Origin of the sequence: Streptomyces sp. NPDC050448 (genome assembly GCF_040655295.1) — a bacterium.
Lineage (GTDB): Bacteria > Actinomycetota > Actinomycetes > Streptomycetales > Streptomycetaceae > Streptomyces.
On record NZ_JBFAJR010000009.1, the window covers coordinates 115,344 to 224,699 of the forward strand.

General features: G+C 71.0%; 58 protein-coding genes and 5 pseudogenes. 34 read left to right on the top strand and 29 right to left on the bottom strand.

All coding sequences use genetic code 11. From position 1 onward, the window contains the following. Positions 1 to 992: 992 nt before the first annotated feature. Genes AB0I68_RS14015 through meaB form a run of 3 tightly spaced genes read left to right on the top strand, consistent with a single transcriptional unit; the run spans position 993 to position 6,070 of the window. Positions 993 to 2,867 (top strand): methylmalonyl-CoA mutase family protein, encoded by a 1,875-nt coding sequence (locus AB0I68_RS14015; protein WP_363177502.1) that lies wholly within the window; start codon positions 993 to 995, stop codon positions 2,865 to 2,867. Next, the gene (gene scpA / locus AB0I68_RS14020; RefSeq protein ID WP_363177503.1) at positions 2,864 to 5,074 is read left to right on the top strand and encodes a methylmalonyl-CoA mutase; all 2,211 of its coding nucleotides are present in this window, start codon (positions 2,864 to 2,866) and stop codon (positions 5,072 to 5,074) included. The genes AB0I68_RS14015 and scpA overlap by 4 nt, the downstream gene beginning before the upstream one ends. A 9-nt stretch (positions 5,075 to 5,083) precedes the next feature. Then, entirely contained in the window at positions 5,084 to 6,070 is a 987-nt protein-coding gene (gene meaB / locus AB0I68_RS14025) for a methylmalonyl Co-A mutase-associated GTPase MeaB (RefSeq protein WP_363177505.1), read from the top strand. 57 nt (positions 6,071 to 6,127) lie between these two features. Here the strand turns inward: meaB and AB0I68_RS14030 are convergent, their stop codons facing one another. Beyond that, entirely contained in the window at positions 6,128 to 7,129 is a 1,002-nt protein-coding gene (locus AB0I68_RS14030; RefSeq protein ID WP_363177506.1) for an asparaginase, read from the bottom strand. Positions 7,130 to 7,261: 132 nt separating this feature from the next. Here AB0I68_RS14030 and AB0I68_RS14035 point away from each other — a divergent pair, with 132 nt between their 5' ends. After that, complete coding sequence (locus AB0I68_RS14035; protein WP_363177507.1) at positions 7,262 to 7,711, top strand: Lrp/AsnC family transcriptional regulator; 450 nt, start codon at positions 7,262 to 7,264, stop codon at positions 7,709 to 7,711. A 203-nt stretch (positions 7,712 to 7,914) separates the two neighbouring features. On the opposite strand, the gene AB0I68_RS14040 is transcribed toward AB0I68_RS14035, so the two are convergent. Together AB0I68_RS14040 and AB0I68_RS14045 are read right to left on the bottom strand one after the other, a co-directional pair. After that, complete coding sequence (locus tag AB0I68_RS14040; protein WP_363177508.1) at positions 7,915 to 8,526, bottom strand: phosphatase PAP2 family protein; 612 nt, start codon at positions 8,524 to 8,526, stop codon at positions 7,915 to 7,917. Continuing rightward, positions 8,523 to 9,197 (bottom strand): DedA family protein, encoded by a 675-nt coding sequence (locus AB0I68_RS14045; protein WP_363177565.1) that lies wholly within the window; start codon positions 9,195 to 9,197, stop codon positions 8,523 to 8,525. Before AB0I68_RS14045 ends, AB0I68_RS14040 begins: the two co-directional genes overlap by 4 nt. A gap of 112 nt (positions 9,198 to 9,309) precedes the next feature. On the opposite strand from AB0I68_RS14045, the gene AB0I68_RS14050 reads away from it, so the two are divergent. Further along, on the top strand, positions 9,310 to 9,681 hold the full coding sequence (locus AB0I68_RS14050) for a BlaI/MecI/CopY family transcriptional regulator (RefSeq protein ID WP_363177509.1): 372 nt from the start codon (positions 9,310 to 9,312) through the stop codon (positions 9,679 to 9,681). After that, positions 9,678 to 10,613 (top strand): M56 family metallopeptidase, encoded by a 936-nt coding sequence (locus AB0I68_RS14055; protein ID WP_363177510.1) that lies wholly within the window; start codon positions 9,678 to 9,680, stop codon positions 10,611 to 10,613. The genes AB0I68_RS14050 and AB0I68_RS14055 overlap by 4 nt, the downstream gene beginning before the upstream one ends. On the opposite strand, the gene AB0I68_RS14060 is transcribed toward AB0I68_RS14055, so the two are convergent. The 7 genes from AB0I68_RS14060 to AB0I68_RS14090 form a co-directional block, all read right to left on the bottom strand. Continuing rightward, on the bottom strand, positions 10,614 to 11,387 hold the full coding sequence (locus tag AB0I68_RS14060) for a ZIP family metal transporter (protein WP_363177511.1): 774 nt from the start codon (positions 11,385 to 11,387) through the stop codon (positions 10,614 to 10,616). It lies immediately after the preceding gene. Between the two features lie 201 nt (positions 11,388 to 11,588). Next, on the bottom strand, positions 11,589 to 15,893 hold the full coding sequence (locus tag AB0I68_RS14065) for a trypsin-like peptidase domain-containing protein (protein ID WP_363177512.1): 4,305 nt from the start codon (positions 15,891 to 15,893) through the stop codon (positions 11,589 to 11,591). 10 nt (positions 15,894 to 15,903) lie between these two features. Continuing rightward, positions 15,904 to 16,254 carry a CU044_2847 family protein gene (locus AB0I68_RS14070; protein WP_363177513.1) on the bottom strand — a complete coding sequence of 117 codons (351 nt, stop codon included), beginning with the start codon at positions 16,252 to 16,254 and terminating at the stop codon, positions 15,904 to 15,906. 255 nt (positions 16,255 to 16,509) lie between these two features. After that, the gene (locus AB0I68_RS14075) at positions 16,510 to 17,745 is read right to left on the bottom strand and encodes a TIGR02679 family protein (RefSeq protein ID WP_363177515.1); all 1,236 of its coding nucleotides are present in this window, start codon (positions 17,743 to 17,745) and stop codon (positions 16,510 to 16,512) included. Then, positions 17,742 to 21,881 carry a TIGR02680 family protein gene (locus AB0I68_RS14080; RefSeq protein WP_363177516.1) on the bottom strand — a complete coding sequence of 1,380 codons (4,140 nt, stop codon included), beginning with the start codon at positions 21,879 to 21,881 and terminating at the stop codon, positions 17,742 to 17,744. Before AB0I68_RS14080 ends, AB0I68_RS14075 begins: the two co-directional genes overlap by 4 nt. Further along, positions 21,878 to 23,125 (bottom strand): TIGR02678 family protein, encoded by a 1,248-nt coding sequence (locus AB0I68_RS14085; protein WP_363177517.1) that lies wholly within the window; start codon positions 23,123 to 23,125, stop codon positions 21,878 to 21,880. The genes AB0I68_RS14080 and AB0I68_RS14085 overlap by 4 nt, the downstream gene beginning before the upstream one ends. After that, positions 23,122 to 24,684 (bottom strand): TIGR02677 family protein, encoded by a 1,563-nt coding sequence (locus tag AB0I68_RS14090; protein ID WP_363177518.1) that lies wholly within the window; start codon positions 24,682 to 24,684, stop codon positions 23,122 to 23,124. The genes AB0I68_RS14085 and AB0I68_RS14090 overlap by 4 nt, the downstream gene beginning before the upstream one ends. 299 nt (positions 24,685 to 24,983) lie before the next feature. On the opposite strand from AB0I68_RS14090, the gene AB0I68_RS14095 reads away from it, so the two are divergent. The 5 genes and pseudogenes from AB0I68_RS14095 to AB0I68_RS14115 all read left to right on the top strand — a co-directional run bounded on the left by AB0I68_RS14095 (position 24,984) and on the right by AB0I68_RS14115 (position 30,340). Then, positions 24,984 to 25,292 carry a hypothetical protein gene (locus AB0I68_RS14095; protein ID WP_363177519.1) on the top strand — a complete coding sequence of 103 codons (309 nt, stop codon included), beginning with the start codon at positions 24,984 to 24,986 and terminating at the stop codon, positions 25,290 to 25,292. A gap of 214 nt (positions 25,293 to 25,506) precedes the next feature. Then, positions 25,507 to 25,668: pseudogene (locus AB0I68_RS14100) on the top strand (leucine zipper domain-containing protein); the annotation flags it as partial. Next, positions 25,662 to 26,048 (top strand): annotated as a pseudogene (locus tag AB0I68_RS14105) (replicative DNA helicase); the annotation flags it as partial. The pseudogenes AB0I68_RS14100 and AB0I68_RS14105, both read left to right, overlap by 7 nt. 213 nt (positions 26,049 to 26,261) lie before the next feature. Next, positions 26,262 to 27,854 (top strand): MFS transporter, encoded by a 1,593-nt coding sequence (locus AB0I68_RS14110; RefSeq protein ID WP_363177520.1) that lies wholly within the window; start codon positions 26,262 to 26,264, stop codon positions 27,852 to 27,854. Positions 27,855 to 28,312: 458 nt separating this feature from the next. Continuing rightward, entirely contained in the window at positions 28,313 to 30,340 is a 2,028-nt protein-coding gene (locus tag AB0I68_RS14115) for an ATP-dependent DNA helicase (RefSeq protein WP_363177521.1), read from the top strand. Positions 30,341 to 30,476: 136 nt separating this feature from the next. Here the strand turns inward: AB0I68_RS14115 and AB0I68_RS14120 are convergent, their stop codons facing one another. Continuing rightward, positions 30,477 to 30,767, bottom strand: a complete 291-nt coding sequence (locus AB0I68_RS14120) for a Tn3 family transposase (protein WP_363177522.1) — start codon at positions 30,765 to 30,767, stop codon at positions 30,477 to 30,479. A gap of 160 nt (positions 30,768 to 30,927) precedes the next feature. On the opposite strand from AB0I68_RS14120, the gene AB0I68_RS14125 reads away from it, so the two are divergent. Beyond that, positions 30,928 to 31,311, top strand: a complete 384-nt coding sequence (locus AB0I68_RS14125; RefSeq protein ID WP_363177566.1) for a hypothetical protein — start codon at positions 30,928 to 30,930, stop codon at positions 31,309 to 31,311. A 298-nt stretch (positions 31,312 to 31,609) separates the two neighbouring features. Next, positions 31,610 to 32,230: a LuxR C-terminal-related transcriptional regulator gene (locus AB0I68_RS14130; protein ID WP_363177523.1), complete on the top strand. Its 621-nt coding sequence runs from the start codon at positions 31,610 to 31,612 to the stop codon at positions 32,228 to 32,230. Positions 32,231 to 32,596: 366 nt separating this feature from the next. Here the strand turns inward: AB0I68_RS14130 and AB0I68_RS14135 are convergent, their stop codons facing one another. Further along, positions 32,597 to 32,911 (bottom strand): transposase, encoded by a 315-nt coding sequence (locus tag AB0I68_RS14135; RefSeq protein ID WP_363177524.1) that lies wholly within the window; start codon positions 32,909 to 32,911, stop codon positions 32,597 to 32,599. A 71-nt stretch (positions 32,912 to 32,982) separates the two neighbouring features. On the opposite strand from AB0I68_RS14135, the gene AB0I68_RS14140 reads away from it, so the two are divergent. Next, entirely contained in the window at positions 32,983 to 33,105 is a 123-nt protein-coding gene (locus AB0I68_RS14140; protein WP_363177525.1) for a hypothetical protein, read from the top strand. On the opposite strand, the gene AB0I68_RS14145 is transcribed toward AB0I68_RS14140, so the two are convergent. From AB0I68_RS14145 to AB0I68_RS14170, 6 genes and pseudogenes are all read right to left on the bottom strand, one after another. Then, entirely contained in the window at positions 33,092 to 44,584 is an 11,493-nt protein-coding gene (locus AB0I68_RS14145) for a type I polyketide synthase (RefSeq protein ID WP_363177526.1), read from the bottom strand. The genes AB0I68_RS14140 and AB0I68_RS14145 overlap by 14 nt on opposite strands. Before the next feature lie 2 nt (positions 44,585 to 44,586). Continuing rightward, positions 44,587 to 63,177, bottom strand: a complete 18,591-nt coding sequence (locus AB0I68_RS14150; RefSeq protein ID WP_363177527.1) for a type I polyketide synthase — start codon at positions 63,175 to 63,177, stop codon at positions 44,587 to 44,589. A 246-nt stretch (positions 63,178 to 63,423) separates the two neighbouring features. Beyond that, positions 63,424 to 64,965, bottom strand: a complete 1,542-nt coding sequence (locus tag AB0I68_RS14155; protein WP_363177528.1) for a long-chain fatty acid--CoA ligase — start codon at positions 64,963 to 64,965, stop codon at positions 63,424 to 63,426. Continuing rightward, entirely contained in the window at positions 64,962 to 66,251 is a 1,290-nt protein-coding gene (gene hemA / locus AB0I68_RS14160; protein ID WP_363177529.1) for a 5-aminolevulinate synthase, read from the bottom strand. The genes AB0I68_RS14155 and hemA overlap by 4 nt, the downstream gene beginning before the upstream one ends. 55 nt (positions 66,252 to 66,306) lie before the next feature. Beyond that, positions 66,307 to 67,953, bottom strand: a complete 1,647-nt coding sequence (locus AB0I68_RS14165; RefSeq protein WP_363177530.1) for a long-chain fatty acid--CoA ligase — start codon at positions 67,951 to 67,953, stop codon at positions 66,307 to 66,309. Between the two features lie 314 nt (positions 67,954 to 68,267). Then, positions 68,268 to 68,411 (bottom strand): annotated as a pseudogene (locus AB0I68_RS14170) (IS481 family transposase); the annotation flags it as partial. 139 nt (positions 68,412 to 68,550) lie between these two features. Between AB0I68_RS14170 and AB0I68_RS14175 the strand changes: the two are divergent. After that, complete coding sequence (locus AB0I68_RS14175; protein ID WP_363177531.1) at positions 68,551 to 68,991, top strand: hypothetical protein; 441 nt, start codon at positions 68,551 to 68,553, stop codon at positions 68,989 to 68,991. A 142-nt stretch (positions 68,992 to 69,133) separates the two neighbouring features. On the opposite strand, the gene AB0I68_RS14180 is transcribed toward AB0I68_RS14175, so the two are convergent. The 6 genes from AB0I68_RS14180 to AB0I68_RS14205 all read right to left on the bottom strand — a co-directional run bounded on the left by AB0I68_RS14180 (position 69,134) and on the right by AB0I68_RS14205 (position 79,002). Then, positions 69,134 to 71,491, bottom strand: a complete 2,358-nt coding sequence (locus AB0I68_RS14180) for a non-reducing end alpha-L-arabinofuranosidase family hydrolase (protein ID WP_363177532.1) — start codon at positions 71,489 to 71,491, stop codon at positions 69,134 to 69,136. Positions 71,492 to 72,086: 595 nt separating this feature from the next. Continuing rightward, positions 72,087 to 73,637, bottom strand: a complete 1,551-nt coding sequence (locus tag AB0I68_RS14185; RefSeq protein WP_363177533.1) for a sigma-70 family RNA polymerase sigma factor — start codon at positions 73,635 to 73,637, stop codon at positions 72,087 to 72,089. 168 nt (positions 73,638 to 73,805) lie between these two features. Continuing rightward, a complete protein-coding gene (locus AB0I68_RS14190; RefSeq protein WP_363177535.1) occupies positions 73,806 to 74,582 on the bottom strand; it encodes a hypothetical protein in 777 nt (258 codons plus the stop codon). After that, on the bottom strand, positions 74,579 to 75,109 hold the full coding sequence (locus AB0I68_RS14195) for a SigE family RNA polymerase sigma factor (RefSeq protein WP_363177536.1): 531 nt from the start codon (positions 75,107 to 75,109) through the stop codon (positions 74,579 to 74,581). Before AB0I68_RS14195 ends, AB0I68_RS14190 begins: the two co-directional genes overlap by 4 nt. A 128-nt stretch (positions 75,110 to 75,237) precedes the next feature. Beyond that, positions 75,238 to 76,197 (bottom strand): expansin EXLX1 family cellulose-binding protein, encoded by a 960-nt coding sequence (locus tag AB0I68_RS14200; RefSeq protein WP_363177537.1) that lies wholly within the window; start codon positions 76,195 to 76,197, stop codon positions 75,238 to 75,240. A 156-nt stretch (positions 76,198 to 76,353) separates the two neighbouring features. Then, entirely contained in the window at positions 76,354 to 79,002 is a 2,649-nt protein-coding gene (locus AB0I68_RS14205; RefSeq protein WP_363177538.1) for an RICIN domain-containing protein, read from the bottom strand. A gap of 1,356 nt (positions 79,003 to 80,358) precedes the next feature. Here AB0I68_RS14205 and AB0I68_RS14210 point away from each other — a divergent pair. From AB0I68_RS14210 to AB0I68_RS14260, 11 genes and pseudogenes are all read left to right on the top strand, one after another. Further along, positions 80,359 to 81,348: a LacI family DNA-binding transcriptional regulator gene (locus AB0I68_RS14210; RefSeq protein ID WP_363177567.1), complete on the top strand. Its 990-nt coding sequence runs from the start codon at positions 80,359 to 80,361 to the stop codon at positions 81,346 to 81,348. A 288-nt stretch (positions 81,349 to 81,636) separates the two neighbouring features. Then, positions 81,637 to 82,632: an ABC transporter substrate-binding protein gene (locus tag AB0I68_RS14215; protein WP_363177539.1), complete on the top strand. Its 996-nt coding sequence runs from the start codon at positions 81,637 to 81,639 to the stop codon at positions 82,630 to 82,632. Between the two features lie 72 nt (positions 82,633 to 82,704). After that, positions 82,705 to 84,240: a sugar ABC transporter ATP-binding protein gene (locus AB0I68_RS14220; RefSeq protein ID WP_363177540.1), complete on the top strand. Its 1,536-nt coding sequence runs from the start codon at positions 82,705 to 82,707 to the stop codon at positions 84,238 to 84,240. Continuing rightward, complete coding sequence (locus AB0I68_RS14225; RefSeq protein WP_363177541.1) at positions 84,237 to 85,283, top strand: ABC transporter permease; 1,047 nt, start codon at positions 84,237 to 84,239, stop codon at positions 85,281 to 85,283. Before AB0I68_RS14220 ends, AB0I68_RS14225 begins: the two co-directional genes overlap by 4 nt. Next, complete coding sequence (gene yjfF / locus AB0I68_RS14230) at positions 85,280 to 86,254, top strand: galactofuranose ABC transporter, permease protein YjfF (RefSeq protein ID WP_363177542.1); 975 nt, start codon at positions 85,280 to 85,282, stop codon at positions 86,252 to 86,254. Before AB0I68_RS14225 ends, yjfF begins: the two co-directional genes overlap by 4 nt. A 119-nt stretch (positions 86,255 to 86,373) precedes the next feature. Continuing rightward, a complete protein-coding gene (locus tag AB0I68_RS14235) occupies positions 86,374 to 88,101 on the top strand; it encodes a ribulokinase (protein ID WP_363177543.1) in 1,728 nt (575 codons plus the stop codon). Further along, a complete protein-coding gene (locus tag AB0I68_RS14240) occupies positions 88,098 to 88,769 on the top strand; it encodes an L-ribulose-5-phosphate 4-epimerase (protein ID WP_363177544.1) in 672 nt (223 codons plus the stop codon). The genes AB0I68_RS14235 and AB0I68_RS14240 overlap by 4 nt, the downstream gene beginning before the upstream one ends. Positions 88,770 to 88,785: 16 nt before the next feature. Beyond that, complete coding sequence (gene araA, locus AB0I68_RS14245; RefSeq protein ID WP_363177545.1) at positions 88,786 to 90,297, top strand: L-arabinose isomerase; 1,512 nt, start codon at positions 88,786 to 88,788, stop codon at positions 90,295 to 90,297. Between the two features lie 100 nt (positions 90,298 to 90,397). Further along, the gene (locus AB0I68_RS14250; protein ID WP_363177546.1) at positions 90,398 to 91,504 is read left to right on the top strand and encodes an aldose epimerase family protein; all 1,107 of its coding nucleotides are present in this window, start codon (positions 90,398 to 90,400) and stop codon (positions 91,502 to 91,504) included. Between the two features lie 59 nt (positions 91,505 to 91,563). After that, a pseudogene (locus AB0I68_RS14255) lies at positions 91,564 to 92,486 on the top strand (IS200/IS605 family accessory protein TnpB-related protein); the annotation flags it as partial. Positions 92,487 to 92,532: 46 nt separating this feature from the next. Beyond that, the gene (locus AB0I68_RS14260; protein ID WP_363177568.1) at positions 92,533 to 92,730 is read left to right on the top strand and encodes a hypothetical protein; all 198 of its coding nucleotides are present in this window, start codon (positions 92,533 to 92,535) and stop codon (positions 92,728 to 92,730) included. Here AB0I68_RS14260 and mmsB read toward each other — a convergent pair. From mmsB to chvE, 3 genes are all read right to left on the bottom strand, one after another. Next, a complete protein-coding gene (gene mmsB, locus AB0I68_RS14265) occupies positions 92,663 to 93,916 on the bottom strand; it encodes a multiple monosaccharide ABC transporter permease (RefSeq protein WP_363177547.1) in 1,254 nt (417 codons plus the stop codon). The two genes, AB0I68_RS14260 and mmsB, sit on opposite strands and share 68 nt — an antisense overlap. A gap of 3 nt (positions 93,917 to 93,919) precedes the next feature. Then, on the bottom strand, positions 93,920 to 95,467 hold the full coding sequence (mmsA, locus tag AB0I68_RS14270) for a multiple monosaccharide ABC transporter ATP-binding protein (RefSeq protein WP_363177548.1): 1,548 nt from the start codon (positions 95,465 to 95,467) through the stop codon (positions 93,920 to 93,922). A gap of 109 nt (positions 95,468 to 95,576) precedes the next feature. Next, complete coding sequence (chvE, locus tag AB0I68_RS14275) at positions 95,577 to 96,659, bottom strand: multiple monosaccharide ABC transporter substrate-binding protein (protein ID WP_363177569.1); 1,083 nt, start codon at positions 96,657 to 96,659, stop codon at positions 95,577 to 95,579. Between the two features lie 344 nt (positions 96,660 to 97,003). Here chvE and AB0I68_RS14280 point away from each other — a divergent pair. From AB0I68_RS14280 to aspA, 5 genes and pseudogenes are all read left to right on the top strand, one after another. After that, positions 97,004 to 97,369: pseudogene (locus tag AB0I68_RS14280) on the top strand (RICIN domain-containing protein); the annotation flags it as partial. A gap of 154 nt (positions 97,370 to 97,523) precedes the next feature. Next, positions 97,524 to 98,201 (top strand): FadR/GntR family transcriptional regulator, encoded by a 678-nt coding sequence (locus AB0I68_RS14285; RefSeq protein ID WP_363177570.1) that lies wholly within the window; start codon positions 97,524 to 97,526, stop codon positions 98,199 to 98,201. Further along, the gene (locus tag AB0I68_RS14290) at positions 98,198 to 99,637 is read left to right on the top strand and encodes an amino acid permease (protein WP_363177550.1); all 1,440 of its coding nucleotides are present in this window, start codon (positions 98,198 to 98,200) and stop codon (positions 99,635 to 99,637) included. The genes AB0I68_RS14285 and AB0I68_RS14290 overlap by 4 nt, the downstream gene beginning before the upstream one ends. A gap of 100 nt (positions 99,638 to 99,737) precedes the next feature. After that, positions 99,738 to 100,751 (top strand): asparaginase, encoded by a 1,014-nt coding sequence (locus AB0I68_RS14295; RefSeq protein WP_363177551.1) that lies wholly within the window; start codon positions 99,738 to 99,740, stop codon positions 100,749 to 100,751. Between the two features lie 56 nt (positions 100,752 to 100,807). Then, complete coding sequence (aspA, locus tag AB0I68_RS14300; protein WP_363177552.1) at positions 100,808 to 102,217, top strand: aspartate ammonia-lyase; 1,410 nt, start codon at positions 100,808 to 100,810, stop codon at positions 102,215 to 102,217. Positions 102,218 to 102,491: 274 nt separating this feature from the next. Here the strand turns inward: aspA and ptsP are convergent, their stop codons facing one another. Next, entirely contained in the window at positions 102,492 to 104,150 is a 1,659-nt protein-coding gene (gene ptsP / locus AB0I68_RS14305; protein ID WP_363177553.1) for a phosphoenolpyruvate--protein phosphotransferase, read from the bottom strand. Beyond that, on the bottom strand, positions 104,147 to 104,419 hold the full coding sequence (locus AB0I68_RS14310; RefSeq protein ID WP_363177554.1) for an HPr family phosphocarrier protein: 273 nt from the start codon (positions 104,417 to 104,419) through the stop codon (positions 104,147 to 104,149). The genes ptsP and AB0I68_RS14310 overlap by 4 nt, the downstream gene beginning before the upstream one ends. A gap of 337 nt (positions 104,420 to 104,756) precedes the next feature. On the opposite strand from AB0I68_RS14310, the gene AB0I68_RS14315 reads away from it, so the two are divergent. The 3 genes from AB0I68_RS14315 to AB0I68_RS14325 all read left to right on the top strand — a co-directional run bounded on the left by AB0I68_RS14315 (position 104,757) and on the right by AB0I68_RS14325 (position 108,634). Continuing rightward, the gene (locus tag AB0I68_RS14315; protein ID WP_363177555.1) at positions 104,757 to 105,518 is read left to right on the top strand and encodes a DeoR/GlpR family DNA-binding transcription regulator; all 762 of its coding nucleotides are present in this window, start codon (positions 104,757 to 104,759) and stop codon (positions 105,516 to 105,518) included. Further along, complete coding sequence (pfkB, locus tag AB0I68_RS14320; RefSeq protein ID WP_363177556.1) at positions 105,515 to 106,459, top strand: 1-phosphofructokinase; 945 nt, start codon at positions 105,515 to 105,517, stop codon at positions 106,457 to 106,459. The genes AB0I68_RS14315 and pfkB overlap by 4 nt, the downstream gene beginning before the upstream one ends. Positions 106,460 to 106,660: 201 nt before the next feature. Next, positions 106,661 to 108,634 (top strand): fructose-specific PTS transporter subunit EIIC, encoded by a 1,974-nt coding sequence (locus AB0I68_RS14325; RefSeq protein WP_363177557.1) that lies wholly within the window; start codon positions 106,661 to 106,663, stop codon positions 108,632 to 108,634. The last annotated feature ends 722 nt before the right edge of the window (positions 108,635 to 109,356 follow it).

A 109,356-nucleotide genomic window follows, 5' to 3' on the forward strand; every position in this document is an offset into this window, starting at 1 on the left:
CAGGGGGTGGTCCAAGACCGGTGGGCCGGAGGGCTGGAGGGCCGGGACCGGATCGGCCTTGGAGCGGGTCGACCGGAGGCCGGGGAACGGCGGCGGCCACGGGCTGGTTGAGTCCAGAGCCGGCCGGCCAGCCGGCCGCAGGAAGGATCGACCAGGACCGTTGGCCTGAGGTCAGGTGTGCCGGAGGCTGTTGGCCTGGGTCGGCTTCGGGCCGGGTGGCCCGGAAGCCGGACGACCGCGACCGGACCGTGGGGCAGGGCCGGCTGGAAGCCGGGTCACCCTGGGCCCGATGAGCCGAAGGCGGTCCGCAGGAGTCCTGCGGTCTTCGGTCGGGGCCGGGACGGCCGAAGGCCGAGCGTCCGTGGCCGGGGGCCGGGTTGGCCGGGGGCCGGGTTGGCCGGGGGCCGGGTTGGCCGGGGGCCGGGTTGGCCGGGGGCGCGCTCAGGCGCGGCGCGGGGCCGGACAGCGGCCCGGACACGAACCCGGCGCGGTACAGGAGCCGGGGGTGTGGAGCCGCGGGGCGGGAAGCTCGAACGCGGTCATGGCCCGGAGCCTGTCAGCGGCTCCGGCAGGGGTCAAGCCCCGCCCGGCATGCCGGAAAGAGTCCCACCCGGAGCTCCCACCCATCGAGGGGCACCAGCTCTGAACTGGCCTTATACCTGCCGGGAACGCTCCGTTCCACACTCCCGGACGGCCGAAAACCGTGGCTGGATTTCACACCCCTGCAACGCCGCCGCCACGCGCTCGCCGATACCGCCGGCCGTTGCCGCCGGACCGAACGTCCTCGGGGCCCCGGATCGGGCCGAAGGGACCGCACGAGCCCGCCTCCCGAGTGATCGGCCCCGCGGCGGAACCCGAACCGTGCTCCCCGCGCCGGCGCTTCGGTCCTGCTCGGGGCGCTCTTTCGTGCTCCCTCCCGTCTCACATGAGAGGGCGAGATCACACCTGGTGGTTATAGTCGTTCACAAGGTGACCCCCCTAGCATTCGAGCCATGACGGTCCTGCCTGACGACGGGCTCTCCTTGGCCGCCGAGTTCCCTGACGCGACGCATGAGCAGTGGCAGCGCCTGGTAGAGGGCGTTCTACGCAAGTCCGGCAAGGACGTATCCGGCGAGGCCGCAGAAGACGCATTGTCCACGAAGCTCGAGGACGGGCTCACCACCCGCCCGCTGTACACCGCGCCCGAAACGGCCGGCGAAACCGGCTTTCCCGGGTTCGCGCCGTTCGTCCGGGGCGGCAGCCCCGCCGGCGGTGCCGCCGCCGGCTGGGACGTGCGTCAGCGGCACCTCGGCCACGACCCCGTACGGGTGAACGAGGCCGTACTCACCGATCTCGAGAACGGGGTCACCTCCCTCTGGCTGTCCCTGGGCGGACCCGGCGGACTCCCGGTCGACGCGCTCCCGCGCGCCCTCGACGGGGTCTACCTCGACCTGGCGCCCGTCTCCCTGGACGCCGGGGCCGCATACGCCGACGCCGCCCGCGCCTTGCTGCGCCTGTACGCCGAGCGCGGGGTGGCCCCCGGGGCCGCCCGCGCGAGCCTCGGCGCCGACCCGCTGGGCCACGAGGCCCGTACGGGTGAAGCCCTGGGCCTGGCCGACGCCGTCGCCCTCGCCCGGGAGGCGGCCGCCCACTGGCCCGGCGTCCGCGCCCTCTGCGTCGACGCGCTGCCGTACCACGAGGCCGGCGGCTCGGCCGCCGAGGAGCTCGGCCTGTCGCTCGCGACCGGTGTCGCGTACCTGCGCGCCCTCACCGACGCCGGCACCGACGGCGGCCTCGGCATCGAAGCCGCCCTCGGCCAGCTGGAGTTCCGCTACGCCGCGACCGCCGACCAGTTCCTGACCATCGCGAAGTTCCGCGCCGCGCGCCGCCTGTGGGCCCGGATCGCCGAGGCCTGCGGGGCCCCCGGGGCGGGCGCCCAGCGCCAGCACGCCGTCACCTCGCCGGTGATGATGACCCGTCGCGACCCCTGGGTGAACATGCTGCGCACCACCATCGCCTCCATGGCGGCGGGCGTGGGCGGGGCGGACTCGGTCACCGTGCTCCCCTTCGACCACGAGCTGGGCCTGCCGGACGCGTTCGCGCGCCGTATCGCCCGCAACACCTCCACCATCCTGCTGGAGGAGTCGCACCTGGCCCGCGTCATCGACCCGGCCGGCGGCTCGTACTACGTCGAGCAGCTCACCGACGAACTCGCGCACGCCGCGTGGGAGTTCTTCCAGACCGTGGAGAAGGCCGGCGGCCTGGCCGCCGCCCTGCGCTCCGGGCTGGTCGCCGACCGGCTCGCCGCGACCTGGGCCGAGCGCTCCAAGAAGCTCGCCAAGCGCCGTGAACCCATCACGGGAGTCAGCGAGTTCCCGCTGCTCTCGGAGAAGCCCCTCGACCGCGAGCCCGCCCCGGCGGGTCCCACCGGCGGGCTGCCCCGCGTACGGCGCGACGAGGCGTACGAGGCGCTGCGCGCCCGCAGCGACGCGCATCTGGCCGCGACCGGCGCCCGGCCGAGGATCTTCCTCGCCGCGCTGGGCCCGGCGGCGGCGCACACCGCGCGCGCCACCTTCGCCGCGAACCTGTTCCAGGCGGGCGGTGTCGAGGCGGTGCACGACCCGGTGTCGGTGGACGCGGCGACGGCCGCCGAGGCCTACGCCGCGAGCGGCGCGGACGGCATGGCCGTGCTGTGCTCCAGCGACGCGCTGTACGAGGAGCAGGCCGGGGCGGTGGCCGAGGCGCTGCGCGCGGCCGGTGCGACGACCGTGTTCCTCGCGGGCAAGCCCGGCACGTCGGCCGGCTCCGTGGACGAATACGTCTTCGCCGGCTGCGATGCGGTCGCCGTGCTGTCCTCCGTACTCGACCGGATGGGAGTGTCCTCGTGAGCGGCACCGCAATCCCCGATTTCTCCGCCCTCGCGCTGGGCGGCGGCGCCGCCGCGGCCGGGTCCGAGGGCCAGTGGCGTGCGGCGGTGAAGGAGTCCACCGGGACCGCCGCGGGCGACCTGCTGTGGGAGACCCCCGAGGGCATCGGCGTGAAGCCGCTGTACACGGGGCGGGACCTGGAGGGCCTGGACTTCCTCCGGACCTACCCGGGCGTGGCCCCGTACCTGCGCGGCCCGTACCCGACCATGTACGTCAACCAGCCCTGGACGATCCGCCAGTACGCGGGCTTCTCCACGGCCGAGGAGTCGAACGCCTTCTACCGGCGCAACCTGGCGGCCGGCCAGAAGGGCCTGTCGATCGCCTTCGACCTGCCCACGCACCGCGGCTACGACAGCGACCACCCGCGCGTCACGGGCGATGTCGGCATGGCGGGCGTGGCGATCGACTCGATCTACGACATGCGGCAGCTCTTCGACGGCATCCCGCTGGACAAGATGACGGTGTCGATGACGATGAACGGCGCGGTGCTGCCGGTCCTCGCGCTGTACATCGTGGCGGCGGAGGAGCAGGGCGTCTCCCCCGAGAAGCTCGCCGGGACCATCCAGAACGACATCCTCAAAGAGTTCATGGTCCGCAACACCTACATCTATCCGCCCAAGCCCTCGATGCGGATCATCTCCGACATCTTCTCGTTCACGTCGCAGAAGATGCCGCGGTACAACTCCATCTCGATCTCCGGGTACCACATCCAGGAGGCCGGGGCCACGGCCGATCTGGAGCTCGCGTACACCCTCGCGGACGGCGTGGAGTACCTGCGCGCCGGGCAGGCCGTCGGGCTGGACGTGGACGCCTTCGCGCCGCGGCTGTCGTTCTTCTGGGCGATCGGCATGAACTTCTTCATGGAGGTCGCGAAGCTGCGCGCCGCCCGGCTGCTGTGGGCGCGGCTCGTCAAGCAGTTCGACCCGCAGAACGCCAAGTCGCTGTCGCTGCGGACCCATTCGCAGACCTCCGGCTGGTCGCTGACCGCGCAGGACGTCTTCAACAACGTGACGCGTACGTGCATCGAGGCCATGGCGGCGACCCAGGGGCACACCCAGTCGCTGCACACCAACGCACTCGACGAGGCGCTCGCGCTGCCGACGGACTTCTCGGCGCGCATCGCCCGCAACACCCAGCTGCTGCTCCAGCAGGAGTCGGGTACCTGCCGGTCGATCGACCCGTGGGGCGGCAGCGCGTACGTCGAGAAGCTGACGTACGACCTGGCGCGCCGGGCCTGGCAGCACATCCAGGAGGTCGAGGCGGCCGGCGGCATGGCGCAGGCCATCGACGCGGGCATCCCGAAGCTGCGCGTGGAGGAGGCCGCGGCCCGTACGCAGGCGCGGATCGACTCGGGGCGCCAGCCGGTGATCGGCGTGAACAAGTACCGGGTGGCGAACGACGAGCAGATCGACGTGCTCAAGGTCGACAACTCCTCGGTGCGCACGCAGCAGATCGAGAAGCTGCGGCGGCTGCGCGAGGAGCGCGACGAGGCGGTCACGCAGGACGCGCTGCGCGCGCTGACGAACGCGGCGGAGCGCGGCGCGGGCCGGGGCCTGGAGGGCAACCTCCTCGCCCTGGCGGTGGACGCGGCGCGGGCCAAGGCGACCGTGGGTGAGATCTCGGACGCACTGGAGAAGGTGTACGGCCGGCACGCGAGCCAGATCCGTACGATCTCGGGTGTGTACCGCACCGAAGCAGGCGAGTCCCCGAACGTGGAGCGCACCCGTGCGCTGGTCGACCGGTTCGAGGAGGCGGAGGGCCGCCGTCCGCGCGTCCTGGTCGCCAAGATGGGCCAGGACGGCCACGACCGCGGCCAGAAGGTCATCGCGACCGCCTTCGCCGACCTGGGCTTCGACGTGGACGTCGGCCCGCTGTTCCAGACCCCGGCGGAGGTGGCCCGCCAGGCCGTCGAGGCGGACGTCCACGTGGTGGGCGTGTCGTCGCTGGCGGCCGGTCACCTGACCCTCGTACCGGCGCTGCGCGAGCAGTTGGCGGAGGAGGGGCGCGAGGACATCATGATCGTGGTGGGCGGGGTGATCCCGCCGGCCGATGTGCCGACGCTGCTGGAGATGGGTGCCGCGGCGGTGTTCCCGCCCGGCACGGTGATCCCGGACGCGGCCCATGACCTGGTGACGCGGCTGGCCGCGGATCTGGGCCACGAGCTGTAGGCGCGGCCGATGCCTCCGAAGATCGACATCGAGGCCTACGCGAAGGGGGTGCTCGACGGGAAGCGCGCGTTCATCGCGCGCGCGATCACGCTCGTCGAGTCCACCCTGCCCGCTCACCGGGCGCTCGCGCAGGGGCTGTTGACGGTGCTGCTGCCGCATGCGGGGCGGGCCCGGCGGATCGGGATCAGCGGTGTGCCGGGGGTGGGGAAGTCCACGTTCATCGACGCGTTCGGCACGATGCTGACGGGGCTGGGCCACCGGGTCGCGGTCCTGGCCGTGGACCCCTCCTCCACCCTTACGGGCGGCTCGATCCTGGGTGACAAGACCCGGATGGAGCGCCTGGCGGTCGACCCCTCGGCCTTCGTCCGCCCGTCCCCCTCGGCGGGGACGCTCGGCGGGGTCGCGAAGGCCACGCGGGAGTCGATGATCGTCATGGAGGCGGCGGGCTACGACGTCGTGCTCGTCGAGACGGTCGGTGTCGGCCAGTCGGAGACGACGGTGGCCGGCATGGTCGACTCGTTCCTGCTGCTGTCCCTGGCCCGTACGGGGGATCAGCTGCAGGGCATCAAGAAGGGTGTCCTGGAGCTGGCGGACGTCCTCGCGGTGAACAAGGCGGACGGCCCGCACGAGCGCGACGCGAAGGCGGCGGCGCGGGAGTTGTCGGGCGCGCTGCGGCTGATGCACCCCGCTGACGCGGCGTGGACGCCGCCGGTCCTGACGTGCAGTGCGCGGGAGTCCGCGGGCCTGGACGAGGTGTGGAACCGCCTCGAACAGCACCGCACGCTGCTGGACGCGGGCGGCCGGCTGGCCGCGAAGCGTGCCGAGCAGCAGGTGGAGTGGACGTGGTCGATGGTCCGCGAGGAACTGCTGGAGCGCCTCCGCGCGGACCCGTCGGTCCGCGACCTGGCCCCGGGCCTGGAGGCGGCCGTCCGCGCGGGCACCGTCACCCCCACCTCTGCGGCGGACCGCATCCTCTCGGCCTTCGGCCGGTCCTGACCCCGACGGGGCGCCGCTGCGGGGGAGACGGCACCCACGCAGCGGGATCCGGCAGGGTCAGACGGTGACCAGGGCCGGGCCCGTCGAGGAGAGGGCTTCGCGCAGGATGCGGGACTGGTCCGCCGGGTCCTCGGAGGCCAGGAGCGCCGAGAGGACCGCGATGCGGGTCTGCGGGGCGCGCAGCGTCCCCGTCGGGATCGCTCCCGCCGCCACCAGGTCCACGGCGCCGCCGTGGGTGTAGATCTCCGTCACCGGGCCGGCCGCGACCCGCGTCGTCAGCGCCACCAGCACGCCCCGCGCAATGGCGTCCTTCACCGCGTCCACGATCTCCGGGGTGGCGTTGCCCGCGCCGGTGCCGATCAGGACGATGCCCCGCGCCCCCGCCGCGACGGCCGCGTTCAGGAGCACCGGGTCGCCGTCCGCGTGGTGCATCACCATGTCCACGCGCGGCGGCAGCTGCGGCATCGCGGGCAGCGGCAGCGGCTCGGGGCGCTGCGGGGTGCGCAGCATGGCGACCTTGCCGAAGCCGATCTTCCCGAGCAGTTCCTTGGAGGGGTCGGCGAACGCGTCCAGTGCCACCGCCTGGGTCTTCACCGTGCCGCGGGCCGCGTGCACCCGCCCCGCGAAGGAGATGAGCACACCCAGCCCCCGCGTGCTCGCCGCGGTGAGCAGCGCGTCGTACAGGTTGCCCGGGCCGTCCCCGTCCGCGGTGCCCATGGGGCGCTGCGCGCCGGTGAAGACCACGGTGCGCGGGTCGTGGTGGTGCAGGTCGACCAGGAAGGCCGACTCCTCGAGGGTGTCGGTGCCGTGCGTGACGACGATGCCGTCCACGCCCGGGTCCGCGAGCACCTCGTGCACGGTGCGCAGCAGGGTGAGCTGGTGGGCGGTGGTGAGGCGGGGGCTGTTCACGCTGAACAGGTCCACCACCTCGACGGTGATGTCCTCGGGCAGCGGCGCGGTGGCCATGACCTCGCGTCCGTCGGCGTCGGCCGCGAAGCCGGAGCCCTGCCAGCGGCTGGCTATCGTGCCGCCGGTGCTGATGACGACGATCCGTCCCATGGCCACCCTTTCTCACGTACGGGTGATACCTCGTACAAACGTGCCGTAGAGAGCAATGATAGTGAGATCTACGCGCAATGCGATTGCCAGTTTCGGCCGACCTGTTCGGATTCGCTCAGCGACAATTGCGCCATGGACGCGATTGACCGTGAAATCTTGCGCGAGCTCCAGGCAGACGGCCGCCTCAGCAACCAGGAGCTGGCCCAGCGCGTCGGCCTGACCCCCTCCCCCTGCATGCGCCGGGTGCGCCAGCTCGAACAGGACGGGGTGATCCAGGGCTACCGCGCGGTGATCGCCCCCGAGGCGGTCGACCGCGGCTTCGAGGTGCTGGTCTCGGTCGAGGTCCGCCGTGACCGGGCGGCCGTCGAGGCCTTCGAGGCGGCCCTGCAGGACATCCCCGACGTCATCGAGGCGTACCGCCTCTTCGGCAGTCCCGGCTGCCTGCTGCGCATTGCCGTCGCGGACCTGCGCGCGTACGAGCGCCTGTGGATCGAGCAGCTGACCGCGCTCTCCGGGGTCACCGAGGTCAACTCGCAGATCATCATGAAGCGCATCAAGGAACCGACCGGCCTGCCCGTCTGAGCCGGCGCTCCGCCCCGGGCGCGGCGCTCGGCGCCACGTCCCGCCTGCAGGTGTGCTGAGGGGCGCCGTCGCGATCGGCTTCCTCGACTCCAACAGCTGACGGGACACGCCCGTACGGGACGGAGCCGACGCCCCGCGCATGCCCGGGCGGTCCGGGCGCACCCGGCGTACGGACCGCAGGTGCGGGCGGCCGGGCTTCGGGCTCAGCGCGGCGCCACCAGCGGGCGCAGCGCCGTACCGCGCAGCCTCTCGACGACCGGGGCCGCGCGCCGGGCCAGCAGGGTCAGGGGCCAGGCGACACCGGCGCCGACCAGTACGCCGAGGACGACGTCATGCGGGTAGTGGGCACCCACCCACACCCGCGAGAAGGCCATCAGCAGCGCCGCCGCAATCGCGAGCGCGCCGAGGCGCCGGTCGGTGAGCCAGAGGGCCGTGGCCGCCGCGGCCGCGATGGCGGCGTGGTTGCTCGGGAAGGACCAGTCGCCCAGCGGCGGGCAGGCCTCCAGCGTGAGGGTGTGCAGGGTCTGGCAGGGCCGCTGCTCCCGGATCAGCGACTTGAGCAGGGTGTCCGCGAGGAAGGCCGTCACCACGACGGCGGGCGCGGCCAGCGCCATGGCGGTCCGCCCCGGTCCGCCCGGCCGGGCCCGCCACCAGGCCGCCAGCATGAGCACCCCGAAGAGCCCGAGACCGTACGTCGACCAGCCCGACAGCAGCGTGTCCAGCCAGTCCGGAGCCCGCCCGGCGAGACCGGTGATCCGGGTGTACAGCGGTCCGTCGACGGACGGGCCGTCCAGGGCGATCAGGAGCGGGCTCAATGCGAGCCTCCGTTCGGGGCGTGCGGGCGGCGGGAGCGCGAGCGGATCACTTCCACGGCCAGCGGAGTGAGGGAGACGGCCACGACCAGGGCGACGATCGGCAGCAGGTAGCGGTCGACGTTCGGGACCGACGCGCCGAGCGCGTATCCGGCGAGGACGAGTCCGGCCGTCCAGACGAGCCCGCCCAGGACCTGCCAGAGCGTGAAGACGCGGGCCGGCACGTTCAGGGCCCCGGCGAGCGGGTTGAGCACGGTCCGCACGATCGGGACGAACCGGGCCAGCACGATCGCCTTGGCGTGGCCGTAGCGGCCCAGCATCTCCTCGGCGCGCTCGGCGCCCTCGTGGAGTTTGCGGCTGCGGCTGCGCGCCAGCAGCCTCCGGCCGCCGCGCCGCCCGAGCAGGTAGCCGGCCTGCGCCCCCAGCAGGGCGCCGACGGCCGCCGCGGTCAGCACCTGCGGCAGGGACAGGTGCACCGGCCCGTGCGCATCCGATACGCACAGCAGTCCCGCCGTGAAGAGGAGCGAATCGCCGGGCAGGAAGAAGCCGACGAGGAGCCCGGTCTCGGCGAACAGGACGACCGCGATGCCGAGGGCGCCGAAGGCGGACAGGAGCGAGCCCGCGTCCAGGAGGTTCACGGCCTGCGGCGCGGCCGCGAGGGCGGAGGGGGCCATCATGTGCTGCTCCCATAATGTGAGTGGGAAGGGCCGGGACGGGCGCCCGACCGACTACAGTCCTGTAGACGGTCTACGTACTGTAGACGATGACATGCGGAGGATCGTTCCCATGGGTGACACGAACGCCGAGCGGCTCCCCTCCGGCGAGCTCGAGGCGAGCGTGCTGGCGGCCCTGTGGGCGGCCGGTGGTCCGCTGACGCCCGGGCAGGTGCAGGAGGCGCTGAACACCTCGCACGCCCGGACGACCGTGACGACGATCCTGTCCCGCCTGTACGAGAAGGGCACCGTCAGCCGTACGAGAGCCGGCCGCGGCTACGCCTACCTCCCGACCGAGGACGCGTCGGGCCTGACCGCCCGGCGCATGCACTCGGAACTGGAACGGAACGAGGACCGCGGCGCCGTGCTGTCCCGTTTCGTCTCGCAGCTGAGCGACGAGGACGAGCGGATCCTGCGCTCCCTCCTCGAAGGCGGCACCGAGTGATCGCCGCGGTGTGGCTGCCCCTGCTCGTGCCGTTCCTGGCCGGGCCTGCCGGCCGCCGCCTGGTCTCCTGCCTGCCCCCGCGGCAGGCCGCCTGGCTGCTGACCGTCACCGCGGCGGGCCTCGCCGCGGGCAGCACCGCCGCACTCGCGCTGCTCGTCATCCCGGGCGCCACCCATGTGCACGCCGTCGCCGCGCTCGGCCGGCTCCTCACCCCGCTCGCGACGGGGTCGCCCTACGCGGTCGTGGCGGTCGCGATCACGGCCCTGGCCCTGCTGCTGCTCTGCGCCACCCTGTTCGTACGGGGGCTGCACCGGCGGTGGACCCAGCTGGGGCGGGCGAAGCGGCTGGCGGCCCGCGCCGACGGCGAACTGCTCGTACTGCCGGACGAGACCCCCGACGCGTACGCACTGCCCGGCCGTCCGGGCCGGATCGTGGTGACCGCGGGCATGCTCCGCGCCCTGTCGGCCCCCGAACGCGAGGCGCTGCTCGCGCACGAGCGCGCCCACCTGCGGGGCCGCCACCACCGGTTCACCGCGGTGATAGAGCTGTCCGCCCTGTGCCACCCCGCGCTCGGCACGCTGCGCGAGCCCCTCGCGTACGCACTGGAGCGCTGCGCCGACGAGGACGCCGCCCGTGCCGTCGGCGACCGGCGGCTCACGGCCCGGGCGATCGGCAAGGCGGCGCTGGCCGCACGCGGCGCCGGGCGGCGGCCGGGCCTCGCCCTGGCCGCGACGGCGGGACCGGTCCCGCGGCGCGTCGCGGCCCTGCTCGAGCAGGGCGCCACGGCGGCGCCGGCCCGGCCGAGCGCCGGCATCGTCATCGCGGCGGCCCTGCTGGCCTGCCTGACCCTCTCGGCCGCGTCGGCCCTGGAGGCGGCGGGCGATCTGCACACGAGCATCGAGGTCGCGCAGGGCGAGCTCCCCCGACGCTGATCACACCCCGGCGGCGGTGACGACCGCGTCGGTCGCGAAGCCGAGCAGCAGGCCGAGCAGGATGCACCAGGTGGTCAGCTCCTTGCTCGCCGCACTGCGCCGGGCCACGGCCAGCAGTTCGATGACGACGTAGAGGATCGACCCAGCGGCCAGCCCGAGGAAGGCGATCGACAAGGTGTCGTTGACGACCCGCTGCCCGAGCAGGGTCCCGAGAAAGGTGGGCCCGCCGCCGATGAGGCCCAGCAGCGCGAGCGTGCCCCAGGAGGGACGCTCGCCGGCGGCGGCGAGCGGGGCGACGATGCCGAAGCCCTCGGTGGCGTTGTGCAGGCCGAAGCCGATGACGAGCAGGACGGCGAGCGCGATCTCCCCCTGCGCGGCGGAGCTCCCGATGGCGAGGCCCTCGGCGAAGTTGTGCAGGCCGATCCCGACGGCGATCGTCAGGGCGAGCCGGCCGGCCGGCGAGCGCACGGCGGGAGCGAGCTCGGAGGCGGTGGCGGCGCCCGGCCCGGCAAGGCGCCGCCGCGCGGCCCACCGGCCGTAGTGGACGAGCCCGGCGAACCCCACCACGAGCCCCGCGCCGAGCACCAGCCCTCCCCGGGCGGAGGCACCCCAGTCCCCCTTGGCGAGGGCCGCGTCGACGGGCTCCCAGGCATGTGCGAGGACGTCCCACAGCAGGAAGAGCAGAATGCCGATGGCCACGGCATTGAGCCCGCCCTTGACCCGCGGCGCCGCAGCCCGCATCCGCCCGACGGGCAACCCGAGAAAGATGGTCAACCCCGCGAGGGCACCGAGCAACGCAACCTGAAACCCGGGCATGCCAGCTCCACAAAACCAACACCAACTAAGGCAAGCCTACGCTAACCACTCCCGCGTGCTGCTTTCGTTCCCGGCACCCCGCTTGTTCGACGGCATCGCCGCGGTCCGCGACGGCGGCTGAACCGGCCGCCCCTGCCGAGCCCCGCCGCAGGGCGGGGCTCAGTGCTTCAGCGCCGGGCAGGCGTCGGGGCGGGCGCCCGGCGGCAGGAGTTTGCGCTCGCCCTCGGTCAGGGCCCGGGCGGCCAGGTCACAGGCGCGCTCGCGCCAGGTCTCCGGGTTCAGCGGCAGCACCTCCACGGCCGAGCCCTCCGACCAGGCGAGCTGCCGGCCGTCCGCCGACCAGTCGCCCGTGGCCCCGTACCCGGGGGTGAAATGGTAGAGCTCCGTGTCCCGCTCCACGTCCCAGAAGGTGATGGAATTGGCCGTGGCCACGGTGCTCAGCCGGGCCGGGGCAGGGAAGCCGTTCAGCCACTGGACACCCTGGTAGGCCAGGGTCTTCCACTTCTTCTCGTCCATGTCCCGGATCCTGAGGACCCCGTCGGTGGTGACCACGGCCAGCTGCCGACCGGTCTGGTCGAAGGCCATGTGCCGGGGCACGCCCTTGTCGGAAGTGAAGGTATCGGCCACCTTGCCCTCCTTGAAGTCCCAGATCTGGATCTCGTCACCCCCCGTACGGACCGCCGCCTGTTCGTGACCTGGGCGGGCCACGCCGAAGAGGGCCGCGGCCGCCGTCGACAGGTCGATCGGGTCCTGGACCGACGGCCGGTACGTCCTGCCCGCCTGCGCGCCGGTCTTCAGGTCCCACCGGGACACGTAGGAGACGGCCGAGACCACCGCGTGGTCGTCGCCGTCGAACCAGACGTTGACCCAGGCCGGGGTCCGGCCGGTGCGCGGGTCCGGGCGTGCCGGATCGATGCCCGGGGGTGCGGGCAGACCCAGGCGGCGGACCTCGGTGAGTGCGGGGCCGCCGCCCGCCGCGTTCAGGTCCCACACCAGCACCCCGAGGCCGTCCGTCGTGACGGTCAGCAGCCGCTTGCCGTCCGGGCTGAACAGCGGGTAGCTCCGCGCGAGCGGGGTCGAGGGGTGCAGCGCCGCGAGCTGGCGGCGCGTCTTCAGGTCCCACAGGCGCAGGGTCCCGCCGTCCGCGTCGACACTGGCGACCTGGCTGTGGTCCACGTCCACGGAACGGATCAGGCTCGTGAGCATGGCACTGTCGAAGCCGGTCGGCCTGGGCACCTTGGCGACGACCACGGTGCCCCCCGCGCTGACCGCCACCTTCATCGCCTCGGGGGGACCGGCGAGGCTGACGGCCGGCAGCGCCGCGGAGCCCGCGACGAACTCGTCCTGCTGCGCGGAGGCGGGCAGGTCGAGCGTGGCGGGCAGCCCCTCCTGGAGGTCCAGCACCAGGAACCGGTACCGGCCCAGGCTGCTCGCCCCGAACCGCTGCGCGGGGTTGAGGAGGAAGCGGCCGGTGCGGTCGAGCCGGGGCACGTACAGCGGGCAGACCAGGCCCAGCTGGCTCGTGCTGTACTGCTTCTTCACCTTCGGCTGCCCGGTCAGGTCCCAGGCCTGCAGCACCCCGTCGGCGGTGCACCGGACGAGGGTGGAGCCGTCCCCGCTGACCGTGACCGGGCCGATCTCCTGGCTGCCCCAGGGCTCCTCGTCGCGGCGGCCGTCGGACAGCTGCCAGCGCACGAGCCTGCCGTTCGCCCCGGCGGCGGCGCCCTCCGGGACGATCCGGCCGATCACGGTGTCGCCGTTCGGCCCGAACCAGGCCTGCGAGACGGTCCAGTTCGGCGGTGGTGCGAGAATCCCGCCGACAGGCGTTCCGTCGGCCGCCTCCCACACCGAGACCCCTTCTGCGGGGACGGCTGCGAGCAGCCGCCGCCCCGCGGCGTCGAAGCGGAGGTCGGTGGGCGCCCGGGCGTTGTTCTGGGCCCGCTCGACCGTCCGCAGTTTCACCGTCCGCCAGTTGCCGTCGGCCGTGTGGAAGCCCACCGTGATGAGGCCGAGGGGATTGGAGGTTGCGACGGTGCGGCCGTCCGGTGAGGCCGTGACCAGACGGACGGTGCTCTCCCGGATCTGGGAGAGGTGTGGCGCTCCCGCGCCGAGGTCGGCCCCCAGCACATCGCCGGAGTGCAGACCGATGGTGACCCTGCTGCCGTCCTCGCTGAGGACCGCGTCCCGTACCTCTCCCCTGCCTTCCAGCGCGATCTGGTCGACGTGCCGCATGCGGACGTACTGCTCGAACAGGGCCGTCTCCGCCTCGGTCCCGGGAGCCGTGCCGTAGGCGGCGGCGCTCATCAGGGCCGAGGTGGCGAGCGAGACGTCGTCGAGCCGGTCCGCCAGCTGCGCCAGCTGCGGCGAGGCGGCGCGCCGCAAGTCCTCGTCGAGCTTGCCGTTCGCCCCGTAGAGCTGCCAGGAGGCGAGGACAGCGATGACCAGCAGGACACTCAGGAGGGAGAGGCCCGCCTGCTTGAGCCTCCTGGCCCGCCGGGCCTGCGCGGCCTCCTCGGCGCGCCGGGCCAGACCCGCTTCGAGGAACTCCCGCTCCTGCGCCGAGAGTTCGCCCCCACGGGTCTGCGTCTGAGCGACGGCGGTGTCGAGCGGCGCCCCCGTCAGCAGCTGGTCGCGGGCCTGCTTCAGCTCGCGCCAGCGGTCGAGGTCGCGCCGGAACCCGGCGCGCCAGGTGAGGAACTCCCGGTCCTGCGCCACCTGGCGGGCCAGGGCGGGCCAGGCGCCGATGAGCGCCTCGTGGGCCAGCTCGACGGTCTGGCCGCGCTCCGGATCCCCGCCGACGACCAGGATCCGCCGCTCCGCGAGACGGACCGCGATCCGCCACCGATCCTCCCCGGCATCAGCCCGGCTCAGCACCGCGCGCACCGGGGCCTCGCCCCCCGGCAGGAGCCTGACCAGCGCCGTGAGCAGGAGCAGGGCCTCGTCCCGGTCGGCCTCCGCGACGCAGTCCCGCCAGGCGGCCTCGGCGTGGCGGCCCAGGGCGCCGCGGACCCCGCCGATCTCCTCGTACGAGTCGAACCGAAGGCGGCCCAGGGCCTGTTCGTCCCACAGCCGCGCCAGGACGAAGCCGAGCAGGGGCAGGGCCCCGGGCTCGGCGCCGGCGTCGTCCAGCATCCGGGCGACGAGGCCGGGGTCGTACGACACGCCGGGGATACGGGCCAGCGGCCGCAGGATCACCTCGGACATCTGGGCGCGGGTCATGGGCAGGAGCGGCCGCACGGCGGCCCGGTCCAGGGCGGGGCCCAGGACGGGATGCGACAGGGCCGCCTCCAGGAAGTCGGCCCGGAGCGTGACGAGCACCCGCAGCCCGGGGGGATGCGGCTCGGGGAAGAGCAGCCGCGCGGTGTCGTCGTCCGTACGCCGGGGGTCCGCGAGCATCGCCTCGGCCTGGTCGAGTACGACGAGCAGCCGGTCGGAGCGGTCCCCGAGGGCCAGGCGGGCGGCGACCGCCAGGCCGTGGCAGGTCAGGGACTCCTCCAGGTCCCGCAGCGCCGTCGCCCCGGCGCGCGGCTCCGGCCGGGCCAGCCGGGCCAGCTCCGCCGCGAGGGCGGTGCGCACCGGGAGGCCCTCGGCGGCGCGCACCACCAGCACCTCGTGGCCCCGGGCGCGGAGCCGGGGCGCCACCCCGGCCAGGGCCAGCGAGGACTTCCCGCAGCCCGAGGGGCCGATGAGGGCCACGCAGGGCCGGGGCCCGGAGTTCAGGAGGGCGGTGACGTCCGTGGCCTCGGTGTCCCTGCCGAAGTACACCTCCGCGTCCGCCTCCTGGTAGGTGACGAGGCCGCGGAACGGGGAGACGGGGGTGAGGACGGGGGCGAGTGCGGGGACCTCCGCGATCAGGGTCCGGGTGGGGATCACGAAGCTCTGGCGGGCTCCGGACAGCTGGGCGGCCACGACCATCCCGACCACGGCCCCGGCCTGCTCGTCCCAGACGGGGCTGCCGCTGAAGCCCTTGTCCACGGCGACGCCCTGCTGGTCGGCGCCCGAGAGTTGCACCCATCCTTCGGCGGTCGCGCCGCGCAGCCGGCCGGCGTGCCAGACGCCGCCGGGGGAGGAAGCGGGGAACCCCGCCACCCGCACGGGGTGCTGCCACACGCTCGGCGGCGAGGCCATGACCACGGGGGTCGCGCCCGGGATCGGGGCCCGCAGCCGCAGGACGGCGATGTCCCCGGTGCCGTCCTCCCGTAACGGGACCCAGTGCGCCACCGCCGCCGCTCCTTGGCCGGGGGCGCCGGACAGCGGCCGGTCGAGGGTCAGGGCGCCCGGCGGCGCCGGGACCTGCGCACGCGGCAGCCCCAGCGCGTCGGCGACGACATGGGCGCAGGTCAGCGCCAGGTCCGGGGCCACGAGGAAGCCGACGCCGCCGACCGTCCCGTCGGGGCCCGCGACACGCACGAGGGCAGAGCCCAGCGCGGCGTCCGCGTCCGCGGCGCCCCCCGCGGTGGTCACCCCCCGCCCCCTACGGAGTGTCTTGCGGGGCCGGGGAGTTCCAGGTGAGGGTCACCGAGAAGTTGGCCTCGGTGGCGGTGCTCGCGATGACGATGTCCGCCTCGGCCGACAGGGAGATCCCGAACTCCAGCGTGATCTCGTCCGGCCGGTGGACGAGCCCGCTCAATCGGCTCATGAAACTGTCGGCGACCGGCCGGATGCCGTCCACCATCTCCCCGAAGGACCGCGATGCCCGCGCCACGGCACCGCCGCCGCGACCGACCCGCGCCAGCGACTCGTCGACCTCCCGAATCTGCACGCGCAGTACCCCGTCGGCGCCGTCCCCCAGCGGGACCTCGACCGTACGCACTTCGGTTCCCATACTCCGACCACCCTCCCCGTCGCCCCGCGGCTCGGTGTCGCGTCAACTCTCCCACGGGCAAGGGGAGTTGCGGCAAGCCCGAGGGGCATGTGCGCCGGGGATGGCCGAAACCGGGCTGCCCGGTGGCGGCTCGGCGACGGGTGCCATGCCCTTCTGGGGGAGCGTGGCAGCGCGCCCTCTTTGAACTCGGGATGGTGTATCGGCGCCCAAACGGTCGGCCCGGTCGCGTCCCCGTGGACGCTGTGTCGCGCTCCTTCATCCCGCGAGGTCTGCCAGCAGCGCGTCCAGCACCGCTTCCTCCTCTATGCGCACCCCGTGTTCAGCGAGGGCAATCGCCAGATCCGGGTCCCACGGCGATGGGGCCGCCGTCCCGGTCAGGGGCTGGGGAGCGGGACTGGCAGCAGCTGCCGCCGCCCGGTAGTCGACGGCCGAGTAGCGCCACGGCCGCCACGGCACGTGCTGGCGCAGCGTCGTGGCGATGCGCAGGCCGCCCCAGTCGAAGTCGCCGTGGTAGCGGAAGGTGGCGCCCAGTTCGTGGAGGTGTGTCAGGAGGGCGAGGGCAGCAGCCGACGGCTGGCCCTGCAGACAGACGAGCGGCAGCGCGTCCGGGCCGTGGGTATCGGCCGCGGCCGAAAGAACAGCGGGATTCTCACAGATGTGGACCACCGGCGGCGTGGTCCGCGGCGGACGGTGGGCGAGCTGGCGAAGGGTGAGCACGCACGGATCGCCCACGTCGGCCATCCAGTCGAGAGCGGGCGTCCCGCGGAGGTTGAGGGCGAGGACGGTGGAGGAGACGTCGTCACGGAGCAGACCGGCAGCGGCCCAGGCGGCCCGCCGCCAGGCTGCGCCCGCCCCGTCCGGATGGCCGGTGAGGGCACGGATGCCGGAGAGGCAGAGCGTCGCCGAGGGCGTCCCGTCGTCCAGTGCGTGGGCCCCGCCCAGGGTGTCGGCGGCGAACACGGACAGGGAGCGCGGCGGATCGACCGGCAGTTCACGCAGGACGCGGGCCGCCTGATCGAGCAGAGGCCGAGCGGCCTCCGGCGTACGGGCGAGGCGTCGTGCGAGGCCATCGGCACGCACCCGGCCGGCCCACTCCGCGAGGTGCGGGATCTCGGCGACGAGCGCGGTGAGCGGTGCGTACGCCTCCTCCCAGGCCCGGTCCTCGCTCCGGCGGACCTCTTCAAGAGGGACAACCGGCCCGGTGAGCGTCGTCACGGCCGCCGTCAGGCCCTCGGGGCTAATGCCTGATCTGACCAGTACGGCGTCCACCGCGTCGAGCCGGAGCGTCAGCGCCCGGCCACCACCCGGGGCCCGGCCCAGCAGTCGCTCGGCCGCGGCCCGTTGGGCCGAGGTCGGCGTTGCCAGCGAGACGGTTCCGGTGAGCGCCTGCCCGCGCTCCAGCCGCCGGCGTAGGCGCTCCAGCAGCCAGGCCACCTCAGGCCCGCCGAGAAGCCGACGCAGGCGCACCTCGTCGACCGGCGTCCTGTTCACGCCCACAGAACCTCCGGATCCGCCGGACGCACCGGGTCTTCCTGGCGGGCACGAGCCGTGCCGTCCCATTCCCAGCGGGTGACGAGGACGGCTGCCACCTCGTCGACGCGCGAGAGCTGGGCGATGGCGATGCCCGGCACCTGCGGATAACAGGCCCATTCGCGCTCACTGGTCATGACCACATCCAGGTCGAAAGCGTGCAGGAGCCCAAGGCACTTGGCGCGCGAGTCGTCGTCGACACCGGCGAACGCCTCGTCCAGGGTGACGAGTCGTGGCGCGTACGGGCTGGCCGCGCTCGCGTAGTGCGAGGAGGCGGCGGCGAACAGGGGTACGGAGACCGCCAGGACGCGTTCGCCTCCGGAAGCGGGCCCGGTGGCGGGCACCCAGCGTCCGTGCTGCTGGCGCTCGACGGCGAACTCGTGCCAGGAGCGGTAGTCGAGGGCCGCCGTGAGGTGTTCCAGCCAGCTGCCGGCCGCGTCCTCGGTCTGCTGGCGGGCGATCTGCGTCTGCAGGAACTCCCCGACCGCGGCCCGGTCCTCGGGGGTCCAGGCGTCGGCTGTCTGGAGCAGGCGGCCTCGAGCCTGGGCAAGGCCGGCGGGGGCCTTGCGGGAGGCTCGCCACACCAGCCGCAGAGTCATGCCGGTGGAGGTCGGACGGTCCTCCAGCTCGGCGTTCATGGCCAGCACCCGTCGTTCTGCTGTGGCAATCAGCTCCTGGAGGGTGCCCGCGACCTCGGTGATGAGATGGGCTTCGAGGATTTCGCGTTCATGTGCGGAGAGGATGCGGGTGAGTTCGCCGACCTCGACCGCGAGTGCCCCGGCGAGTTCGGGTACGGCCCGCTCGCGGCCCTGGTAGACGATGTCGACGACCATTGCGTCCTCGACCATCCGGGCCGAGGCGCTGTGACCGTGCCGGGACAGCGCGTCCTGGAGGGTCTTGTGCTCTTCGCTCAGACGCCGCTGTACGCGCTCCCAAGCGGCTTCCGAGTCGTCCGTCGCCGACAGCTCCGATTCGATGGAACGGGCGAGGGCGATGGCCGGAGTGGCCGCCCACGGGCCGTCACCGGCGGCCGGTACGGCGAGGTCGGGAAGCGCTACGGCGATCAGCCCGGTGGTGGTGAAGCGCTGGAGCGCCGCGATGGCATCGGAGCGCGCGGCTGCGGCCTGCGTGACGGCCTTCTCCAGCTGGTCGATCCGGCCTTCGGCTCGGCTGGCCCGCCGGTCCGCCCCTGCGCGGCGCTCCTGGCACAACCGCTGATCGGCCGTGCAGCCGCGCAGGGCCTCTGCGGTCAGGGTGAGCCGCCGTTCCAACTCGGCCACGGCCTCACCCACGGTCGAGCGCAGTGTGGCGAGCCGCTCGTCCGCGGCTGCCGTCTCAAGGGCCGTCTCCTCTGCACGCAGGGCGAGTTCGGCAGTGCGCTCGCCTGCCCGGCCGGCCTCCTCACGCTCCTCGTCCGCCTGCCGGGCCGCTTCCGTCCTCTCGCGAAGTGCGGGCCAGAGTGCGGCCAGAACGGCCGCGAGTTCGATGAGGGCCTGCCGTACGGCGGCCAGCGCCGACCGGTCCGGGGACAGCCCCAGATCGGCGGCGGCCTCCTGGAGCTCGGCGCTCGCCAGCTCCGACCGCTCGGCTGCGGCCAGCACGTCGGCGGCCCGTACCTCGCAACGGGACCTGGCCTGGCGCGCGGTGTCGGCGGCAGCAGCCGCGCGGGCGTGCGCCCGGGTCAGCGGCCCGTCGTCGGGCACCTCCGCCAGCTCGGCGTCGAGGGTGCGGCGCCGGGTCGCCAGAGCATGCGCGTGCGCGGCCTCGGACGCCACCTCCCCCTGGAGCAGGGAGAGTTCGGCGCGCAGGCTGGTGATACGGGTGCGCCGCGCGGCTTCCCGGGCGCCCTCGCCGATGTACTGTGCGGCAGGCTTGGCCCACCGGCCGGTGAGGACACCTACGCGGTAGTGTCCGTCCGGCGCGGCCCATGTGTCGCCCGTCGGCTCGGTGCCCGTCGGCTGGGCCCCTGCGTCCCCGGTAGCCGCACCGAGGCCGACCGACTCCAGGAGCCGGCCCACCGTCTCCTCACGCACATGGGCGGCCTGGGCGTCCCCTCGGTCAACGGCCGGGCGCAGCACGTCGGCGAGCGACGGGCCGTCGACCGGACCCCTCCGCGAGTCGAGGAGTACGTCATGACCGTCCGCCGCCAGGGCCGCGCCGTCGGGGCTCACCCACGCGTCCAGCAGCCCCGCTGCTTCCAGGGCCGCCTCCAGGCCGGCTCGTTCATGGTCCGCGACCTCGTCCCGGAAGTCGACCAGCCTCCACAGCGGGGCGCCGGGCAGCTGTTCGCGCAGGCCAGGAGTCCGGGTGTACGAGGCCTGCGGACCACGGCGGCCGCCGGCCTCCAGCTCGGTGAGCTCCTGTTCCGCGTCTCGGGCACGGGCCGCCAGGGCCGCCCTGCGCTGCGCGGATTCCGCTGCCCGGTCGGCGAGCACCGCTGCCGTGACGCTGTGTGCTTCCGATCCATGCCGACGTGCCGGGTAGGGCCCGTTCTGGTGCCGCGTCCACTCCTGGAGTTCATCGAGCAATCCGACGGGATCGGCGTACGCCAGCTCCTCGCACCGGCCCGCGTGCTCGCGTACGGCATCCACCAGGGCCCGGCCCACGGCTGTCACCGTCTCGTCGGCCGCGCCCTGTGCCTCGGCGGCGTGCGCCAGGTCGGTTTCCGTCTCGTCGAGCCGCAGTGCGGCGGCCCGGCGTTCGGCCGCCGCCCCCTCGGCCCGGTCCGCGAGCTCCTCCACGTGTGCGAGGCTGCGGCTGCGGCGGTCGGTCGCCTCGGCCACCGCGGCGCGCAGTTCTGCCGCCGTCAGCCCCTCGTCGCCGGGCAGGTCCAGCCGGGCCGCCTCGGCCGTGTCCCGCGCCAGGCGAAGCGTGTCCTCGACCCGGTCCCGGGCGGCCTGAAACCGGTTCTCCGCCGCCCCGAGGCGGCCGAGCGCCCGCGTGTGCTGCAGTGAGGCGCCCTCTCGGTCGGCGCGGGCGCGCGCGCTGTCCTGCTCTGACCGCTCCAGCTCCTTGGCCGCCCGTTCCAGCTCACGGGCGCTGCGCATCTCCGGGCCCTCGCGCAGGGCTGCGTCGACGGCCTCCAGTCTCGCGTGCGTCTCGGTGAGCGCGGCGAGCCGTTCCTCGGCCGCCGCCCGCTCCTCCTCGGCCGCGGCCTTCTCGGCCTGTGCCTCGGCGAGGTCGCGCAGCAGGTGCTCGTACTTCGAGTGTTCGGTACGCGGGAGGCGTGCCCGGCGGCGGGAGGCGATGCGAGCGTAGCGCCGGTAGTGGTCGAGGAATCCGGAGGCGGCCTGCTCGGCCGCGCGGGCGGCTCTCAGCTCCTCCTTCTCCTCGTCCAGGGAGCGGAAGGCCTCGGCCACGTCCGCGATGACCGCCTGGTCCATCGGCGGGAGTGCCTCGGTGAGGGCGCGGGAGAGGGCGGCTTCGTTGGGACGCTTGGACAGCTGGGGCTGGCGCAGCTGGATGAGCAGGTCGACCAGGGCGGCGTAGCGCTGTTCGCCGAGTCCGAAGAGCGCCTCGTCGACGGCCCGGCGGTAGGTCTTGGCCTGGTCGTAGACCAGGCCGTGTCCGGCGACCGCCTCGATGAGCCGGTCCCGGGACAATACGGTGCCGGTGGCGTCCAGGAGGCTGAGCGACCCCTCTGACCGCGCCGCGGCCGGCGCGTGGTCGATCCGCTGAGCGGTCACTGCCCACCAGTGCCGGGCGATACCGCGCCCACTGACGGCCTTGAGCCCGCAGACGAGCGTGCGGAACTGCTCCTCGCCGCTCACCTCGTCGCGGCGGCCGAACTCCACCCAGGTGTAGCCGAGCCGTTCGGAATGCGGGTGCTCACCTCCGAGCAGCAGGTTCCATTCCATCCTCTTCCCGGCGTCTCCGTCGGGTTCCACCCGGCGCGCGCTGAGGTCCCCGTCGAGGAGGAAGGGCAGGGTCAGGGCGAGCACCTTGGACTTGCCGGTGCCGTTGTTCCCCCGGAGCAGCAGCCTGCCGTCGCGGAAGTGGAATTCCTCCACGTCGTAGTGAAAGAGGTCGACGAGACCGATCCGCAGGGGCTGCCAGCGGGCACGTGCGGGGGCCGGGAGTGCGGCACGGGGGGTCAACGCTGGTAGGCCTTTCGCTGTGCGGGCACCTGAGCGGCGCCGACGGTGCGGGGTTCGAGGACGACGGTCTCGCCGACCGCGTACCGGGCGAGCGCCGGGCGCGGCATTACCCCCTCGGCGGTACGGGAGACCAGGCCCAGGGCGGCGAGCCGGCTGACGGCCTGCTCCACGAGCTCGCCCTCGGCTCCCGGCTCACGGGCCGACTTGGACCAGAAGCCTCCGTGTTCGGCGGCCAGTCCGGCAGCATGGCGTTCGAGGTCGGCCGTGGAGACGAGCGCCCCTTCGGCCCTCGTGAGGTACTCGGCGAGTAGCAGGGTGACGTGACCGTGGGTTCCCGATTCCGGCATGCGGACGTCGGTGAGGTCGTCGTCGGGGTCGACCATGGCGATGCCTTCGGCCCTGACCTCGGCCACCAAGCCCGTCAGTTCGGTGATGCGCGCGGTGAGGAAACCGCGCTGGCGGGTGAGGTAGCCCAGCTCTGCGTCGGTCAGCTCGTCGTAGTAGAGCACGGGGTCGTCCAGCAGCCGGCGGGTCAGCGAGCGGCGCATCGCGCGAAAGCGCAGGTCGTCACTGTCGAGGGCCGTTTCGGTCGTGAGCTCGGCGAGCCGCTCGTCCAGCGTCGCTGCCCGCACGGTGGAGGGACCGCGCCGGGTCGCGAGCAGCCCGGCGAGCACCCGCCGTTCGACGTCGTAGAGGACGTCTCCGGCCCCGCTGACGTACGCCTCTTCGTCGCCGGCGACGCGCCTCAGCACTCCGAGGCCGAGCAGGAGGCGTACGACGGCGGCCAGGTCGAGCCGCTCGTCACGGCGGTCCAGGGTGAACCGGATGCCGGTCGCAGCCAGCTGGGGCTCGGCGGCGTCGAGGACGACCTGGCCGGCGAGGCGGCCGAGGGCGATCTGTGCCTCGCCGCGTTCGAGGGCCGCGAGGGCGAGGCAGAGCAGGACGTACCGGCGGCGGGTGAAAGGAGCGGCGCTGCGCGTGGCATCGCGAGCCGGATGGGTGGCATCGGCGAGTTGGGCCGCGATCTTGCCCAGCCGGGCGGTCTCGGCGTCGACCTGGAGGGACCAGCCGGTATTGCGGTCGAACCACTCGCGCAGGTCGGAGGCGTGCCGCCGGACCAGACGGAATTCGTCGGCGTACGCGCCGCCGGCGAGCAGCAGCGGCTGTTTCAGCAGAGCGCGGGCGGCCTTGCGCAATTCGGCGGCATGCTGCCCGTCCAGCACTTCGGCCAGCGGGGTACTCATCGTCCGTCGCCTCCTTCCGCCAGTTCGATGATCTCGATGGTGTGGTCAGGGCCGCGAAAGACGCCGCCCGGCGTGCGGACTTCGGCCGCGGATCCATCAGCCAGGGCAGTGAGCCGGATCTCCATGGACCCGTCGTTGCTGGTGGCCACCGTGTGCGTCATACCGGGCCGCCAGGTGGCCAGGGCATCCCCGAGGAGCTGGAGGAAGAGCCGGAAACTGGCGGGGTCGAGCTCGCCTAGCTCGGACAGCCGGGTCATGCCGCCGGTGACGAGCCGGGCCCGCGCGGCCGCGATCTCCGCGGCCTGTTTGACGGCCACCTCGGCGAGCCTGCGGCGTGCTTCCTGGCGGTCCTCCACCTTGCGGGGTTTGCCGCGCCGCTCATAGCTGCCGGTACGGCGCAGCTGCGGGCTGATGCGCAGCGGCTCGGCGTCGGCCCATGGGGTGGACGCGGGAGCGGGCCGGGCGAGCCGGGCGGCCAGCGTCTCGGCATCCACCGTGAGGTGCCGGGCCGGGTACAGCCCGAAGGCGGTGCGCCACAGCCTGTGCCGGGCATCGTCGTCGGGGGCCTCGGCGAACCAACGGGCGAGCGTACGGAAGTCGGCGGAGCGGTCGGAACGCCCGGCCCTGCGCTCGTTCAACGACCGCACGACGGCCAGCAGCTGGGGCACCGCCCCGAGAGCACGGCCGCGCAGCAGCCGTGCCTGCGATTCCCGGCCGTCCCGGCTGAGGAACCAGGCCGCCAGCCCGGCCCACCGGCCGGCCCACCTCTCGTACGCGGCCTGCTCGGCGTACACGGCCTCCTGCGGGGTGGCGTCCGCGGCCTCGCGGGCGGCAGCGGCGTGCAGCAGGGGCCCGATGCTTCCGCCCTCCTCCAGCTCCAGGATCAGCCGGGCGATGCGACCGCCGAGGGTGATCAGGTCCTGGATGAACCGCTCCAGGTACTGGATGAGCTGGTCCTTGTAGGCCAGGAAGACCTCCTCCCCCACGTCGTGGAGGTCGATGGTGCGCTGGAGGGACCCCATGAAGGCCCGCGCGTTGTCGGCGAGCGCGGCGAACCGGCTGGCGAGCCCGTCGAGCGCGAGATGCGTCTTGGCCGGATCCGGCTCCTCCTCGGCCGCCAGCACGAGAAGGGCACGCAGCTGCGTGACGATGTCGTGCAGCGCGACGGCCTGGAGCGCACCCCGTCGCCCGAGCGCCTCGTCGAACGCGGACAGGGCCTCCTCCGCCGCCTCGCCCTCCCGGGTGAGCTGGTAGATGAACCGCTTGCGGTAGAAGTCCTCTACGGCCGTGACCCGCCCGGTGTCGGGGTCCGCCCGCAGATTCCCCCACTCGACCAGTTTGTCCAGCGCGCCGACGACACCTTCCAACTCACCGGGCCGTACGGGGGCGGGCAGCCCGGCGTACACGTCCTCGGGCCGCAGATGTACGGCGAACCGCTCCTTGGCGACGAGGAAGGCCCGCATCACGGAGCGGTAGAGCAGCACGTTCGGGGCGGTGAGGTGCGCGAAGGGCCCGTAGCCGTTCGACGGGCCCCCCGGCCGGGGAGAAGTCGTGTCCATCGCCCGCCATCCTCCCGGACCGTCCTCCATGATCGGCAGGGACTCAAGCAATTGACCGATTCGCACCGATCCTCACCACGTCGACGCCCTGCACACCAAGCGCGCCAAAGCGGGACACGACGCGGCACGGCTGACGTGAACAGGGCTTCACACCGCGCCTCGATTCGGCATCAACGACTCGGGGTGCCGCGATGCTGCGAGCGAAGACCGGGCCGCTCCCTACAGAAACCGCAGATCGGGCGTCGTCACGGAGAAGCTCCAGGATCGCCACGCACTCCATGTGGTGGGTCATCGTTAACATGCTGGCGCTCTCCCCCACGCCTGCCCTCCTTGATACCGCTCTTGGTGTTGACCTCCACCACGAACAGGCGCGAGCGGCGTCGGTCGATGCGGTGGCTGTGCAGGCCGGCCATGAAGCGCAGACCTATCATCGTCCTCGAATATCGCTTGAATTCAACGACCAGCTCTTCTCCTGCCCGCAGCAGATATGCGTTGTGCCGGTAGGCTTTGAGGACAGCTTCCTTGAGCTTCGTTTCAGCCGCGCTGGGCTGCTGCGAGCTTGGACCAGGTCCTCCTCAGAATCCTCACTGATCTGCTGGAGAACATGACGCCACGCGAGCACTTCCCGCGCCCGCTTCCGGGCGTGATCACGCTGCTGAGTGTTGACACAGGCGACGATGCAGCTGGCTGCATCGTCGACGGTAAGCGCCTAGGGCCCTAAGTGCATTGATCACGAACTTTGTTGACACATGGGGCCTTGAACATGGCGAAGACCTCCGGTGTGGTGGGAGCTGTCTAGGAACTCACCGCACGGAGGTCTTCGTGTCCCACCGTAATGCCCGGCTGACCGTCTTCGGTAGGCGACTGCTGGTCGAACGCGTCGCATCGGGCCGTCCGCTCGCCCACGTGGCCGCCGAGATGGGTATGTCGCGAGCCACCGCCCACAAGGTCCGCAGGTGGCGGACGGAGGGCGAGGCAGGCCTGACCCCGCCGAGCATGCGAAGAACACCAAATGGCTCGACCAGGTGCTCGCCACGGGACGTGGGCAGGCGCGCGGACTGACCGCCTCGTACCTGCACACCCTCGTCCAGGTCTGCCCCTGGCCCCGCCACGCACCGGCCTACGCACGGATGGTGGAGGCCGAACACGCCCGCCGCGGTCTGCAGAGGGCCGCCGAACGCCTCGTCCAGACCGTCCACGACGCCCCCCTCCCGCACCCCGTCCAGACGGTGCCGGCCGAAGCCGACGCACTCGCCGCGGTCGTGGACGACGCCGCGAGCCGCTTCCCTCCGCGCGTCGGCGTCCTGCCCCGCACCCCCGCACCGGAACCAGCCATCGCGCCCGACCACACCGAGGACATGAAATCCGCCCAGTCGCAACCCTCCGGAGTTTACGAAATCCTTCAAATCGAAAATCCGCCAGAGGGCACAAAATTACTCAGTCCGCAAATCCGGCAGAGGACATATATTCCGTTCGGCCGCAACAGCATCGACAAGAAACTCTAAGCTTGACAGCGCCGTGGAGTTTGCTTATGGTCCAGTCGTTCAGGTCCTCGCCGATCGATATCGAAGGTATTCATGACCACACCTCCAACGTTGCCGAAGTTCAGGCAGCAGTTAATTCTTGCCGTTCTTATGTCGTGTTCGCTGCTGATTTGGCTGGACAATACCGTCCTGAGCACCACGCTGGAGACCCTTGCAGACCCTGTCCGTGGACTGGGGGCCAATCCCGGTCAGCTGCAATGGGCGACCGGCTCGTACACTCTGGCCTTCGCCACACTGATGTTCACGGCAGGCACATTGGGCGATCGCTTCGGTCACCGGACTGTGTTTTCCAGTGGGTTGGTGATCTTCGCCGGGTCCTCGCTGTGGGCGGCGTACGCAAGCGATGCGGGCCAGCTGATTGCAGCTCGAGCTGCGATGGGCGTGGGCAGCGCGCTGATCACGCCCGCCATGTTGGCCATCCTCATGTGGACCTTTACCGGCCCCGCGCGGGCTGCCGCGATCGGCATTTTCTCGACGTCGGCCGGTGTCGGAATGGCTGCCGGCCCGGTGCTGGCGGGGTCCCTGCTCGATCATTTCTGGTGGGGCTCGGTCTTTCTGATCAATGTCCCGGTCGCGGTATTGGCGTTGGTCGGGCTCGCCGTGCTGGTTCCGAATTTCCGCAGCCCCACGCTGCGGCCACTGGACCCCGCTGGAATGCTGCTGTCGATCAGTGGGCTCGTGGCGTTGGCCTACGGGCTGATCCGGGCGGGGCAGGTGGCTGCGTGGAGTCGTACCGATGTCTGGGCGCCGATCGCTGTCGGTCTGGTCCTGCTGGCCGTTTTCGTACTCGTCGAACTGCGTGTCAAGGTGCCCAGCTTTGATCCGCGACTGCTCGCGCAACGCGCATTCGGTGGCGGCAATGTGGCGCTCGGGTTGCTGCTCTTCGCTGTGACCGCGATCACCTTCTATAACGCGTTCTACCTGCAGGGCGCGCTCGGGTTTTCGCCGATGAAGGCGGGTTTGGCCAATATCCCGACCGCATTCGGCGCGCTCGCGGGGGCGCCCCTCGGCTCGCGCCTGGTTCGCCGCCTGTCGCTACGCCCTGTCGCCGTGCCGGCGCTCACCGTGGCTGCGCTGACCATGGGCGGGTACGGGTTCCTCGGACTGCAGACCCCGCTCGTCTGGATCGAGATTCTGTTGTTGATACAGGGTCTCTCGGTCGGCACGGTGATCGGCCCCGTTACGGCCGCATTGATCAGCAACCTGCCGTTGGAGCAGGCCGGTGCAGGATCGGCCGTCACCAACACCGTGCGACAAACCGGCAGTGTGATCGGAATCGCCGTAGGCGGCACGATCATGTCGATCGAGTACCGACGTGCGATCGAACCTTCGCTGGAGGGTGTACCCGGTCCGGTGCAGGATCAGGCGCGAGTTTCCGCCGAACAGGCCCGCCACGTCGCCACCGCCATCCACCAGCCCACTCTCGCTCAGGCTGCCGATAATGCGTTTATCCATGCCATGCATGTGGGCGCGGGCTGGATCGCGGTCATCGCACTCCTCGGAGCAGCTGTGCTGCTGATTACCTTGCCTGCTGTCGGAAAGAAGAAGGGTCCGACACCGGAGCCGGACTACGAAGAGGCCCGCAGCTCCGAGGTCGACGCTGCCGACGCGGCTACCCCTCGATGACCACCAGCGTGATGGTGGCCGATGGAGCGAACGTGCACGACGTGGAGCTCGGCTACGCCCCCCATTGCCCCCCGTTGGTGACGTCGAGACGGTCGGTCGGGTCGCCAGACGAAGCGACCAGATGCCCCCTGGCAGTGAGCTCGATGGCGCCGGTCGCCTCGCCGGATCTTCCCCCCTTTCCCGAGCGCGGCAAAACATCGCCGGTATTCAAGGGCGGGCTCGCCCATAAGGCAGGCGGGCATCTGGAGCGCAATTAGCGATATACGGAACGGCGGAATGCACGGTACGCCATACGGTCATCCGTCATGGATTCAGCCACAGGGCCATGACTTCCCAAGTAAGTCAAGACTTACCTTTGGGGAACTTTGACCGTACGGTGTGGTTCGAATCGAAGGAGCTCCCTGTTGTCGAAAATGAATGATCCTGCTGTGCGTGCGGTTGACTCGGAGCGGGATTATGTGTCCTCCTTGTATGAGTTGCTCACCGAGCGGCTTTCCGAGGCGCGAGCACACCGGGCGAGTGTGCTGAAGGCCCCGGCGGAAAGCGCCGGTGAGGCATACGAGAGAGAAATCGCCGCCGAGCGTCTGACCAAGGAAATCGGCCGGCTGGAGGGCGCCGAAAAGGGGCTGGTCTTCGGGCGCATCGACTGGACGGACGGCACGGCCCTGCGCATCGGGCGGATCGGACTGCATACGGAGGAGGATGACCTGCCGCTGCTCGTGGACTGGCGCGCGAACGCGGCGCGGCCCTTCTACGAGGCGACACCGGTCCACCCGATGGACCTGCGGCGGCGCCGGCACCTGCGCCTCGAGGAGCGCACGGTCGTCTCGGTGAGCGACGAACTGCTGGACGGGACCGCCCCGACCGACGAGGACGTCGTGGGGGACGGCCCGTTGACCGAGGCTCTGTCGGCACGGCGTACGGGCAGGATGCACGCGGCCGTCGCGACGCTGCAGACCGAACAGGACGAGATCGTCCGCTCCGCCCACCGCGGGGTGACCGTGGTGCAGGGCGGGCCCGGCACCGGCAAGACCGTGGTCGCCCTGCACCGGGCGGCCTATGTCCTGTACGCGTTCCCGCGCGCCGCGGAGGAGGGTGTCCTGGTGGTGGGCCCGAACGCCCGGTTCCTCGACTACATCTCCCAGGTCCTTCCGTCGCTCGGAGAGAACGACGTCGTTCTGGCGACCTGCCGGGAACTGGCCGGTGTGTCCACGGACACGGTGGACCCGTTCGATACGGCGCGTCTCAAGGGCAGCTCCGACCTCGCCGACGCCTTGGCCGGCCTGCTGCGCGTCCACCAAGCCCCCGCCGGTGACTTCACCGTGCGGGTCGGACAGGAACTGGTTCGCCTCTCCGGCGAGGAAGTGGCCACGGCACGCGACGCCGCCGTGGCAGCGGTACTGGGGCACAACCCCGCGCGCCAGGTGTTCAAAGAGCTCTTGGTCGACGCCGTCACCGACGCGATGCAACGGGACATGGGCGACCTCCTGGAGCAGATCGACGCCGATGCCGAAAGGATGACGGGCATCAACCTCGACCGGTTCACGGGAGTCGCCCAGCGCCGTGCCGAAGGTGCGGCCGACTCAGGTCCGGTCCACGAGCTGGACCTGGACGCCATCCGGGCCGATCTCCTCGACGACGCCGGCGTCGACCGAGCGGTCGAGGTGTTGTGGCCGCGGCTGGTACCCGGTGACCTCGTGAAGGCGCTCCTGACGAACGCCGGCGCTCTCGCCGAGCGCCTGCCCCGCCTGACCGCGCAGGAGCGGTCCCTTCTGCTGCGCGGTCCGGACGCCCCGTGGACCGATGCCGATGTGCCGTTGCTGGACGAGGCGGCGAGCCTGGTCGACGGCCCCCCCGAGAAGACGTACGGGCACGTCGTCGTCGACGAGGCGCAGGAACTGACCGCCATGCAGTGGCGGATGATCGTCCGCCGCTGCCCGGCAAGGGCCATGACGCTGGTGGGTGACTTCGCCCAGGCAGGCCCGGTCGCGACAGCACGCGACTGGAAGGAAGCACTGAGCCCCCACGTCGGACCGCGGTTCAAACTGCACAACCTGACCGTCAGCTACCGCACCACGCAGGAGATCCTGGAGAGCGTCCGGGACCTGCTCACGCGGATCGCTCCGGACCAGAAGCCCACACGGTCGCTGCGAAGCGGTGAGAGCCCTCGCACCGTGACCACGCCTGCGGACGGGTTGGTCACCGCCGTCGTTCAGGAACTCCGCGCCCAGAGCACCGCGCACCCGGGCGAGCTTCTGGGAGTGATCTGCGCGGACACCAGGGTGAGCGAGCTGACGGCCCAGGGCGTCGCTCACCGCGCACGCATCGTGCCGGCGTCCGAAGCACGCGGCCTGGAATTCGACGGGGTCGTCGTCATGAACCCCGAGGAAATCATCACGACCCGCCCCGGTGGGGAAAGGGACTTGTACGTAGCCCTGACCCGGGCCACCAAGCGCCTCTGCACCATCACCACCCAGCCCGCCTGACGGCTCGGCGCCCGCGTCGTCGCCGCGGGCGCACCCGGCGCGGTACAGACACCGGCCCGCGCGCACGGGGCTGCTCGCCGCCTCACCGCTCCTGGCCGCACCCGGCATCATGCGGCCCGGTCCAAGCCGACGATGTTCAGATCTTCTTCGCGCGCAGGGTCAAGTCGACGTCGAGCTTCGGGTCGTACGCGTCGGGTTCGATGCCGAGTTCGTGCGTGCTGTACTCGCCGAACCGTTTGATGTGCGCGGTCAGGTACGGCGAGATATGGGCCAGGTCCTCAGGATCGATCTCCCAGCCCTCTTCCAGCAGCTGGCGGACGATCTCGGAGATGTCCAGGGCATTGTGGAAGATCGCCGCAGTCGTGAGCAGAGAGTTGAACTCCTGACGCGGACACGGACACGGGCACGGACACCAGGACCGATCCACCTCCTTGTGTCAGCCGTTGTGAGGCGCAGTTCCATCGTCGCTTTATCCGGCCGATCCACGCCAGTAGAACAGCAGCAACTCCGATATTGTGGCCAACAACCTCGAAACTGATTCGCCCACACTGATTTTCACCCAATACCGGAAGACCGGTAAGCCGCTCGTGCGGCACTTCGGCGAGCAGTTCCGTGTGTCTGTCCCGTTCTTCCACGGCGGCTTGAATCAGGAACAGCGGGCCGACATCGTCCGCCGCTTCCAGACCGACCATGGTCCGAAAGTGCTGGTGCTCAGCGCCGACGTCATTCACTTCGACGATGGTGATGATATGGCGGACGACGACTTTGGTTGCACAGCGTGGGGGCGGGACTGGGTTCGGCTCGCCCAGTGCGGCCTTTTGTCCAGCGTGGCCGCAACGCATCGGTGTCCTGCATCGAGGTGGCGCCGATGTCCCGGGAGACGCAGGCGTCGACTGCTCCTGCCCGGATGGCACTGGGCGTTGTATCCACGTGCTGGCCATCTATTACGAAATGGCACGACGTGTCGATGACGATCCTCGAATTGCGCTCGATACCCACTAGTTCTGGTTGGACAGTTCCCGCAACTAGGTGCCACGCTCATCTATAGGAGTCGGGCCTTTCATCTACAGGGGTCCGACCTTCGAGATTTTAACGTGGGAAAAACGGGGGATCGCTGATATGGATAGCGTGAACGACAGGTTGACGTGGCAACCGATCTCGAGCAGTGGTGATAGACGCGACAGCCGAGCTTCCCCCTGGGTTGGACGATCCCCGCTGCAAACTGAGATCGCGGGGCCGATCGGCGCCCTCGGTACCAACCTCCAGATCATGCTGATAATCCAAGACGACATGCGTCGATACAGCATCGAGGGAATGCTTCGTTCACTCGACATCCGGTTGACAGTGCAATTCAGCGCGATTATCGAAGATCTCTCGACATTCCGCAACGGCCAGCTGATCATTTCATCCAGCAATGCTTTGGAACCTGTACCTGACGAGATCGCCGAAAAGCTGCGCATCCACAACGTACGTGTACTGGTCCTGGTAGATCCAGCAGACGTTGTCGAGAAATCCTGGGTCGATCACGCAAACGGTTTCCTGGACTGGGCAGATCTCCGTCCCGAGACCCTGCGCGAAGCGATCGTAGACGTGGAGGCTGGACGATTTCACGTGTCGGCGACTCTGGTGCGACGATCCGTAACGGCACCCGAACAAGCCGGTGATGACACCGCCTCGAAGCGCGCGTCGAGGATTGCACTGACGGCACGTGAACACCAGGTACTGCGCCTGATCGCCGAGGGGCTCAGTAACCGACAAGTCGCTCGATCGCTGAGTACCTCTGAACATGGAGTCAAACGCATGGTCGGCATCATTCTGGCCAAGCTCAACTGCCCAAATCGGACTCTTGCAGTCGTTCGGGCCATAGAGTCGGGGCTCCTCGTTGTATGAGGTGTCGACCAATTGGCGAAGTTCTATCCGTCGGCACGGATAGTCCGAAAATGCACTTCTTGATAATTGGCGTGCGGACGGGAGATGTGGGCGTGACTGGGCCGCCCCGGCGGGTCTCAGGCCGGCGGGGTGCCGAGGTCAGCCGACGCCGAGCGGGTCGAAACGGGCGGTGAAGCCGAGCCCGTTGGCTTGCCGCACGACGCGTCGAATGTATTCGCAGTGACCGCCTCGCCCTGATCACGCGGCTCGGCGGTGACCCGCGGCGACCGCAGGTCCCGCGGGAGTCCTCGTGCACCTGGGCGATCTTCACCTCGAGGTCGGCCCGGCGCTGCTGTCGCGGCGTCAATACCGTTGCCACGGCCGGTTTCACGTGCGCGTAGTAGCCGGACGCCGATACGCCCGGCAGCCGCCCCCTCGCCCCGGCCCGCGCACCGCGCGGGCCGGGGCGAGGGGGCGCCGGCGGTCCCGGCGAACTCGTCGGAGTCGGCGTACTCGGCCTCCAGGGGTCTGTCCCCGTTGGACCTCGGCCGCGGTGATCCGGCGTCGCTCGTCTTTGCCCCAGACGCTCAACATCCCCGGGTCGATGCCCAGCTCGCGGGCGACCTCCGCGATCGTCCGACCCGAATCGATCACGCGGTGAGCAGCCTCGACCTTGTACTCAGTCCCACGGCGGCGCCACATGGTTCATGCATTCCTCGAAGTCGAGGCGCTCTTGCGGGGTCGTGCTCGTGCCCCAAGTAGCGGTGGACCGCGTGAACGTCGTCGAGTGCTCGGCGCAGGCGCCCGAGCGCGCCGCGCGGGCGGCCGGGCTCGTCCAGGGCTGCCATGTGTCCTCGTTCCTCCAATCTGACGGTTCGGATATCAATGGCCGCTGAGCGAGTCGAGCCAGCGCCGGAGATGCGCGGCGGTCTCTCCCACCTGTTCCTCGATGATCGAGAAGTGATCTGCCTCGATGTACTCGGCCGGTCCACGGTGTAGCCAGTCGGGGACGGGGTCGACGTCCCCGAAACTGCTCAGCGTCACGGTGGCCCGCAGATTCAGCGTCGGCGCGGCGATCGGCTTGGCCTCGCGCTCGGGATAGATGCGCACATAGCCACCCATGGAGACCAGGCCGTGGTCGTCGACGGGGGTCAGTGCGTTGTCCCGGGACAGGATCTGCCCCAGCGCGTCGGTGAGCACGAGGCGGTTGAGTTCGTGCTCTTCCGGGGAGTAGGTGTCGATCATCGCGACGCCCGCGAGCTCGCCGCCGTCGTCCTCGAGCCGCCGGGCGACCGCGTGGGCGATCGCACCACCGGCCGAGTAGCCGATGAGCGCCACCGGGCCTCGCTCGAGTTCCGGCGCGACGGCCGCGGCGAGGCTCTCGATCGCCGCCGCCCATGTCGCCGGCAGGTCGTCGCCCGCGCGCACACCGGGCAGCCGCAACGCGCTCACCCGCCGCTCGCCGCCCAGTTCGCGAGCCAGGCGGGCGAACTGGTGCGCGCCCGATCCCGCCAGGAACGAGGGGATGCAGACCAGCGCCGGTGCCGCGGCGCCGCGCGCCAGGAGCTGCGACGCAGCCGGGCGCTGTGCGGCGGCCTCGCCGGCGGAGTACGTGGTCATCAGAGCCGAGCTCGCGGTCAGCAGGGGCATCGCCCCTGCCAGCTCACCGCGGCGATGCGCCGCCGACACCAGGTCGGTGATCGTGCCGCGCACGCCGGCAGGTGCCTGCTCGACCACGTCCGTGTCGGATTCCTCGATCCGAGACAGCACCAGCTTCGCCACATCGGCGGCGGTCGGGTGGTCGAAGACCAGCGTCGACGGCAACGCCAGCCCGGTCAGCTGTGCGAGCCGGTTCCGGAATTCGACGGCACCGAGGGAGTCGAAACCGAGCTCGGTGAACGGCGCGTGCGGGTCGATCGCGTCGCCGGACAGGTGGCCGAGGACCGCCGAGGCGGCGTTGCGCACCTCTCGCAGGATCACGGCGTCGCGGTCGGCGTCGGACAGTGCGGCCAGCTGCCGCGCAAGGCTGACACCGGCACTCGCGGCGGCCTGGGGAACCCGGATCATGCCGCGCAGTACCGCGGGCAGTGTGCCGCCGCGCGCCAGGTCGGTGAGCGCCACCGTGTCCAGCAGTGCCGTCATCGGTGTCGCCCGGTCGGTCGCGAGTGCGTTGTCGAACAGCGCCATCCCGGAATCCGGGTCGATCGGGATCAGGCCCAGCCTGGCCCGGATCTGGCGGGCGTACTGCTCGGCGCCGTCCCCGCTGAGTATCCCCGCCATGCCGACGGTCCACAGTCCCCAGGCCAGCGAGTGCGCGGGCAGGCCCGCGCTGCGCCGCACGCGTGCCAGCGCGTCCAGCGCGCTGTTCGCGGCGGCGTAGTTGCCCTGTCCTTGTCCGCCGAGCAACGGCGCCGCGGACGAGAACAGCACGAACGCCGACAGATCCAGGTCGCGGGTCAGCTCGTGCAGGTGCAGTGCCGCATCGACCTTCGGTGCCAGGACCCGTGTCGTCTGCGCGGTGGTGAGGGTGTCGATCGTGCCGTCGTCCAGGACGCCCGCCGCATGGATGACGGCGGTCAGCGGGGCGTCGGTGTCGATGTCGGCCAGCAGGGCTTGGACGGCACTGCGTTCGGTGACGTCGCATGCCACGACCCGTACGCGGGCGCCGAGGTCGGTCAGCTCGGCGACCAGTTCGGCGGCGCCGTCCGCGGCGGCACCGCGCCGCGATGTCAGCAGCAGTCGTCGTGCGCCGTGCGCTGCGACCAGGTGCCGGGCGACGATCGCGCCGATGCCGCCGGTGCCGCCGGTGATGAGCACCGTGCCCTGGTCGAACGACGGGGCCACGCCCGGTTCGGTGGCGGGCAGCGGCTGCAGTCGCGGTGCCAGGAGCCGACCCCCGCGAACGGCCACGTGCGGTTCGTCCTGGGCCACGGCACCGGCGAGCGACTTGATCGGCAGGACGTCGCGGTCGTGGTCGATGAGCAGGAACCGGCCCGGGTGCTCGGACTGTGCGCTGCGCACCAGGCCCGCCACGGCGGCGCCGACCAGGTCGGGTTCCTCGCCGGGCAGTCCGGCGGCCGTGCGCGTCACGATCGCGAGCCGGCCGGGGCGTTCGTCGCCCATCCAGCCCTGCAACAGTGCCAGCGTCGTCAGCACGCCGGCGTGTACGTCCGCCGCGTCGGCACCGGTTCCGCGGGGCGCCGACCACACCACCGTGTCGGGAGCATCCCGCAGCACAGCGAGTTCCGCGAGATCGGCACAGCGTGTCGGGGGCTCGGGGGCCTCGACGGTCGCCGGGTCGCCGAGCACGACGACGCGTCCGGCGTCCGCCTCGGAGGCGGCAGGCACGGCGACCCACTCGAGGTCGAACAGCGGTGCCGCGCCGCGCAGCCGGGCCAGCTCCTGCTGCCCGATCGGGCGGGCCCGCACCGACTCCATGCTCAGCACGAGGGCACCGGTCGCGTCGACCGCCTCCACGCACACGGTGTTCGGTGCGGTGCGGGCGATGCGGACGCGCAAGGCACCCGCGCCGGACTGTGCCAGCTGGACGCCGTCGAAGGCGAAGGGCAGTGGCACCCGGCCGTCGGGCCCGCCCTCGGCGAGAGGGCCGACAGCCGCGTGGAACACCGCGTCCAGCAGTGCCGGATGCAGTCCGAAGGCGGTGGCGCGCGCTGCGGTGTCGGTGTCGAGCGCCAGGTCGGCGAACACTTCCTCCCCACGCGACCACGCGGCGCGAACACCCTGGAACACCGGGCCGTACCCGAAGCCGAGGTCGCCGAGTGCGCGGTACACCTGCTGCCCGTCAACCGCATCGCCCGCAGCCGGAGGCCACGCCTGGGACCAGTCCGGCGCCACGGCCGGCGCGGCGGGCGTGAGCAGGCCACGGGCATGCAGCACCCAGGCGTCGGCGGCGCGGGCGTGGATGGCCACGGTCCGGTGCCCGTCGGCGTCGGGTTCGCCCACAGCGAGCTGAATGTCCGCGCCACCATCGGGCGTCAGAACCAGCGGCGCCGCGAGCACCAGTTCCGCCAGGCGCGGCACGCCGATCCGGGCACCGGCGGCCAGAGCCAGTTCCACGAATCCCGTACCCGGCATCAGGACCGTGCCGAAGACGGCGTGGTCGGCGAGCCATGGGTGCGTGCGCAGCGAGAGCCTGCCGGTGAACAGCCACTCGTCCTTGCCGGCGAGCTGCACCTGGGCGTGCAGCAGCGGATGACCGACGGAGTCGGCACCGGCGAGCGGCGCAGCGGCCTCTGCGGGCAGCAGCCAGAATCGTTCGTGCTGGAAGGGATAGGTGGGCAACGTGATCCGTGCCTGCGGTCGAGCTCCGAAGTAGTCCGCCCACCGCACCGGCCTGCCCGCACCGTGCGCGGTTGCCAGCGCGGCGACCAGCTGCTCGGGTTCGGCGACTGTGCGACGGGATCCCGCGACCACCGATACGCGCGCTGCGAGGTCTGTCGCCAGAGTGGCGCGGGTCATGGTCGTCAGCACCGCGTCCGGGCCCAGCTCAACGAACAGGCGCACACCCGAATCGAGCAGTGACTGCACCGCCGGGGCGAAGCGCACTGCCTCGCGCACCTGCCGTACCCAATACTCGGGCGTACCCAACGAATCGTCGGCAAACGCGCCGGAAACCGTGGAGCACAGGGGTATTCGCGGCTCGTGATATGTCAGGCCCGCCGCGATCTCCGCGAACTCGGTCAGCATCGGATCCATCAAGGCGGAGTGGAAGGCGTGGCTCACCCGCAGCCTGCTGGTCTTGACGCCCTCGGCCACCAACCTCGACTCGAGCGCCGATACCGCCTCGGTGTTTCCGGAGAAGACCACCGCATCGGGAGCGTTCACAGCGGCCAGCGAGACCGCGGCGGCTGCCGGATCGGCATTGACCGCCGCCAGCAGCTCCACGGCCCGCCCCTCCGGCACCGCGGCGGCCAGCATGCTCCCGCCTGTCGGCAGCGCCCCCATCAATCGGCCCCGGGCCGCGACGAGCCTGCACGCATCCGACAACGACCACACACCGGCCACGTACGCCGCGGCCAGCTCGCCGATCGAATGCCCTGCCACCACATCCGGCGTCACGCCGAACGACTCGACAAGGCGGTACATCGCCACCTCGAACGCGAACAACGCGGGCTGGGCGTACTCGGTGCGGTCCAGCAGAGCCTCGGCAGTCGCGCCGCTCGCAGCGGCCGGCGCGTCGAGCTCACTCGCCTCCTGCCCGATGCCGGTGCGCTGCGCGCCGAACATCACGTCCCGCAGCGAATGCCCCAGGTGTGCGTCGAATTGCGCGCACACCTCGTCGAGCGCGGCGGCGAAAGCCGGGAACGCCCGGTACAGTCCAGCGCCCATCCCGATCCGCTGCGCGCCCTGACCGGTGAACAGGAACGCTGTCGTGCCTGTCTGACCAGCGCCGTTGGCGATGCCCGGTCCTGTCTCGCCGGCTGCCAGGCGCGCCAAGGCCGCCAGCAGCGTCTCCCGGTCCGAGCCCACGACGGCGGCGCGCTGCTCGAGCTGCGCGCGGTGCAGCGCCAGCGTCACCGCGACGTCGGTCAGGTCGAGCTCCGGGCGTTCGCCCAGCGCGTCGTACAGACGGCGCGCCTGGGTCCTCAGCGCGGCGGTCGTCCGCGCGGACAGCAGCAACGGCAAGGCTTCCGGGCGCGGTGGATCGACCGGCCGCGGCGGGACCGCGGGAGCCTCTTCGAGGATCACGTGCGCGTTGGTCCCGCTGAGCCCGAACGACGACACTCCCGCCCGGCGCGGACGCTCCCCGGCCGGCCACGGCTCGGCCTCGGTCAGGATCCGTACTGCGCCCGCCGACCACTCCACGTGCTGCGACGGCGCGTCAACATGCAAGGTGGGCGGCAATACCTCGTGCCGCAGCGCCTGCACCATCTTGATCACACCGCCGACACCGGCAGCCGCCTGCGTGTGCCCGATGTTCGACTTCAACGACCCGATCCGCAGCGGCTCGGCGCGGTCCTGTCCGTAGGCGTTGATCAGCGCCTGCGCCTCGATCGGGTCACCCAGCATGGTGCCGGTGCCGTGCGCCTCCACCGCGTCCACCTCGGCCGCGGCCACGCCTGCGTTGACCAGTGCCTGCGCGATCACCCGCTCCTGGGACGGACCGTTCGGTGCGGTCAAGCCGTTGCTCGCACCGTCCTGATTGATTGCGCTACCGCGGATCACGGCCAGCACCGGGCGCCCGTTGCGCTGTGCGTCGGACAGCCGCTCGAGGGCGAGCACGCCGACGCCCTCGGCCCACGAGACACCGTCCGCAGCATTCGAGAACGGCTTGCAGCGCCCGTCCGGTGACAGCGCCCGCTGCCGGGAGAACTCCACGAACAGCAGCGGGGTCGACATGACCGTCACTCCGCCGACCAGGGCCAGCGACGTCTCCCCGGCGCGCAGTGCCTGCGCCGCCACGTGCAGGGCCACCAGCGACGACGAGCATGCCGTGTCCACCGTCACCGCGGGTCCTTCCAGACCGAGGGCGTAGGACACCCGGCCGGAGACGACGCTGCCGGCCGCTCCGGTCGCCAGGTAGCCTTCCGCGGCACCGCCGGCGGCATCGCGCGCCGAGTAGCCGTAGTCCTGGTACATGACGCCCGCGTACATCCCGGTATCGCTGCCCCGCAGTGAGGTCGGATCGATACCGGCGTCTTCGAGCGCTTCCCAGGACGCCTCGAGCATCAACCGCTGCTGCGGGTCCATCGCCGCTGCCTCGCGGGGCCCGATTCCGAAGAAGGCGGCATCGAAATCACCTGCGGCATGCAGGAATCCGCCTTCTCGGGTGTAGATCTTGCCGGGTTTGCCGGGGTCGGCGTCGTACAGGCGGTCGAGGTCCCAGCCGCGGTCGCCCGGGATCGGGGCGATCGCGTCGACGCGCCCGGCGATCAGTTCCCAGAGCTGGTCGGGATTCTCGACGCCGCCGGGATACCGGCAGCTCATGCCGACGATCGCGATCGGCTCGTCGGCCCTGGCCCTGCCCCTGGCACTGGTCGAGGCGGGGCGCGGTCGCGTCGGCGCCGCGGCGTCGACCCGGGTACGCAGGAAGCCCGCGACGGCGGCGGCGGTCGGATAGTCGAACACCAGCGTGGACGGAAGCTGTACACCGGTGGCGGCGGTCACCCGGTTGCGGAACTCGACTCCGCCGAGCGAGTCGAAGCCCAGACCTGAGAAGGGTGTTTCGGGGTCGATGGCGTCGGCCGACTCGTGGCCGAGGACCCCGGCGGCGATCGCGCGGACCTCGTTGCGGATCAGCGCCTCCCACTGATCGGCGGGGGCGTCGAGCAACCGCTGGCGCAGCGGGCTGTCGGCGATCTGGCCGCGCGACGGTACGTGAATCAGCCCGCGCAGCAGCGCAGGCAGCGTGCCGAGCCGGCCCAGCGCGGTGAGGGCGGGTGTGTCGAGCAGCGCGGTCATCAGCACCGGTTCGCCGGTGGTCAACGCATTGTCGAACATCTGCATGCCCGTGTCCGGCTCGATCGGGGACAAACCGAGACGCGTGCGGATCTGACGCACCAGATGTTCGGCACCCGGGTCGTTCAACGCCTCGGCCATGCCGAGCTTCCACAGGCCCCAGGCCAGCGAGTGCGCGGGCAGACCGGCGCTGCGGCGCGCCTGGGCGAGCGCATCCATCGCCGCGTTCGCGGCCGCGTAGTTGCCCTGGCCCTGCCCACCGAGCAGCGGCCCGGCGGAGGAGAACAGCACGAACGCCGACAGGTCCATGTCGCGGGTGAGCTCGTGCAGGTGCCAGGCGGCATCGGCCTTCGGGGCGAGCACCCGGTCCACCTGCTCGGCGGTCAGGGTTTCGATGGTGCCGTCGTCGGCCACGCCCGCGGTGTGCACGACGGCGGTCACCGGTTCGTGCGCCGGTACGGATTCCAGCAGCGCCGCGACCGCGGCGCGATCGCTGACGTCGCACGCGGCAACGCGTACGTCGGCGCCCAGCGCGGTCAGCTCGGTGACCAGCTCCTCGGCACCCGGCGCGGCGAGGCCGCGGCGCGAGACGAGCAACAGGCTGCGCACCCCGTGCCGGGTGACCAGGTGGCGTGCGGTAACGGCGCCCAGTCCGCCTGCGCCGCCGGTGATCAGGACCGTGCCGTCACCGAAGTGCCCGCCGGCCGGTTCGAGGGGGGTCGCACGCATCAGCCGCGGCGCCAGCGTGGCGCCGCCGCGGACCGCGAGCTGTGGTTCGTCCGCGGCGACCGCGGCGGCGATCCGCTGGTGCAGGTCCGCGAGGTCGTTGTCGTCGAGGTCGACCTGCACGATGCGCCCGGGGTATTCCGATTGCGCACTGCGTACCAGGCCGCGGACGGCCGCTGCCGCGGGGGCCGGCGCCTCACCGGGCAGACCCGCTCCATTGCGGGTCAGCACGATCAGCGTCGAGTCGGCGCAGCCCGGCTCGGTGAGCCAGTCGCGCAGCACCGCGAGGGCGTTGTGCACGGCGGTGCGGATGGTCGCGGGGACGTCGTCGCCGTCCGCCGACACCGTTTCGTGCGACCAGACGACAGCCGCGCCGGTGTGGCCCCCGCCTGTCGCGAACGCCGCGACGTCCTCGAACGTCTCGGCGCAGCCTGCGACGGGTCGGCCCAGTGCGACCAGCTGCCGGTCCGGCACCGCAGGCGCCGTCACCGGCGCCCAGTCGACGGCGTAGAGCGGGCTGCGGGTACCGGCGAGAGCGGTCGCGTCCGCGGGGCGGGCGAGCACGGCGTCGATCGACAGCACCGCGGCGCCGGTGGCGTCGCAGGCGTCGATGCGCACCTTCTCGGGACCCGAACGGATGATGCGGGCGCGGACCGCGGTGGCGCCGGCCCGGTACACACGGACGCCGTTGAAGGAGAACGGAAGCGGCAGCCTGCCGTCGGGCAGGTCCTCGGCGAGCACGTCGATGGCAGCGTGGAAGGACGCGTCCAGGAGCGCCGGATGCACCCCGAAGCCCGCCGCCCGGCCCGCTGTCGCCTCGTCCAGTGCCACCTCGGCGAACACCTCGTCGCCACTGGTCCAGGCGGCGCGCACGCCCTGGAAGCCCGGGCCGTAGCCGAATCCCAGGTCGGCGAGCCGGTCGTACAGACGCGTTCCGTCGATCGGCGTGCCGTCGGCCGGCGGCCAGTCGGGGTCGGTCCAGGCCGGTGTCACGCCGTCGGCGGGGGCGAGGGTGCCGGTGGCGTGCAGCGTCCAGTCCGGCTCGCCGGGGTGGGTCCCCTCGGTGCCGGTGACGGCACGCGAGTGGATCGACAGGCGTCGACGGCCGGTGTGGTCGGGCTCGGTCACCGAGAGCTGCACGTCCACGGCAGCGTCACCGTCGAACAGCAGCGGCGTCGCCAGGACGAGTTCGTCCACGACGGGCAGTTCCAGGCGGCGACCCGCGGCCAGCGCGAGATCCACGAACCCGGTGCCGGGCAGGAGCACTGCTCCGAAGGCCGTGTGGTCGGCGATCCACGGCTGGTCGGTGGTGGAGAGCCTGCCGCTGAACAGCCATTCGTCGCGACCGGCGAGCGGCGCGGCGACGCGCAGCATCGGATGGTCGAGCGTGGAGAGACCGGCGCGGCCCATGTCACCGAGCGCGTCGTCGTCGGGCTGCACCCAGTACCGGCGCTGCTGGAAGGCGTAGACGGGCAGGTCGAGGTGGGTGACCGGCCTTCCTGGTGACAGCGGCGCCCAGTCGACGGTCATGCCCGAGCAATGGGCGGCGGCGAGCAACCGCAGGAACTGGTCGACCTCATCGACGCTGCGCCGTGACGCCGCCGCGACCAGCGAGCGGGACGCCACCTCGTCGTTCAGTGTCTGGCGGGTCAGCGCCGCCAGCACCGCGTCCGGACCCACCTCGACGAACCGGCGCACGCCGGAGTCGACGAGCGACTGCACCGCCGGGGCGAACCGCACGGCCTCGCGCACCTGCCGCACCCAGTACTGCGGCGTCAGCAGTTCGGGACCGGCGGGCTCTCCGGACACCGTGGAGCACACGCCCATGCGGGGCGCCCGGTACTCCACCGATCGGGCGACCTGCTCGTACTCGGCGAGCATCGGCTCCATCAACGCCGAGTGGAAGGCGTGGCTGACCGTCAGCCGGGTCGTCTTCACACCCTCGTGGACCAGCTGGTCCTCCAGTGCGACGATCGCCGCCGTCTCGCCCGAGAACACCACCGCCGCGGGCCCGTTCACGGCCGCCAGCGAGACCGTCCCGGCCGCGAGCAGTTCCAGCGCCCGCTCCTGCGACACCGCGGCGGCGAGCATCGCTCCGTCGGTCGGCAGCGCGCCCATCAACCGACCACGGGCGGCAACGAGCCGGCACGCGTCGGCCAGCGACCACACCTCGGCCACATGGGCCGCGGCCAGCTCACCGATCGAATGCCCGACCACCACGTCCGGGGTCACGCCGAACGACTCCAGGAGGCGGTACAGCGCCACCTCGAACGCGAACAGCGCGGGCTGCGTGAATTCCGTCCGGTCAAGCAGGGCCTTGCGCTCGGTGTCGTCGGCGCCGTTCCCGGCACCCCCGGTCTCGCCGAACATGACCTCGCGCAGCGATACCCCCAGCAGGGCGTCGAATTCCGCGCACACCTCGTCGAGGGCGGCGGCGAACACGGGGAACGCGGCGGCCAACCCTGCGCCCATGCCGACACGTTGCGCGCCCTGACCGGTGAACAGGAAGGCCGTCTCGCCGGTGGCGGCCGCACCTGATACGACATGCGGGGATGCCGAACCCGCGGCCAGGGCCGTGAGGCCGGCGAGCAGACCGGCCCGGTCGGCGCCGAGCACCGCGCCGCGCCGGCCCAGCTGGGCGCGCCCAGCGGTCAGGACGGCAGCGACATCGGCGTCATCCGCCTCGGGGTGGTCGGCGAGCCAGGCCAGCAGCCGGCTCGCCTGTGCCCGGAGCGCGGTCTCCGACTTGGCCGAGAGCAACCACGGTGCCGGCAGCGTCGCGGGGCCCGACTCCGACTGTCGTACAGCAGCATCCGGTCCTGTCACCGGATCGGCAGCGGGCTCGCGCGGCGCCTCTTCGAGGATCACGTGGGCGTTGGTCCCGCTGATCCCGAAGGAGGACACGCCCGTACGACGCAGACGATCGAGCTCCGGCCACTGCTGAGCCTGCGTCAGCAGCTTCACCGTGCCCGCCGACCAGTCGACCTCGGGGGTCGGCTCGTCCACGTGCAGGGTCGAGGGCATGACCCCCTTGCGCATCGCCATGACCATCTTGATCACGCCCGCGACACCCGCCGCGGCCTGCGTGTGACCAATGTTCGACTTGAGGGAACCCAGCCACAACGGGTTGTCGTCCCCCCGGGCCTGGCCGTAAGCAGACACCAGCGCCTGCGCCTCGATCGGATCGCCCAGCCGCGTACCCGTACCGTGCGCCTCCACGACATCCACCTCGGACGCCGACAGCCGCGCGTTGGCCAGCGCGGCGCGGATGACCCGCTCCTGCGCAGGCCCATTCGGCGCCGTCAGCTGGCTGCTCGCACCGTCCTGGTTCACCGCGGAACCACGGATCACCGCCAGCACCCGGTGCCCGCTGCGCTCGGCGTCCGACAGCCGCTCCAGGACCAGCACGCCCACGCCCTCGGCCCAGCCCGTGCCGTCCGCCGACGACGAGAACGCCTTGCACCGCCCGTCCGGCGACAACCCGCGCTGCCGGGAGAACTCCACGTACGTGCCCGGTGTCGCCATCACCGTCACACCGCCGGCAAGCGCCATCGAGCACTCACCCTGGCGCAGCGACTGAGCGGCAAGGTGAAGCGCGACGAGCGAGGAGGAACACGCGGTGTCGACCGTCACCGCCGGCCCCTCCAAGCCGAAGGTGTAGGACAGACGACCCGACGCGACGCTGCCCGCGCTTCCGGTCAGCAGGTAGCCCTCGAAGTCCTCGGGCGCCTGGGGGATCCGGGAGCCGTAGTCGTCGTACATGACGCCCATGTACACCCCGGTACGGGTGCCCCTCAGCGCGGTCGGGGCGATGCCTGCGTGTTCGAAGGCCTCCCAACCCGTCTCCAGCAGCAACCGCTGCTGGGGATCCATCGCCGCCGCCTCGCGAGGACTGATGCCGAAGAACTCGGCGTCAAACCGGTCCGCCTCGTACAGGAAGCCGCCTTCGCGGGCGTACGAGGTCCCGAGGTGGTCGGGGTCTGGGTGGTACAGGTTCTCCAGGTCCCAGCCGCGGCCCTCCGGGAAGGGGCCGACCGCGTCACGCTCGGCGCTCAGCAGGTCCCACAGGTCGTCCGGGGAGGCGATACCGCCCGGGAGCCGGCACGCCATGCCCACGATCGCGATCGGCTCGTGTGCGCGCTCCTCCAGGTCCTGCACACGCTGACGGCTCTCCCGCAGGTCGACCGTTGCCCGCTTGAGGTAGTCGCGAAGTTTCTGCTCGTTGTTCATGTCTACCTGCCGAGTTCGTTGTCAAGTGCTGCGAAGAGTTCGTCATCGGTTGCCAGGTCCAGGTCGGCGCCGTCGGGGCCGCCGTCCATCGCCCGGAGCAGGCCGCGCAGTCGCGCGGTGTACCTTCCTGCCGGTCCGTCGCTGTCCGACGCGCCGGAGGCCCAGAGAGCGGCCTCGAGTGTGTCCAGGGCCGCCTGGACCGGGTCCGCCACTTCGCCGACCAGCTCGCCCCGCAGGTATTCGGCGACGGCTTGCGTGGTCGGGTGGTCGAAGACGAGCGTGCTGGGCAACCGCAGCCCGCCGGCGGTGTCCAACCTGTTGCGGAATTCGATCGCGGTGAGCGAGTCGAAGCCCAGGTCCAGCAGTCCGCGCTGGACGTCGATCGTCCGCGGGGCCGGGTGGGCAAGGACGATGCCGACCTGTTCCCTGACGAAGTCGAGCAGCAGCTGCTGCTGCTGCGCCTCGCTCAGGCCCGTGAGCCGCTGCGCCAGCGGGATCTCCGCCGGAGCGGAGGTGCGCCGGCCGGCTCGGCGCTCGGTGCGCACCAGGCCCCGGTACAGCTCGGGCAATGCGTCCCCGAGGCTCCGCAGTACCGCGAGGTCGAGTGCCACCGGCGCGAGCACCGGTCGGGTCCCCGCCTCGCCGTCGGCTTGTGGCGCCTTGGATCCGGCGAGGGCCGTGTCGAGGGCCGCGAGTGCCCGGCCGGTCGGCATCGGCAGGATCCCGTTGCGTGCGAGCCTGGCCCGGTCGGCACGGTCGAGGTCGCTCGCCATGCCGTCCTGCCACATGCCCCAGGCGAGGGACACGGCGGGCAGGCCCTCGGCGCGCCGGTGTTCGGCGAGCGCGTCCAGGAAGGTGTTGCCGGCGGCGTAGTTGGCCTGTCCGGCGTTGCCCACCAGGCCGGCGACGGAAGAGAAGAGGACGAAGTCCGTCAGCTCCAGTCCGGCGGTCAGCTCGTGCAGGTTCCAGGCGGCTTCCACCTTCGGCCGCAGGACCCGGGAGAGGCTCTCCGGGCTCATGGCCTCCAGCGTGGCGTCCTCGACGACTCCGGCCGCGTGCACGACCGCGGTGAGCGGGTGCTCGTCCGGGATCGAGGCGAGCAGCCCGGCCAGCGCGTCTCGGTCGGCCGCGTCGCATGCCGCGACCCGTACGTCCGCGCCGAGCGCCGTCAGTTCGGCGACCAGGTCCTGCGCCCCGCCTCGCCGGCTGGTGAGCAGCAGGCGTCGGGCGCCGCGGCCGGTCACCAGGTGCCGGGCGACCTGGGCTCCGAGTGCGCCCGTGCCACCGGTGATCAGCACCGTACGCTCCGGGTCGAACGCGTCGTCGACGTCCGAAGTCCGGGCCGGGTACGGGACCTTGGCGAGCCGGGTCACGTAGGCCTGTCCCTCGTGCAGTTCGAGCTGCGGTCGGGGGTCGGCCAGGGCCGCGGCCAGCAGCTCGCGGCCGGCCGGCAGGCCGTCCGTGATCACGTGCTGGAAACGTCCCGGGTGTTCCGACTCGGCGGTCCGCATCAGCCCGGAGAGTGCGCTGTGCGCCAGTTCCCCGGTGCTGACCACGGCGAGCCGCGCTCCGGCCGGCGCGTCGGTGGCCAGCCACTGCCGCAGTACCGCCAGCACCTCCTGCGTGACCCGGCCGGTCTCCTGCGGAGTGGCCGGGCGTACCGGAAGGACGACCACGTCGGGTGCGGCCGCGCCGTCCGCCGTCGAGGCGGCCAGGTCGGCGAGGTCGGCGTGGTGCTCGGCGACGAGTCCGAGGTCGGCCTCGCCGAGGACCACGATGGCCGTGTCGCCACCGGTGGGGAGTTCCACACCGGCCCGCTCCACCGCGTACACGTGCTGGTCGGAGGGGCGGGTCAGCGCGGTTCCCGCCGGCAGGGCCCGCAGGGCGAGCGAGGCGACGGTGGCGACCGGCGCGCCCGTCTCGTCGGCGATGCCGACCGCGACCGTTGCGTCCGGGCCGGCCGACAGCTTGACCCGCAGGGTGCCGGTCCGGGACCCGGTCAGCTGGACGCCGCCGAAGGAGAAGGGCAGCCGTAGTTCGGCCGACTCCTCCAGGAGCAGTGCGTGCAGCGCGGCGTCGAACAGTGCCGGGTGCAGGGCGAATCCATCAGGGTCGACGGGCAGCCGTACCTCGGCGTAGAGGTCCTCGCCCGAGCGCCATGCCGCCCGGAGGCCCTGGAAGGCGGGGCCGTAGCCGTAGCCCTGGTCGGCGAGGCGGTCGTACAGGTCCTCGACCGGCTGGGGTTCGGCGCCGGCCGGAGGCCAGGACGCGAGGTCGGGTTCGGGGCCGCCGGGAACGGCGGCCACCACGGTTCCGGTGGCGTGCCGGTTCCAGACGTCGCCTTCCCGGTCCCCGCGCGAGTGGACGGCGACGGGCCTGCGGCCGTCTCCGTCGGGGCCGCCGACGGTGATCTGGAGCTGGAGCGCACCCTCGTCGGGAAGGACCAGGGGTGCCTGGAGGACGAGTTCCTCCAGCCGCGCGCAGCCGAGTGCGGCGCCCGCGTGGAGCGCGAGCTCCACCAGGGCCGTGCCCGGGACCAGCAGGGTGCCGGCGAGGGCATGGTCGGCGAACCAGGGATGGCTGCGGGCCGAGATCCGGCCGGTGAACAGGACACCGTCGGAGTCGGCGAGCGCAACCGCGGCCCCGAGCAGCGGGTGCCGTGCGGAGTCGAGTCCGGCCGAGGTGACGTCGCCGCCGCCGGGCCCCTCCGTGAGCCAGTAGCGCCGGCGCTGGAAGGGGTAGGTCGGCAGGTCCGCGGCCGGTCCGGCGTTCTCGCCGAACAGTGCGCGCCAGTCCACCGGCACGCCCCGTACGTGGGCGTGGGCCAGGGCGGTGACGGCGGTGTGCGGCTCGTGGCGCCCGCCGCGCAGCACCGGTACCAGGAGCGATCCCGCGTCGAGGAAGTCCTGCCCCATCGCGCTGAGCACGCCGTCCGGGCCGAGCTCCAGGAAGGTCCGTACGCCTTCGGCCTCCAGGGCGCGTGCCGCGTCCAGGAAGCGCACGGGCCGGCGGACGTGCCGGACCCAGTACTCGGGCGAGGTCAGTTCCTCGGCGCCGACCGGCTGCCCGGTCAGGGTGGAGACGATCGGGATGGTGGGCGCGGCGAACGTGAGCCCCTTCGCGACCGTGTGGAATTCGTCCAGCATCGCGTCCATGTGCGGGGAGTGGAAGGCGTGGCTGACGCGCAGTCGCTTGGTCTTGCGTCCCTGGGCGCAGAGTTCGGCTCCGATGGCGTCGACGGCTTCCGCGTCGCCCGAGAGCACCACGGAGGTGGGGCCGTTGACGGCGGCGATGCCCAGCAGGTCCTCCCGTCCGGCGAGCAGCGCCAGCACCTCCTGCTCCTCGGCCTGCACGGCGAGCATCGCGCCGCCGCCGGGCAGTGCCTGCATCAGCCGGCCGCGGGCCGCGACGAGCTGCGCCGCGTCCGCCAGCGAGAGGACGCCGGCGACGTGCGCGGCGGCCAGCTCACCGATGGAGTGGCCCGCGAGGAAGTCCGGCCGTACGCCCCAGCCTTCGAGGAGCCGGAAGAGCGCGACCTCGGTTGCGAACAGGGCGGCCTGCGTGAAGCCGGTCTGGTCCAGCGGCGCCGGGTCCTCACCGAAGAGGACGTCGAGCAGCGGCGTTTCCAGCCATGGGTCGAGCTCTTCGCATACGGCGTCCAGGGCCTCGGCGTAGGCGGGGTAGGCGGTGTACAGCTCCCGGCCCATGCCGAGTCGCTGGCTGCCCTGACCGGTGAACAGGAAGGCCGTACGGCCGTCCACGGGTGTACCCCGCACGGTCAGTGCCGCGAGTCCGTCGACCGCTTCGGTGGCGGTGGAGGCCACCACCACGGCGCGGTGCGGCAGTCCGGCCCGTCCGACGGCCAGGGTCCGGCCCGTCGGTGCCAGGTCCTGCTGCCCGATGTCGGCGAGGGCCGTGCCCACCTGGCCGGCCTGCGCCAGCAGGGCCGCGTCGTTGTGCGCGGACAGCAGCAGCGGCACGACCGGCATCGGCTCGGCCGGCGGGACCGTCCCCTCGGTCGGCGGCTGCTCCACGATGACGTGGGCATTGGTACCGCTGATGCCGAAGGAGGACACGCCTGCCCGGCGCGGCCGCTCGGACTCGGGCCACGGCACCGCCTCGGTGAGCAGTTCCACCTCGCCGGCGGACCAGTCCACGTGCGGGCTGGGCGCGTCGATGTGGAGGCTCTTGGGGAGCACCCCGTGCTGCATCGCCATGACCATCTTGATGACGCCGGCCACACCGGCGGCGGCCTGGGAATGTCCGATGTTGGACTTCAGGGAGCCCATCAGGAGGGGCGACGGGCGCTCCTGCCCGTAGGTGGCGAGTACGGCCTGGGCCTCGATCGGGTCGCCCAGCGTGGTGCCGGTGCCGTGGGCCTCCAGCGCGTCGACGTCCGCGGTGGTCAGGCCCGCGTTGGTCAGGGCTTGGCGGATCACCCGCTCCTGGGAGGGGCCGTTGGGGGCGGTGAGGCCGTTGCTCGCACCATCCTGGTTGACGGCGGTTCCGCGGATCACGCCGAGGATCCGGCGGCCGTTGCGCTGGGCGTCGGAGAGCCGCTCCAGCAGGAGGATTCCGGCGCCTTCGGCCCAGGCCGCCCCGTCCGCCTGCGCGGAGAAGGACTTGCACCGGCCGTCCGGTGCCAGGCCGCGCTGTCGGCTGAACTCGACGAACAGGGTGGGCGCGGCCAGTACGGTCACACCGCCGGCCAGGGCCAGCCCGCATTCGCCGTTCCGCAGCGCCTGCGCGGCGAGGTGGACGGAGACGAGCGAGGAGGAGCAGGCGGTGTCGACGGTGATCGCCGGTCCCTGCAGGCCGAAGGTGTAGGCGACGCGGCCGGAGGCGACACTGACCGTGCTGCCGACCGCCAGGTAGCCCTCCAGGGCCTCGGGGGCGTCCTTCAGGCGTGCCGCGTAGTCGTTGGCCATGACACCGGCGAACACACCGGTCTGGCTGCCCTTGAGAGAGGTCGGGTCGATGCCCGCGCGCTCGAAGGCCTCCCAGCAGATTTCCAGCAGCAGGCGCTGCTGCGGGTCGATGGCGGTGGCCTCCCGGGCGCTCACCCCGAAGAGCTCGGGGTCGAACTGCGGAGCCTCGTAGAGGAATCCGCCGTGCCGGGTGTACGAGGTGCCCAGGTGGTCGGGGTCCGCGTCGTACAGGCCGTCCAGGTCCCAGCCGCGGTCGTTCGGGAACGGGCCGATGGCGTCCCGCTCGTCGGACAGCAGCGCCCACAACTCCTCCGGGGAGCTGACCTCGCCCGGGTAGCGGCAGGCCATCGCGACGATCGCGATCGGCTCGTCGCAGGCGCCGACGACCGGTTCGGCCGCGGCCACCGCGGCGGCCGAGCCGAGCAGTTCGGTCCGCAGGAAGCCGGCCAGCTCGACCGTGTTCGGGTGGTCGAACACCATCGTCGCGGGCAGCTTCAGGCCTGCGGCCGCGTTCAGCCGGTTGCGCAGTTCCACTGCCTTCAGCGAGTCGAAGCCCAGGTCGTTGAAGGCCCGGTCGGGCGCGACCTGGCCGGCGTCGGTGTGCCCCAGCACGGAGGCCACCACGCCGCGGACCAGTTCCAGCAGCGCGCGCTCCTGGTCCTGGGGGGCCAGGGGCGCCAGGCGTTCCTGGAGGGAGTTCCCGCCCGCCTGCTCGCCGACGGCGGCGCGCCGCGCCGGGCGCACCAGGCCGTGGAAGAGCGCGGGCAGGGTGCCGTCCTCGCTCTGTGCCCGCAGTCCGGTGTAGTCCAGCAGCGCCGGAACGAGCACCGGCCGACGGGTCGCGAGGGCCGCGTCGAACAGCGCCAGCCCCTGCTCGCTGCCGATGGGGGCGATGCCGCCCCGGGACATGCGGGCGAGGTCGGCGTCGGTCAGGTGACCGGTCATCCCGCTGCCCTCGGCCCACAGGCCCCAGGCCAGCGACGTACCGGGCAGGCCCAGGGCCTGGCGGTGGTGCGCGAGGGCGTCCAGATAGGTGTTGGCCGCAGCGTAGTTGGCCTGTCCCGCGGTGCCGACCGTACCGGCCAGCGAGGAGAACAGAACGAACGCGTCCAGTTCCAGGCCGGCCGTCAGCTCGTGCAGGTGCCGGGCGGCATCGACCTTGGGGCGCAGTACGGTGTCGAGCTGCTCGGCCGTGAGGGCGTGCAGCGTGCCGTCGTCGAGGACGCCGGCGGTGTGCAGGACCACGGTGAGCGGGTGCTCCGAGGGGATCGCGTCCAGCATCGCGGCGACCGCCATGCGGTCGGCCGTGTCACAGACGACCACGGACACGTCGGCTCCGTGGGCCGTGAGTTCGGCCTCCAGCTCCAGCATGCCCGCCGCGTCCCGGCCGCGGCGGCTCGCCAGCAGCAGGTGCCGTACGCCGTGTTCGGCGACGAGGTGGCGGGCGAACAGCTGGCCCAGGGTGCCGGTGGCGCCCGTGATGAGCACGGTGCCCTCGGGGTTCAGGGCGGGCACGGTGTCGCCCGTCGTGGGCGACTTGACCAGCCGCGGTACGAGCAGTGCCCCGTCCCGCAGGCTCACCTGCGCGTCCGGTACGGCCAGCGCACGGCCGAGCTCGGCCTCGGAGAGGTCCCAGTCCGCCAGGTCCAGCAGGCCGAACCGGCCGGGGTTCTCGGCCATGGCGGTACGCACCAGCCCCCAGACGGGAGCCGAGCCGAGTCCGGCCTCCGTGCGGGCGGTGGTCGCGTCACGGGTCACGAAGACCAGGCGCGAGTCGGCGAACCGCTCCTCGGCGAGCCATTCCTGGGCCAGCCGCAGGGCCCGGTGTGCCACGGCGCCGGGGCCGTCCTCGCCGGGGAAGGGGACCACGACGAGCGGCGGGGTTTCGACCATGCCGGCGAGGTCCGAGTAGCTGCCCAGAGGGGCGGGCAGACCGTGGCCGGACTCGTCGAGGACGGCCCATCCGGCGGCCGGGGCGGCCTCCGGGGCGGTCGTCCACTCCACCTGGAGCAGCGGCCGGCGGGGGGTGCCCGAGCCGGCCAGCTGCGCGGGGTCCACGGCCCGCAGGCTGAGCGTCTTCACCGACGCGATCGGCGCACCGCTCGCGTCGGCGAGGGACAGGGCGGCACCCGAGCCTTCCGGGGTGATCCGTACGCGCAGCACGCTGGCGTTCACCGCGTGCAGCCGAACGCCGGTCCAGGCGAACGGCAGCACCAGGCGGCCGGCCTCCGCGAGCGCCAGCGGGTGCAGGGCGGCGTCGAGGAGGGCCGGGTGGATCCCGAACTCGCCCAGGGGGACGTCCTTCGGGAGCGCGACCTCGGCGAACATCTCCTGGCCGGCGCGCCACAGCGCCCGCAGGCCCTGGAAGGCGGGTCCGTACTGGAAGCCCCGCTCGGCGAGCGTGTCGTACGCCGCCGTCAGGTCGACCGGCTCGGCGCCGGCCGGGGGCCAGGCGGTGTCGGCCGGTACGCCCGCACGCCCTTGCGCGTGACCCAGTACGCCGGTGGCGTGCAGGGTCCACGGGTGGATCGCGGCGTCGTCGGACTCGGGCTCCGGGCGGGAGTGGACCGACAGCGCGCGCCGGCCCTCCTCGTCCGGAGCGTCGACCACGACCTGGAGCTGTACTCCGCCGCGGCCGGCCAGCACCAGCGGTGCCTGGAGGGTCAGCTCGTCGAGCTGGTCGAGGCCCGTGTGGTCACCCGCCCGGATGGCGAGGTCCACGAAGGCGGTACCGGGGAGCAGCACGGTGCCGGCCACGGCGTGGTCCGCCAGCCAGGGCTGCGTGTTCAGGGCGATCCTGCTGCTCAGGACCAGCTTGTCCTCGTCGGCCATCCAGAGCGCGGCGCCGATGAGCGGGTGCCGCTCGGCGGCCATGCCGAGCCCGCCCGCGTCCCCGGCCGGCGCCGGGCCCTCCAGCCAGTGGCGCCGGCGCTGGAAGGGGTAGGTCGGCAGGTCGACGACCGCACCGGGTCCGCCGACCACGGCAGCCCAGTCGAGCGGGGCACCCGAGACGTGGGCTTGCGCCGCGGAGGCGAGGAAGTCGTCGAGTCCGCCCTCGTCACGGTGGAGCGAGGGCACGGTGACGGCGCTGTCGTACGACGTGTCGTCGATCGTCTCCTGGAGCGCGATGGTCAGCACCGGGTGGGCGCTGGCCTCGATGAAGACGCGGTGGCCCTGGTCGAGCAGGGTCCGGGTGGCCTCCTCCAGCTGGACGGTCTGGCGGAGGTTGCGGAACCAGTACGAGCCGTCGAGCTCCGTGCCGTCCAGCGGCTGCCCGGTGACGGTGGAGAGGAAGGGCACCTTGACGGCGCGCGGGGTGAGCGAGGACAGGGCGTCGAGAAGCTCGTCCCGCAGGCTTTCGACGTGCGCGGAGTGGGAGGCGTAGTCGACCGGGATGCGCTTGGCGCGCATGTTGTTGTCCTTGCAGTGGGCGACCATCTCCTCGAGAGCGGTCACCTCTCCGGCGACCACCACGGAACGCGGGCCGTTGTGTGCGGCGATGTCGATGGCGCCGTCCCAACGGGTGATGAGCTCGCGGACCTCGCCGGCCGGCAGGGCCACCGAGACCATCCCGCCCGTACCCGCCAGCTTCACGATCGCCCGGCTGCGCAACGCCACGACCTTCGCCGCGTCGTCCAGCGACAGCGCCCCCGACACCGCGGCCGCCGCGATCTCACCCTGCGAGTGACCGACCACCGCATCCGGCTCGATGCCCACCGAACGCCACAACGCGGCCAGGGACACCATCACCGCCCACAGCGCCGGCTGCACCACCTCCACCCGGTCGAAACCGGGCGCACCCTCCACACCACGCAGGACGTCCAGCAGCGACCAGTCCGTGAACGGCGCCAACGCCCGCTCACACTCCACCAGCCGCCCTGCGAACACCGGGGAGGAGTCGAGGAGTTCCAGAGCCATGCCCTGCCACTGCGAACCCTGACCCGGGAACACGAACACCGTCTTGCCCGAGCCCGTGACCGCACCCTGCACCAGGTTCGCCGCGGACCCACCCGAGGCCAGCGCCTCAAGACCCGCCAACAGCTCATCCCGGCCGGAGCCCGAAACCGTCGCCCGGAAGGGGAGGTGCGGGACCCGGGTCGCGAGAGCCGAAGCCACCCGCGCCGGATCGGCGATCTCCGAGGCCAGCAGCTCACGCACCTGGCCGGCACGCGCCGCCAGGGCCGCCTCGCTCTTCGCCGAGACCACCAGCGGAAGCCCCGCCACCACCGGCTCACCGGCCACGACCGGCTCCGGGCCCTGCTCCAGGACCACATGCGCGTTCGTACCGCTGATACCGAACGAGGACACGGCCGCGCGACGCGGACGCGCCACCTCCGGCCACGCCCGACGCTCGGTGACCAGCTCCACCGCACCCGTCGACCAGTCGACGTGCGGCGTCGGCTCGTCCACGTGCAGCGTCGCCGGAAGCTCCCCGTTACGCATCGCCATCAGCATCTTGATGATGCCCGCGACACCCGCGGCAGCCTGCGTGTGACCGATGTTCGACTTGATCGATCCCAGACGCAGCGGCTCTGCGCGGTCCTGGCCGTAGGTGGCCAGCAGCGCGTTGGCCTCGATCGGGTCACCGAGCCGGGTACCGGTGCCGTGCGCCTCGACCGCGTCCACCTCGTGCGGAGCGAGGCGGGCGTTGGCGAGGGCCTGGCGCATGACGCGTTCCTGCGAGGGCCCGTTGGGGGCGGTGAGGCCGTTGCTCGCACCGTCCTGGTTGACCGCGGAACCACGGATCACACCAAGGATGTTGTGCCCGAGCCTCTGAGCGTCCGACAGACGCTCCAGCACCAGCATGCCCGCGCCCTCGGACCAACCCGTACCGTCCGCCGAAGCCGCGAACGACTTGCAGGTCCCGTCCGGCGACAGACCACGCTGACGCGAGAACTCGACGAAGGTCGTTGGCGTGGACATCACGGTGACACCGCCGGCGAGTGCCATCGAGCACTCGCCCTGGCGCAGCGCCTGAGCGGCCAGGTGCACCGCTACCAGCGACGAGGAACACGCCGTGTCCAGCGTCACCGCCGGCCCCTCGAGACCGAACGTGTAAGCCACCCGGCCCGACAGGACACTCGAGATCGTGCCCGTCAGCAGATGCCCCTCGAAGCCCTCCGGAGCACTCCCCAGCCGCGACCCGTAGTCGTTGTACATCACACCCGCGTAGACACCGGTCGAGGAACCGCGCAGCGAGGCGGGGTCGATTCCCGCACGCTCCAGCGCCTCCCACGCGACCTCCAGCAGCACACGCTGCTGCGGGTCGGTCGCGATCGCCTCACGCGGACTCAGACCGAAGAACTCGGCATCGAACTCCGCGGCCTCGTAGAGGAATCCGCCCTTGCGCGTGTACGACTTGCCGATCTTCTCGGGGTCCGGGTCGAAGAGGCCTTCCACGTCCCAGCCGCGGTCGGACGGGAACTCGTCGATCGCGTCCCGGCCCTCCGCCACGAGCCGCCACAGGTCCTCCGGCGAGGAAACCCCGCCCGGGTAGCGGCAGCCCATACCGACCACGGCGATCGGCTCGTCCAGTCCCTGGGCGTGGGCGGTCACCGACGGGACGACGGCGGTTCCGGTCACGTCGAGCCGGTCCAGCAGGAAGTCCGCCACCGCCTGGGGCGAGGGGTGGTCGAACACGAGGGTGGTGGGCAGTCGCAGACCGGTCACCGAGTTGAGCCGGTTGCGCAGTTCGACACCCGTGAGGGAGTCGAAACCGGTGTCTTTGAAGGCCTTGGCCGGGTCGATGTCGGCGTCGGCCCCGTGCCCGAGAACCAGCCCCACGGTCTCCCGTACGGTCTGGAGTACGGCCTGCGCCCGCTCCTGCGCGGCCAGCGCGCTCAGCCGCTGGACCCACGACGTGCCGTCGCCGCGGGCGGCGACGGCCGCCTGCCGGCGGCGGACGCGGACCAGGCCGGTGAACAGCTCGGGGAGCGCGTTCTCCTCGGCCCGGGCCCGCAGGGCGCCCAGGTCGAGTTCGGCGGGGACCAGCAGCGGCTCCGCCGAGGCGAGCGCAGCGTCGAACAGATCGAGACCCAGTTCCGGGGTCAGCGGGACGATTCCGCTCCGCTTCCACCGCGCGACGTCGGCGTCGGCGAGGGTTCCGGCCATGCCGTCGGCGCTTGCCCACAGGCTCCACGCGAGGGAGGTGGCGGGCAGGTTCTGGGCGCGGCGGTGCTGCGCGAGGGCGTCGAGGAAGGTGTTCGCGGCCGCGTAGTTGGCCTGGCCGGCGTTGCCCATGAGACCCGCGATGGACGAGAACATGACGAACGAGGCGAGGCCGAGGGACTCGGTGAGGCGGTGGAGGTTCCAGGCCGCGTCCGCCTTCGGACGCATCACCCGCTCCAGATGACCGGCCGACAGCGAGGCGACCGTCGCATCGTCCAGGACACCCGCCGTATGCACCACGGCAGTCAGCGGACGCTCGATCGCCACCTCGTCCAGCAGACCGGCCAGCGCGTCGAAGTCCGACACGTCACACGCCGCCACCCGAGCCCGCGCACCCAGCTCCGCCAGCTCCGCCACGAACTCGGCAGCACCCGGAGTCTCACCACCACGACGCGACACCAACAGCAGGTGCCGCGCACCGTGATGCGTCACCAGCCGACGCGCCACCAGACGGCCCAACGTACCCAGAGCACCGGTCACCAGGACCGTACCCTCCGGATCCAGACCCTCCACCGCACCCGCCACGACACCGGCAGCACGCGCCAGACGCGGCACGAACAGCCCGCCGCCCCGCACCGCCACCTCAGGCTCACCCGAAGCCAACACGGCAGGCAGCAGCTCCGGACCACCCTCATCCACGTGGGCGAGGACCAGTCGGCCGGGCTGCTCGGTCTGCGCCGTACGGATCAGGCCCACGAGCGGGGCCGTGTGCAGCGCGCCGTCCGGCACGACGAGGACGAGGCGGCTCTCCGCGAACTGCGGGGCGGCCAGCCATTCCCGCACCGTCTCCAGCCCGCGCGCCGCCGTGGCGTGGGTCTGGTCGAGTACGTCACCGGTGGTGCCCACGACGAGTTCCCGCTCGCCGATCACCACGAACTCCGGTACGGCGGTTCCGGCGTCGACCGCGGCGCTGAGCGCGGCGAGGTCGGCGTAGGGCGCCTCGCCCAGCCGGACCCACCGCTGGTCGGCGACCGGCTCGGCCGCCGGGACGGCCTCCCAGGCCACCTGGTACAGGGATTCCACGGCCGGTCCGGCGACGGCGAGCTGATCACGGGCGATCGGCCGCAGGGCGACCGACTCGATCACCGCCACCGGAGCGCCGGCGCCGTCGGCGAGAGCGAGCCGGGCCGTGTCCTGGCCGGTACGGGTCCACCGGACGCGCAGCACCGTGGCACCGACCGCGTGCAGCACGAAGCCCGAGAACGAGAACGGCAGACGGATCGTGCTGTCGTCCTGCGCCGAGGCCGCGGCCTCCAGCACGAGCGGGTGCAGAACCGCGTCGAGGACGGCGGGGTGCACGCCGAAGCGCGCGGCTTCGGCGTGGAGCTGGTCGGGCAGGACGACCTCGGCGAAGAGGTCGTCGCCGGCGCGCCAGGCGGCGCGCAGGCCGTGGAAGGCCGGCCCGTAGCCGTAGCCCAAGTCGTCGAGGCGGTCGTAGACGCCGTCCAATGGGATGGGGGTGCCATCGGCCGGGGGCCACTGGTCCAGGCAAACGCCCGGCGAGGGGACGGAGGACGTGAGCAGGCCGGCCGCGTGGGCGGTCCACTGCTCCTCGCCGGTCCGCGCGTACACGGTGAACTGACGGTCGCCGCGCGCGTCGGCCCGGTCGACGGTCAGCCGCAGCTGAGCGCCCGTCCTCTCCGAGAGGATCAGGGGTGCCTGGAGGGTGAGTTCCTCGACGGTGGCGTAACCCAGCTGCTCGGCCGCGGTGCCCGCGAGCTCCAGGAACACCGTCCCCGGCACCAGGACCGTCCCGCCCATCGCGTGATCGGCCAGCCACGGATGCGAAGACAATGACACCGAGGCCGAGAACTGCACCGCATCACCATCGGGCTCCGTGATCACCGCAGCCAGCAACGGATGGTCCACAGCCGTCAGACCCAGACCCGCCGCATCACCGGAACGCGGCGCGTCCAGCCAGAAACGCTGACGCTGGAAGGCGTACGTGGGCAGCTCCACCACACCGGAACCCGGCAGGAACCGCTCCCAGTCCACATCCGCGCCATGTGCGTGCACAGCGCCCAGGGCGGCGAGGAGGGAACGCTTCTCGGCGCGGTCCTTGCGCAGCAGGGGAACCACGACGATGCCCTCGGTGTCGGCCAGGCACTCGCCCGCCAGACCCGCGAGCGTCCCGTCGGGACCCAGCTCCACGAACGCCGTCACACCAAGGCCGGCCAGCGTGGCGATGCCGTCGGCGAAACGGACCGCCGAACGGGCCTGAGCAGCCCAGTACTCGGCAGTGAACTCCTCGACCACCTCACCGGTGACATTCGAAACGACCGGGATCCGGGGAGCCGAATGGGTCAGAGTCCGGGCGACCTCGGTGAGTTCCGCCAGCATTCCGTCCAGGTGCGCGGAGTGGAAAGCGTGGCTCACCTTCAGCCGCGTCGCCTTCACACCCTCCCCGCGAGCCAGCTCCAGGACTTCGAGCACTGCCGTCTCGTCACCCGAAATCACGGTGCTGGCAGGGCTGTTGAACCCGGCCACCTCCACACCGGAACGACCCTCAAGCCACCCGGCAACGCGCGCTTCACCCGCGTTCAGGGCAACCATCGCCCCGCCCTCGGCAACACCCTCCATCAGACGCGCCCGCGCGCACACCAACCGCGCAGCGTCCTCAAGGGACAGCACACCCGCCACATGGGCCGCCGCCAGCTCGCCCACCGAATGACCCACCAGATAATCCGGGGTCACCCCGTAGTGGGACAGCAGACGGAACAGGGCCACCTCGACCGCGAACAGCGCCGGCTGAGTGAACGCCGTCCGCTGGAGCAGCTCCGGCTCACCCTTGATCACCCCGGCGAGCGAACGGTCCAGGTGGACGTCCAACGCCCCGACGACCTCGTCGAACGCAGCCGCGAACACCGGCTCCGCCGCATACAGCTCACGGCCCATACCCACACGCTGACTACCCTGCCCGGAGAACAGGAACGCCACCGAACCCGCCGAGACGGCCTCGCCCGGGGTCAGCGCCCGCAGAGCGTCCAGGAGTTCCTCGCGGGTCTCCCCCACGACCACCGCACGGTGATCGAAACGAGCACGCGATACGGCCAGCGAACGGCCCACGGCCACGACGTCCAGCTCCGGCCGCTCCTCCAGGAGCGACACCAGCCGATCCGCCTGCTCGGACAGAGCAGCCCCGGACTTGCCCGACACCACCCACGGCACCGGACCCGACACCGGCAGCTCCTCCACCGGAGCTTCGGTCTCCGTGACCTGCTCGACGATGAGGTGTGCGTTGGTACCGCTGATACCGAAGGACGAGATGCCCGCCCGGCGCGGACGGTCGAGCTCCGGCCACTCCTGGGCCTGCGTCAGCAGCTCCACCGCTCCGGCCGACCAATCGACGTGCGAGGTCGGCTCGTCCACGTGCAGCGTCGCCGGGAGAACCCCGTGACGCATGGCCATGACCATCTTGATCACGCCCGCGACACCCGCCGCGGCCTGCGTGTGACCGATGTTCGACTTCAGCGAGCCGAGTCGAAGCGGCTCTTCACGGTCCTGGCCGTAGGTGGCCAGCAGCGCCTGCGCCTCGATCGGGTCGCCGAGCTTGGTGCCCGTGCCGTGCGCCTCCACCGCGTCCACCTCGGACGCCGACAGGCGGGCGTTGGCCAGCGCGGCGCGGATGAGCCGCTCCTGCGAAGGCCCGTTCGGGGCCGTCAGACCGTTGCTCGCACCATCCTGGTTCACGGCGGAACCACGGATCACCGCGAGCACCCGGTGCCCGTTGCGCTCCGCGTCCGAAAGCCGCTCCAGCACCAGCAGACCCACGCCCTCGGCCCAGCCCGTACCGTCCGCCGACGAGGAGAACGCCTTGCAACGCCCGTCCGGCGACAGCCCGCGCTGCCGGGAGAACTCCACGAACATGCCGGGCGTGGCCATGACGGACACACCGCCGGCGATGGCCACGGAGGACTCGCCCTGGCGCAGCGACTGCGCGGCGAGGTGGAGCGCGACGAGCGAGGACGAGCAGGCGGTGTCGACCGTCACCGCCGGGCCCTCCAGCCCGAAGGTGTAGGCCAGCCGGCCCGAGGCCACACTGGCGGCGTTGCCCGTCAGCAGGTAGCCGTCGTACCCGCCGGACGACTCGTGCAGCCGCGGCCCGTACTCCTGTGCCGTCGCGCCCACGTACACACCGGTGCGGGTGCCGCGCAGTGCGGCGGGGTCGATGCCCGCCTGCTCGAAGGCCTCCCAGGCCGTCTCCAGCAGCAGCCGCTGCTGGGGCTCCATCGCCGCCGCCTCGCGGGGACTGATGCCGAAGAACTCGGCATCGAACCGGTCCGCGTCGTGCAGGAAACCACCTCTGGCGGCGTAGGTCTTGCCGGGGCTGTCCGGATCGGTGGTGAAGAGCGAATCAAGGTCCCAGCCTCGGTTGGTCGGGAATCCGCCGACCGCGTCGGCCTCGCTGCTGACCAAACGCCACAGGTCCTCCGGAGAGGCGACCCCTCCCGGCAGCCGACATGCCATGCCCACGATGGCGATCGGCTCGTCAAGGGCTGTGGCCTCGTACGCTTCGTCATCCTGGCCCTGGCCCTGGTCCTGGTCCAGGCCGCGGAGCTCATCACGGAGGTGTTCGGCGAGTACGGCCGGGGTCGGGTAGTTGAAAAGGAGGCCTGCGGGCAGCGACAGCCCGGTGGCCCTGTTCAGCTCGTTCCGAAGCTCGACGGCCGAGAGGGAGTCGAAGCCCAGGTCCTTGAAGGTCGTGTCAACGTCCACGTCGCGTGCCGATCCGTGGCCGAGCACTGCTGCCACGTGCGCACGCACCAGCTCCAGCTCATCGCCGCGCGGCGCGGACCGCTTAGGACCGCTCCGCCTTGCCGCGACGGTCCGGACCTGGACCGGCCCGATCTCCGGACCGTCCAGCCAGAAACGCTGACGCTGGAAGGCGTACGTGGGCAGGTCCACCAGACCCGAACCCGGCAGGAACTGTTCCCACTCCACCCCCACACCGTTGGCGTGGGCCCCTGCGACCGAGGCCAGGAAACGGTCCCATCCACCGTTGTCGCGCCGCAGCGATCCGACGACAACAGTGCCGCCGACGCCGGCCTCGTCGGCCGTGTCACTGAGGGCCGAGGTGAGCACCGGGTGGGCACTGACCTCGATGAAGACGCGATGCCCGTCGCCGAGCAGAGCACGGGTGGCCTCTTCCAGCTGGACGGTCCGGCGGAGGTTGCGGAACCAGTACCCGCCGTCGAGCTCCTCACCGTTCAGCGGCTGACCGGTGACAGTGGAGAAGAACCTGATGTCACCGGTACGCGGCGTGACGCCGGCCAGCAGCTCCCGCAGCTCATCCTCCAGCAAGTCGACGTGGGCGGAGTGAGAGGCGTAGTCGACCGGAATGGTGCGGGCACGGTATCCCTTGGCCTCGCTTTGTGCGACGAGGTCGGCCAGGGCCTCCGGATCGCCGGAGACGACCGTGCTCAGGGGGCCGTTGTGTGCGGCGATGTCGATCGCGCCGCCCCAGGGGGCGATGAGCTCGCGAACCTCGCCGGCCGGTAGGGCCACCGACACCATCCCACCCGTACCGGCCAGCTTCACGATCGCCCGGCTGCGCAACGCGACGACCTTCGCCGCATCCTCGAGCGACAACGCACCGGCAACCACGGCCGCCGCGATCTCACCCTGCGAGTGACCGACCACCGCATCCGGCTCGATGCCCACCGAACGCCACAACGCCGCCAACGACACCATCACCGCCCACAACGCGGGCTGCACCACATCCACCCGGTCGAAACCGGGCGCACCCTCCACACCGCGCAGAACGTCCAGCAGCGACCAGTCCGTGAACGGCGCCAGAGCCTGCTCACACTCCACCAGCCGCCCTGCGAACACCGGGGAGGAGTCGAAGAGCTCAAGCGCCATGCCCTGCCACTGCGAACCCTGACCGGGGAAGACGAACACCGTCTTACCCGCACCGTCCGGCACCGCACGGCCCGACACCACACCAGCCGCAGGCGCACCCGCAGCCAACGCCCGAACACCCGCCAGAAGCTCCTCGCGCGTCTCCCCCACAACCACCGCACGGTGATCGAAACGAGCACGCGACACCGCAAGCGAACGACCCACCGCCGCGGCATCCAGCCCCGGCCGCCCCTCGAGGAACGACAGCAGCCGCCCTGCCTGACCGGCCACGGCCTCAGCCGACTTACCCGACACCACCCACGGCACCACACCCGAGCCGGACTCAGCGCCGGGCAACTCCTCCTCTGCCGCGAGCTCGGTGCGCCAGTCCGACAGCACGACGTGGCAGTTTGTACCGCCCACACCGAACGAGCTGACACCTGCGTAGAGCGGCTCGTCCGGCCGCGGCCACGCCTCGACGCTTCGCTGCACGGCGAGCTTCAACTCGTCGAACGGAATATCGGGGTTGGGGGTTTCGAAGTTCAGGCTCGGCACGAGCTCGCGGTTACGGATGCAGAGCGCCGCTTTCAGCAAGCCGACGATGCCGGCGGCACCCTCAAGGTGTCCGACGTTGGTCTTCACCGATCCGACCCGCAGCTCGGCTCCGTCCACACGGCCGTCACCGAGCACCGCGCCCAGAGCCGACGCTTCGATCGGGTCGCCCAGCTTGGTACCCGTGCCGTGCAATTCGACGTACTGCACCTGCTCCGCGGACACCTTGGCACGCTCGTACGCCTGCCGCAGGACATCCTGCTGGCCGGCCGGACTCGGTACGGTGAGGCCCTCGGTCGTCCCGTCGTTGTTCATCGCGCTGCCGTGCAGCACGCAGTAGACCGGGTCGCCGTCTGCCATGGCGGCGTGCAGCGGCTTGAGCACCACGAACGCGCCGCCCTCACCGCGTACATATCCGTTCGCCCTGGCGTCGAAGGTGAAGCTGAGACCATCTGGTGAAAGTGCGCCCAAGCGCTCCGCGCCGAGGGTGCTGTCCGGCACCACATTGAGGCTGACACCGCCGGCGATGGCCATGGCGGACTCACCGCGGCGCAGGCTCTCGACCGCCAGGTGCACAGCGACCAGCGAGGAGGACTGGCCGGTGTCCACGGCCGCACTCGGTCCGTGCAGACCCAGGGTGTAGGAGATCCGGTTGGCAACGACACCGCGGTTGAGACCGGTCAGGGTGTGGCGGGTGATGCCTTCGACCCCGTGCTGACGCGTGAGGGCAGCATAATCGTCGGCAATAACGCCGACGAAGACACCGGTCCGGCTATCGGCAAGATCGGACGGGAGGATCCTGGCGTCCTCCAGTGCCTCCCAGGCGAGCTCAAGCATCAGCCGCTGCTGCGGGTCCATCGACGACGCCTCACGCGGACTGATGCCGAAGAAGCCTGCATCAAAGCCGCTGACGTCCTCGAGATAGCCCCCCGGCCGGGAGAGCAGCTCGGGGCGGCCTGCTGGGGGCGCGCCAATCGCACTGCGGCCGTCGCGCAGCAGCTGCCACAGTTGCGCGGGGTTCTCCGCGTGCGGCAGTCGGCAGGACATACCGACGATGGCGATCGCCTCGGTCGATGTCGACGTGTCAGCTTTGAATTCAACCATGGTCGAGTCGCCCCACCTATTGTTGCGTACGATGCCTGAGCGGAGGCGTAGCACCCGCAGCCGCGCCGCGGGTGCTACGCCGATTTGATTCTGTGGCGGCCGGTCAGCCGCATGGGGAACTGGACGAGCCAAAGCCGGCTCCGAGAGCGAGGGGCCCGTCGGATTCCGGGCAGCACCTCGAAGGGACTCGTTCTTCAGGGCACCGAAGAACGAGTCCGTCAGACAGTTGACTCGTTTCGTTTGCAGCTACGAGCTGGCGGTCGACTCATATTTCGAGACGAGCATCCGCTTGAGAACTTTTCCGCTGTGCCCCATCGGGAGAGCGTCGGTGAATTCGACCCGACGAGGGTACTTGTATGCGGCGAGACGTTGTTTGCCCCATTCGATGATCTCTTCATCCGATCCAGAGGTGACGTCCTCCGGCCGGGCAGGCACGACGATCGCCCAGACCTCCTCACCGAGCCGAGGGTGCGGAACACCGATGACCGCCACCTGCGCCACGGCCGGATGCCCGACGAGGATCTCCTCGATTTCGCGCGGATAGACGTTGTAGCCGCCACGCAGAATCAAGTCCTTCTTACGGCCCACGACCGAAAGGTAGCCGTCGCCATCCAGCCTGCCGAGATCGCCGGTGAGGAACCAGCCGTCGATCAGAACCTCGGCGGTGATATCCGGGCAACCGAGATATCCGGCCATGACGCTCGGACCGCGCACCACGATCTCGCCCACCTCACCGACGGGCAGGAGGTCGATCGTGTCGGCGTTCGGCCGAGCTATACCGACAGTGACGCCAGTGATCGGAACGCCGACTGTTCCGGAGCGAAAAGTCAGGCCGGGATAGTGATAGGCCACGCTGCAAGAGGTCTCGGTCATCCCGTAGCCCTCGTACACAGGACATCCGAACGTGCTTCGGACATCCTCGAGGGTCTTGACCGGAAGCGCCGATCCCCCGCTGTACACGCGGTCGAGCCGAGGAACCTGCTCTCCCTGGGCCACCGCATCGAGTAACCTGAAATACATCGTCGGCACACCCATGAACACCGTGCACCGGTGTTCCGCCATGAGTGCGAGGGCCTCGCGCCCGGAGAACCTCGGCATCATGACGATGCATATACCGGCGCGGAAGCCGGTCAGCATGCCGCAGATCTGCCCGAAGCCGTGCGCCAGCGGCAGACACCCGAGCAGTACGTCGTCACTCCGGAACGCGTACGGAGTGGTGACCATCCTCTCGACGTTGTACAGAATGTTCCGATGCGTGAGCATCACGCCTTTCGGCTCACCCGTCGTACCGGACGTGTAGAACACGACCGCGACATCGTCGGGTTCCCGCACCACGAAATCGTCGATCGGTGCCGTGTCCTGTGCCGCGCTCTCCAGGTCGACCGTGCCCGCGGGGCCGGGGCCGACGGTGAGGAGCGCCGTGCCCAGCGGCTCCGCCGCCTGCCCCGCCTGGGCGAGCAAGGAGGCGGCGCACACCAGGAAACGGGCGTCCGCATCGGTCAGTACGTGACCGATCTCCGAGGCGGTGGACATGACGCTCAGCGGGATCGCGACGGCGCCGGCCGCCAGCACGCCGAAATACACAACGGGAAACTGCGGGGTGTCGACCAGGAGCATGGCGACCCGGTCTCCTGGCCGTACCCCGTTGGCCCGCAGCACGGAGGCGTAGCGACGCGCCTGCTCCCACAGCCACCCGTAGGTGAAATGCTCGGACTCGTAGATCAGGGCAGAGTGGTTGGGTCGCTGCGCCGCCGTGTCGGCCAGCACGCCGGCAACTGACATGGTCATCCCGCCTGCAGTCCGTCTTTCGCGGCGGTGCGGGCGCCGCCACCGCGGAGCTCGGACGTGAACCAGTCCCGGGCGCTCGCGGTCGGGATGTTCAGTTCCTTCCAGATTCCGTGAAGGGCGTGGGCGAAGTTCTCGACGTCGCTCTGATCGTGCACGGCGGACGGAGCGATCCGCAGGATCTCCTCGCCCGCGGGCACGCTGGGGGCGTTGATGGACTGGACGTAGATCCCGTGCTGCTCGAACAGCAGCTGGGAGGCCCGCTTGCACAGGTCGTCATCACCGACGAAGGCCGCAACGATGTGGGAGTCCGTCGAAATGAACGGGATGTCGGCCTCGATCAGAAGGCTGTGCAGAAGCTGCGCGTTCTCCGAGAGGTTCTTCCGCTCGATATCGGAGGACCGCAGGTACTGAACCGACGCCAGCGAACCGGCCGCGACCGCCGGCGGCAGCGAGGTGGTGAAGACGAACGAGCGCGAGTAGGTCCGCACCGCGTCCACGAGGGCCGCCGGTCCCGCAATGTAGCCGCCGATCGTTCCGAACCCCTTTGCCAGGGTGCCCATCACGACCGTGAACCGATCGGCGATGCCTTCCTGCGCGGCGATGCCGGCACCCTGCGGGCCGTACATGCCGACCGCGTGGACCTCGTCGATGAAGGTCGTGGCACCGTACTTGTCCGCAATGTCGGCTATCTCGGCGAGCGGTGCGACGTTGCCCGACATGGAATAGACCGATTCCACCACGATGAGCTTCGGGCTGTCGGCGGGAGCGGCCGCGATCAGTTCTTCCAGGTGGGCGACGTCGTTGTGCCTGAAGACGTGCTTCTTCGCACCGCTGTGCCGGAGACCGTCGATGATCGAGGCATGGTTCTTCGCGTCGGAAAATACGATGGTGTCTTTCGGGAGCCCCGCCAGCACGGAGAGAGATCCCTCGTTCGCCGTGTACCCCGACGTGAAAAGGAGAGCGGATTCCTTGCCGTGCAGATCCGCCAGCTCATTTTCGAGACGGACGTGATAGTGGTTGGTTCCACCGATGTTCCGGGAACCTCCGGAGCCTACGCCGTGGGTATCGATCGCAGCCTGCATGGCCGCGATCACCTGGCGATTCTGGCCCATTCCCAGATAGTCGTTGCTGCACCAGACGTTTACTTCGGAATCCACCCCATTGCGCCGCGCACTCGCTATGGGGTACTTACCGGAACGACGGCCGATCTCCAGGAAATCGCGCTTGCTTTCAGCAACGTCTTCCGCGGTTTTCCCACTCAGATATGATGCCAGGTGAACGTTCATTCACTCGCCTTCTCGACGTAGCGGTTGGATTGACCTGCGAACCGAAAGGTCCACGCTATGCGCACTGCGACCTCAGGAGCACCTTGTCGGGCTTGCCGTTGCCGTTCATAGGCAGAGTGCTCAGGACATGTATCTTCTCGGGCACGTGAATCGGGGAGAGCGCCTCAGCAATTCCCGCGCGGATGTTTTCCACTTCGACCTTCTCAGCCGGATCGCATTCGATTGCGGCGTGGACGTGCTCGCTTCCATCCTCGTCTCGCACCCCGTAGACGGCAGCGTGCCGGACACCCGGGTGGGCAAGAATTTCCGCCTCGAGAACTATGGGATGAACCTTGACGCCACCGACCTTGATGACGTCGGCCACCCGACCCAGGAGAGTCAGATAGCCCCGCTCGTCGAGACAGCCGATGTCCCCGGTGAAATACCAGCCGTCACGAAGAACTTGTGCAGTCAGTTCCGGGTCGCCGTTGTAGGCGTCCATCATCTGAGGCGAACGGACGCGAACCTCGCCGATTTCCCCCGTCGCCAGCTGCGCGCCCGAATCCGAGCTGCAGACGACGACCTCCGCCCCGGGGAACGGCCGGCCGACAGTGGCCGCGAGATCCTGGTCGCCGTGCTCCTCAGGCGTCAGGATCGTGATCCGACCGCTCTCACTCGTGGCATACCCCTGCGCCAGAACAGGGCCGAAAAGCCGAAAAGCCTGGGTAATTCTGGCGGGTGCCGCGGGGCTGCCGCCGTAGACGATCCGCTTCAGCGAAGACAGGCCCGCAGCTTCCACGGCGTCACGGTCGCGGATTCCTCGCTCGAGCAGATGATCGATGACTTGGAACACGTGATTCGTCGCCATGAACGTCCACGAGATCTCCTTCTCCGCGGAGACGGTGTCCACGAATTTCTCGGCATCGAAGCTCTCATGGAGATAGAGCGCTCCGCCCGAGGCGAGGACTGCGTCTGCCATCGGGGCAACCCCATGACTCAGAGGGGTCGACACCAGGATCGACGCACAGTCGTATTCACGACCAACCTCCATCCATGCACGCAATGTGGCTTCCCATGCGCGGCCCGACAACCGGATGCCCTTGGGTCGTCCCGTGCTGCCACTCGTGAAGCCGATGAAGGCGAGCGCATCAGGCTCCCATGACACGGCGTCCGGGGTATCGGCGGCATCGACCCGGCCGACCTCACTGCGTTCCCCATGGTGAAGTCGCGTTACAGGGATCCCACTACCATCGGCGAGCTCTGTCGCGCGCTCCGAACCTTCGGCATCGGCATAGATGGTCACGGCTCCGGTGTCGCGCAAGATTTGGATCTGGTGATCCATCGGAAGGACCGTTGCTCTGGTACCAGGATTAGTGGTTCGCACATAGCACACGGCGCCCCCGAGCAGATGTGCCGCGTACCGCACGGTGAGCATCTCAGGGCTGTTGGGTGCGACCAGAATCGCTACTACATCCCCCTTACCCACTCCGCAATTGCGCAGCGCAAGGAACGTTTCAGTCACGGACCGAATCAGGTCACCACCGGAGAAGGCTTCGCCACGCCAATAAACGACATCGCGATCCGGCGCTGCTGCGAGCAGTGACAGGATCTCCGAGACATAACTTTGACTTGCACTCCACCAATGCTGGGGCAGGCTCATGGGACCTTCCTTCGATTTCGCCAATAGCGATGTCATCCGATCGGGCGGTTCAATCTTCGCCATGCAATTGAAGTAAGCGGTAGATCGTTCGACCAGCTATAACGGAGTGCCGGAAGGCACCCCGATCGGGGTAGCCGTTCGGCGCACGCGAAGCTGAGCACGGCCGCCCGCCGAGCCGAGCACGCCGGAGCGGCCGTGCGGGATCTCGGCGCGATCGTCGCCGCGGGTGGAGTGCCCGACCACCTCAACAGCTCGTTCAAGAAGCACTACGGAGGCGTCGTGGTCCCACGTGGCGGAGAGCGGGCGCCGGCCCTGGCCGACCTGAGAACCAGTGCAGCTGGCGGTGGCCCACAAGCGTTGTGGCAGGCGCCGTTGTCGGTCAGGACGCGTTCGACGGTGGCGGGCACGTCCAGCAGTCCGGCGATGCGGGCCGGTCCCCACCGCCGGAGGGTGCGGACCTTGATGATCCGCCGCTCGATGCGGGTCGCGGTCCGGCGCGGGCTGTGGTGCGGGCGGGTGGACCATCAAGGTATCGGCATTCACACAGGTCAAAGCAGCGGTGATGCCGGTTGTCAAGCGTTGCAGCATCGTTGGCCAGTGTTAAAGACCTTGCCGGGGCCTGGTGCACGGGGTGGCGGCCGAGCAGGCTAGTTTGCTCGGATGAGTCTCCTTGATGATGTGGCCGAGCGCGACGGCTGGCGTTGCTGGGTGTGTGACGAAGCGGTCGACCCCGACGAGTCGGTGAACGACCCGCGGGGGCCCAGCGTCGACAGCCGGACTGCCGACCGGAAGGCCAAGGTCGCCGAGCGGCTCGCGCACCGCGGATGCAACACCCGCAAGGGTGCGGTCAAGGTGCTCATCGCCTGGCCGGACCGCCTGTACGTGGTCGAACCCGCGCCGCTGATCACCGTTGCCGGGAGGCTGGAGCGCAAGGGGGGCCGCGAGATCGTGGGCCGTTGTCCGACCAGGCGGGACGCCCAAGAGGCGGCGGATTGGCTGGTGGACCGGTTCTCCCGACTCGTACCGGGGCTGCCGGTGACCGCCGACATCGAGCCGGGCGGCGGCCAGTTCCTCGTCACCCTGGCCACCCGCCGCCGCTGACCGGGGATCACCAGCGCACACTCGAGCAGCAGACCGGTGGCGCTCCAGCGACGGCGGTGAACCCCACAGCCGGCGCGCCCGCCGGCTGTGGGGTTCTTCATCGGGAGGTGTTCTCCTTGCGCATCACCGTGGATCGGGCAGGTCAGCGCTGCAGGGTGAGGACACCCGGCCGGTACGGCAGTCGGTCGTAGGGGCCGCCCGCGTTGGGGGACTTGCCTTGGTAGAGGAACTGCAGGTTGCAGGGGTCGATGGTCATGGTCTGGTCGGGGTTGTTGCGGACCAGGTCGCCGTGGCTGATGTCGTTGGTCCAGGTGGCTCCGCTGTTGGCCTTGCCGGCGAAGGGGTTGCTCTCGGTGGCGGCCTGCGGGGTCCACGAACCGCTCAGGCTGGATGCCGTGAACGAGCGGAAGTAGCGCTGCTCATTCGCACCCCGAGCCTCAACGATCATGAGGTACTGGTTCTGGCCCTGGACCTTGTAGACCTGCGGCGCCTCGAACAGGTTCTTCACCGTGTCGCTCATGACCGTCGTGTACGACGAGCCGAAGCTGCCCGGGAAGTTCCCGATCGGCATGCTCGCCCGGTAGATCTTGCCGTTGTCACCGGCGAAGAACAGGTACATGTTCTGGTCGTCGGCGATCAGGGTCTGGTCGATCGGGGCGGCGTTGGGGATGCTGCCGGTGAACAGCGGCTGCGGCGCGGACCAGCCGTTGGGGTTGGTGGGGTCGCTCGACAAGCGATAGCTGAAGGGCGACGCACCCCACTGGTACGCCAGCACCCAGATCTTCTTCGGCGCGAAGTAGAACAGCGTGGGCGCCACCGCGTTCTGGTTCATCTTGGTCTGGCCGGCCGACGCCATGTCCGGCCAGTTCGTGAAGGGACCGAACGCCATCGAGCCGTACGAGCTTCCCGCTGCGCTCGACGCGTAGACCACGTGCTTGCCGTTGTACGTCACGGTGGTGAAGTCCTTCACCGCGTCCCACCCGTTCGACGGCTGTGCGAGGGCACCCGTCGAACTCCACTTGTACGTCGAGGGAAGAGCACACGTGCCGCCGCCCGTCCCGGACGGGGCGGTCCACTTCTGGTTGTCGACGGACGCGCAGGAGTACAGCTGGATCTTGGTGCCGTTGGCGGTGGCCGCGCCGACGGCGTCGAGGCACAGCCCGGACTGGACGCCGGCGATCGTGCCGTTGGTGTTGATTTTCCACTGCTGGTTGGCGCCGCCGTTGCAGTCCCAGATGACCACCCTTGTGCCGTTGCTGGTGCCCCTGGCCATGGCGTCCAGGCACTTGTTGCCGTAGACCATCAGCTGCTTGCCGGAGGTGTAGGTCCAGCGCTGGTTTGTCTGTCCGTTGCAGTCCGACAGCTGCGCCTGGGTGCCGTTGACCGTGCTGGAACCGTTGATGTCGATACAACGACCGGAGGGGACACCCTTGATCTGCCCGGTACCGGTTCCGCCGGGCGTCCCGCCCGGGGCGGTACCGGAGGCGGCCTTGAGGGCGTTCATGACGGTGGTGTAGGCGGCCTTGGGGTTGCCGTTGTTGTCGAACAGCAGGGGGCTCTCGCCGCTGCGCCAGGAGTCGCTGTCACGGATGCCCCACACCGTGATGCCGGTGCACCGGGTCACGGACAGGCAGGCGTTGACCGCGTTGGCGTAGTTGGTGGACGACGCCTGGGCGATGTCCAGCTCGGTGATCTGGACGTCCACGCCCAGGGCGGCGAAGTTGGACAAGGTGGTCTGGAAGCTGGACGGTGGGCCGCCGGTCCCGAAGTGGCTCTGGAAGCCGACGCAGTCGATCGGCACGCCGCGGGACTTGAAGTCCCTGACCATGCTGTAGACGCCCTGGGTCTTGGCGTCCGACCAGTTCTCGAGGTTGTAGTCGTTGTAGCAGAGCTTGGCCGAGGAGTCGGCCGCCCGGGCGGTGCGGAACGCCTCCTCGATGAAGCCGTTGCCCAGCACGTTCTGGAACACCGAGCTGCGGTGCTGGCCGCTGCCTCCGTCGGCGAAGGCCTCGTTGACCACGTCCCAGGCGTAGATCTTGCCCTTGAAGTGGGTCATCTCGGTGGTGATGTGGTTGTTCATCACGCTGCGCAGCGTGTTCGCGTCGCCGATGGAGCTGACCCAGGACGGGAGCTGCGAGTGCCAGACCGTGGTGTGGCCGCGCAGGCGCTGGCCGTGTGCCATGGCGCGGTTGACGATCTGGTCGGCGGGGCCGAAGTTGAAGTTGCCGCGGGACGCTTCGACGGCGTCCCACTTCATCTCGTTCTCCGGGGTGATCATGTTGAACTCCCGGTCCGCGATCGCGGCGTACTTCGAGTCGCCGAGCCTGCCTGCGGCCACAGCAGTGCCGAAGTACCGGCCCGAGGGGGCCGCCTGCGTGCCCAGGGCGGCGGCTCCGGCGGAGCTGGGCAGGAGCGTCACGGCACCAGCCACCAGCGCCGCGGCCGACAGTCCTATCACCACTGTTCGGCGACGCCGGCCGAGCCGGTGCAGGCCCTTCATGATTCTCCTCGGGGGCCGCGAGTCGCCCTGGGTGCCGTGATCGTGCGCGCATCGGCCGGTACGGCCTGATCCGTCGCGGGTCGGGTGCGGGGCAGGGTGTGGGCCCGTTCCTGCCTGCCGATCGCCCGGGAGGCGTGGGTGTGTGGCGTCATTGGAGCGGCCTTCTTCAGGGGATACGTCAACGGGGAAAGTCGGGGGACCCGCCACGCCGGCCCGTCAAGGTGAGCGGCGGGAAGAGCACCCCACACAATGGAGGCCTCCGAACTCACGGCCTCGTAACAGAAAAGTGGCGCCGCCCGGAAGATTGCCCAGTGATGCATCTCGCGGGCAAAAACCGTTACGCCAAGCCCTGCCTTCCGGTCGTCCTGTGGAAAGGGCGCCGCCCTGATCACCAGCGAGGTGTTGTCGGTGGCGGTCGCGGTGATCAGCCTTCAAGCCGGTCACGCCGAGTCAGCCGTCGACGAACGCGGACCGAAGCTGGTTTCGGCGCAGCACTCGGCTCGCTGCCGGGTCGAGAACAGCGTGGTGCGGGATCGTGGTGCAGGATCACCAGCTGTCGCTGCGCGACTCGGTCCACATGCTCAAGGAGCGGTTCTCAAGCCCAGGGCCTTCGCATGATGAAGGAAGCCTGGTCGGCGAAGGCCCGAGTGCCGTCGGAGCCATCGAGCCGGATGCCGCCGTCGCGGTAGCGGAGGACGGAACCGGGATAGTTGTGCGCGTGCAAGGTCACCGACCCGGCGACCGTCCCGGGGTGCGGACAGAAGGTGGCGTCCTCGCGGAACAGTTCGCTGCCGTCGTTGGTGCTCAGCCGTAGCCGCAGGTCACGATGGCGCAGATAGCGGCCGTCCGCGGCGAGGAAGGTGACGCACCGTGTGTCGGCCAGCCCCCCGACGACCGTGAAGGTGACCCGCTGCCGTGTCTGCGCGCTGCTGGACGCCGAGACTCGGCCGAGCGTCGCGAAGTCGCCGGCATACGTGAGGTACAGGGAGGGCTCGTCCACCGACTCCAGCGACTGTGCGCCCAGCGGAACAGTGCCCGCGACGGCCGACGGACTCACCGGGGACGGTCCGGCCGACGTGGTGGTGCGCGACGGGATCGGGGTGGGATTGCCGACCGTGGGAGCGGCGATGGCGCCGGGCACCCGATGCGCCGGTTCGGGCCAGGTCACGTAGGTGGCGGTCCCGGTGATGAGGACCGCGCCGGTGGCGAGGGCCACCAGCGGATGAGCGGTCACCGCGTGGAGTTTGCCGATCAGCAAGCTGTGCAGGCCGCCTCCCCCCGTCGCCGTGCCGACGGGGACGTGTGCCGTGGCCAGCCCGGCGGCGCTCGCGGCCGTACCCGACAGCAGGCCCTTGGCGGCCAGCGCGGCGATGAGCCCGGCCGGGACCGCCAGTGGTGCGAGACCGAGGAGCAGTCGCTCGACCGGAACCCGTTCTGTCGCCGTCGCCGCGCAGACCGGGCATCCGCGGGTGTGCCGCGCGATCCGCTTGCGCCACACCGATGTACGGAGACCGTCCCAGCCGATGACGGCCTCGTCCAACTGCGGACAGCGCGGGTCGGCCTCCAGCGCGGCGACGATCGTCCGGCTCAGTTCCAGCTGCTCGCGCATGCGTTGCAGGCGCACTCCGACGTGGGCGACCGTGAGCCCCGTCGCGGCGGCGATGTCGTCACGGCTCAGCGAGCCGGCGCCTTCCTGCCACCACAGCGACAGCAGCACTCGATGGTCCGGGTCGAGCCACCGGCCGGCTTCGGCAACCTGACGGCGCTCGTCCGACACATGCAGACGCAGAATCGTCATGTCCTCAGGTTCGGCGCCGGCGTCCGGTATCTCGTGTGCCTCGTCGATGACCGTGCTCCGGCCGGCGAAGGCGCGTTGCCGGTGCCGGTGGGTACTGATCTGGCGGAGCGTGATCGAGACCAGCCAGGACCGGAAGCTCTCCGGGGCACGCAGGGCGGGCAGGTCGCGCACCACGCGCAGCAGGGTTTCCTGGACGACGTCGTCGACGTCGGCATGTCCGCTCAGCGCTCGCCCGACGATGTTGTAGAGCACCGGCAGGTACGCGGCGATCAGCTCCTCGCGCGCCCGATCGTCACCAGCCTGCGCCGCGACGACCAGCCCCGCGTGGCCCGCATCCATGAGCCCCATTCCCACCTCCCTCAACCACGGCCGGATCTCGCCGCGAAGGGCGTCAGCTGGTGCGGCTCCGGGTGTATCCGGAAGCCGCCGTCTTGGATCGCGCCGAGAGGCTCCTGGAGGAGGCGATCGGCTCGCGCCGCGAGGCCCCTGACTCCTCGGCCGGAACCTGGCCGGTCCTTACCGTGCCGGGGTGAACCTTCCCCAGACCGCGACGGAGCCGCCCGAGGTCTGCGTGTCGACGCGGTAGCCGTCGTCCGTGGCGTTGCGCACGCCGGTGGCGTGATTGTACTGGCCGGCGAATTCATGCTGCCCGGTCGGCACGGTACGGCCCGGTTTGAGGACCCAGCGGTAGACCAGCGCTCCGCCGGCCTCCTGAACGGTGAAGCTGAAGTCCTCACTCGGCAGGGTGCGCCAGTTGCCGGTGTTCTGCACGCCGCCGGTTTGGGCGATGCGCAGTTCCACGGTGAGCGAGGTGAGCGGCTGTGTGGTCTTGAGAGTGAGGTTGCTCTGGGCCCAGTAGACGGTGCTGTGCGGATCCACCGAGCCGTCCGACGACAGGGGGCCGTTCTGAACCCGGCTGCTGGGCAGCGGAGTGGGGCGCGGGCCGACCGGGGCGGTGGTGGTAGGAGTCGGGGCCGGGGCGGCGGGGGTGGTGGGAGCCGACGTCGTCGGACGGGAAGGAACCGTCGGGGACGGGGTCGCGGGGGTGGCGGCGCTGTCCGACGGTGGAGGAGTCCGGACGATGCCCGCGGCCGCGAGACCACCCGTGGCCAGGGTGGCGATGATGGCGAGGCCTGCGAGGGCGGCCTTGGGCCACGATCTCCCGATGGACGGTGTGCGGTGACGGACGGTGCCGTCGGCCGCGCCGCGTTCCACGCGGGCCAGCATCCTGGCGCGATCGGGCTGGTGGGCCTCGGCGGCGGCGTGCAGCCGACGGGTGATGTCCTCGTTCACCGGTTCCTCCTCCCCGCCACCAGGTCGCCGACCGCTCGTGTGCCAAGTATCCGTTCCAACTCGGCCATTCCCTTCGAGGTCTGGCTCTTGACCGTACCGACCGATATGCCCAGCGCCGCCGCGGTGTCCTTCTCCGACAGGTCGAAGGCGTGGCGCAGCACCACGCACGACCGCTTCCGGAACGGCAGCCGGGCGAGCGCCGTACGTACGTCCAGCACGGCCGCCACGTCCGGCCCCTCCACCTGCTCCGGACTGCGGGACCAGAACAGCGCGATCCGGCGCCGCTCGCGCACCGCACTGCGGATCCGTTCCCGCGCCATGTTGGCGACAACGCCGCGAGCGTAGGCGAGCGGATGGTCAGCCTTGCGAAGCCGGTCCCAGCGCTGCCACAGGGCGACCAGGGCATCCGCGGCGAGGTCGTCGGCCGCATCCGTCTCGCCGGTCAGGAGATGGGCGAGACGGGCCAGTTCGGCGTAATGGCGTTCGAAGAAGTCGTGGAACTCCGCGGACGCGTCATGAAGGAGCATCTCCCCCGGTCGCCCTCTCCCTGCGATGTGCGCGTTAACAATCGGCTCGAGCGTAACAGTGCCCCTCACCGCAGCCCGACAGTGGCCGACCCCGGGGGCGGAGCCGTGACGGTGGGTGGACGGCACGGTCAATGCCGGGCGAACTGGACGCGGGTCTGTTGCGCGACGTCCGGTTTCAGTGCGATCCCCTCGACGGCCAGTTGTTCTCCGTAGAGGTCGGTGACCCTGATCGCTCCGCCGCATCCGCTGCCGTCGGTGGAGAGGAAGTAGTTGTAGTCGGTGCGGGGCAGCTTCCGCCAGCCGTTGGCGGTCCGGAGCTCGAGCACCGCCACCGGGTTCCGATGCCCGATCACCTGGACGCCGCACCAAGAGCGGCTGGACCCGGTCTTGTACCGGATGGAGAGCGTGTCGGGCACGGCGGGGCTCAGCAGCGTCCAGGTGATCGGGATCCGGCCGAGTGAGGGGTTCGCGAGTTCGGCGAAGGCCTGTCGGCTGAGGTCGAGTTGCCCGGGTGCGCAGGGCAGGGGGCACTCGTTGACGATCCGCACCGTGATGGAGTTCCCGTTGGCGGCGCGGACCCGCACGTACGCCCCGCACGCTTTGGCCGACTCGTAGTCGGTGTGGTTCATCGCCGCGATCATGAGGTCACCGGACGGTCCGTACAGGCAGGCACCATTGCCGTCACCCGCGGCATAGGAAGTCGCGACTCCCTGGTAGCTGACCGAGGGCTTGATCCGTCCCGCCGAAGATGCTGCCGACTCCGTACGTGCCGGGCTGGAGGCCGAGGGCGTCGGGACACTGGCGGCTGACGGCGGGGGCGGGCTCGTGACCGTCGGCTGCGTCGATGCGGTCGCGGCGCCGACCGCTGCTGCCGACGACCCGGAACTGGACGGTGCGTTCGTTGGGGCAGCCGCTACGGATGCGTCGGTGGGAAGCCCGGCACCGGACCGGCTCCCGGGGAGGAGCGTGAGGGCCAGGCAGGCCAGCACACCGACGGCCATCACCGCCAACGGAATGCCGACGGCCGCCCCGCGTCTGCTCCGCGGCCGCGGCCGCGGAGCATCGTGTTTCGTTGTCCTCATGCCCATCCGTTCGGTAGATCGAGTCGACGTCGCACTTCTCAGTGGCCGCCGAAGGCGAAAAGGTTGCCGCTCCGATCCGCTCCGCTTCGGTCCGGTCCGGTGCCGATGTCGCCGGGACCGGGGCGGGCGCCGCGCACGGCCGCCCGCCCCGGCCCGAGGCGATCAGGACACGTCGCCGTACACCACGCCACGGCCGTAGCCGCCCAGGTAGACCCGGCCGTACACGTCCGGGTCGCCGATGATGACGGACATGACGCTCCCGCCGAACTGGTGCTGGTCGTCGTTGATCCGGACCCAGGTCGAACCGCCGTCGATGGAGCGGAACACCCCGGTGACGCCCTTCAGCGTCCCGCTGAGGTAGAGGGCCTGGTAGGTGGCGCCCGGGGCGGGCTTGCCGAAGCCGACACCGTACGCCTGCTGCACGCCGGCGAGCTTGTTGAAGCTCGCCCCGCCATTGGTGGAGTGCAGGAGTCCGTTGCTTCCGCCTGTGATCCACAGGTCACCGGCGACGCCCGGGGCCGCCTTGAGCTGTCCGTCACCCAGGCCGGTGGCCCGGGCGGTGAAGCTCTTGCCGCCATCGGCGCTGGTGTACAGGGTGCCGCCCTTGAGGGCGTAGAACGTGTTCGCCGACGAACGGTCGGCCACCACGGCCGAGTCCGCGGGCAGACCGGAGGCGGCCGTCCAGGTCGAACCGCGGTTCGTCGAGTGGAACGGCCTCTGGCCCGCGGGCGTCCAGACGATGGCGGCGCCGTCCGCCGAGACCGCCACGGCCCCGCCGCCCGCTCCGCGAACGGGTTCCGCGGCGAACGGCGTCCAGCCGGCCCCGCCGTCGGTCGAATAGGCGCCGTGCTGCTCGCCACCGAGACCGACCCGGACCACGAACCCCGGCTTCGCCTGGGCGAAGTCGATGCCGGTGGTGTTGGAGAACAGCGGTCCGGAGAGTGCTTTGGCGGGTACCTTGGTCAGGTCCTCGTGCCGGAATCCGCTGACATCGCCGAGCGCACTGATCAGCGGGAGGCCCGGGGGCTTGATCAGCCCGAGGGCCGCGGTCTCCTCCAGCCCCTTGGCCGGGACCGTCCAGTGCGTGGCACCCCCCTTGTCCGCCGCGGTCACGTCGTTGCTGCCCCACATCCCCGACCCGGTGCCGTACAGCACGTGCCCGGAGTCGAAGGGGTTGATGGCCAGCGCGCCCATCCAGTGCCCGATGCCCGTGCCCACGTACGGCGCAGCGGAGTTGTCCCGCACCGAGGTCGCGCCGAGCGCCTTCCAGGAGGCGCCGCCGTCGGTCGACCGGTACACCTCGTCCGAGGGCCACCAGCGGTCCAGCGTGGTGACCATCACCGTGGACGGGCGCTGCGGATCGACAGCCAGCCCGGCGAAGCCGTAACTACCGCTGGACGGTGAAATGTTCTTCCAGGCCCCGGTGGACGGCGTGTACTTCCACACCGAACCGGCCGTCACTCCGTTCGGGCCCGGGGCGTTGGTGTACGTGAGATACAGCGAGCCGTCACCGGACAGCACACCGTGCTGCGGCAGCTGCCCTGTGGGCTGGCCGGACACGGCCTGCCAGCTGCTGCCGCCGTCGGTGGAGCGGTACAGCGAGGTGGTCTTGTCGGCCACCCCGACGTAGATCGTCCGGCTGCCGGCCGGGCCGAAGGTCACGAAGGACAGGCCGACGCCGCTGCTCGCACCGTCCTTGACGGGGAAGGCGGCGACCTGGCTCCAGGTCACGCCGTAGTCGGTGCTGCGCCAGAGCCCGTTCTTGCGGGTGCCCAGGTAGAGCGTGCCGTGGTTGGCGGGGTCCACCACCAGCCGCTCGCCCATGGACCGGCCGTCCTCGTTGCCGCCCAGTTTGAACGGCAGGTCGGTGCGCTGGAACGTCTTGCCCTGGTCGGTGGAGCGGAGGATCGCGCCGTTGCCCGCCCAGTCGTTGGTGTAGGTGCCGCTCGCGAGGTACAGGCGGTTCGGGTCGACGGGGTCGGTCGCCAGGCTCTCGATCCCGAGCAGGTTCCAGTCGGATCCACCGATCCAGTCGGTCAACGAGGTCCACTGGGCGGCGGTCGCGTCCCAGCGGTAGGCACCGCCGATGTCGGTCCGTGCGTACAGCAGGTCCTTGCGGGCGGGGTTGAAGACCAGCCCGGTGACGAACCCGCCACCGACGATCTGCGCGTTGTGCCAGGTGTAACTGCCCGAGCCGGCCGCCTTCACCAGCTTCCACTGCTGGTTGGCGCTGCCCCGGTCGGCGTACTGGATGAGCGGCACCCCCTCGCCGGTGGAGCCGCCCCACACGTCCAGCACCATGCCGTTGCTCCGGGAGACGAACTTCACCGCCCCGTCGCCCACGTCCTGCATCTTCCACTGCTGTGTGGCGAAGCCGCGGTCGGTCTGCTGCTCGACGGCCGCCGCGGACTCCTTGGAAGCGCCGCGCACTCCGAGGACCTTGTGGCTGCTGCGGTTCTCCACCTCGTAGTAGCCGTCCCCCGCCTGCCTCAGCCGCCACTGCTGACTCGCGGCACCTGCCATGCGGCTCGCCTGCCGTATCCAGACGCCGTCCGACGTGTCCGCCCCCGGCACGTCGAGCACCTTGTCGCTGCGGACAGAGGTCAGCGTGTAGTAGGCGTCGGCATCCACCGTCGCGGCGTTCGAATCGGCCTGCACGAACAGCAGGTAGGGGCCGAGGACTCCGGGCACGCCCAGCATCAGGCCGATCGTTATCCCGCGCCGGCGGTGGCGCCCCCGCGTACGCCGCTCGCCACCAGCCGCGGCCTTGCGCCGGCTGCGGCCGTCCGCCGTGGGATCCGTCTCGTTCATGGGGCTACTCCTTGCTTCGGCCCTGCCCCGTACAACCGCTCAGTTCAGCGGTGCGCGGCGGCATGCGGCGAGGGATCGGGCGACCCGTGGGTGTGATCGCCTTCTGGTGTGCCCGTCAGTTGCCGCCGCTCCGGAAAAGGTTGCCGCCCGCCGAAGTCCGGTCCCGGGCCACTGAGACCGCATCGTTCCAGCGTCAGATCGGGGAGGGGGGAGGGCTGTCGCGTCCGTTCAGCAAGCCGGCCGACGTGCGCGGCGGTTTCCGACGGCAGGCTGGGCGAAGAGCTGAGACCTCATCGGAGGGACTCCGCCTGCGTGGTGGCGCCGTTGAGCAGGTGCTCCAGCGGCCCGTGGCGAAAGAATCGGGACCGGGCCGCGGTGAATACGATGGCTGGGCCGGAAACGGTCCGGATCTTGGTGCGCTTGGCGCCCGGAGAGGCGGGCTTCGGGTGCGGTGGGATGTGTGTGGGGGGCGACCGGGAGCAGGGGGCAGCGGAGGTCGAGGCCGTACGGACTCCAGCCGCGAACGGCTCGGGCATCGGCCCGCAGGCGACGGTGACGGCGGCGGCGGACCAGACGGTGGTCATGAAAGGTCTCCCCATCGGTCGAGCGTGAGGCCAAGGCGCTGGGCCTCATGCCTCCACGGTCGTGAACGAGCACGGCATGGCCACCAGGCACGTGCGGCCGCCCCGTCACACTCCGCACCCAGGAAGGACCCTGAGACACGAGGCGATCACTCGAAGCCATCGCGCGACTACCTTGGGTGTCTGGAGTGGGCGTTGTCCGTAAAGGACCGCACCCACGGCGATGAATTGCCGCCTGTCGGCGGGGGCGATTTCGCTGATCGGCGGGGTGACCACCGGCGCACGTTGTACTGGGACTGCCGGTCGCTGCAGGAGGCCTCGTCGCTGTCACCACGGGACCTCTTGAGGTGCAGCGGGAGGCGAAGGCGGGGCCGGAGAGCGCGGCGACGATGCGATGCGGGCCGGGACCCTGGCCGGGGACGCGGGAGAGGCGAAGGACGAGTTCTGCCACGTCGAAAGCAGCGCCGCGGCAGCCGTCCAGGAAGAAGGTGTCGGACAGGGTGTGCAGCAGGGGTTGCCGGGACCGCCCCGGGGGAGCGGACCTCGCAGGCCGCGACAGGCCATGTGATCGCGAACAAATACACTCTCGTGAGCACTCATGAGACAGTCGTAAGGTCTGCGAAGCCCTGCGCCATCGGCCGGATCCCGACAGCGGTCCAACCGCCGAGCGCCATCACTCGTAGGCACTGAACGGCTGTGATCCACACTGGTACGACCGATGAGGGGGCCTTGAGTGGGAACTGCAAGCACCGAGCCGGAGTCCCGCCAGCCCGTGATGGCGGATGTGGCGCGGGTCGCCGGCGTGTCCCACCAGACCGTGTCCCGGGTGCTGAACGGTGCACCGCACGTCCGGCCCGACACCCGGGACCGGGTGCTCGCCGCCATCCGGGAGCTGGACTACCGTCCCAACTCGGCAGCCCGCGCGCTGGTCACCCGCCGCTCCCAGACCCTGGGTGTGGTCAGTTTCGGCAGCGCACTCTACGGGCCCGCCTCGATGCTGGACGGGATCGAGCAGGCCGCGCGCAGTGCGGGGTACTTCGTCAGCGTCGCGAGCCTGCGTTCGCTGGACAGCCGCTCCGTACAGGAGGCGGTGGACCGGCTCCGCGACCAGGGCGTGGAGGGCATCGTCGTCATCGCGCCGCAGATCTCGGCGGTGAGCGCGGTGGCGAAGCTGTCCAGCGCGGTGCCGGTGGTCGCGGTCGGGTCGGGCAGCCAGTCCCGAGTGCCGATGGTCGCCGTCGACAACGAGTCGGGCGCGCTGGCAGCCACCCGACACCTGCTCGACCTCGGGCATGCCACGGTCCACCACGTCGCCGGCCCGCCCGGCTGGCTGGAGACCAAGACCCGGCAGGACGGCTGGCGGGGGGCCCTCGAGGCCGGCGGCGCCGAGGTGCCACCCGTACAGAGCGGCGACTGGAGCGCGAGGTCCGGGTACGAGGCCGGACTGCGGATCGCCGAGGATCCCCTGGTCACGGCGGTCTTCTGCGCCAACGACCACATGGCCCTCGGCCTGCTCCGCGCGTTCCATGAAGCGGGACGGGCGATTCCGGGGGACATCAGCGTGGTCGGGTTCGATGACATTCCCGAAGCCGCGTACTTCGCCCCACCGCTGACCACCGTGCGTCAGGACTTCGGTGAGCTGGGACGCCGCGCTCTTGAGCTGCTGGTGGAGGAGCTCACCGGCGTCGGCCACGCCCGCAGCCACGTGCTGATCTCGCCGGAGATGGTGCTGCGGCGCAGTGCCGGCCCGGTGGCGCGTCGATAGCCGGCAGCCCGCGGACGGCCTGGTCAAGATTGGGTAACGGCATGGCGGCCCCCTTGTCCATGGAATTGTGAGCGCTAACAATCTCCCTCAGGCGAAACGGCACCGCTACATCCCGTTCACATGGACGGTGCGGACCGCACCGCCGCCTGCACCAACGCCGCACCGGGCGCCTATCGCCCCCGACGGTGTTCCCACCGCCTCCCGCGCCGGTCGGCCTGCCCGGTCGATCTGCCCGCGGTCGATCCGTCCGCGCCGAGAGCGGCCTCCCCACTCGAGAGGAATCCCAAGATGTCCAAGAGAGCTGCGGCGGCCCTGGTCGCCGCCGCGATGGTCACCGTTCTGTCCGCTTGCGGTTCCGGCGGCGGCGGCACCGGCGGTGGCTCGGCCGACGGCAAGGGCTCCGGTGGCCGGCTCACCGTGGGCTTCTCCCAGGTCGGCGCGGAGAGCGGGTGGCGCACGGCCAACACCAAGTCCGTCCAGGATGCGGCCAAGAAGGCCGGGATCACGCTGAAGTTCTCCGACGCCCAGCAGAAGCAGGAGAACCAGATCAAGGCCATCCGCTCGTTCATCCAGCAGAAGGTGGACGTCATCGCCTTCTCGCCGGTGGTCGAGTCGGGCTGGGACACCGTGCTCAAGGAGGCCAAGGCCGCCCACATCCCGGTCGTTCTGACGGACCGCGCGGTGGACTCCAAGGACGAGTCGCTCTATGCCACCTTCCTCGGTTCGGACTTCACCGAGGAGGGCAAGAAGGCCGGCGACTGGCTGGTGAAGGAGTACCAGGGCAAGAGCGACGCGGTGAACATCGTGGAGCTGCAGGGCACCACCGGCTCGGCCCCGGCCAACGACCGCAGATCGGGCTTCGCCGACGTCATCAAGGCGGACGCCAAGTTCAAGATCACGGCCTCCCAGACCGGTGACTTCACGCGCGCCAAGGGCAAAGAGGTCATGCAGGCCTTCCTGAAGTCCCAGCCGAAGATCGACGTGCTCTACGCGCACAACGACGACATGGCACTCGGCGCCATCCAGGCCATCGAGGAAGCCGGCAAGAAGCCCGGCACCGATATCAAGATCATCTCGGTCGACGGCGTCAAGGACGCCTTCACCGCGATGAGCCAGGGCAAGATCAACGTCCTCGTCGAGTGCAACCCCCTCCTGGGCGACCAGCTGATGGACCTGATCAAGAAGGTCAAGGCCGGCGAACAGGTGCCGCGCCGGATCAAGACCGAAGAGGGCGTCTTCACCCAGGACCAGGCCGCGGCCGCCCTGCCGACCCGCCAGTACTGACCGGCCCGCTGACCAGGGCTACCCGGATCCGACCCGGCCGGCCCCGGTCGCGACCACGAGAGGAGGGGGCGGATGCCTGCGCACCGTGCACAGCAACCGGTCCTGGAAGTACACGGGATCCGCAAGGAGTTCCCGGGCGTGGTGGCTCTGGACGGGGTCGACTTCCGGCTCTTCCCCGGCGAGGTGCACGCCCTGATGGGTGAGAACGGCGCCGGCAAGTCCACGCTGATCAAGGTGCTCACCGGCGTCTACGCGTCGGACGGCGGCGAGGTCGTGCTGAGCGGCCGGCCCGTGCACATCCCCGGCCCGCTGCAGGCGCAGCAGGCCGGGATCAGCACGGTGTACCAGGAGGTCAACCTCTGCCTGAACCTGTCGGTCGCAGAGAACATCTTCATCGGCCGTGAACCGCGCCGCCTCGGACTCATCCACTGGTCGGCCCTCCGTCGCCGCGCCGCAGAGCTGGTCGCCGACCTCGACCTGGACATCGACGTCACCGCCCCACTGGGCAGTTACTCGATCGCGGTCCAGCAACTGGTCGCGATCGTCCGGGCGGTGGACGTCTCGGTCAAGGTGCTGATCCTGGACGAGCCGACCTCCAGCCTGGACCGCGACGAGGTGCGGCAACTGTTCGCGGTGATACGCCGGTTGCGCGACCAGGGCGTGGCGATCCTGTTCGTCTCGCACTTCCTGGACCAGATCTACGAGATCTGCGACCGGATGACCATCCTGCGCAACGGCAAGCTGGAGGGCGAGTACCCGATCAGTGAGTTGAGCCAGGTCGAACTGGTCGCCCGCATGATCGGCGGCGAACTGAGGAGCCTGGAGGAGCTGTCGGGCGCCACTCGTCACGAGCCCGCCGCCGAAGCCGGAACCACGCCGTTCCTGAGCGCCGACGGCCTGGGTCGCACCGGCGCGATCGAGCCGTACGACCTCACCATCCGGCCCGGTGAAGTCGTAGGACTTGCGGGGCTGTTGGGGTCAGGGCGTACGGAGGCGGCCCGCCTGCTGTTCGGTGCCGACCGCAGTTCCCAGGGCTCGGTGCGGATCGAGGACGCCACCGTCGCGCTGCGCACGCCGCGCGCCGCGATCTCGTACGGGATCGCCTTCTGCTCGGAGGACCGCAAGAACGAGGGTCTGGTGGCGGAGTTGACGGTACGCGAGAACATCATCCTGGCCTTGCAGGCGGCCCGCGGCTGGACGCGTCCGCTCTCCCGCTCCAAGCAGGACGAGATCGCGCTGCGCTGGATCCGGTCACTGGACATCCGCCCGGACAACCCCGAGGCGCTGGTGCGCCATCTCAGCGGCGGCAACCAGCAGAAGGTACTGCTGGCTCGCTGGCTGATCACCGACCCCAAGCTGTTGATCCTCGACGAGCCGACCCGGGGCATCGACATCGGCGCCAAGGCCGAAATCCAGAAGTTGGTGGCCTCGCTGGCCCGGGACGGCATGTCGGTGCTGTTCATCTCGGCCGAACTGGAGGAAGTTCTGCGGCTCAGCCACCGGGTGGGCGTGCTGCGGGACCGCCGGCTGGTCGCCGAGCTGCCGAACGACGGATCGCTCACTCCCGAGCGCATCATGGCGACGATCGCGAGCGGAGCCCGGTCATGACCAAGCACCGCCTCTTCTGGCCCGCCACCGTGCTCGCGGCCCTGCTGCTGGCCAACGTGCTGTTCACGCCGGACTTCTTCGCGATCCGGGTCAAGGACGGGCACCTGTACGGGAGCCTGATCGACATCCTCCACTTCGGCGCCCCGCTGATCCTGGTGGCGCTGGGCATGACGCTGGTCATCGCGACCAGCGGCATCGACCTCTCGGTCGGCTCCACCGTCGCCATCGCGGGCGCGCTGGCCTGCCTGCACATCAGCGGCGCGGCCGACCCGGCAAGCCCGGGCACGGTGTTCGGCGCCGTCGCCATCGCCCTGGCGGTGGCCCTCGTCCTGGGGCTGATCAACGGCGTACTGGTGGCGGGGGTCGGTGTCCAGCCGATCATCGCCACCCTCATCCTGATGGTGGCCGGACGCGGTGTCGCCCAGCTGGTGACGGACGGCCAGATCGTCACCGTCACCAGCGAGCCCTACAAGCTGATCGGCGGCGGATACTGGCTCACCATGCCGTTCGCGATCCTGCTCGCGGTCGTGGTGGTGCTGCTGACGTCGCTGCTGACCCGGCGTACGGCGCTCGGGCTGCTGCTGGAGTCGGTCGGCGGCAACCCGGTCGCCAGCCGCCTGGTCGGCATCCGGGCGATGGGCCTGATATGCCTGGTGTACGTCTTCAGCGCGCTGTGCGCCGCGGTCGCCGGGCTCATGATCAGCTCGAACGTCTCCAGTGCGGACGGCAACAACGCCGGGCTCTGGATCGAGCTGGACGCCATCCTCGCCGTGGTGGTCGGCGGCACCGCGCTGACCGGCGGGCGGTTCTCGCTCGGCGGCACGGTGATCGGTGCGCTGATCATCCAGACCCTGTCCACCACCGTCTACACCATCGGCATCCCGCCGGAGACCACCCTGGTCTTCAAAGCCTTCGTGGTGATCGCGGTCTGCCTGATCCAGTCACCCGCCTTCCGGGCCAAGGCCGCGCGCCGACGGGCCCGGACCGGGCGCGGCACGAGGCCGCGTCCGCTGACGACAGAGAACACGGAGGTGGGGGCATGAGCGCGATCACGGCAGCGCGTGGCCGCGCGTACATCCCGCTGCTGGTCACATCGGCCCTGCTGATATCGATGTTCGGTGCCGGATCCGTCCAGTACGACGGGTTCTTCTCCGGGCAGGTGCTGCTCAACCTGCTCATCGACAACGCCTTCCTGCTGGTGGTCGCCATCGGGATGACCTTCGTGGTGCTGACCGGAGGGATCGACCTGTCGGTCGGCGCGATGGTCGCACTGTCGACGATGATCTCCGCCTGGCTGGTGGAACAGCACGGCTGGCCGCCGTTGCTGGTGATCCCGCTGGTCCTGGCGGTGGGGACGGGCGCCGGGCTCGCGATGGGATGGGTGATCCACTCCTTCGAGATCCAACCGTTCATCGTGACGCTCGCCGGCATGTTCCTGGCCCGTGGCCTCTGCTACACGATCAGCATCGACTCGATCTCCCTCACCGACCCGGCCTACACGGCCTTCGCCCAGACCCGGATCCCCCTGCCCGGCGACCTGTTCGTCTCGCCGAGCGTTCTGATCGCGGTAGGTGTGCTGGTGATCGCATTCGTGGTCCTGCACTACACACGGCTGGGCCGGAACGTGTACGCGCTGGGCGGCAGCGAGCAGTCGGCCCGGCTGATGGGGCTCCCGGCCGGGCGGACGAAGATGGCCGTGTACGCCGTCAGCGGCTTCTGCTCGGCGCTCGGGGGAGTATTGCTGACCTTCTACATGCTCTCCGGCTACGGGCTCCACGCGGTGGGCCTGGAGTTGGACGCGATTGCGGCCGTGGTGATCGGCGGGACGCTCCTGACCGGGGGGTCCGGATACCTGCTGGGGACCGCGCTGGGGGTGCTCGTGCTGGGCCTGATCCAGACCGTCATCAGCTTCCAGGGCACGCTCAGCTCGTGGTGGACCAGGATCGTGGTCGGCGGCCTGCTGTTCGTCTTCATCCTGCTCCAGCGCCTGATCGCCGGCCGTCGCAAGGTCTGATCGGCTGAAGGCGAGCCCGCCCTTGACAGGCCAATTGTTAGCGCTAACAATCGCCGGACGACGCCCCGGCGGCATCGCTGCGCCCTCTCGGGGCTCCGTACGAAGGATGTGAAGTGACCGTGACCCCTCCCCCCCAGACCGCGGAGAGCCATGTCGTGGGTGTCGACTTCGGCACTCTCTCCGGCCGGGCCGTGGTGGTCCGCGTACGCGACGGCGAGGAGGTCGGCTCCGCCGTCCACGTGTACCCGCACGGCGTCATCGAGCGTGAACTCCCCACCACCGGTCAGCCCCTGCCGCCCGACTGGGCCCTCCAGCACCCCGAGGACTGGCGCGAGGTGCTGCGCACCGCCGTCCCCGCCGCAGTGGCCGCGAGCGGCATCGACCCGGCCGCCGTCATCGGCATCGCCACCGACTTCACCGCCTGCACCGTCCTGCCCGTACGGGCCGACGGCACCCCGCTCGCCGAGACCGCGCTGGGCGTTCGCCCGCACGCCTGGCCCAAGCTCTGGAAGCACCACGCGGCCCAGAGCCAGGCCGACCGCATCAACCACCTCGCCCACCTGCGCGCCGAGAAGTGGATCTCCCGCTACGGCGGCAAGATCTCCGCCGAATGGCAGTACGCCAAGGCGCTCCAGGTACTCGAGGAGGACCCGGACACCTACGCCGCCACCGAGCGCTGGATCGAGGCCGCGGACTGGATCGTCTGGCAGCTCGCAGGCGTCGAGACCCGCAACACCTGCACGGCGGGATACAAGGGCATCCACCAGGACGGCCACTACCCCAGCGAGGACTACCTCGCGGCCCTGCACCCCGATTTCGCCGACTTCGCGCGCACCCGGCTGGAGCATCCGCTGTCGCCGCTGGGATCCCGGGCCGGCTCCCTCACCGCCGAGGCGGCCGCCTGGACCGGGCTGCCCGAGGGCATCGCCGTCGCCACCGGCAACGTCGACGCCCATGTCGCGGCCCCTGCCGCCCAGGCCGTCGAGAACGGCCAGCTGCTCGCCATCATGGGCACCTCCACCTGCCACGTCGTCAACGGCCCCGCCCTCGCCGACGTCCCCGGAATCTGCGGAGTCGTCGACGGCGGCATCGTGGAGGGCGCCTACGGCTACGAGGCCGGGCAGAGCGCGGTCGGCGACATCTTCGCCTGGTGGCTGCGCCAAGGCGTGCCGACCCACTACCGCGCAGAGGCCGAAGCCACCGGCGAGGACCTGCACCAACTGCTGTCCCGCAAGATCGCCGACCAGCCCGTCGGCGGCCACGGCCTGGTCGCCCTCGACTGGATGAACGGAAACCGCTCCACCCTCGTCGACCACCACCTCTCCGGAGTCATCGTCGGCCTCACCCTCACCACCCGCCCCGAGGAGATCTACCGCGCCCTGCTGGAGGCCACCGCCTTCGGCACCCGCACCATCATCGACGCCCTGGAGCAGGGCGGCGTCCCCGTCACGGAGTTCATCGTGACCGGCGGACTGAAGAAGAACCCCCTGCTCATGCGGATCTACGCCGACGTGCTGCGCCGGCCCGTCTCCCTCGCCGAGTCCGCCCAGGGCCCCGCCCTCGGCTCCGCCATCCACGCCGCCGTCGCCGCCGGCGCGCACCCGGACGTACGCACCGCGGCCGCCGCCATGGGCCGCGTACGCCGCGGAGTCCACCAACCGGACACCGCGCGCGCCGACGCCTACGACCGCCTCTACGCCGAGTACCGCACCCTGCACGACCACTTCGGCACCGGCCCCGACAAGCTCCTCCACCGCCTGCGCGCCATCCGCAACGCGGCGCTCACCGCCCCGCGAACCGACCCCGAGGCCACCTTGGCCGCCCAGAAGAGCGAGGTCCGAGCATGAGTTCCCCGATCGATCTGCTGCGCCGCCAGGTCAGCGACCTCCACCAGGAGCTGGTCCGCTACGGCCTCGTCGTCTGGACGGCCGGCAACATCTCCGCCCGCGTCCCCGGCGAGGACCTGATGGTCATCAAGCCGAGCGGCGTCTCGTACGACGAGCTGACGCCCCGGAACATGATCCTCTGCGACCTGGACGGCAAGGTCGTCGAGGGCGACCAGTCCCCGTCCTCGGACACCGCCGCGCACGCCTACGTCTACCGCCACATCCCCGAGGTCGGCGCAGTGGTGCACACCCACTCGACGTACGCGAGCGCCTGGGCCGCGCGCGGAGAGGCGGTGCCCTGCGTACTGACCGCCATGGCCGACGAGTTCGGCGCCGAGATCCCCGTCGGCCCCTTCGCGCTGATCGGCGACGACTCCATCGGCCGGGGCATCGTCGAGACCCTCCGGGGCCACCGCTCGCCGGCCGTCCTGATGAAGAGCCACGGCGTCTTCACCATCGGCAAGGACGCCAAGGCCGCCGTCAAGGCCGCCGTGATGTGCGAGGACGTCGCCCGCACCGTCCACATCTCCCGCCAGCTCGGCGAACCCCTGCCGATAGCGCAGGACGACATCGACCGCCTCAACCACCGCTACCAGAACGTGTACGGCCAGCAACCCGCTGCCCGCTAAGGAGACCCACGCCCCCATGAAGGCACAGAAGGCAATCCAGGGCCGCGAAGTCTGGTTCCTGACCGGCAGCCAAGGGCTGTACGGCGACGACACCTTGCGTCAGGTCGCAGAGCAGTCCCGCCGGATCGCCGACGCACTCGGCGACTCGGGCATCCCGGTGAACATCGTCTGGAAGCCCGTACTCACCGACGCCGGCGCGATCCGGCGGGTCTGCCTGGACGCCAACGCAGACGACACCTGCATCGGCCTCATCGCCTGGATGCACACCTTCTCCCCGGCGAAAATGTGGATCGCCGGCCTGGACGCCCTGCGCAAGCCGTTGCTCCACCTGCACACCCAGGCCGATGCCGCACTGCCCTGGGCGTCGATCGACATGGACTTCATGAACCTGAACCAAGCGGCCCACGGGGACCGCGAGTTCGGCTACATCCAGTCCCGGCTCGGCGTCGCACGCAAGACCGTCGCCGGACACGTCGGCGACCCCTCGGTCGCTGCCCGGATCGCCTCCTGGGCCCGGGCCGCGGCAGGCCGCTCCGAGCTGCAGAGCCTCAAGCTGGCGCGATTCGGCGACAACATGCGCGACGTCGCCGTGACCGAGGGCGACAAGGTCGAGGCCCAACTCCGCTTCGGCGTCTCGGTCAACACGTACGGCGTCAACGACCTGGTCGCAGCCGTCGACGCGGCCGCCGACGCCGGCGTGACCGAACTGGTCAAGGAGTACGAGGACACCTACCGCCTCGCGCCCGAACTCCGCGCGGACGGGGACCGGCACGACTCTCTGCGCTACGCCGCGCGCATCGAACTCGGCCTGCGCGGATTCCTGACGGACGGCGGCTTCCACGCCTTCACCACCAACTTCGAAGACCTCGGCGGCCTGCGCCAGCTACCCGGCCTGGCGGTGCAGCGGCTGATGGCCGACGGCTACGGATTCGGCGGCGAGGGCGACTGGAAGACCTCCGTCCTGCTGCGCACGCTCAAAGTGATGTCCACCGGGCTGCAGGGCGGCACCTCCTTCATGGAGGACTACACCTACCACCTGGAGCCGGGGCGGGAGTTGATCCTCGGCGCGCACATGCTGGAGGTCTGCCCGACCATCGCATCGGACGTGCCGTCCTGCGAGATCCACCCCTTGGGCATCGGGGGCCGCGAGGACCCGGTCCGCCTCGTCTTCGACGCCCGGACCGGTCCCGCCGTCGTGGTCGGGCTGGCCGACATGGGCGACCGGTTCCGCCTGGTCGCCAACGAGATCGACGTGGTCGAGCCCCTCGAGCCGCTGCCGAACCTCCCCGTCGCGCGCGCCGTCTGGCAGCCGCGCCCGAACCTGCGCACCTCGACCGAGGCGTGGCTGACCGCCGGCGCGCCCCACCACACCGTGCTGTCCAGCGCGATCGGGACCGAGGAGCTGGGCGACCTCGCCGACATCCTCTCCACCGAGCTGCTGGTCATCGACGCGGACACCACGATCCGCCAGTTCACCAAGGAGATCCGCTGGAACCAGGCCTACCACCGCCTGGCCCAGGGCTTCTGACGCAGACGGCGGGCGGGGGGCCTCCCGGGCCGCCGCCGCCGCCGCCCTTTCGGTCCTCCCGAACCCGCCCCCGTCCCCCGAATCGGAGTGACGAACAGCCATGCCCGACGCGCCCACCCGCCTCGACGACGGTTCCCTGACGATCCGCCGCGAGCCGTACGCGACCCTCCCGGACGGGCGGGTCGTCGACCGCTGGGCCTTCGGCTCCGAGGGCGCCGTCATGGCGGAAGTGCTCAGCCTCGGCGCCCGGCTCCAGGCGCTGTACGCACCGGACCGGGACGGGCACCGCGCCGACATCGTGCTGGGCGGCGCGAGCGTGGCGGACATGCTCGGCGAGGCGAAGTACTTCGGGGCGACGGTCGGCCGCTACGCGAACCGGATCGCAGGCGGCGAACTGCCCGTCGAGGGCGCCGTCCACCGGCTGCGGACCCAGGGAAACGGCCACACCCTGCACGGCGGCCCCGAAGGCTTCGACGCGCGCATCTGGGACGCCACGCAGGTGCGCGAGCCGAGCCGCGTCGGCGTCCGCTTCACGCTGCACAGCCCGGACGGCGACCAGGGCTTCCCCGGCGCGCTCACCGTCCAGGTGACCTATCTGCTGGACCGTGCGGGTTCGCTCACACTCGCGTACGAGGCCGCCACCGACGCGCCCACGGTGGTCAACCTGACCAACCACGCCTACTTCAACCTGGCCGGCGAGGGCAGCGGCACCATCCTCGACCACGTGCTGCAGGTCGACGCGGACCAGTACACGCCCGTGGACGGGGAGTTGATCCCGTACGGCCCGCACTTCCCGGTCGAGGGCACCCCGTTCGACCTCACCGAGCCGCGCCCGGTCGGCGAGCGGATCACGGCCGACCACCCGCAGCTGACCCTGGCCGGCGGAGGCTACGACCACAACTGGGTGCTCCGTCCGCACGAGGGCCAGGACCCGCGGCAGGTGGCGGTACTGGCGCACCGCGCCAGCGGCAGACGGATGGAGTGCCTGACCACCGAGCCCGGCCTGCAGATCTACACCGGGAACCTCTTCGACGGCTCGCTGACAGGCCCGGGCGGCGCACCGTACCGGGCCTTCGCCGGGATCGCGCTGGAAACCCAGCACTTCCCCGACTCCCCGCACCGCCCCTGCTACCCCTCCACCGTCCTGCGCCCGGGGGAGGAGTACCGCTCGACCACCGTCTACCGGTTCTCGGTGGACCCCGGCTGACCCGGCGGCGCCCGGCCGCGCCCGACCGTGCGCGCTCACGGCGCCCAGGAGGGACCGGCATGCCCCCACCCGCCCCCGCGCCCGGTGTCGCGGTGCGGACCCGGCTGAAGAACCTCACGCCGCGCGATGAGGAGGTGCTGCGCCTGATGGGCTCGCATCTCGGAGCCCTGGCATCGCGCGATCTCAAGACGCGGTGCACCGACGGGCTGGATCACTCCGCGGACACGTGGGCGACCCGGAAGCGGGAACTCACCACCGTTCGTCGTCGCGGTGGGCGGGGGCTCTCACCAAGGCGTCGCATGACCAGTGGGCGCCGGCCCGGCGCGGCCAGACGGCGCACATCCAGAATCTGGAAGCCGGGATCCAGGCGATCACACACCGCCTGTCGCTGCCGATCGGCGAGAAGGGCAGCAAACGTGCACCGGGTGGTTACCGCACCCGGCAGGAGTGGTTCGCCAAGACCCGCCGCCTGCACATTCTGGAAGACCGGCCGGCCCGTGCGCGGAACGACCGCGAGGCCGGACGGGTCCGGGTCGCACGGGGCGGCAAACGACTCCTGGGTACCCGGCACCACCTCGCCGACGCGCAGCTCACCGAGGCCCAGTGGCGCCGGCGCTGGGAAGCCGCACGCTGGTTCCTCCAGGCGGACGGTGAGTCCGGTAAAAGGTTCGGGAACGAGACGATCCGCGTCACCCCCGACGGCGAAGTGTCGGTCAAGCTACCCGCCCCGCTCGCAGGTCTGGCCAACGCCGGGCACGGCCGGTACGCCCTCGCCGCCCGTGTCACGTTCCCGCACCGGGGCACCGAGTGGGCCGACCGTGTGGAAGCGAACCGGGCCGTCGCCTACCGCATCGATTACGACACGGACCGGGGCCGCTGGTACCTGACCGCCTCCTGGCACTACCCGCCGACGAAGACCATCCCGTTCGAGGCCGCCCTCGCGCACGGTGTGATCGGTGTGGACACCAACGCCGACCACCTGACTAGGAACGGTCTCCTACGAGTCGTACGGCGCTCCGGGCCAGTACCTGCGGCACTACGACTTCCTGCTCCACGTCCAGCCCGTCAGCACCACCTTGGCCAAGGCTGACGCCACCTTCCACCGGCAATGGCCGCTGCGTCCGGCCGCCCCCACGGGGTGCGGCCGGACGCAGCGGCTCAGGAACCGGCCTTGCGCTTGTTGTAGACGTCGAAACCGACCGCGGCCAGCAGCACCAGGCCCTTGATGACCTGCTGGTAGTCGGTGCCGACACCGACCAGCGACATACCGTTGTTGAGCACGCCGAGCACCAGGCCGCCGATGAGGGCGCCGAGCACCGTGCCGACGCCGCCGGAGGCCGAGGCGCCGCCGATGAACGCGGCGGCGATCGCCTCCAGTTCGAAGTTGATGCCGGCCTGCGGCGTACCCGCGTTGAGACGCGCCGCGAAGACCATGCCGGCGAGCGCGGCCAGCACACCCATGTTGACGAAGGCGAGGAAGACGACGCGCTTGCTCTTGACGCCCGACAGCTTCGCCGCGGCCTCGTTGCCGCCTATCGCGTAGGTGTGGCGGCCCAGGATGGAGTTGCGCATCAGGTAGCCGAAGGCGACCAGCAGCACGCCGAGGATCAGCAGCACGATCGGGAAGCCGTGGTAGCTCGCCAGCAGCAGGGTGAACACCAGTACCGCGGCGCCGATGGCGCCCAGCTTGGCCAGGAAGAAGCCGAGCGGGAGCAGGTCGAGGCCGTAGCGGGCGGCCTGCCGTCGGCCCCGGACCTCCTGGAGGACCGCCACCACGAGCACGACGAGCCCCAGCAGCAGGGTGAGGTTGTGGTAGTCGGTCTGCGGGCCGACCTCCGGCAGGAAGCCGCTGCTGATCTCCTGGAAGCCCTTGGGGAAGGGAGCCACCGACTGGCCCTGCAGCACGATCTGCGTCCCGCCGCGGAACAGCAGCATGCCGGCCAGCGTGACGATGAAGGACGGGATGCCGACATACGCGATCCAGAACCCCTGCCAGGCACCGGCGGCCGCGCCGATCAGCAGGGCGGCGGTCAGTGCGAGCGGCCACGGCACGTCGTGCTTGACCATCATGACGGCCGCGGCGGCGCCGACGAAGGCGGCCAGCGAACCGACCGAGAGGTCGATGTGACCGGCGATGATCACGATCATCATGCCGATGGCCAGGATCAGGATGTAGCTGTTCTGCTGGATCAGGTTGGTGACGTTGAGGGGCTGGAGCAGGATGCCGTCGGTCCAGATCTGGAACACCACGACGATCAGCGCCAGCGCGACCAGCATGCCGTACTGGCGTATGTTGCCGCGCAGCGCCCGCACCAGCAGGGGGCCGATGCCGCCACCGCCGCCGGGCCGGGCGGGCAGGGCCGTCTTGAGGTCCGTGGTGCCCGGGGTGTCCGTGGTCTCTGTCTGGGCCATGCCTTACACCTGCTCGTTCTCGGTCGCAGCGCTCACGGTCATGAGGCGCATGAGTGATTCCTGGGTCGCGTCCGCGCGGTCCACCTCACCGGTGAGCCGGCCCTCGGCCATCGCGTAGATGCGGTCGCACATGCCGAGCAGCTCGGGGAGTTCGGAGGAGATGATCAGCACCGCCTTGCCCTCGGCCGCGAGTTCGGCGATGACGGTGTAGATCTCGGCCTTGGCGCCGATGTCGATGCCCCGGGTGGGTTCGTCGAGGATCAGTACGTCCGGCTCGGAGAAGATCCACTTGCTGAGGACGACCTTCTGCTGGTTGCCGCCGCTGAGCTTCCCGGTCTCCGCGAACACCGAAGGGGCCTTGATGTTCATGGTCTTGCGAAAGGACTCCGCGACCCGGGTCTCCTCGTGCTCGTTCACCCACCCGCGCCGAGCGACCTTGCCGAGCGCGCTCAGCGAGATGTTGCGACTGATGTCGTCCATCAGGTTCAGCCCGAGGTGTTTGCGGTCCTCGGTGACGTACGCGATGCCGTGACCGATCGACTCCGGGACGGTGCGCGTGCGGATCTCCTCGCCGTCCAGCAGCACCCGGCCACCGGTACAGCGCCCGTACGAGCGGCCGAAGACGCTCATCGCGAGCTCGGTGCGGCCCGCGCCCATCAGGCCGGCGATACCGACGATCTCGCCGCGCCGCACTTCGAGCGACACGCCGTCGACGACCTTGCGCTGATGGTCGATCGGGTGGTGGACGGTCCAGTCCTCGACGGCGAAGGCGACCTCGCCCAGCTCGGGGGTGCGCTCGGGGTAGCGGTGCTCCAGATCGCGGCCGACCATGCCCCGGATGATCCGGTCCTCGGAGATGCCCTCGGCGCCGACCGCGATGGTCTCGATGGTCCGGCCGTCGCGCAGGATCGTGACGGAGTCCGCGACCTGGGCGATCTCGCCCAGCTTGTGCGAGATGAGGATGCAGGAGATGCCCTGAGCCTTGAGCTCCAGGATGAGGTCGAGCAGCTTGCGGCTGTCCTCGCCGTTCAGGGCGGCCGTCGGCTCGTCCAGGATCAGCAGCTTGACCTCCTTGGCGAGCGCCTTGGCGATCTCGACCAACTGCTGCTTGCCCACGCCGATGTCGGCGATCCGGGTGTGCGGGCTCTCGTCGAGGCCGACCCGCCGCAGGAGCGACTTGGCGTGGGTGAGCGTTGTGCTCCAGCTGATGATGCCCCGGGTGGCGTGCTCGTTGCCGAGGAAGATGTTCTCCGCGATGGAGAGGTACGGCACCAGGGCGAGCTCCTGGTGGATGATCACGATGCCGCGCTGTTCGCTGGCCCGGATGTCCTTGAAGGCGCAGGACTCGCCCTGGAAAAGGATCTCGCCCTCGTAGGAGCCGTGCGGGTGGACCCCGCTGAGCACCTTCATCAGGGTGGACTTCCCGGCGCCGTTCTCACCGCAGACGGCGTGGACCTCGCCGGGGGCGACGCTCAGGGTGACGTCGCAGAGCGCTTGGACACCGGGGAAGGACTTGCTGATCGAACGCATCTCGAGGACGGGTCCGGCCATGGTGGTGCATCCGTTCGACAGGGGCGGTACGGGCGGGGGCCTGTCAGGTCGACTGCCCCGCCCGTACGCGCCCGGCTCTGGTGCGGCCCTGCGTGCGGGGCCGCGGTGGCTACTTGAGCTGGTCGGCGGTGTACTGCCCGCCGTCGACCAGCACCTTCCGGTAGTTCTCCTTGTCGACGCTGACCGGCTGCAGCAGGTACGCCGGGACGACCTTGACCCCGTTCTCGTACTGCTTGGTGTCGTTGACCTCGGGCTTGCCGCCGGTGAGCAGGGCGTCGCCCATCTGCACCGCGACCTTGGCCAGCTCGCGGGTGTCCTTGTAGACGGTCTGCGTCTGCTCGCCCGCGATGATGGACTTCACCGAGGCCAGCTCGGCGTCCTGGCCGGTGACGATCGGCAGCGCCTTGCCCGGGCTGCCGTAGCCGACGCCCTTCAGCGAGGAGAGGATGCCGATGGAGATGCCGTCGTAGGGGGAGAGCACCGCGTCGACCCCGGCCGATGTGTACGACTTGCTCAGCAGGTTGTCCATCCGGGACTGTGCGACACCGCCGTCCCAGCGCAGCGTGCCGACCTGGCTGAGGCTGGTCTGACCGCTCTGGACGACCAGCTTCTTCTGGTCGATGTACGGCTGGAGCACGCTCATCGCGCCCTGGAAGAAGAAGGTGGCGTTGTTGTCGTCCGGCGAGCCGGCGAACAGCTCGATGTTGAACGGGCCCTTGCCGCTCGCGAGACCCAGCTTGTCGGCGATGTAACTGCCCTGCAGGACACCGACCTTGAAGTTGTCGAAGGTCGCGTAGTAGTCGACGTTCCCGGTGCCGCGGATCAGGCGGTCGTACGAGATCACCGGGATCTTGGCATCGGAGGCCTTCTGGAGGACGTTCGTGAGCGAGGAGCCGTCGATGGCGGCCACCACCAGCAGCTTGGCGCCCTTCGTGATCATGTTTTCGATCTGCGAGACCTGGTTCTCGACGACGTTGTCGCCGTACTGCAGGTCGGTCTTGTAGCCCTTGGCCTGGAACTGCTTGACCATGTTGTCGCCGTCGTTGATCCAGCGCTCCGACGACTTGGTGGGCATCGCGATGCCGACGAGGCCACCCTTGGCGTTACCGCCGCTTGCGCCGTCGCCCGCACCGTTGGCGCTCTGGCCGCAGGCCGTAAGGGCCAACGTGAGGCCCGCAGCAGCGAGGCCCATCGAAACCTTGCGCACTATTCCTCCAGTGGTATGCCGCGATCGCCGCGACCTCGGCAGGGGCCTCGGATCGGGTCGAGCGGGGGTCGAGCACCGGCCCGGGGTGGAGGGGGCCGGGTTCGTTCGGGGTCGGTACGGCCGACCGGGCGGCGGGGTGAGTGAACCCCGCTGGAGGCCCCGGTGGGTGCCCTCTGGGCTGGCGTTACATGAGTGTTAACGCTCACAGAAACCGCGTCAAGGGCCCGGAGATCACCGTTGGATATAGCGCGGGGCAAGCGGAGACGCGGTCGCGACGGGGGCTTGACCGGTGAATTGTTAGCGTTAACACTAGCTGCGACGTAGCAACGGCGGACATCAGCGTCAACGGCGCGGCGCAGAACGTCGCCACCACGCCCGGCAGCTACGCCACCCTCAGCCGCTCGTGGGCCTCCGGCGACGCGGTCACCGTCCGCCTGCCCACGCGGGTCGTCGTGCGAGCGGCCAACGACGACGGTTCCACCGTCAACCTGGGCCCGTTCCACGACGCGCACGGCCACAACTACACCGCCTACTGGAACGCCGGCGGCAGCGTCCGTCTCGTCAGCGTGGGCAGCGGTCTCCCCCTGGGCATCCTGAACATGCCCACGGCAGACGACGCGACCGTCCTGCAGTGGTCGGACAACGGGACCGCCGACCACAGATGGACGCTGCTCGACCAGGGGGACGGGGCCTACGACGCCCGGCCGGTAGGGCCACGGGACTCGAGGCCGGCGCGAGCAGCCGGTTCATGGCCGGTGTCTTGACACCCTGCGCCGCAGCCCACAGGATCGCCACGTGAACCTGTCAGACAGCCAGACAGGTGGTGGGGTCCCGCGGCGCGTCAGCGCGATGGAAGCGGTCTTCGGCCACCTGCGCAGCGCCATTGAGCGCGGTCAGTACGCCGTGGGCGACAAGCTTCCGTCCGAAGCGGAGCTGTGCCGGACCCTTGAGGTCAGCCGGCCCGTGCTGCGGGAGGCGCTCCGGGCCCTTCAGGCCATGGGCCTGACCGTCTCCAAGACCGGAAAGGGCACCTTCGTCGTGGCGAACACGGTCGAGGAACCCACCTTCGGTGACTACGCCGCCAGCGACCTGCTGGAGGTGCGCCAGCACGTCGAGATCCCGGTCGCCGGGTACGCCGCGCTGCGCCGCACCCCGGAGGACCTGGACCACCTGGCCCACCTGCTCGACCGGATGGAGCAGGAGACCGACACCACCGCGTGGGTCGCCATGGACACCGTCTTCCACCTGGCGGTGGCCGAGGCTTCCCGCAACCCGGTCTTCCGCCGGGTCATCGAGGAGATCCGTGACGCACTGGCGCGTCAGTCGACCTTCCTCAACGAGCTGGGTGGTCGGCGCGAGCAGTCCAACTGCGAGCACCGGGCGATCGTCGAGGCGCTGATCGACGGTTCCGAGCACGACGCGGTAGCGGCCATGTCCCACCACCTCCTCCGGGTCGAAACGACCCTCACCGACATCGTGCGCCCCAAGCGCACGGACACCCCCATGGAAGGCGGACCCGAGGCGTGAGCGAGCAGTTCCTCAGAGACGAGAAACGCCCCACGACCCGTCACGTCGATGCCGGGGACACCGGCTACAGCAAGTCCTTGAAGGCCCGGCACGTCAACATGATCGCCATCGGCGGGGCCATCGGCACCGGGCTCTTCCTCGGCGCGGGCGGACGCCTCGCGAACGCCGGGCCCTCACTGTTCGTCGCGTACGCCGTCTGCGGGGCCTTCGCGTTCCTCGTCGTGCGCGCGCTCGGCGAGCTCGTCCTGTACCGGCCGTCCTCCGGCGCCTTCGTCTCGTACGCCCGGGAGTTCCTGGGGGAGAAGGGCGCCTACACCGCAGGCTGGATGTACTTCCTCAACTGGGCGACCACCGGCATCGCCGACATCACCGCCGTCGCCACGTACACCCATTACTGGCGTCTGTTCTCCGACGTCCCGCAGTGGGTGATCGCGCTCATAGCCCTGGCCGTGGTCCTCACCGTGAACCTCATCTCGGTGCGGATCTTCGGCGAACTGGAGTTCTGGTTCGCCATCGTCAAGGTCAGCGCGCTGGTGGTCTTCATGGGCATCGGGATCTTCCTGCTGGTCACCCGGCACCCCGTCGACGGCGCCGTGCCCGGTCCGTCCCTGATCACCGACAACGGCGGGATCTTCCCCAACGGCCTGCTGCCCATGCTGCTGGTCGTCCAGGGCGTCGTCTTCGCCTATGCCTCCGTCGAACTGGTCGGCGTCACGGCCGGGGAGACCGAGAACCCCGAGAAGATCATGCCGAAGGCGATCAACTCGATCATGTGGCGCGTGGGCCTCTTCTACGTCGGCTCGGTCGTCCTCCTGTCGATGCTGATGCCGTGGAACAAGTACAGCACCGGCCAGAGCCCGTTCGTGACCGTGCTGTCCCACATCGGCGTTCCGGCGGCCGGCGACGTGATGAACCTGGTCGTCCTCACCGCGGCCATGTCCTCGCTCAACTCCGGCCTCTACTCCACCGGCCGCATCCTGCGCTCGATGGCCGTCAACGGTTCCGCCCCGCAGTTCACCGCCCGGATGAGCCGCACGCAGGTGCCGTACGGCGGCATATTGCTCACCAGTGGCATGTGCGTCCTCGGCGTCGGCCTCAACTTCGTGGTACCGGCGGATGCGTTCGAGATCGTGCTCAACCTCGCGGCGATCGGCATCCTCGCGACCTGGGGCATGATCATGGTCTGCCACCTCCTCTTCTGGCGGAAGACCCGTGACGGCGAACTGACCCGCCCCGGCTACCGCTTGCCCGGCTCCCCGTGGACCGAACTCGTGACGCTGGCCTTCCTCGCCTCCGTCCTGGTCCTCATGTACGCCGACGGCGGGGCGGCCCGCACCACCGTGCTGTGCGTGCCGCTGATCGCCGCGGCGCTGGTCGCCGGCTGGTACGCGATCCGGGGCCGCGTGGCGCGCGCCGCCGCCGGGACCGAGGGCTGAGACGGACGCGGCCCCGGCCCGACCCTCGGGCCGGGGCCGCGGTCGGCGAGGCCGCCGTCCGCCACCGGCCCGCGGCAACCCACCACCGAACGAGGCAGTGATGCACAGCAGTCTCCTGGCGGACGCACCCGCGATCCGCGAGCCCCGGTATGCACCCGTCGCCCATGTCACCCGGGGCGGCGTGATCGAGGGAATCCACTACGGCTCCGTCGTCGTCCTCGACAGCGACGGCGAGGTCCGGTTGAGCATCGGCGACATCGAGACCGCCTGCTACCCGCGCTCGGCCCTCAAACCGGTCCAGGCCGTCGCCATGGTCCGGGCCGGTCTACCGCTCGACGGAGCCCTGCTCTCCCTCGCGATGGGCAGCCACTCCGCCGAGGAGCACCACCTGGCAGGTACCCGGCTGATCCTCGAACTGGCCGGCCTCACCGAGGACGACCTGCGCAACGTCCCCGACCTGCCGTACGCCCCGGTGGTCCGGGACGCCTGGGTACGCGAGGGCCGCCCGCCCTCCCGGCTCGCCCAGAACTGCTCCGGCAAGCACGCCGCGATGCTGTACCTCTGCACACTCAACGGCTGGCCCCTGAAGACCTACCTCGATCCGGCCCACCCGCTCCAGACGGCGATCGCCGAGGTCGTCGAGGAACTCACCGGTCGGCGCATCGCGAACGTCACCGTCGACGGCTGCGGGTCCCCGCTGTTCTCGGTGTCCCTGCACGGCCTCGCCCGCGCCGCCGCCCGCATCGCCGCGGCGGCGCCGGGCACGGCCGAGCGCCGGGTGGCGGACGCGCTGCGCGGCCACCCGGAGATGGCCTCCGGCACCGGGCGGGACGTGGCCGAGCTGATGCGCGCGGTGCCCGGGCTGCTCGCCAAGGACGGCTTCGAGGGCGTCCAGATCGCCGCACTGCCCGACGGCCGGGCCGTCGCAGTGAAGATCGCCGACGGGGCGAACCGGGCGCGCGTCCCGGTGGCCGCCGCCGCCCTGGCCCGGGCGGGTGTCGACCCGCGGCTGCTCGCCGGGTTCGAGGGCGAGCCGATGACCGGCGGCGGCCGGCCCGTCGGCAGGATCCGGCCGGTTGCGGCGCTGGACCCGACCGCCTTCGCCACCGCCTGACCGGACCAGCTCCACAGCCCTGACCCCATCCACCTCAGGAAGAGGCCCGCACACCCATGACCGCCGCCACCCGCAGCGAACACGACCTGCTCGGAGACCGCGAGGTCCCCGCCGACGCCTACTGGGGCGTCCACACCCTGCGCGCCACCGAGAACTTCCCCATCACGGGCACGCCCATCTCCGCCTACCCGCACCTGATCGACGCCCTCGCCGCCGTCAAGGAGGCCGCCGCCCTCGCCAACGAGGAGCTCGGCCTGCTGGAGCCCGCCAAGGCCGCCGCGATCGTCACAGCCTGCCAGGAGATCCGCGGCGGCAAGCTGCACGACCAGTTCGTCGTCGACGTCATCCAGGGCGGCGCGGGCACGTCGACCAACATGAACGCCAACGAGGTCGTCGCCAACCGGGCGCTGGAACTGCTGGGCCACGCCAGGGGCCAGTACCGGCACCTGCACCCCAACGAGGACGTCAACCTCGGCCAGTCCACCAACGACGTCTACCCGACCGCAGTCCGGATCGCGACCGTCTTCGCGGTGCGCGGCCTGCTCGACGCCATGGCCGTCCTCCAGGACGCGTTCGCCCGCAAGGCCGTCGAGTTCCGCGAGGTCCTGAAGATGGGCCGCACCCAGCTGCAGGACGCCGTGCCGATGACGCTCGGCCAGGAGTTCTCCGCCTTCGCCGTCATGCTCGACGAGGACCGCAGCCGGCTCGCGGAGGCGGTCGAGCTGATCCACGAGATCAACCTCGGCGCGACCGCGATCGGCACCGGCCTCAACGCCCCCGCCGGATACGCCGAATCGGCCCGCCGCCACCTTGCCCACATCACCGGGCTGCCCCTGGTCACCGCGGCCAACCTGATCGAAGCCACCCAGGACTGCGGGGCGTTCGTCCAGATGTCCGGGGTACTCAAGCGCATCGCCGTCAAGCTGTCCAAGACCTGCAACGACCTGCGCCTGCTGTCCTCCGGACCGCGCGCGGGCCTCGGCGAGATCAACCTGCCGCCGGTCCAGGCGGGCTCGAGCATCATGCCCGGCAAGGTCAACCCGGTGATCCCCGAGGTCGTCAACCAGGTCGCCTTCGAGGTGATCGGCAACGACGTCACCATCACCATGGCCGCCGAGGCGGGGCAGCTCCAGCTCAACGCCTTCGAGCCGATCATCCTGCACTCGCTGTCGGAGTCCATCACGCACCTGCGCGCGGCCTGCCTCACTCTCGCCGGGCGCTGCGTGGGCGGTATCAGCGCCAACACCGAGGTGCTGCGCGCCACCGTCGAGAACTCCATCGGCCTGGTGACCGCGCTGAACCCGCACATCGGGTACACCGCCGCCACCGACATCGCCAAGGAAGCCCTCGCCAGCGGCCGGGGCGTGGCCGAGCTCGTCCTGGAGAGGGGCCTGCTCCCGGCCGAGAGGCTCGCCGCGCTGCTGCGGCCCGAGGTGATCGCGGGAACCGGCGCGGCGGTGGCCTGACGGCGGGGCGGCTGCGGCTTCCCGGCCCCGCACCGCACGTGCCGGCGGCAGAGCGGCCCGCACCGGAACACCGGTGCGGCAGCGCGCGACTTTGGCGCTGCTCCTCACTGCGCAACGGGGGCCGATCTTCGCGGCGACCGAGCGTCGTGTGGGTCGGTCCGCCACCGGCCGGTGTTCCCGAGCTCGAAGGCCGTCATGACGGACGGGAGCGAGTGAGGCCCAGGACGTCCGTGGGCGCCGGGTCCGCACCGGCCCGGCGCCCCGATGGAGTGGATCAGCGTCCCGCGATGCTCGACCGGACCTTGCGGCGGGCGTCGTCGGCGTCGTCTGCGAGCAGGGCCAGCTCGGCGAGTTCGCGGCACTCGGTGAGGGTGTGGGTGGCCAGGGCGGCCCGCACCTCGGGGAGCGAGGCGGGTGCGGCGGACAGGCTGGTGATCCCGAGACCGACCAGCACCAGGGCCAGTGCCGGGTCGGCGGCGGCCTCGCCGCACACGCCGATCGGACGGCCGTGCTCAGCCGCCGATGCGGCGGCGGTGGCGACCAGCGCGAGCAGGGCGGGCTGCCACGGGTCGAGCAGCTCGGCGAGGGAGCCGAGCGTCCGGTCGGCCGCGAAGGTGTACTGGGCCAGGTCATTGGTGCCGATGCTGAAGAAGTCGCAGACCTCGGCCAGCCGGTCGGTCCGCAGGGCTGCGGCCGGGACCTCGATCATCGCCCCGGCCACCGGCAGGCCGTGCGCACGGACCCGGGAGGCGAATTCGGCGGCCTCTCGCGGTATCGACACCATGGGGGCCATCACCCAGACCTGCGCGGTGCTGTCCTGGGCGGCCTCGGCGATCGCGGCGAGCTGGGTCTCCAGGAGCTGCGGATCCCGGGCGGCCGTCCGCAGGCCGCGGACGCCCAGGGCCGGGTTCTCCTCGTCGGCGGAGGTGGCGAAGGGCAGCGGCTTGTCCGCGCCCGCGTCCAGTGTGCGGACGACCACCCGGCGCCCGGCGAAGGCCGAGAAGACCTGCCGGTAGGCGGTGGCCTGTTCGGCACGGCCCGGTGCCTCGGTGCGGTCCAGGAAGAGGAATTCGGTGCGGAACAGGCCCACGCCCTCGGCGTCGGCGGCAGCCGCACCGGCCAGCTCGTGCGGCGCACCGAGGTTGACCAGCAGTGAGACCGGGTGGCCGTCGGCGGTCCGGCCCGGTCCCTGGAACCCGGCCAGTAGCTCGCGGCGACGGCGCTCCCGCTCGGCGGCCCGCTCGACCGCCTCCGGACTCGGGTCGGGCTCGATCACACCGTCCGCGCCGTGCACCAGGACCTGCCGGCCGTCCTCCAGTTCCGCGGCGGCGGTGCAGCCGACGACGGCGGGCAGACCGAGCGCCTTGGCGAGGATGGCCGTGTGACTGGTCGGCCCGCCGCGGACGGTGACGAGGGCCAGCACCCGCTCGGGGTCGAGCAGCGCGGTGTCGGCGGGCGCCAGGTCGTCGGCGACCAGGACGTACGGGTGCCCGGGGTCGGGCGGGCCGGGCACGGGCAGACCGAGCAGGTACGCCACCGCGCGGTCGCGCAGGTCGTCCAGGTCGGCGGCGCGTTCCGCGAAGTACCCGCCGGCGGCGACCAGCGCGGCGCGGAAGCCGTCGAAGGCGGTGGCGAGCGCGTGGGCGCCGTCGGTGCCCTGCTCTGCGAGGGCGGCGGCCCGGTCGGCGAGGACCGGGTCGGCGGCCATCATGGCCTGGGCCGCGAGCACCTCGGAGCCGGTGCCGCTCACGCGGGCGGCGCGCTCGTGCAGGCCGGTGACGACCGCACCGAGGGCGGCGCGGACCGCCGCCGCCTCGGCCGCCGGGTCTGCGACGGCCTTCGGGGCGGGCAGCGTGGGTACGGGTGCCATCCGGGCGACAGGCCCTACCGCACTGCCGGTGCCGACGCCGATCCCGCGTATCAGATCACTCATGCCGCTGCGTCGAGGTCGGAGGCGAGCAGGGCGGCCAGCGCCTTCAGCGAGTCCTGGGCCCGGTCGCCGGAGGCGGTGAGCTCCAGGGTCTCGCCGCGGCCGGCGGCCAGGGCGAGGACGGACAGCAGGCTGCGGGCGTCGACCGGGGCCTGGCCCGGGCGGCCGATGGTGACCCTGGCCGGCTGCCGGGCGGCGGCCCGGACGAACAGTGACGCCGGGCGGGCGTGCAGGCCGCTCTCGGAGCCGACGGTGACCTGGATCGAGTGCATGGGAATTCCTTGGGGAGACGATCGCCGACCCGGGTGGGAACCGGGTCGGCGGGAGAGTCGGGCACGGCGGCCCGCGCAGAGGGTGAAGCGCGGCCTTCGTGGTTCGTGCCCGGTCTTCGCGTACGGGGGCAGTCGCGGAGACCGGACGGTGCGTGGTTTCACGCCCGTTAGCGTGTTGTTTCGATTGGTTCTACGCCCGGTCAGCGAGGGATGTCAACACATTCGGGCAAGGTCAAGGACTGGGAGGCAGACTGGACGTCGTCTTGCTTTTTCGGCCGGAGCACGTATGGTCGGGCTTCACCAGGCGTAAACAGACATGAAACGGACCCAATCCCACATGTATGCACCCGAGCGGCAGCAACGCATCCTCCGCCTCGCCCAAGAGCAGGGCAGAGTGGACGTGCCGACGCTGGCCGAGGACTTCGGCGTCACGCAGGAGACCGTCCGCCGTGACCTGAGCGCCCTCGACCGGGCCGGTCTGCTGCACCGGGTGCACGGCGGCGCACTGCCCGTCGGCGCACTGCACCTGGAGCCCGGCCTGGCCGAACGGGACTCCACGGCCGGCGCCGAGAAGGAACGCATCGCCAGGGCGGCCCTGGCCCTGCTCCCGAGCGAGGGCAGCGTGATCCTGGACGCGGGAACGACGGTCTCCCGGTTGGCCGGCCTGCTCCCCGCCGACTGCACCCTCACCGTCGTCACCAACGCTCTCCCGGTCGCAGCCCGGCTGGCCGACCATCCCGGGCTCGCCCTCCACCTCGTCGGAGGGCGGCTGCGCCACCGCACCCATGCCGCCGTCGACGCCTGGGCCCTGCGCGACCTGGCCGACATCCACGCGGACGTCGCGGTGATCGCCACCAACGGCTTCTCCCCGGAGGGCGGTCTTTCGACGCCGGACCTCGCCGAGGCGGCCGTCAAACGGGCCATGCTCACCGGCGCCGGACGGGTCGTCCTGGTGGCCGATTCCTCCAAGTTCGGCGCCCGCCATTTCGCCCGGTTCGGCTCGCTGGACCAGGTCGACGTCCTGGTCACGGACACCGGACTGACCGACGCGCAGGCCGCCGAGATCGAGAACCACGGACCGGAAGTCATACGCGCATGATCGTCACCATCACCCCGAACCCCAGCCTCGACCGCACCTACGAGCTGGGAACGCTCGCCCTGGGCGAGGTGAACCGGGCCGCGCACGACCGGCTGGACCCGGGCGGCAAGGGCGTCAACGTCTCCCGTGCGCTCACGGCCGCCGGCCACCGCACCCGTGCCGTCCTGCCACTGGGCGGCTTCTCCGGGCAGCTGCTCTCCGATCTGCTGCGCCGCCAGGGCATCGAGGTCGCTGCAGTCGCGATCTCGGGCGACACCCGGATCAACGTCTCGATCGCCGAGGACGGCGGCGGCCTCACCAAGATCAACGCGGTGGGTCCCGAGCTCAGCGCCGCCGAGTCGGCCGCGCTGCTGGCGCTCGTCCGCGTCGACTGCACCGGGAACGACATCGGCTGGCTGGCCTGCTGCGGCAGCCTGCCGCGCGGACTGGTACCCGAGTGGTACGCCGAGCTGGTCGCGCAGGTGCACTCGGGTGGCACCCGGATCGCCCTGGACACCTCCGGGCCCGCACTGCTCGCCGCGCTCTCGGCCCGCCCCGACGTGGTCAAACCCAACCGGGAGGAACTCGCGGAGGCCGTGGGCCGCCCGGTCGTCACCGTCGGCGACGCCGTGGACGCGGCCGGGGAGCTGCGCAAGCGTGGCGCCCAGCAGGTCCTCACCAGCCTTGGTGCGGACGGGATGCTGCTGATCGCCGAGGAGGGCAGCTGGTACGGCAGCGCACCGGTCGCGGCCGTCCGCAGCGACGTGGGAGCGGGCGACGCCTCACTCGCAGGCTTCCTCGGAGCCGGTGGTACCGGCCCCGGGGCACTCGCGGCGGCCTTGGCGCACGGCGCCGCCGCCGTACAACTGCCGGGGAGCGTCATGCCGACCCCGGCCGATCTGGACCCGGCCGCGGTGCTCGTGACGGCGGACATCCCGCTCGAACGACCGCTTCGCGGTTGAGAACAGCCTCCTGAGGGAGGGACGCCGACGGACGAACGCCGAGCGCGAGACCGGCGCGGCTGCGACCACAGCGGCCGAGCGGGCACTCGCAGGCGAACGTCCGGCATCCCTGCCGGAGGCACCACGCCCGACCGTGTGGGACGGAAGGGCGACCCCGGGGGCAAGAGAACACTGTCAGCCACCAGTTGAAGGATCGACACGATGAGCGACACCAGCGGACTGATCACACCCGCACTCGTTGATCTGCATCTCGCCCCCGAGGACAAGAGCGAAGCTCTCCGTGCCCTCGCCCAGCGGCTGGTCGCCGAGGGCCGGGTCACCGACCTCGACGGCTTCCTCGCCGATGTCGCCGCCCGCGAGGCCCAGGCCCCCACCGGGATGGGTGACGGAATCGGCATTCCACACTGCAGATCACCCCATGTCACGCAGCCGAGCCTGGCCTTCGGCCGCAGCGCGAGGGGGGTGGACTTCGACGCCCCGGACGGACGGCCCGCCGACCTGATCTTCCTGATCGCAGCACCGGCCGGTGCGGACGACACCCATCTGCAGATCCTCGCCGCGCTGGCCCGCCGGCTGATGGACCCCGCTTTCACCGGCGCCCTGCGCGATGCCGAGAGCCCGAACGCGGTCGCGGCCCGGATCAACGGCGAGGAGGCGCCGGCCGCCGCTCCGGAGACGGCCGCCCCCGGCGGTGGGCTGCGGCTGGTCGCGGTGACCTCCTGCCCGACCGGCATCGCCCACACCTACATGGCCGCCAAGGCCCTGGAACTGGCCGCCGCCCGGGCGGGTGCGCAGATCCAGGTCGAGACCCAGGGCTCGGCCGGGACGACGCCGCTGGCCCCCGAGATGATCGCAGCCGCCGATGCCGTGATCTTCGCCCATGACGTCGAGGTCCGGGACCGCGCCCGCTTCGCCGGCAAGCCGACCGTGGACGTGGGCGTGAAGGCCGCCGTCAACCGCGCCGACGACCTGATCTCCCGGGCCGCCAGGCTGGTCACCGAGACCGGCGGCGGCGCACGTGCCGCCGCCGCACCGGTCGCGGCACCGAGCGCGCCGGCGGGCGAGCACTGGGCCCAGCGGCTGCGCACGTACCTGATGACGGGCGTCAGTCACATGATCCCGTTCGTCGCGGCCGGTGGTCTGCTGATCGCCCTCGCCTTCGCGATCGGCGGCTACCAGATCGCCTCCGCCCCGTCCGTACTGGGCCACTTCGAATGGACCTCGTCGCACAGCTGGGCGGCGATGCTGTTCCAGACCGGCAAGGCCTCCTTCGGCTTCCTGGTCCCGATCCTCTCCGGATACATCGCCTGGGCGATCGCGGACCGGGCAGCACTGGCCGCCGGCATAGCCGGCGGTGCCGTCTCGGTGGCAGTCGGCGCGGGCTTCCTCGGCGGCATGGTGTCAGGTCTGATCGCGGGCTTCCTGGTGCTGTGGATGATCCGGTGGAACGTGCCGCAGGCGATCAAGGGCATCATGCCGGTGGTGGTGATCCCGCTGCTGTCGGTGGGGGTGGTCGGCTTCCTGATGTTCGTGGTGGCCGGCTCACCGATCGCCTCGGCCATGCAAGGCCTGACCGACTGGCTGAACGGCCTCTCCGGCTCCAACGCGATCCTGCTCGGCACGCTGCTCGGCGCGATGATGGCCTTCGACATGGGCGGTCCGCTCAACAAGGTCGCCTACACCTTCGCCGCCGGTGCGCTCACCGCCGCGGGTACCGCCCCGGACTCCGGCAGTCTCAAGGTGATGGCTGCCGTGATGGCCGCCGGTATGACCCCGCCGCTGGGCATGGCCTTGGCGACCGTCGTCCGGCGTCGGCTGTTCACCGCCGAGGAGCGGGAGAACGGCAAGGCTGCCTGGGTGCTCGGCGCGTCGTTCATCACCGAAGGTGCGATCCCGTTCGCGGCGGCCGACCCGCTGCGGGTCATCCCGGCGAACATCGTCGGCAGCATGACCGCCGGCGGCCTGGTGATGGCCTTCGGCTCCACCCTGCGTGCCCCTCACGGCGGAATCTGGGTGCTCCCGCTGATCGGCAGCCCGTTCCTGTACCTGATCGCGGTCGCGGCGGGGACGGCGGTCACCATGGCGGTGGTGGTCGTGCTGAAGGGGATGCGGAAGCCCGCCGCCCCGGCGGCCCCCGGCTCCCCCGTCGCCGAAACGGAGTTGGCCGCCGCCTGACGGGAGCCGCCGGACGGGAGCTACGGAACCGGGGAATGCCCGGTTCCGTAGCCGCCCGCGTGAGCACTTCCACCACAGGAGCCTTCGAGTTCCGGCCGTGGCCGGGGCGTCCGGACGGCCACCACCCGCCCGACCGGGCTCGGCCGGTCGTCACCGCAGGCGTCAACCACCGCAAGAAGGGTGCCGCGAACACCCCGGCCGCGCTCGGGTCGATCCGCGCGCCCCGCCCGGACGGCGTCCCGGTCCACGTCCTGGCAACCTCTCCCCCACAAGGGCGAGGCAGATCCGGCGCCGGTCCAGGATGAGCCGCGTCGAGCTGTGCTCCACCCCGGCCCACGCGTCCTGGGCCAACCCGTCGAGGCCCACTCCGGACCCTTGCGGCAGTTCACCGTCGCCGACTTTGACCACCGCAACAACAGGGTCCGGACCCGGGCCTGCACGCCCATCTGCGCCGCGCAACACCGACACCCGTCACCCCGACGTCCTCGCCGTCCTCGCCGTCCTCGCCGACCTCGCCGACCTCGCCGACCTCGCCGTCCTCGCCGACCGACGACACGAACGCACCGGCACCTGCCGGACGTTCGAGCCCCTGGCCTCTTCGACCCGGCGAAACCTTCCCGGTCGAAGCACTAGTGTGATGCGCCGGAAATCTCAGGGTTAAGTCTGTAGCCTGTTGTTATGTCGCCGGGTCCTCGTGCCGTTGAAGTCCGCCTGTCCGATGA

Coding starts and splice junctions, on each gene's coding strand:
- meaB (WP_363177505.1), top strand. CDS start 5,084: ATGCCTCCGAAGATCGACATCGAGGCCTACGCGAAGGGGGTGCTCGAC.
- mmsB (WP_363177547.1), bottom strand. CDS start 93,916: ATGGCCCAGACAGAGACCACGGACACCCCGGGCACCACGGACCTCAAG.
- aspA (WP_363177552.1), top strand. CDS start 100,808: ATGACCGCCGCCACCCGCAGCGAACACGACCTGCTCGGAGACCGCGAG.
- chvE (WP_363177569.1), bottom strand. CDS start 96,659: ATGGGCCTCGCTGCTGCGGGCCTCACGTTGGCCCTTACGGCCTGCGGC.
- ptsP (WP_363177553.1), bottom strand. CDS start 104,150: ATGAGTGATCTGATACGCGGGATCGGCGTCGGCACCGGCAGTGCGGTA.
- yjfF (WP_363177542.1), top strand. CDS start 85,280: ATGAGCGCGATCACGGCAGCGCGTGGCCGCGCGTACATCCCGCTGCTG.
- AB0I68_RS14130 (WP_363177523.1), top strand. CDS start 31,610: ATGCTGATAATCCAAGACGACATGCGTCGATACAGCATCGAGGGAATG.
- AB0I68_RS14015 (WP_363177502.1), top strand. CDS start 993: ATGACGGTCCTGCCTGACGACGGGCTCTCCTTGGCCGCCGAGTTCCCT.
- AB0I68_RS14210 (WP_363177567.1), top strand. CDS start 80,359: ATGGCGGATGTGGCGCGGGTCGCCGGCGTGTCCCACCAGACCGTGTCC.
- AB0I68_RS14315 (WP_363177555.1), top strand. CDS start 104,757: ATGTATGCACCCGAGCGGCAGCAACGCATCCTCCGCCTCGCCCAAGAG.
- pfkB (WP_363177556.1), top strand. CDS start 105,515: ATGATCGTCACCATCACCCCGAACCCCAGCCTCGACCGCACCTACGAG.
- AB0I68_RS14205 (WP_363177538.1), bottom strand. CDS start 79,002: ATGAACGAGACGGATCCCACGGCGGACGGCCGCAGCCGGCGCAAGGCC.
- AB0I68_RS14325 (WP_363177557.1), top strand. CDS start 106,661: ATGAGCGACACCAGCGGACTGATCACACCCGCACTCGTTGATCTGCAT.
- AB0I68_RS14310 (WP_363177554.1), bottom strand. CDS start 104,419: ATGCACTCGATCCAGGTCACCGTCGGCTCCGAGAGCGGCCTGCACGCC.
- araA (WP_363177545.1), top strand. CDS start 88,786: ATGAAGGCACAGAAGGCAATCCAGGGCCGCGAAGTCTGGTTCCTGACC.
- AB0I68_RS14295 (WP_363177551.1), top strand. CDS start 99,738: ATGCACAGCAGTCTCCTGGCGGACGCACCCGCGATCCGCGAGCCCCGG.
- AB0I68_RS14175 (WP_363177531.1), top strand. CDS start 68,551: ATGAGTCTCCTTGATGATGTGGCCGAGCGCGACGGCTGGCGTTGCTGG.
- hemA (WP_363177529.1), bottom strand. CDS start 66,251: ATGAACGTTCACCTGGCATCATATCTGAGTGGGAAAACCGCGGAAGAC.
- AB0I68_RS14035 (WP_363177507.1), top strand. CDS start 7,262: ATGGACGCGATTGACCGTGAAATCTTGCGCGAGCTCCAGGCAGACGGC.
- AB0I68_RS14150 (WP_363177527.1), bottom strand. CDS start 63,177: ATGGTTGAATTCAAAGCTGACACGTCGACATCGACCGAGGCGATCGCC.
- AB0I68_RS14090 (WP_363177518.1), bottom strand. CDS start 24,684: ATGGACACGACTTCTCCCCGGCCGGGGGGCCCGTCGAACGGCTACGGG.
- AB0I68_RS14185 (WP_363177533.1), bottom strand. CDS start 73,637: ATGGGGCTCATGGATGCGGGCCACGCGGGGCTGGTCGTCGCGGCGCAG.
- AB0I68_RS14050 (WP_363177509.1), top strand. CDS start 9,310: ATGGGTGACACGAACGCCGAGCGGCTCCCCTCCGGCGAGCTCGAGGCG.
- AB0I68_RS14250 (WP_363177546.1), top strand. CDS start 90,398: ATGCCCGACGCGCCCACCCGCCTCGACGACGGTTCCCTGACGATCCGC.
- AB0I68_RS14085 (WP_363177517.1), bottom strand. CDS start 23,125: ATGAGTACCCCGCTGGCCGAAGTGCTGGACGGGCAGCATGCCGCCGAA.
- AB0I68_RS14225 (WP_363177541.1), top strand. CDS start 84,237: ATGACCAAGCACCGCCTCTTCTGGCCCGCCACCGTGCTCGCGGCCCTG.
- AB0I68_RS14155 (WP_363177528.1), bottom strand. CDS start 64,965: ATGACCATGTCAGTTGCCGGCGTGCTGGCCGACACGGCGGCGCAGCGA.
- AB0I68_RS14095 (WP_363177519.1), top strand. CDS start 24,984: ATGCTGGCGCTCTCCCCCACGCCTGCCCTCCTTGATACCGCTCTTGGT.
- AB0I68_RS14285 (WP_363177570.1), top strand. CDS start 97,524: ATGGAAGCGGTCTTCGGCCACCTGCGCAGCGCCATTGAGCGCGGTCAG.
- AB0I68_RS14135 (WP_363177524.1), bottom strand. CDS start 32,911: ATGTGGCGCCGCCGTGGGACTGAGTACAAGGTCGAGGCTGCTCACCGC.
- AB0I68_RS14240 (WP_363177544.1), top strand. CDS start 88,098: ATGAGTTCCCCGATCGATCTGCTGCGCCGCCAGGTCAGCGACCTCCAC.
- AB0I68_RS14070 (WP_363177513.1), bottom strand. CDS start 16,254: ATGGGAACCGAAGTGCGTACGGTCGAGGTCCCGCTGGGGGACGGCGCC.
- AB0I68_RS14195 (WP_363177536.1), bottom strand. CDS start 75,109: ATGCTCCTTCATGACGCGTCCGCGGAGTTCCACGACTTCTTCGAACGC.
- AB0I68_RS14145 (WP_363177526.1), bottom strand. CDS start 44,584: ATGAACAACGAGCAGAAACTTCGCGACTACCTCAAGCGGGCAACGGTC.
- AB0I68_RS14045 (WP_363177565.1), bottom strand. CDS start 9,197: ATGGCCCCCTCCGCCCTCGCGGCCGCGCCGCAGGCCGTGAACCTCCTG.
- AB0I68_RS14180 (WP_363177532.1), bottom strand. CDS start 71,491: ATGAAGGGCCTGCACCGGCTCGGCCGGCGTCGCCGAACAGTGGTGATA.
- AB0I68_RS14030 (WP_363177506.1), bottom strand. CDS start 7,129: ATGGGACGGATCGTCGTCATCAGCACCGGCGGCACGATAGCCAGCCGC.
- mmsA (WP_363177548.1), bottom strand. CDS start 95,467: ATGGCCGGACCCGTCCTCGAGATGCGTTCGATCAGCAAGTCCTTCCCC.
- AB0I68_RS14110 (WP_363177520.1), top strand. CDS start 26,262: ATGACCACACCTCCAACGTTGCCGAAGTTCAGGCAGCAGTTAATTCTT.
- AB0I68_RS14165 (WP_363177530.1), bottom strand. CDS start 67,953: ATGGCGAAGATTGAACCGCCCGATCGGATGACATCGCTATTGGCGAAA.
- AB0I68_RS14220 (WP_363177540.1), top strand. CDS start 82,705: ATGCCTGCGCACCGTGCACAGCAACCGGTCCTGGAAGTACACGGGATC.
- AB0I68_RS14215 (WP_363177539.1), top strand. CDS start 81,637: ATGTCCAAGAGAGCTGCGGCGGCCCTGGTCGCCGCCGCGATGGTCACC.
- AB0I68_RS14200 (WP_363177537.1), bottom strand. CDS start 76,197: ATGGGCATGAGGACAACGAAACACGATGCTCCGCGGCCGCGGCCGCGG.